We start from the raw sequence: 115,343 nt of genomic DNA, 5'->3' as shown, positions 1-115,343 counted from the left end.
GAGAGGCGATGACACGGTCAGCGAAGTCCGGGGCCAGCGCCAGTTTGGTAGGCCAGCCGACCAACAGTCGGCCTTCCTCGGCGAGAAATGCGTTGTCCGGTCGCGTCAGTCCCGATTGCAGGGGCTCGGCGCGATCTACCCGCAACGTGGCCCATTGCGTGGTGCTCAAATCGATCCATGGCAGCAATTGGCCAAGCTCTTTCTGCGCCGTGGCAATCTGCTCGGCGGGTTCGCGGGCAACACCTTCGGATTCAGCGATGTCACCGCCCAGGTACCAGACCCATTGGCCATCGGCGGCCGGATGAGTGGTGACGGTGATGCGAGGTTTGGTGCCGCCACCCAGACAGTGGGCATACAGCGGTTTAAGGCCTGGACCTTTGGCGATGATCATGTGCAGTGGCCGACGTTGCATGGCTGGCCGACTCAGCGCCAAGGTTTCGAGCAGCGCTGCCGTGCCTGCACCGGCGCTGAGAACGATGCGCTGGGCGCGAATGTCGCGCCCATCGACCGTCAATCCCACCAGAAGGCCACCTTCCAGCAACGGTTCGATCTGCTGTCCGGCCAGTAGACCGTCACCCGACAGGTCGGCGAGACGCTGAATCAGACTCGGGACATCGACCACCAGCTCGGCCAGACGATAAACCTTGCCCTTGAAGCGCTTGTCTTGCAGCGCAGGTGGCAGTTGATCGCCCTTTACCTGATCAACCCGGCCGCGCACGGCTTTGCTGGCGAAGAAACTGGTGAGGTTTCCAGCGAGTGTGCCGGGTGACCACAGGTAATGCGCTTCGGACAGCAGGCGCACGCCAGACAGGTCGAGTTCGCCATTGCCGGCCAGCGCTTCACGCCAGCGCCGTGGCATGTCGGCGATTGCTTCCGACGCGCCGGTCAGGGCGCCGTGCAGCGCGTACTTGGCGCCGCCATGGATGATGCCCTGGGACTTCAAACTCTGACCGCCGCCGAGGCTGGCGCTTTCCACCAATACCGTCGAAAAACCCTGACGGCGCAGACGCGCATTCAGCCAGAGGCCGGCGACACCAGCGCCGACAATCAGAACGTCGGTGGAAATAACGGATGGCATGCAGCGACCTCAGTGTTCAAGACGAGGGCGCAGTATACAGACTCGACGGAAAGGGGATTTGATGGATCAATCAGGATATACGCACGACCTGTGGTGAGGGAGCTTGCTCCCGCTGGGCCGGGCTGGCGCTAAAGCGCAAAGCGGCCCTTAAAACCATACACCGCGGTTTTTCAGACTGGCCGCGTCTATTGGCCCTGCGACTGCCGTGCAGCCGAGCGGGAGCAAGCTCCCTCGCCACAGGTTACTGTTTGTCTCCAAGGTTCGGTCAATGCCCCGCCGTTTTGGAAAATAGCTGGATGACCACAACCCCCAGCACAATCAGCCCCATCCCCAGCATCGCCGGCACATCAAGCTTTTGCCCATAGATGAACAACGCCGCAACGCTGACCATCACGATCCCCATCCCGGCCCATACCGCATAGGCCACGCCGACCGGAACGCTGCGCACCACCAGCGTCAACATCCAGAAGGCAATGCCATAACCGACGATGACCAGCACCAGGGGCAGGGGCGTGCTGAATCCTTTGACGGCTTTCATTGAAACGGTCGCGACCACTTCGGCACAGATGGCAATGGCCAGGTAGTAGTAAGCGGTCATAGGTGCATCCTCAAGTGAAGTGTTGCTGTCTTGGCTGGGCATTCTAGAGCTTCGTCAGATGCGGTAAAGTCATTACCTATCTGTTTTGGAGATGGGCTGGCCATGAACACGCAATGGAATCTGGAACAGTTACGACTGTTTGTCAGCGTAGCGGAGCAGCGATCGTTTTCGGCCGTTGCGCGGGATCAGCGCAAGGCGCAGTCAGCGGTCAGCAGTTCAATTGCGATGCTTGAAGAGGACCTCGGCGTCAGCCTGTTTGATCGTAGCAGTGGCCGTCAGCCGACGCTGACCGAAGCCGGCAACGCGTTGCTTGAAGAGGCGCGGGAAGTACTGCGTCAATGCGAGCGCCTCAACGGACGGGCATGGGCGATGATGCGCGGCCAGGAGGCGCGGCTGCGTTTGGCCCAGGATGAGGCAATGCCTTATCAGGCGGTGGTGGATAGTTTTGAAGCCCTGGCGGAAAAATTTCCCAGCCTTGAGGTGCAATTGACCAGCGCCGCCCAAGGGGAAGTGGCGCGCAAGCTGGTGGAGCGTCAGGCCGATCTGGGTTTGCTGTTTTACCACGATCAGATTCCCGAAGCGCTTGAGCGGCAAGTGCTGGGCAGCGTTGAGATGGTCACCGTGTGCGGTGCCGGTCATCCGTTGGCGGGGAAAGCGGCGGTGGACTGTCAGCAACTGGCGCAGCACCGGCAACTGCTGATGTCCACGCAGTCCAGCGTCTACCCCGGCAGCGAGCCTGCCAGCCCGCAAGTCTGGCGCGCCGACAGTTTCTACGTCATGGCAGAGTGGCTGGTTCGCGGTCTCGGCTGGGCCTGGCTGCCGCGTCATGTGGTGCAATACCCCGCTTATCAGGGGCAGATGATCGAACTGGCCAGCGAATGGACTCCGCCTGCGTTGGTCGTGGAGTTGGTCTGGCGCCGTGATGAGCCGCTGGGGCCGGCAGCTCGATGGCTGGCGGAACGTTTTGCTGTGCACTTGCGGGCGATCGGCGATAAAAGCCGATAAACTCCGCCGCCATGAATAGAACTCTCTACACCGCGCTGTTTTACCTGGGGCTGCCACTGGTAGCGATTCGGCTTTGGTTGCGAGCGCGTAAAGCGCCAGCCTATGCCAAACGTATCGGCGAGCGTTTTTCCTACGGGATACCGGCGATGAAACCAGGGGGCATCTGGGTGCACGCGGTGTCGGTGGGCGAGAGCATCGCCGCAGCGCCGTTGATTCGTGCCTTGCTGCAACGTCATCCACAGTTGCCGATCACCGTGACCTGCATGACCCCGACCGGCTCGGAGCGCATCCAGGCCTTGTTCGGCAATGAACCGCGCATCCAGCACTGCTACTTGCCGTATGACTTGCCCTGCGCAGCCAAGCGATTTCTGGATCGGGTTCAGCCGAAATTGGCAGTGATCATGGAGACCGAACTCTGGCCTAACCACATTCACCAGTGCGCCAGGCGCGGGATCCCGGTGGCGCTGGCCAATGCGCGGCTGTCCGAGCGATCGGCCAAAGGCTACGGTCGTTTCCGAAAACTGACCCAGCCGATGCTTGTCGAAATGAGCCTGTTCGCGGTGCAGACCGAAGCAGAAGCCCAGCGCTTTCGTGATCTGGGTGCACGCCCGGAGACGGTCGAAGTGACCGGTTCGATCAAGTTCGACCTGACCATTGACCCGCAACTGCTTCAGCGTGCCACCGAGTTGCGCGGGCAATGGCAAGCACAGGAACGCCCGGTATGGATTGCTGCCAGCACCCACGACGGTGAAGACGAAGTAGTGCTGGCGGCCCATCGTCAGCTGTTGGCCAGTCATCCGGATGCCTTGTTGATCCTGGTGCCCCGTCATCCGGAACGATTCAACGCCGTGTTCGAGCTGTGTCAGCAGCAAGGTTTCGCCACTGTTCGTCGTTCCTCCGGTGAGCCAGTCCGCAGCGATACTGCTGTGCTGATGGGCGACACCATGGGTGAGTTGCTGTTTCTCTACGCCTTGGCCGATACCGCGTTCGTCGGCGGCAGCCTGGTGCCCAATGGCGGGCACAACCTGCTGGAGCCGGCCGCGTTGGCCAAACCGGTCTTGAGCGGTCCGCACCTGTTCAACTTCCTCGAAATCGCCGCGCATTTACGCAATGCCGGCGCATTGCAGGAAGTGGAGGATGCCGAAGGGTTGGCTGTGGCGGTGCAGCGCCTGTTTGAACTGCCGCGGGATGCGCAGCGAATGGCGGATGCCGGATTGAAGGTAATGCGCAGCAATCAGGGCGCATTGCAGCGATTGCTGGAGGGGTTGGGGCGGTTGATCGAGCGTTGATTCAGCTCATCCTGTGCCCCGCGCCGGCGTCCTTCGACTGATTCTGCCGCGACACTGCACCTGTGGCGAGGGAGTAAACTACCTCGCCATGGCACCTCGGTATTTAGTCGCTTATGGCCGGGCTTTCAACTGTTCCGCCGCAGCCTTCGCCAGATCGGGCGGCAGGAAGTCCTTGTCCGGGTTGTAGTCAGGCTTGAGGTAACGCTTGAGGTCCTCCAGGTCGCCCGGGTTCAGCGTGCCGGCAGCCTGCTTCAAACGCAGGTTGTCGAGGATGTAGTCATAGCGGGTGTTGTTGTAGTTGCGCACCGAGGTGTACAGCTGACGCTGGGCATCCAGGACATCGACAATGTTCCGTGTCCCCACCTGATAGCCGATTTCAGTCGCTTCCACCGCACTCTGGTTGGAGATGATCGACTGTTTGCGCGCTTGAACCTGCTCAACATCGGTGTTCACCGCGCGGTGCAGGTTACGGGTGCTTTCGACGATTTGCCGACGCAGGCCTTCCCGCTGTTGTTCCGTCTGGTCCAGGCGCGAGTAGGACTCACGAACCTGCGAGGTGGTCAGGCCGCCGCTGTAGATCGGGATGTTCAGTTGCAAGGCCAGGGTGGTTTGTTCGACCGGGCCCCGATACGACTGACCGAACGCGCTCGGGTTGCTGAAACCAAAGGCGTCGTTGTCACCTTTCTCGTATTTCGCCACCGCATCCACAGTGGGCGCATGGCCGGCCTTGCGCTGCTTGAGGGTTTCCTCGGCGGCGCTCACCGCATAGTTGCTGGCCAACAGATTGAGGTTCTGTCGGGCGGCGGTGTCGACCCAGGCCTTGGCATCGTTCGGTGCCGGCGGCAGGATCGGCAAGCTGTGAACAATGCCTTGAATCGAGTTGTACTGACGGTTGGTCAAGGTGATCAGTGCTTCGAATGCATCATCCACCTGGCGCTGAGCGAGGATTCGGTTAGCTCGCGCCGTGTCATAACTGGCTTGAGATTGCAGCACGTCGGTCTTGTCCGACAGGCCCACGTCAAAGCGTTCGTTGGACTGGTCGAGCTGGCGTTTGAACGCGGCTTCTTCGGCCTTGGTCGAGGCCAGGTTATCCTGGGTACGCAACACGTTGAAGTAGTTTTCGGCGGTCTGCAGGATCAGGTTTTGCTCGGTAGCCGAGAGTTGCAGTGCAGCCTGTTCGTTGACGTCTTTGGCGGCCTGGTACTGGAACCAGCGATCGGCCCGGAACAGTGGCTGAGCCAATGTTGCCTGATAGGAGTTGGCACTGCGATTGGCGACGGCGGCCGGTTGATCGATATCGGTACGCACACTGGCCATCTGAGCGCCGCCGGAGATGTTCGGCAACAGGCCGGCACGTGCCTGAGGCACTACTTCTTTCTGGGCGCCGTACTGGGCGCGGGCGGCAGCCAGGTCGGCGTTGTTGTCTACCGCTTCCTGGTAGACGCTCACAAGATCGGTTCTGGTCGATAAGGGCGCTTCTGCTGCCCAGGCCAATCCATTGGAAGCACAAGACACGGCAAGGGCCAGTGAAAGTTTGCGCAGCATGCGGCCATCCCTAAAAATTACGCTGATAATTTGCGCCAAAGGTACGGCGCGGCTTCGTCCATCGTCAATGCACAGCGTCGATGCGCGGCACGGCGTAGCGAGTGTAGTTGGGCATCCGTCCGGCAACAATCCTGTAATTACGCCATTCATCATGGTGTTTACCTTGGGGTTGGCGTTCTTTGCCAGTTGTGTCTAGACTGGCCGGGTTCTTGTCGGGGTGCCTTGCTATGAGGCTGAGATCGAATAATTTCGGATCCCGTTGAACCTGATCAGGTTAACGCCTGCGTAGGGAACAAGATTTCTCGTCACCCGGCGAGTCCTCTTGTGCTTCGTCCGGGATGTTGTTCGACAATCGAACACCCCTCGAGTACTGAGCACAGCACCAACAGCGCCACAGCTGATTGGTCGCGTCCATTCGTTACAGGTTCGCTCCGACAAAATTCCACCGCCTGGATGCTGTCTGGAGAGCCCGTGATGACGATAAAACTAAAAAACGTAACGAACCTGAGTGACTCGGCCCAAGTCGATCAACAGTCCGTTCAACCCTTTACCCGCTCGCAAAAAATCTACGTTCAGGGTTCACGCCCGGACATTCTCGTGCCGATGCGCGAAATCAGCCTCGATGTCACCCCGACCGACCTCGGCGGCGAGATCAATGCACCGGTGGTGGTCTACGACACCTCGGGCCCTTATACCGATCCCAATGTCATTATCGACGTGCGCAAAGGCTTGGCCGATGTGCGTTCGCCGTGGATTGAAGCCCGTGGTGACACCGAGCGTCTGCCTGGCCTGAGCTCGAATTTCGGGCGTGAACGCCTCGCCGACGCCGAGCTGACCAAGCTGCGATTTGCCCATGTGAACAACCCGCGTCGCGCCAAAGCCGGCGGCAACGTCACCCAGATGCACTACGCCCGTAAAGGCATCATTACGCCCGAGATGGAATTCGTTGCCATCCGCGAAAACATGAAGCTTGAAGTGGCCCGCGCCGCCGGTCTGCTGGACCAGCAACACGCCGGCCACAGCTTCGGTGCCAGCGTGCCGAAAATCATCACCCCTGAATTTGTCCGCGAAGAAATCGCCCGCGGTCGCGCGATCATTCCGGCCAACATCAACCACACCGAACTGGAACCGATGATCATCGGCCGTAACTTCCTGGTGAAGATCAACGGCAACATCGGCAACAGTGCCTTGGGTTCGTCCATCGAAGAAGAAGTGGCGAAACTGACCTGGGGCATTCGCTGGGGCGCGGACAACATCATGGACTTGTCCACCGGCAAGCACATTCACGAAACCCGCGAATGGATCATTCGTAACTCGCCGGTGCCGATTGGTACCGTGCCGATCTATCAGGCGTTGGAAAAAGTCGGTGGCGCGGCCGAAGACCTGACCTGGGAGCTGTTCCGCGACACGCTGATCGAGCAGGCCGAGCAGGGCGTCGACTACTTCACCATCCATGCGGGCGTGCTGTTGCGTTACGTACCGCTGACCGCCAAGCGCGTGACCGGTATCGTGTCCCGTGGCGGCTCGATCATGGCCAAGTGGTGCCTGGCGCACCACAAGGAAAACTTCGCCTATACGCATTTCGAAGAAATCTGCGAAATCATGAAGGCCTACGACGTCAGCTTCTCGCTGGGCGATGGCCTGCGTCCGGGTTCGATTGCCGACGCCAATGACGCCGCGCAATTCGGCGAGCTGGAAACCCTCGGCGAGCTGACCAAAATCGCCTGGAAGCATGACGTGCAAACCATGATCGAAGGCCCGGGCCACGTGCCGATGCAGTTGATCAAAGAGAACATGGACAAGCAGCTCGAGTGCTGCGACGAGGCGCCGTTCTACACCCTCGGCCCGCTGACCACCGACATTGCGCCGGGCTACGACCACATCACCTCCGGTATCGGTGCGGCGATGATCGGCTGGTTCGGTTGCGCCATGCTTTGCTACGTCACGCCGAAAGAGCACTTGGGCCTGCCGAACAAGGATGACGTGAAAACCGGGATCATCACCTACAAGATCGCCGCCCATGCGGCCGACCTTGCGAAGGGCCATCCGGGCGCGCAGATCCGTGACGATGCCTTGAGCAAGGCGCGTTTTGAATTCCGCTGGGAAGACCAGTTCAACCTGGGCCTGGATCCGGATACCGCTCGTTCGTATCACGATGAAACGTTGCCGAAGGACTCGGCCAAGGTCGCGCATTTCTGCTCGATGTGCGGGCCGAAATTCTGCTCGATGAAAATCACTCAGGAAGTCCGCGAGTACGCGGCCAACCAGCAGCTTGAAACCATTGACGCCGAAGTCGCCCAGGGATTGGCGGAACAGGCCGAGCGGTTCAAGCAGGAAGGCAGTCAGCTGTACAAGAAGGTTTGATCTGACCTGAATGGGTGGGGCCTGCACAGGCCCCATCGCCAGCAGGCTGTCTCCCACATTGGATCTGTGGCGTTCACAAGTCCCCTGTGGGAGCCAGCCTGCTGGCGATAGCGATCAATACAACAACAAAAGTCCCTCTGAGATAACACCCTTGAGCATTCAACCCAGCACTTATTCCCCAGACATCGCGGTGCCCACGGACAAACGTGTCTTCGGCGGCCGCGATCTCTTCTCCCTGTGGTTTTCCCTCGGCATCGGCCTGATGGTTCTGCAGACCGGTGCATTACTGGCGCCAGGTCTGGGTCTGTCCGGCTCGCTGCTGGCAATCTTCCTCGGCACGCTGGTAGGTGTTCTGCTGCTGGCTGCCGTCGGCGTGATCGGCAGCGACACCGGCCTGTCGTCGATGGCCGCGCTCAAACTCAGCCTCGGCAAACACGGCGCGAGCCTGCCTGCGGTGCTGAACCTGCTGCAACTGATCGGTTGGGGCTCATTCGAAATCATCGTCATGCGTGACGCGGCCAGCCTGTTGGGTGCCCGTGCCTTCAGCGAAGGCAGCGTATTGTCCAGTCCACTGCTCTGGACCCTGTTCTTCGGCGGCCTGGCGACCTTGCTGGCGGTAAGCGGCCCATTGACCTTTGTGCGGCAGATCCTGCGTAAATGGGGTATCTGGTTGCTCTTGGCCGCCTGTATCTGGCTGACCTGGAACCTCTTCGCCAAAGCCGATCTGGCTGCCCTGTGGGCCCAGGCAGGTGATGGTTCGATGCCGTTTGCCGTGGGCTTTGATATCGCCATCGCCATGCCGCTGTCATGGCTGCCGTTGATTGCCGACTACTCGCGTTTCGGCAAGCGCGCCAGGAATGTCTTTGGTGGTACCGCGGTGGGTTTCTTTATCGGTAATTTCTGGCTGATGAGCCTGGGCGTGGCCTACACCCTGGCCTTCGCGCCGAGCGGTGAAGTCAACGCATTACTGCTGGCATTGGCCGGTGCTGGGCTGGGGATTCCGCTGCTGTTGATTCTGCTGGATGAATCGGAAAACGCCTTCGCCGACATTCACTCGGCGGCCGTATCCAGCGGATTTCTGCTGCGCTTGAAAGTCGAGCATCTGGCCCTGGCCATCGGCGTGATTTGCACATTGATCGCCTTGCTGGCGCCATTGGCCCAGTACCAGAATTTCCTGCTGTTGATCGGTTCGGTGTTTGCGCCGCTGTTCGGCGTGGTGCTGGTGGATCATTTCATCCTGCGCAAGCGCAGTGCTCAGGTGGCGTCAGCCGCCTTGCGCTGGCCGGCGCTACTCGCCTGGTTCGGCGGGGTAAGCACGTATCACTTGCTGGCCAATCTCTACCCGGACATCGGCGCAACCCTGCCGTCGTTGATTCTGGCAGGGTTGCTGCAGCTGGTGCTGGGTCGGGCCTTCAGTTACGGCCAGGAAACAGCTCGGGCTTGAGAATGCCGTTCAGGCGAGGGTAGGGGATCTTCAGTTCGACGTGGCCCAGCGCGTAAGGCGCGATGGTGCTGGTTTCGTACTTGAGGACTACCGCTCCATAGGTCAGCGCCACGTTCTGGGTTTTCTGGAACGGCCAGCTCTTCACGAACTCTGCTTCCTGATCGAGCTTGGTGCTGATCAACCAGCTGTTATGCGCCACTTGTGCGGCTTTCCAGAATGCTTCTTCCTGCCCTGGCAACAACATGTCCGAGAGCGTCAGCACCTTGTGCTGCTGGCGCGAATAGTTGATGAAGCTGCGGCCTGGCGTGCCATGTGCGCCGCCGGTGTCCAGGTAGCTGGAAAACTCGACGATCACCAAGCCGTCATGCTGCTTACGTACCTTGGCCTGCAGGTAGCTGCTGTAACGCGGTGCGGCGGTGCGCAAAAACTCGTCACGATAAGCCGCCAGCGTTGGCTCCACCGGGGCATCGGGCGATGTGCGGGTCATTTGCAGCAGGCGTTTTTCGATGATGCCGTCCAGTGCAGGCTCGGCAGGGAAGCGCAGCGTGTCGATATTGACCAGCGGGCAATCAGGTGTCGTGCAGCCAGGCTTCAGCTGCTCGGACGCATCGCGGGTCGTTTCCAGCGGCGCCCGATAGTTGGGCTGGAACAGGCTCTGGCAAGCGCCCAGAGTCAAAGCGATTGCGGCCACGGAGGCGATTTTAAAAAGCGACATGGGCGTCCTTGATAAAACTGGGAAAGGCGAAAAGTTATCCGCTTCGACTCTCAACGAAGCAGTCAGTTCGCCACTAAGCTAATTAGAGTTGGTTTCGCCCTCACCGTCTATCCCGCTGACGGGAAAGGGGCTGCATCAAACGTCACGGGCGCGTTAGGATGGCGCGAAGTCGAGGCTGGAGCCTCGGTGTGTGTAGATACGAGGATTGTCATGACTGATTTTGCCAACGCCATTCCGACCGCCGTTGATATCGTTCGGCGTGAAAAGTGCTACGAGGGCTTTTACAAGCTCGATCGTGTGCACTTGCGCCACGAATTGTTTGGCGGGGGCATGAGCCGCGAAATCAATCGGGAAGTGTTCGTCCGCCATGACGCCGTCTGTGTGTTGCCCTACGACCCGCAGCGTGACGAAGTGGTGTTGATCGAACAGTTCCGCGTCGGCGCCATGGGCAAGACTGATAATCCCTGGCTGATCGAACTGGTCGCTGGTCTGATCGACAAGGATGAGGTGCCGGAAGAAGTTGCTCACCGCGAAGCGCAGGAGGAAGCTGGGCTTGTGTTCGGGGCGCTCTGGCCGATGACCAAATATTTTCCATCGCCGGGCGGCAGTAACGAATTTGTGCATCTGTTCCTGGGGCGTTGCGACAGTACTGGCGCTGGCGGCCTGCACGGGCTGGAGGAAGAAGCAGAAGATATTCGCGTCACGGTCTGGGCGTTCGAGGATGCCTTGCAAGCCGTACGCGACGGACGAATTGCCAACGCGGCCAGCATCATTGCCTTGCAATGGTTAGCTTTAAACCGCGCTGAAGTGAGGGGGCTATGGTCGTAAACAAACTGCGCGATCGCTATCGGGTTGACCTCGTGGGGCTGCAAGCCTCCTGCGAGGCCAACTACGCGCGCCTTATGCGACTGCTCCCGGACATGCGCAACGAGCCGGCAGCCCGGCGCATAGCCGTGACCCATGGCGACCAGATGCTCGGCGTATTGGCGCTGGAGGTACTGCAAGTCTGTCCGTACACCACCACGTTGCAAGTACGCCAGGAGCACAGCCTGCCGTGGCTGCCGGTGCCCCAGCTGGAAGTTCAGGTCTATCACGATGCCTGCATGGCCGAAGTCGTCAGTGCCGAGCATGCACGACGCTTCCGTGGCATCTATCCTTATCCGAATGCCTCGATGCATCAGCCGGACGAAAAAGCGCAGCTGAATATGTTCCTGGGGGAATGGTTGAGCCATTGTCTGGCGTTGGGGCATGAGTACGAAGCTGTTCGTTAAGTGCCAGATGTGAACTGTGTTCGGTTCACAGCGTTCCTCTTTTGGTCGTCCCCCAGCATAATTGCGGCACTTACCCACACCCGTGATTCAGCCTTGGGAGAACGCCTTGCCGAGCGTATCCACATTGACCACCGCCGATTCGGCGTTGCTGGTGCAACTGTCCGACAGTCATCTGTTTGCCGACGCGGACGGGACGTTGTTGGGGATGAATACCCGCGACAGTCTGATGAAGGTCATCGAGCTGGTACGCGCTCAGCAGGCGAAAATCGACCTGATCGTCGCCAGTGGTGATCTGTCTCAGGACGGGACGCTGGAGTCTTATCAGCTGTTTCGTGACCTGACTCGGCAGCTCGACGCACCGGCGCGCTGGATCCCCGGAAATCACGACGAACCACACATCATGGCCGAAGCCGCGGTGCAGAGTGCGCTGCTGGAGCCGGTGGTGGATCTCGGGAACTGGCGCATCACCTTGCTGGATTCAGCAGTGCCCGGATCGGTGCCGGGTTATCTTCAGGACGAACAGCTGCAACTGCTGGCCCGTTCGTTGAGCGAGGCGCCGGAGCGGCATCATCTGGTGTGTTTTCACCATCATCCAGTGTCGATCGGGTGTGCATGGATGGAGCCCATCGGATTGCGAAATCCCGAAGCGCTGTTTGCGGTGCTGGATCGGTTTCCCCAGGTGCGCGCGGTTTTATGGGGGCATGTTCACCAAGAGATCGATCGGGAGCGCAATGGCGTGCGTTTGATGGCCTCTCCGTCTACCTGCATTCAGTTCGAGCCGGGCAGTGAAGAATTCAAGGTGGGCGATCAAGCGCCAGGCTATCGGTGGATGCGGTTGTTGCCCGATGGTCAGCTCGAAACCGGCGTGGAGCGGGTCACCGGGTTCGACTTTCAGGTGGATTACGGCTCCAACGGTTACTGAGTTTTTTGCAACTTACATAGACCGAGGCGCGGCCATCGCGGGCAAGCCCGCTCCCACAGGGATCCGAGGTGCTCGCAAATCCCTGTGGGAGCCAGCCTGCTGGCGATGGCATCCGCTCAGGCGAGCTGAATTCCACGGATATCCCCGATTCCCCCGACTCCCTGTAAACTCCGCCTTCTTTACCCGACGCACAGGGCGCTCAAATGTCTGGTTCGATCCTTTATATCCATGGTTTCAACAGCGCGCCTGCTTCGAAAAAGGCCACTCAGTTGATGGACGTGATGGACCGCCTGGGTTTGAGCGATCAATTGCGCGTTCCGGCCTTGCATCACCACCCGCGTGAAGCCATCGGTCAGCTGGAGCAGGCGATTGACGAGCTGGGGCGGCCTCTGCTGGTCGGCAGCTCACTCGGCGGCTACTATGCGACTCACTTGGCCGAGCGCCATGGCCTCAAGGCCCTGTTGATCAATCCTGCCGTGAGTCCGCACCGGATGTTCGACGGGTTTCTGGGGCCGCAAACAAACCTGTACACCGATGAGACCTGGGAAATGACCCACGACCACGTGACGGCCCTGGCCGAGCTGGAAGTGCCGGCGCCTCAGGATCCGCAGCGGTATCAGGTGTGGTTGCAGACTGGCGACGAAACGCTGGACTATCGCCTCGCCCAGCAGTACTACCGGGCCTGTGCCTTGCGCATCCAGGCCGGTGGCGACCATGGTTTCCAGGGTTTTTCCAGGCAATTGCCGGCCATGTTGAGTTTTGCCGGCATCGGCGCAGATGTTTATCAGTCGATCGATTTCGAAGCGCTGTGACCGGCCTCTTTTTCACAGAACACTTTTTTCACTGAAGGACGACGAGACCCCATGGCCACTCCCAGCGCTAGCTCTTATAACGCAGACGCCATCGAAGTCCTCTCGGGCCTCGACCCGGTGCGCAAACGCCCCGGCATGTACACCGACACCAGTCGGCCGAACCACCTTGCCCAGGAAGTCATCGACAACAGCGTCGACGAAGCCTTGGCCGGACATGCCTCCTCGGTGCAGGTCATCCTCCACGCCGACCACTCCCTGGAAGTCAGCGATGACGGTCGTGGCATGCCCGTGGACATCCACCCGGAAGAGGGTGTGTCGGGCGTTGAACTGATCCTCACCAAGCTCCATGCCGGCGGCAAGTTTTCCAACAAGAACTACCAGTTCTCCGGCGGTTTGCACGGGGTGGGTATTTCCGTGGTTAACGCCTTGTCGACCGAAGTCCGGGTGCGCGTAAAGCGTGACGGCAACGAATACCAGATGACTTTCGCAGACGGTTACAAGAAAACCGATCTGGAAGTGATCGGTACCGTCGGCAAGCGCAATACCGGCACCAGCGTGTTTTTTGCTCCGGATCCCAAGTACTTCGACTCTCCGAAATTTTCCATCAGCCGCCTCAAGCACGTGCTCAAGGCCAAGGCTGTACTGTGCCCGGGACTGCTGGTCAGTTTCGAAGACAAAGCCACAGGTGAAAAAGTCGAATGGCATTACGAAGACGGCCTGCGTTCCTACCTGGTCGATGCGGTCAGCGAGTTCGAGCGCCTGCCGGACGAGCCTTTCTGCGGCAGCCTGGCCGGTAATAAAGAAGCGGTGGATTGGGCGCTGCTGTGGTTGCCGGAAGGTGGCGACAGCGTTCAGGAAAGCTACGTCAACCTGATCCCGACGGCCCAGGGCGGTACTCACGTCAACGGTTTGCGTCAGGGCCTGCTCGATGCCATGCGCGAGTTCTGCGAATTCCGCAGCCTGCTGCCCCGTGGCGTGAAGCTGGCGCCGGAAGACGTCTGGGAACGCATTGCTTTCGTCCTGTCGATGAAAATGCAGGAACCGCAATTCTCTGGTCAGACCAAGGAACGCCTGTCATCCCGTGAAGCGGCGGCGTTTGTTTCCGGTGTGGTCAAGGACGCATTCAGCCTGTGGCTCAACGCCAACCCGGAAACGGGCATGATGCTGGCGGAACTGGCGATCAATAACGCTGGCCGTCGCCTGAAGGCCAGCAAGAAGGTAGAGCGCAAACGCATCACCGCGGGCCCGGCACTGCCCGGCAAACTCGCCGACTGCGCCGGCCAGGACCCGATGCGTTCCGAACTGTTTCTGGTGGAAGGTGATTCCGCTGGCGGTTCGGCCAAGCAAGCGCGAGACAAGGAGTTTCAAGCGATTCTGCCGTTGCGCGGCAAGATCCTGAACACCTGGGAAGTCGACGGCAGCGAAGTGCTGGCGAGCCAGGAAGTGCACAACATCGCCGTGGCCATCGGTGTCGATCCCGGCTCGGCGGACATCGCCCAGCTGCGCTACGGCAAGATCTGCATCCTCGCCGACGCCGACTCCGACGGTCTGCACATTGCCACGCTGTTGTGCGCGTTGTTCGTCCAGCACTTCCGGCCGTTGGTGGATGCCGGTCACGTCTATGTCGCCATGCCGCCGCTGTACCGTATCGACCTCGGCAAAGAGATCTACTACGCCCTGGACGAAGCCGAACGCGATGGCATTCTCGATCGCCTGGTGGCCGAGAAGAAACGTGGCAAGCCGCAGGTCACCCGATTCAAAGGTCTGGGTGAAATGAACCCGCCGCAGCTGCGCGAAACCACCATGGACCCGAACACTCGGCGCCTGGTGCAGTTGACCCTGGAAGATTACGACGCAACCGCAGAAATGATGGACATGCTGCTGGCGAAAAAGCGCGCTGGTGATCGCAAGTCCTGGCTGGAGTCCAAAGGCAACCTGGCCGAGGTTCTTGGTTGATGCGGGTTGGCTTTGCCCTGTTGTCTGCGTTACTCCTGAGTTCGACGGCACTGGCCGAACCGACTCCGCAGCTGCGCCTGTTATCCGAGCATGCCGTCGAAGGCATGCGCGGTGGCAACCTGTCGGGGCTGGCGCAGTGCGGCGAGGCGCTGTGGACGATCTCCGATCGAGACGATAAACAGATCTACCGTCTCGATACCCGCCAAGACACCTGGCAAGCTGAAGCCGTGCCGATCGATGTCCCGATCGTGCCTGCCAGTGGTTTGCCGTGGGGGTTGAGTTCGCGCAGTTGGGCGGCGTCGTTCATTCGCGGTGGCGACCTGGATTTTGAAGGCATCACCTGCGACAGCGCCGGCAATCGCTACATCGTCAGCGAGTCCCATGCCGCGGTGCTGCAAGTACCACCATCGGGACCGGCATCCTGGCTGAAAATCTCGCCGATGCTGGTTCGCGAGGCACGGGCCAGTGGCATGCTGTTGCATTTCAATGCGCTGTTTGAAGGTCTCGCGGTTAACCCTGAAGGTGACAAATTGTGGCTGGCCGCCGAACGCGATCGCCGCGGTTTGCTGTTGATCAAGCGCAAGCAAGTCGTCTGGGATTGCGACGGGGGTTGCGTGCTGTTGAGCGAGGCCGGGAAGGAAATGCAGCCTGCGCAGTTTCGCAAGGCCAAGGCGGTTTCCCGGGATTTCGCCGACCTGTCATTGTTCGACGGCAAGCTGTTTACCCTTGAACGCAACGCTTACAAGATCTGCCGCCGCGATGCAGTAACGGCAAAGGTCGAGCGCTGCTGGTCCTATGCCGCCGAGTTGTTGCAGGAAAACCGGCAATACCCTCAGGGCTTTGGCCTTGAAGAAGCATTGGTCGTGGACGCCAAAGGTGCCTGGATCGGTGTCGATAACAACGTTTGTGCCCGCGACGATGGCGAGGTTCGTCCGATCGTTTGGCGTTTCGCCGCACCTGAAGGCGGTTGGAGTGCCAAGCCGTGAGTCAGCAGACGCCGGGCAAGCGCGCCGGTCGAGTGTTCATGGTGCTGGCCTGGTGCGCGGCGTTATTCCTGGCGACGCGGTTTTTTGGCCAATGGGAAGCGCGACAGGAAAATCCCAATGTCGTCGTCAACTCGGAGCAGGGCGAAGGTTTTATCGAAGTGAAACTGGTCAGTAACCGTCAGGGGCATTTCGTCGCCAGCGGCCAGATCAACGGCCAGCCAGTGGATTTCATGCTGGACACGGGGGCAACCGATGTTTCTATCCCGGCGGAAATGGCCAAGCAGCTGAAGCTGGAAGAAGGCTTCGGCGTCACCCTGAGCACGGCCAACGGCTTGAGCCAGGGGTATAGAACCCGAATCGACCGTTTGCAGGTGGGCGATATTGTCTTGCGTGATGTACGTGCGCTGGTCGCGCCCGGCCTGGGCGGTAAACAGGTGCTGCTCGGTATGAGCGCGCTGAACAAACTTGAATTTACCCAGCGCGGTGGCACCATGCTGCTGCGCCAGACAACGAACCGATGAGGCCCGCATGAGCGACTCCCTTGATCTCAGCCTGGACGGTGTAGAACGCCGGTCGCTGGCTGACTTCACCGAAAATGCCTACCTCAACTACTCCATGTACGTGATCATGGACCGTGCCTTGCCGCATATCGGCGACGGCCTGAAGCCGGTACAGCGGCGCATCATCTATGCGATGAGCGAGTTGGGGCTGGACGCCGATTCCAAACACAAGAAATCGGCGCGTACCGTCGGTGACGTGCTTGGTAAATTCCATCCGCACGGCGACTCGGCCTGCTACGAAGCCATGGTGCTCATGGCCCAGCCGTTCAGCTACCGCTACACGCTGGTCGACGGGCAGGGCAACTGGGGTGCGCCGGATGATCCCAAGTCTTTCGCGGCCATGCGATACACCGAGGCGCGGCTCTCGCGTTATTCCGAAGTACTGCTCAGCGAATTGGGCCAGGGCACTGCGGATTGGGGCCCGAACTTCGACGGCACCCTCGACGAACCTCTGGTGTTGCCGGCACGTTTGCCGAACATCCTGCTCAACGGCACCACCGGTATTGCCGTGGGCATGGCCACCGATGTTCCGCCGCACAACCTGCGCGAAGTCGCCACCGCCTGTGTGCGCTTGCTCGATGAGCCTAAAGCCACGGTCGAACAGCTCTGTGAACACATCCAGGGCCCGGACTACCCGACCGAAGCGGAGATCATCACGCCGCGTGCCGATCTGCTGAAAATGTACGAAACCGGCAAGGGCTCGGTGCGCATGCGCGCCGTTTACCACATCGAAGACGGCGACATCATCGTCACCGCGTTGCCGCATCAAGTGTCTGGCGCCAAGGTGCTGGAACAGATCGCTGCGATGATGCAGGCCAAACCGTCCAAAGCGCCGCAGATCGCTGATCTGCGCGATGAATCCGATCACGAGAACCCGTGCCGGATCGTGATCATTCCGGGTGCCCGGAAAAATTTCGACCACGATGCGCTGATGCAGCATCTGTTTGCCAGCACCGAGCTGGAATCGAGCTATCGGGTCAACGTCAACATCATCGGCCTGGACGGCAAGCCGCAGCTGAAAAACCTGCGTGCTTTGCTGGTTGAATGGCTGGAATTCCGGGTGCAGACCGTGCGTCGTCGCCTGCAATTCCGTCTCGACAAGGTCGAGCGCCGTCTGCACCTGTTGGACGGTTTGTTGATTGCCTACCTCAACCTGGATGAAGTGATTCACATCATCCGCACCGAGGAACACCCTAAAGCCGCGCTGATCGCCCGTTTTGCGCTGAGCGAAATCCAGGCCGACTACATTCTCGACACCCGCTTGCGCCAGTTGGCGCGACTGGAAGAAATGAAGTTGCGTGCCGAGCAGGATGAACTGCTCAAGGAACAAGCCAAACTGCAAGCCCTGCTGGGCAGCGAAGCCAAGTTGAAGAAACTGGTGCGCACCGAGCTGATCAAGGACGCTGAAACCTATGGCGATGACCGTCGTTCGCCAATCGTCGAACGCACCGAAGCCAAGGCGCTGACTGAGCACGATCTGCTGCCGAACGAGAAAGTGACCGTCGTCTTGTCGGAAAAAGGCTGGGTGCGCTCCGCCAAAGGCCACGAGATCGACGCTACCGGGCTGTCTTACAAGGCCGGGGATGGTTTCAAGGCGCTGGCAGCGGGGCGCTCGAACCAGTTTGCGGTGTTTATCGACTCCACTGGCCGTAGTTATTCGGTGGCCACGCACACGTTGCCATCGGCCCGAGGCCAGGGCGAACCACTGACCGGTCGTCTGACGCCACCGCCAGGCGCGACGTTTGAATGCGTGCTGATGCCAGAAGACGATTCGCTGTACGTGATTGCGTCCGACGCCGGTTATGGCTTCGTGGTCAAAGGCGAAGACCTGCAGGCCAAGAACAAGGCGGGCAAGGCGCTGTTGAGCCTGCCGAACAACTCGAAGGTCATTCTTCCGCGGCCGGTGACGGATCGCGAGAACAACTGGCTGGCGTCGGTGACGACCGAAGGTCGCCTGCTCATCTTCAAGATCAGCGACCTGCCACAATTAGGTAAGGGCAAAGGCAACAAGATCATCGGCATCTCCGGTGAGCGCGTTGCCAATCGCGAAGAATATGTCACAGACATCGCCGTACTGCCGGAAGGTGCAACTCTGGTGCTCCAGGCCGGAAAACGTACCTTGTCACTGAAAGCAGACGACCTCGAACACTACAAAGGTGAACGTGGACGTCGTGGTAACAAATTGCCACGTGGCTTTCAGCGGGTCGATGCGCTGCTCGTCGAAAACCTCAATTAAGCGTCCTAGAGCGCTCGATCTACGATTTAACGCGTAGATCGACGCTTTGCCGCTGGAGTCGGAACGCATATTCACGGATGATATGGCCTTTCAAGCGCCGGCGTGGCCGAGCGTTCTTCATATTTATTGAGTATTTTCACAGTGGTTAGCCTTGTGGCAGCCACCTGGATGGGACGATGACTGCTCTGCGCCTTCCTTTTATTTTGATGCTCGCCGGGGTTCTTGGCCTGGCGGGTTGCAGCGTTCACCAACCGGTGTCGCTGTATCAGCTGGACAGTGGAAGTCCGGCTGAGCCTGCACAAACTGCAGGCATGGCTGTATTGCTTGGCCCGGTAACGATCGCTGACTATCTGCAACGTGAAACCCTGTTGCAGCGTCAACCGGATGGCAGCCTCCAGGCTTCGACCGATGGTCGCTGGGCAGGGAGCCTGTCGTCGGATATCGATCAATTGCTGTTGCGTCAGGTTGCCGGTCACCTGGACAGCCAGCGCGTTGTCCTCGCCCCCGCAACCGTGGGCTTCACGCCTGATGTACAGGTGTTGTTGACCATTACCCGTCTTGATTCGGGTGAGTCGCAACCGGCAATCCTTGACGCGCAATGGCGTCTGATCGATCGCCGTGGTCAGGTTCGCGATAACCGCATTGTGCATTTACAGGAACAACACGCAGGTGGCACCGCGGCTCAGGTTCAGGCACAAGGTGTGTTGCTGCAGCGTCTGGCCGAGCAGCTGTCGGTGGCACTCAAGCCACTGGCTAATCAGCCTCCAATTGCTGAAGCCCCGAAAAAGCAGGCTGCCAAGCCTGTGGCACCTGCGGCTGAGAAGGATAAACAGCCGAAGATCCCGATGGCCTCGCCGATCCGGACAGATATGGAAGTATTCAGGTTCTAAGCCTGGATTGATTCAACACAAAGCCTGCAGAGATGCGGGCTTTGTTGTTTCTGCGGGGCACTTGTAGCAGCTGTCGAGCCTGCGAGGCTGCGTTCGAGGACGAAGTCCTCGCAAGACCTGTGAGTGCGGTCTATCAGAGTTTACCCATTGCCTCACGACTGCTGCGCAGCCGAACGCAGCCTCGCAGGCTCGGCAGCTGCTACAAGATCAAGTGGCAACAAAAAGCCCGCAGACAATCACTCATCTGCGGGCTTCTTCACATCAGGGCTTCAGGCCCGGCGTTCATGCATCCGCGCCAGTTGCCGCTCCAGCATCGACGGATAAGGTTCCATCAACCGCTCCACACAGCAAGCGCCCTCGGGGCTGGCGATCGGCCGGATGCGCGCACGCTGACGGATCAGCACGTCATCGCTGATCTTGCGTTCCACCAGCAACAGGTTGCGGCTGTGTTGGGACAAGGCCAGGGCGTCCTGCGCGGACTCGGTCAGCAGCAGGTCGATCTGACTCAGGCCAAACAGACCATCGCCCAAGGTCAGGCCCAGTTGCAGTTGCAGGGTGATGCCGCTGTCAGCCACTTCTATCTGCAGTTGATGCCCCAGCGCGCGCAGCAACTCGCCGCAGCAGATGGCATTGGTCAGGTAATCGTCGCCGCTGTCTTCGGTGTGGAACAGCATCAGCGTGCTGCCGTCGTTCAGGGTATGCAGTTCGCTCTGGTAGAGAGAAGCCGCCTGATCGAGGCAATCGCGGTAGCGTTTGAGCAGTTCTTCCAGGCGTGTGCGCGGCAGGCGGCGCAGTTGATCCTGGGCGCCCAGTTGCACGGCCAGGACAGCGCTGTGCTGAGGTACGCTGGACACTGGCGGTTTGACGACAGGTTTGGGTGCGCTCGCGAGCGTTTCTTCACGCAGATCGGCAAACGGATCCTCGTCGTCATCATCTTCGACCGTGCTGACAATACGCCGAGGCGCAGGCTTGAGGCCGGCGACAGGCTTGGTCTCATCGAAGCTTGGATCACGCAGGTTGCGGACTTCGAAGGCCGGTTCGTCGGCTTCTTCGTCTTCGGTTTCGTCGTACTCGGGCTCCGGTTCCGGCTCGGGCTCTACGGGTTCCGGGGCGAAGTTGGCGTGCAGTTGACGGGCCAGATCGCCGATTTCATCCTGGCGCTCGGTGGCCGGGGTGTACTCGTCGATGTTGCGCAGCCAAACCCGCAATTGCAGCAGTGGCGTGGAGATGTGTCGACCCAGGCGCAGGCTCAAGGCCAGGGACAGCGCCAACAGAATCGCACTCAAAATGCCCATGCTTTGCAGGCTGATGGTCATCGGCTGCTGGAACTGATCCATGTCCAGGCTGATGCGCAGCTGCCCGGCTGTCACGTCCTGGAACGTGATCTTGCTCTGGTACATGCCTTCGGCTTCGCCCAGCAGGCTGTGCTTGGGACGCTGACCGGCTTCGGCGAGGATGCGGTTATCCACGCTATAGATGGCGGCGTGCGCCACCAGCTTGTTCTTGGTCAGGTTATTGAGCAGCACGTTGAGGCTGAGGATGTCGTTGGAGACCAACAACTCCGTAGCGGACGTGGCGGTTTGCGTGGTCAGGCTTTCGCCCAGCGCATCTGCCTGCTCGTGCATGGCCTGCTTGAACTGCAAACCCATTACGCAGGCATAGATAACCAGGGCCAGAGCGACCAGGATCACGTTATGGCTGGCAATGCGTAATGCAATCGGTACACGGCGATGGCGCAGTGCCCGGAAGATCAGCAGAAAGAAGTTATCGGTTTTTACTGGCGTGGGCCGGTTCACTTGAGCTCGGCTCTTTTGTCCGTGAAGTTGACGCGCAGTATAGCGACAGGCCCTAGACCGGCAAAGCGCTGACGGTGCCCGATGGTCACTGAAAGTGGGTAGAATGCGGTTTTTTTCCACCTGCGGGGGTGCGCCTTGCGCGAAATCGTCCTGATAAACATCACGGGAGTCGACCGTCCGGGTCTGACTGCTGCCATTACCGGCGTTCTGGCACAAGGTGGTGTGAACATTCTCGACATCGGTCAGGCGGTCATCCACGACACCTTGTCGTTCGGGATCCTGGTTGAAATTCCTGACACCGAGCAAGGTAAGTCGGTCCTCAAGGACATTCTGTTCACCGCCTACAAGCTCGATCAGCAGGTGCGGTTCACGCCGGTGTCCGAAGAGGATTACCAGCAATGGGTCGGCAATCAGGGCAAAAAACGCCACATCGTCACCCTGTTGACCCGCAAAGTGACGGCCGAGCAGTTGCAGGCCGTGAGTTCGATTACCGCGAAATACGGCCTGAACATCGACCACATCGATCGTCTGTCCGGTCGTATGCCTCTGGACACTCCGGCCGACAAGGGCAAAGGGTGCATCGAGTTTTCCGTGCGTGGCGAAGCGGCCGATCCGCAAGCGCTTCGGGCTGAGTTCCTCAGCGTGGCGCAGGACCTGAATGTCGATATCGCTTTCCAGGAAGATTCGCTGTTCCGCCGTAACCGTCGTCTGGCGGTGTTCGACATGGATTCCACGCTGATCGAAGCCGAAGTCATCGACGAATTGGCTAAAGCGGCCGGCGTAGGTGAGCAGGTCTCCGCGATTACCGAGCGGGCGATGGCCGGCGAGCTGGACTTCCGTGCCAGCTTCAAGGAACGCCTGGCCTTGCTGCAAGGGCTTGACGTCAGCGTGCTGGATTCGATTGGTGCCTCTCTGCGCCTGACCGAAGGCGCAGAAACCCTGTTTGCCGAACTCAAACGCCTGGGTTACAAGACCGCGATTCTGTCAGGTGGCTTCACGTACTTCGCCAAGCAGTTGCAGGCCAAACTGGGCATCGACTACGTGTTTGCCAATGAGCTGGAAGTGGTCGACGGCAAGGTCACCGGTGTGGCGGTCGAGCCTATTGTCGATGCGCAACGCAAAGCGGATCTGCTTAAAGAACTGGCGCACAAGGAAGGGTTGCGACTGGAGCAGACGATTGCCGTCGGCGACGGCGCCAACGACCTGCCGATGCTGGCGATTGCCGGTTTGGGTGTGGCGTTCCGCGCCAAGCCTCTGGTAAAGCAGTCGGCGAAGCAGGCGATTTCCACGCTTGGGCTGGATGGGGTGCTGTATCTGCTGGGCTTTCGGGATCGTGACGGGCAGCTCTGATTCTTGTGTTGATTGACCATGCCCGCGATTGCAAAATCGCGGTCATCAAGATGCACTCGTCAAAGCGATTTCCACAACGAATCAAATTCCTCTTCAACGCCGCTCTCTGCGGCGTTTTCGTGTCTGACAGTCTCCAGTGCACGGTAAGCAAACTGATTGAAGCTGTTGGTGCTCGCCACCCGCCGATCCAGGCCGGCGCGGCGTTCGTCGCCATTGGTGTTGATCATGACCTTGTTGCCCTCCTGAAAAGGCAATCGGGGAGCGAGCAGTGTGGCGGGCAGGTCGGCCGCGCTGATGGCTGGCAATAAAAGGCCGCGCAAATAGTGGCTATGGTCATCACTCGAACGCATCAGTTGCAGGCCGCAAGGCTCGGCATAAGGTGCGACCTGTTCGATGCCCATTTGCGTTCCACCGCCACGGACCTGACGAATCCAGCGCACTACCGCGATGCTCCAGCCTTGCCCCGCAACGTCCTCGATGCCGACCATCTCGCCCGCCTGAAGCTCGGTCGGTACCGCACCAGGCCAGGCCAGGCAATAACCGCCGGGGCTGTGATTGATCACGGGCAGTGCATAGGTGGGAAAATGCCGGTTGCTGTCGGACGCTTCATTACCGTCATCGCTTTGCAGCTGCGGGTATTCGATTTCCTCGTAAGGCAGCATGGCGTCGGTGTTGCCATGGGGCGCTGCATCAAAGGCGTGGCTCCATTGATCATGTCCCTTCGCGGTCGGGGACGTCGCCGCAAATTTCGCGTGCCGGGAGCCCTGATGTTTCAGCAGATCACTGAATGAACGTTGTCCACTCAGGTAATAATGCAGGGCGCTCATGCCCACGCACAGGGTCAAGGTGCCCTGGCTGGCGGTGCGCTGAAAACTGCGTTCGGCCGTCTGGCCCCAGGCCGCGATCAGGTGCTGCAACGTGTCGAGGTTCAACCCCGCAGGAACGAGCAAGGGGTTGGCACCTTCGGTTTTAAGCACATGGGCTTCGATAGCGGCGACTAACGGCTGCGGATCGATGGCCAGCAACTGCTCCTGCTGCTCGAGCCGGAATTTGGAGCGATAACGAGGCCCGGTGTCGAGTTCGGGTGCGACGGCAAACAACCCGTTCGGTTTGCCGGGTTGCAGCTTGATCAAATGGCTCCAGGGTTCCAGCACTTCGGCGAGGCGAGCGATTTGGTTCTGGCGTAACTGATTACAGCGCGCGGCGCCCATCAGCAGCGCCGCGACATAGGTTTGCTCGATGCTCAGGGTGTGTGTCTGGCTGGCCAGTTCGTCACGCAGGCTCAAATGCTGGAGTTGGTGCGAACAGGCGATCCGATACAGTTGATGCAATTCCAGCCATAGACCTTCGGGCACAGGACAATAAAGCTGAGTAGCGCGAACCATGGGGCCGTTGAGGCAATGAATCGCTCGCTGCAACGCCTGGGTCAGCAGTGGCGCCCGGTCCTTGCTGAAGCGCGGGACGATGCGCACAACGATCTGTTTATAGCCAATCGCCAGATGGCTTTGCAGTGCCTGGCACAGGTTGGCGATTTTGCGTGAGCGTTCGTCGAGCACAATGGCCTGATGCAGGAAATGCCGCTCCAGGTGCTTGCAGACGTAGTACACCTCGGGTCGCATCAGTTCGAGCAGTTGCAGGCGGTTTTCACTGGGGGTAAGCAACTGGTTGAGTCCGCCCAGACCCTTATAAAGCAGGCGAGCGGTCTCACCAATGTTGGCTTTGGGCAGATTAGCTATCCAGCGCTTCAGGTCGCGCGGGGTGGGCTCACAGAACGACAGTCGCAATTGTTCGGGGACAGGCGCACGGAGCAGCAGGAGGGGATTGGTCTCATTCATGCCGGGTAAAAACTCCAACCGGGAAATGGGCAGTGAATGACCTGACTGTAGCAGCTATGGCTGCTGGAGGTATCGCGACATGTGCACCGCTCCTGTGGGAGCAAGGCTTGCTGGCGATGGCGATCTTGAGGATGCCATCGCGAGCAAGCTCTGCTCCCACAGGGGGGCGGCGAGGGTGGATCAGACTTTCGGCAAACCCAGGCCCTGGCCCATCTGCACCGGGGAAAGAGCGCCCAGGCCTTCAGCCCACTTCACCTGATCAGGCCCGAACAGCACGACCGCGGTGGATCCCAGCTTGAAGCGACCCAGTTCAGCACCTTTCTCCAAATGGATTGGTGCGCGAGCTGCTTCGTCGTAGCGGAAGGTTTTCAGTTCGCGTTTTGGCGGCGTCACCAATCCGGCCCAGACGGTTTCGATCGACGCCACGATCATCGCGCCGACCAGCACAACGGCCATTGGTCCGCGCTCGGTGTCGAAAATGCACGCCACACGCTCGTTACGGGCGAACAGCTCTGGCACGTTTTCAGCCGTGGTCTGGTTGACCGAGAAGATGCGGCCCGGAATGTAGACCATTTCACGCAGGGTGCCGGCCAGTGGCATGTGTACGCGATGGTAGTCCTTCGGCGACAGGTAAATGGTCGCAAAGTCGCCGCCCATGAAAGGTGCAGCGTTGGCCGCATCACCGCCCAGCAGTTCCAGCACGCTGAAACTGTGACCCTTGGCCTGAAACACGCGGCCGTGCTCGATCGGGCCGAGCTGGCTGACCGCGCCATCGGCCGGGCTGAGGATCGCGCCCGGCGTCTCGTCCAGTGGACGGGCACCGTCTTTCAGTGCGCGGGTGAAGAAGGCATTGAAGTGTTCATAGGCGGTCAGGTCTTCGACCAGTGCCTGAGACATATCCACCTGATAACGCTTGGCGAACCAGGCCGTGAACGCATTCTTGAACCAGCGCACGCGGCATTCGGCAATGCAGCCGGCCAGTCGCGAGAGCAAGTGGTGGGGCAGCAGGTATTGGCTGAGGATAAACAAACGCTTATTCATTAACTGTCCTTAAAAACCTTAATTCTCAATAGGGGTGTCGGGATGGTTGCCCCATTCGCCCCAGGAACCGGCGTAGCCTTTGACGCGCGGATAACCGAGTGCCTTGGCCACCAGATAAGTGAAGCCAGAGCGATGGTGAGTCTGGCAGTGAGTAATAACTTCTTTGTCCGGGGTGATCCCGAGTTGTTCCAGGATCTGCGGCATGTCTGTGCGGATGCGCAGGTTGCGCGCCTGATCCATGCCTGCGGTCCATTCAAAATTGACCGCGCCGGGAATGTGTCCGGCCCTGGCCGCCAGGACCTTCTCGCCGGAATACTCCAGCGGACCGCGTGCGTCCCAGATCGCCAGGTCGGCGGCACCCAGGCGACTTTGCAGGTATTCGCGGGTGGCCGTGGGTTCGTCATGCAGGGTCAGGCTCACCGGGCCACCCACCGGGGCAGGGACCTCAGTCGATACCGGCAAGTCCTGCGCCAGCCACGACAGCAGGCCGCCATCCACGTAGTGATAGTTTTTGTGGCCGATGACATCGAGCAACCAGATAAACCGTCCGGCCCAGCCGCCGCCTTCGTCGTCATAAACCACGTAGACCGCGTCTTTGTTGTGGCCAAGTTCGCCGAACAGCGTTTCGAGCGCAGCGTGCGGCGGCATCAGGCCTGGAGCGGGTAGTTGGCCGAGTTGCGTGCGTTTGGGGTCGACAAACCGCGCGCCAGGAATATGCCCTTCGGCATAGCGGGCGCTGCTGGTCAGGTCCACCAAAATCAGATTGCGGGCGTCAAGACGGGCGAGCAGGTCGCCGGGCTCTATCACCAGCGCCAAGCCAGAGAAGTCAGACATGTGAGGTCTCCAGAGCACAAAAGGAGGGATTGTAACGCAGCCTTATTGGCCGCGGTGGCTAAAGCTGTGCAGGGCCTTCTCGATGCACTGGGCGGTTTTGCCGAAGGCTTGCACGGTGATTTCCGAGAACGGCCCGCCACCCTGGTCGGCCACGACCAGCATGATCACCCGCCCATTGTTGACCAATGACCTTAGCAGGAGATGCTCGCCACCAAAAAGTGAGCGCAGGCTCGCCGGTAACAGCGCCGAAAACTGCGCGCTGTTTTCCGGCGTCAGGCGGACCTGAGCCTGTTGCGCGAGCAGTCGTTGCAGCACGGTGCTCTGACTCACCTGCAGATTCAGGCTGGATGCGTCCTTGGGCAAACCGGCGCACTGGTGCACGCGAAGATTGGCGTGAGTGCGATCGGCCATCAGGATCATCACCCGTCGCATGCCGCAGGCGAGCAACGCGTCCCGGGCAGACGTGGTCAGATGCATCGCATTGGCGAAGCGACTCGGTTCCGCCAGCAGCTCGGCACATTGTTTACGCCATTTGGCTAAATCTTGCGCAGTGGGCGCAGGGGCCGCAAGCGAACCTGCCGCCACCCGGTTCATGCCCCACGGCCAGATCAGCGAGACGGCGGGGTGCCAAAGGTCGGGCATCGCGTGGTAACGGGCGCTATTGGCGGCCTGTTGGTGCAACTGCTGCTGTACGTGGTCCATCGGTATCTGGAGGTAGAGGCTGGTCAGGTACTGCCAGCGTTCACTGTGCGGACTGTCCCAGGCGTGTTGCGCCGACAGCGCCAGACCATTGGCCAGCAATACTGTATTGGCCGGCTGATTGAGCCAGCGGCGCAGGGTCGGGTCGTCATCGAGGCGATTTTGCTGGCGCAATGGGTGATCGCTGTCACGGGCAATGCGCAGGACCTGGACCAATTCGCGCTGCTCGCTCATTAACAGTCGATAACCCTGCTGCACCCAAATTGGCAGGCGCCAGATATCGGCCAGGGCCTGGCAGATGTCCAGCAGGCGTACACCGAACAACTGCTTTTCAACCTTGCGCGCGGATTCACCTCTGTGGATCACCCGCAGTTCCCATTCCTGGAGCAGTTGCGGATGAGTCAACGCCATCGGCCAAAGTGGCGAGAGGAACAACAGGCTGCCCCAGTGGATGTCCTGCCACAGTCGCGCCAGGCGATGGGCAAAAAAACCGTTGGCCTGTTGTGTGGCGTGCTGGCTGATCATTTGCAGCTGGCGCAAGGCGACGGGAATTTCCGACAACGGGAGCGCGGGCAGGCGAGCGAGCAGTTCTTCGGTACGCTTCAAACCGAGGCGATTGATCGCCACCTCAAGGTTTTCCGCGGGCTCACTCAAACCGCCGTGTAGCTGCCGGTTGGCTTCGCGAATCACACTCAAGGCCAGGGCCGGACTGCCCTGCATCAATTCGGCAATGTCGCGCAGTGAACTGCGGTTGTTGCGAATGGCGCTGCAAACGCGGTCATGACTGGCTTGCGGAACCGGCAGGCGAACGCTGTCGAGAAGCTTGATCCAGCCTTCGAGCGTGGAGGGTGTTAGTGTTGGAACGCTCGTTTCGTTAGCCATGGTTGGACGCAATCATCGTCTGCATTACCTACGCCCTGAATGGGTCAAAGTGGCTTTTCGCCTGAACGGCCTATAGTCTGGCGCAGTTTTGCCGATAAGTAGAAGAAGAGATTTTTTAACTTCCGAATATGACCTTGAACCCGACTCAGTAAGTGCTCTCCTACCTATGGCTAAAATAATCGGCATCATCGTCGTATTCGCGAGCGTGCTCGGCGGATACGTACTTTCCCACGGCAAAATTGCCGCCCTGATCCAGCCTTTCGAGGTATTGATCATTGGCGGTGCGGCCCTCGGCGCATTCCTGCAGGCTAACCCCGGCTATATGACAATGCACGTGCTCAAGAAATCCTTGAGCATGTTCGGGTCGCGCTTCACTCACGCCTTCTATCTCGAAGTGCTGGGCCTGATCTACGAGATCCTCAACAAGAGCCGCCGCGAAGGCATGATGGCGATTGAAGGTGACATCGAAGATGCCGCCGCGAGCCCGATTTTTGCCAAGTACCCGACGGTGCTCAAAGACGAGCGCATGACTGCTTTCATCTGCGACTACTTGCGCATCATGTCCTCCGGCAACATGGCACCCCACGAGCTGGAGGGTCTGTTCGATATGGAGCTCTACAGCCTCAAGGAAGACCTTGAGCATCCCTCCCATGCGGTCAACGGTATTGCCGACGCCATGCCCGGTTTCGGTATCGTCGCAGCGGTATTGGGGATCGTGGTGACGATGGCGTCCCTGGGCGAGGGTGATCAGAAAGCCATCGGCATGCACGTGGGCGCAGCATTGGTCGGTACCTTCTTCGGTATTCTCGCTGCGTACGGTTTCTTTGGTCCGCTGGCGCATTCCCTGGCTCACGATGCCAAGGAAGAGCTGAACGTCTACGAAGCCATCAAGGCCTCGCTGGTTGCATCCGCATCGGGCATGCCGCCGTCGCTGGCGGTGGAGTTCGGTCGCAAGGTCCTTTACCCGGCGCACCGTCCTAGTTTCTCTGAGCTGGAACAAGCGGTTCGCGGTCGCTAAATCATGGAAAATAATCAGCCGATCATCATCAAGCGCGTCAAGCGCATCGCTGCCGGGCATCACGGGGGCGCCTGGAAAATCGCTTTCGCCGACTTCGCGACGGCGATGATGGCGTTCTTCCTGGTGTTGTGGCTGCTGTCCACTGCGACGCCTGAACAGAAGATTGCCATTGCGGGCTACTTCAAGGACCCGATCGGTTTTTCCGAAAGCGGCACGCCCTACATTATTGATCTGGGTGGCACGCCTACCCTGGCGCCGGAAAACACTCTCAACCCGGAAGTGAAATCCCAGCCGCAGCCGGACAAGGTCACCATCGATACCGAACAAGTCGAAGGCATGGCCGAGCAGGTCGAGAAAGAACGCCTGGAACTGTTGCTGCAGGAACTGCAGAACAAGGTCGACGAAAACCCGCAGTTGCAGAAATTCAAGGATCAGATCCTGTTCGAGATCACGCCGAACGGCTTGCGCATCCAGATCATGGACGCGGAAAACCGGCCGATGTTCGACTCTGGCAGCGCCCGTCTGAAGCCGTACTTTGAAGACATCCTGCTGGCCATGGCCGATACCATCAAAGCGGTACCCAACAAGATCAGCATCAGCGGTCACACCGACGCCACGCCGTACACCGGCACAGGCGAGTTCGGTAACTGGGAACTGTCGACCAATCGTGCCAACGCCGCTCGCCGTGCGCTGGTCGCCGGGAGTTATCCGGAGTCTCAGGTGGCGCGCGTTGTCGGGTATGCCTCTTCGGCGCTGTTCGATCGGGAAAAACCGTTCAATCCGGTCAATCGTCGAATCGACATTGTCGTGCTGACGAAAAAGGCTCAGGCAGCGATTGAAGGCGCACAGGGCGCCGATCCTTCCGGTCAGTTGCCCCAAGGCCAGGGCGCTCCGGGTGAAGTGCCGGCCGAACCGGTCGATCCGAATGCCCTGCCGGCAGACAAGCAGCCAGTGCCGGCGCATGAAATTCGAGAACGGTTGAATCTGTTCGAGGACGCCGCACCGAAACCCGGCGAGGCGCCGAAGCAGTAATCCACAAAAAAGCCGACAGTGAATGTCGGCTTTTTTGTGGGCGCTGGCGCTTGTCTCAGACGCCGCGGCGGATTCGGTTTTTGAGATCAGCGTGGAAGCGGTCAGCATTGGTCTTGTTGTAGCTGCGCGTGGACTCGCTGCCCGTGATCGATTCCAGGGATGCGGAGCGCTTGAGGTTCACTTCGGTTTTGTAGGCCTCGATGAAAAATCGAGGTCCTTTGCACTGCTCAGTTTCGGCCACTTATCCAGGTACAGCGGCAACTCCGTCGGCCCGGTCCTGAAGGAGCAGATGCGGCGATTACTGATCGTCGCTTCGCCAATTTCGAACGGCACCCACCACGACAGTGCGGTTCTCTCCGAGACGACTGCCAGCAAGTGTGTGCATTCGCTGATGTTGCGAGTGATGACCTCGGTGATGTCATCGGTGGTCTGGGATTCCGGATCCAGCACGTCCAGGTAGGTTTTTATATTGGCTTGCATCAGACGACTGTTGATCTGCATCGCATGGGCGCGATCCATGTGGCGGTAGCTGATAAACACTGGCATCAGAAATGTCCCTTGATCGCGAGTTCACGGTAATAGGCGCCAAGCGCGGTGAGGCGGCAGCCAGTGGAGTTGAGCGCGGCGTAGTACATGTATTCGGCGTCCACCGGTTCAATCAGGCTGTGGCGGTTGCACTTTTGCAGCTGGGCGAAGACTTCACCGTGAGCCGGTTCAAACCGGGCTTCGGTGGGTTCGTAGCTCGGGTCCAGCGCGAATATCGACTCGGCTTCGGCGAACCAGTCAGACAGCTTGCGTAATATTTCTTTGGGAATTAACGGTGAGACTTCCCGCAACGAAATGAACTGCGAGACGTTGGTCTTGAACACCGGACGCTGTTCCCAGGCGTCGAGCGCATTGTCGACAAACGAATAGAGGCTGCCGGGAGTGATTTTCCCAAGGATGTTCGCAGCACCACCGTGCAATGCCTGAAGCAGCAGTCCGGTGAAGACGCCATGGTTGGCGCCTTCCATGGCCGATTCTTCTTTCTTGCAGGCCGTAAGAATGGTCATGCCTTCGCCAACTATGCTGCTTTCGCTACGCAAAGCGCGCACTTCGCCTGCCGAGCCGCCCTGGCAGCAGTCGAGAATGATGATCTTGTTCTTGATTTTTACGGCTTTGGACGCCCAATTAAGGATGTCGCTGATTCGGATCCCGTCCTTGCTGGACTTGTAATCCTGAGGCAACAGCATCCCTTCATCCGTATCCCCGTCGAAAGCGCCGTGGCCTGCGAAGTACAACAGGGCGACATTGCAGTCGCCTGAAAACAGTTCGCGAATTTGATCCTAGATTTTTTCGCGGCTCAAGTAATCTTCGGCGGAGGTCAGCACGATATTCTTGAAGTTCGGGTCGCCATTGGCATCAGTCTTGAGCACCGAAGCCATGGCCATCGCATCGTTGTTGCAGCCGTTCAGCTGGGAGAGATGGCGGTAGTTATTGATTCCGATAAACAGGCCTCTGCGCATGATTCAGTCCGCCGCGTGAGTGCGAATGGCACTGATGATGCTAAGGGAGTTCCAGGCGCATTCCGCATGCGCGGCCCGGCGCACCACGGTGGATATCCGCTCGGCCCCGAACGGTTTGATCGCGATGATGACCTTGCCCATGCGCTTGGCGATCGCGATCTCCTTGTTGATCCACTTGCTGTAGGTGGAATACATCCCGGCCATGATCAGCACGGCGGAACAGGGACGAATCTTGTTTTCGATGGCGATTTCAAGTTGCTGGTCGGTCAGGGCGCCGACAATCGGGTTGTGCGGCGGCACCGAAAAGTTCTTGAAAGTGAACGTCGAGTGCGCAGCAAGCATTTCGACCAGCCTGTCGTGTTTGTCGGCGTAGTTCCACGAATGGCTGATGAACAGGTGGTAGGTTTGCATGGGGTATCCCTCGATATCGCAACGTGCGAAGAGGGCTTGAATGTAGGTAACAGGCGGGCGCTAACAAGTGCCGAAAGGTAAAAGAGAAAAGTCCTACAAGCAGGCGTGCAGAAGCCCTTCAGAAATGTCTGACGTCTAAAAATGTGGATTTTGTTTAGGCAGACAACAGCAGCCCGCGACTCCTCGGGGTCGAGGAGGGCGGGTACAGCTGTTTAGTAGGTGCTTTCGGGCAAACTGGCGATGATCGAGCGGTAGCTGTTCATCCGTTGCTGTTGCACGCGGCCTTCTTCCAGCGCCTTGAGCAGGGCGCAGCCGGGTTCACGGTCATGCTTGCAGTCGCGGAAGCGGCAGGTGCCAATCAAGTCATTGAACTCGATGAAGCCCGCTTCGACGTCGGCACGGCTGACATGGCCAAGACCGAATTCGCGGATACCCGGGGAGTCGATCAACTCACCGCCACCGGGGAAGTGGAACAAGCGCGCGGTGGTGGTGGTGTGGGTGCCCTGGCCAGACAGCTCGGAGAGCGGGCCGACGCGGGTTTCGACTTCTGGCAACAAGCTGTTGACCAGCGAGGACTTGCCGACGCCGGATTGGCCGACGAACACGCTGATGCGCCCGTCCAGCTGCTCTTGCAACTGTTCCATGCCATTGCCGTGGTGCGCTGATACTTCCAGCACCGGGTAGCCCAGCGTGCGGTAGACCGCCAGCAAAGCGTTGAGCGCCGGGGCGTTCTGCTCGTCGATCAGGTCGAATTTGTTGAGCAGCAGCAGCGGCCGGATACCGGCGTGCTCGGCGGCAACCAGGTAGCGGTCAATCAGGTTGGCGTGAGGCTCAGGCAGCGGTGCGAAGACAATGACGATCATGTCGACGTTGGCGGCTACAGGCTTGAGTTGGCCACGGCTGTCCGGACGGCAGAGTTCGGTTTTACGTGGCAGTTGCGCCACGATCACACCGATGCCCTGGTTGCCGGCGCGCCAGACGACCTGATCGCCGGTCACTAGCGCAGGCAGGTTGGCGCGCAAATGGCAGCGGAACACCTGGCCGGCCAAATCGCCATCAAGGGCTTCGACTTCGACCTGCACACCAAAGTGAGCAATCACCAGGCCGGTTTGTTCCGGGCCCAGGTCGCCACCTTCGAGGGCCTCGACAGCCGAGGACTCGCGTTTGGCGGCGCGGGCAGCGCGTTCGCCCTGAATCTTTTCGATGCGCCAGTTTTGACGACGATTGAGTTGGCGTTTGGCCATGGGTGTTCCGTATCAATAATGCAGCGATTAGGTAAAACGGCCGCGAGTTTAGCACGCCCGGCCGCCTCCCTAGGCTAAACTGCGCAGCATTGCCTAGGAGCCGACACATGCAAAACCCGCAGAATCTGATCTGGATCGACCTGGAAATGACCGGTCTGAACCCTGATACCGATGTCATCATCGAAATGGCCACCATCGTCACCGACAGTGATCTGAACACCCTGGCCGAAGGGCCGGTGATCGCAATCCACCACAGCGATGAAATCCTGGCCGGCATGGACGAGTGGAATACCCGTCAACACGGCGGCTCCGGCCTGACCCAACGGGTCCGCGACAGCCGCATCAGCATGGCCGAAGCCGAAGCCGAGACCATCGCCTTCCTGGAAAAATGGGTGCCGAAGGGCAAGTCGCCGATCTGCGGCAACAGCATTTGCCAGGACCGTCGCTTTCTTTATACCCACATGAAATCCCTGGAAAGCTATTTCCACTACCGCAACCTCGACGTGTCGACGCTCAAAGAGCTGGCCGCACGCTGGGCCCCGGACGTGCGTGACAGCTTCAAGAAGGGCAGCACGCATCTGGCGCTGGATGACATACGCGAATCCATCGCCGAGCTGCAGCACTACCGCAAGCATTTCATCAAGTTCTGACGGTGGCACCAGGGCCTTTGTGGTGAGGGGGTTTATCCCTGTTGGATCGCGTAGCGGTCCCAAACCGGCAACCGCGGTGTATTAATCGTATCGCGGGCAATGGTTTTTACGACTGCTACGCAGCCGAACGGGGCGGTGCGACGTTTCGCTATATCCCCTCGCCACAGGTTGCGAGTGATGCTTTCTCGCCCTCTTTTGGTGCTGCTCCGAAATGGCTAGACTGCGCGCCTTTCTGCAAGGACCGCCACCATGTTGCTGATGCTCTACCTGATCGCCATCACCGCCGAAGCCATGACCGGTGCCCTTTCTGCCGGCCGGCGTGGCATGGACTGGTTTGGCGTGGTGCTGATCGCTTGCGTGACAGCCCTGGGCGGTGGATCAGTGCGCGACGTGTTGCTCGGGCATTACCCGCTCACATGGGTCAAACATCCGGAATACCTGGTGTTGACGTCCATTGCCGCGATGTTCACCGTTTTTGCGGCACGCTGGATGCGCCACCTGCGCTCACTGTTTCTGGTACTCGATGCCGTGGGACTGGTGGCATTCACCCTGATCGGCTGCATGACGGCACTGGAAATGGGGCATGGCATGTTGGTGGCGTCGGTCAGTGGCGTGATCACCGGGGTGTTTGGTGGCATCCTTCGAGACATCTTCTGCAACGACATTCCGCTGATCTTCCGCCGCGAGCTCTATGCCAGCGTTTCATTTGCTGCGGCCTGGTGCTACATGCTCTGCATCTATCTGCAGATGCCAGGCGAACAGGCGATTCTGGTGACGCTGTTCGGCGGGTTCCTGCTGCGCTTGCTGGCTATCCGTTTCCACTGGGAAATGCCCAAGTTCGTTTACAACGACGAAGCGTGATTCCGGCACGACCGGTGTAGCAGCTGCCGAAGGCTGCGTTCGGCTGCAAAGTAGGCGTGGAATTGTTAAGCGAGTCCTGCGGCCTCGAACGCAGCCTTCGGCAGCTGCTACAGGAGTCCATGCTGTTTCAGCGCCCACTCGACGTGTTCTTGCACCAACTCGGACGGATAGTCCCGGCGCGCTTTCAACGCCTCCATCACCGGAATGCTCGACGGTGCATTTCCCAAACCTACCGCCAGATTGCGCAGCCAGCGCTCGTAACCTGCGCGACGCAACGGTGAGCCCTCGGTGTTGCTGAGAAACTTCGCCTCATCCCACATGAACAACTCCGCCAGTTCGGCATTGTCCAGATTGTGTCGCGGCTTGAAGTCGCTTTCCCCGGACGGACGGGCGAAGCGATTCCACGGGCAGACCATCTGGCAATCGTCGCAGCCGAACACACGGTTGCCGATCAGCGGTCGCAGCTCTTCCGGAATCGCGCTTTTGAGTTCGATGGTCAAGTAGGAAATGCAGCGCCGAGCGTCCAGAACATAAGGTCCGACGAAGGCATTGGTGGGGCAGATGTCCAGGCAGGCGGTGCAGCGACCGCAATGCTCGGTCGCGTGGGGCGGATCTTCCGGCAGGGGCAGGTCGACGAACAATTCGCTGAGGAAGAAGTAACTGCCCGCCTTTCGATTCAATACCAGGGTGTTTTTGCCGATCCAGCCGAGGCCGGCTTTTTCGGCGATGGCCTTTTCCAGCACCGGGGCGCTGTCGACGAAGGCGCGATAACCGAACGGGCCGATGACCGCCTGAATTTTTTCTGCCAGTTGTTGCACACGTTTACGGATCAATTTGTGGTAATCGCGGCCCAAGGCATAACGCGAAACGTAAGCTTTTTCCGGTTCGGCCAGTCGTTTGGCCATTTCGGTGTCGCCTGGCAGGTAGTCCATGCGCAGTGAAACCACTCGAAGCGTGCCGGGTACCAGCTCTTCCGGGTGCGAGCGTTTGCTGCCGTGGGCGCCCATGTATTCCATTTCGCCGTGGTAGCCAGCTTCGAGCCAGCGTTCCAGGTGCTGCTCATGCTCAGCCAGGTCCAGACCGCTGATGCCGACTTGCTGGAAGCCTAGTTCGCGGCCCCAGTCCTTGATGGATTGGGCGAGGGCGGGCAGGTCTGTAGTAATAGCGGGCATGAGGCGAGAGAAACCGGAGCTGAGATGCGTATAATTCTGCCAGACATCGGAGCCTGAAGACGCATGCCGCACACTAAAGATGATTTACCCGACGCGCTGTACAGTGCCGCGCAAGTGCGAGGGCTCGATGCGAGCCTGATAGCGGCAGGCACATCGGGCTTCGAATTGATGCACCGGGCGGCGCGCGCGACCTGGCGTGCGCTGGTCCGACAATGGCCGACGGCGGACACGTTAAGCGTGCTGGCCGGGCATGGCAACAATGCGGGCGATGGTTATCTGGTCGCGGTACTTGCCCAGCGCGCCGGCTGGACAGTGCGGGTGTTGGCCGTCGGTGAACCCCAGCGTTTGCAGGGCGATGCAGCGCTGGCTCATGCCGAAGCCGTGTCCGATAACGTGACCATCGACGCCTGGAATCCGCATTCGCCTTTGCGCGGTGTTGTGCTGGATGCCTTGCTGGGCACCGGTCTGACAGGTGATGTGCGCGAGCCCTACGCCAGCGCGATTGCTGCGATCAATGCCAGCGGTCTGCCAGTGGCGGCAGTGGATATCCCTTCGGGCCTTTGCGCCGATACCGGGCGCATGCTCGGTGATGCGGTGCGAGCCGACCTTACAGTGACGTTCATCGGTTTGAAACTCGGGTTGTTCACCGGTGACGCGGCGGACTGCGTAGGTGCGTTGGTGTTCAACGATCTGCAGGCTGATTCGCAGTTGATTAACCAGGCGGACGCCAGCGCTCGACGACTGACGACGGGCAATCTCCCGCGTCTGGCGGCCAGGGCGCCCACTTCGCACAAAGGTACATTCGGTCATGTACTGCTGATCGGCGGTGATCATGGCTTCGGCGGGGCAATCCTGTTGAGCGCGCAAAGTGCGTTACGCAGCGGTGCGGGCATGGTCTCCGTGGCCACTCGCAGCGAGCACGTGCCTGCGGCGCTGGCCCGAATCCCCGAGGCCATGGTGCTGGGGACTTCCTCCGCCAATCAGCTGATGGGGTTGCTGCAGAAGGTTTCCGTGTTGGTCGTCGGGCCTGGTTTAGGGCAGGCTTCCTGGGGGCGCAGTCTTTTGTCAGCGGCGGCCAATGCGCCGCTGCCGCAAGTCTGGGACGCTGATGCACTGAACATGCTGGCTGAAGCACAGGTGAGTTTGCCCAAGGGGTGTGTGATCACGCCGCATCCGGGAGAAGCGGCGCGGTTGCTGGGTATCACGACTGCGCAGGTTCAGGCAGACCGCCCTGCGGCGGCCCATGCATTGAGCAAAAAATATACAGCGGTAGTGGTGCTCAAGGGGGCCGGCAGCCTGATTGCCAGTCCCGATGGGCGATTGGCGCTATGTCATCAGGGGCATCCAGCCATGGCCACTGCGGGACTGGGCGACGTGCTGGCGGGGCTGGTTGGCGCATTGCTAGCGCAAGGCATGGATGCGTTCGACGCCGCCTGCCTGGGGGTGTGGCTACACGCCAATGCCGGCGCGCAAGAAGGGAAATTTGGCCGTGGGCTGGCGGCCAGTGATCTGATTCCAGCCATTCGTCAGTTGTTGGAGGAGCATGCACCGTGTCTGAAGTAACCCTGTACCTGGCTGATGAAGAAGCAATGACCGCGTTTGGGGCGCGTATCGCAAAAACCACTGAAGGGCATGGTCTGATTTTTCTCGAAGGCGATCTGGGCGCGGGCAAGACCACGCTGTCCCGGGGCATTATTCGGGGGCTGGGGCATGTGGGGGCGGTCAAAAGTCCAACGTTTACTTTGGTCGAGCCCTACGAGATCGGTGACATCCGCGCCTTCCATTTTGACCTGTATAGACTGGTCGATCCCGAAGAGCTGGAGTACCTCGGCATTCGTGACTACTTCGAAGATGATGCGTTGTGTCTGATTGAATGGCCCCGTAAAGGTGCAGGCTTTTTGCCAAAGCCCGACCTGACCATTACCATTAGCCCGCAAGACAGCGGGCGTTCGCTGCAAATAGTGTCCCAGAGCTCGCGTGGCGAGTTGTGGTGTGCCGCTTTGGCATTGGAATCCAATTAAATGATGGGGTCAGGTATGCGCTTTCGCGCGATGGTAGCTGCCGTAGGATTGTTGCTTTTGGCGGTAACCGTCAACGCTGTGGCCGAATCGAAGGTCAGTAGCGTGCGCCTGTGGCGGGCGCCGGATAACACACGGCTGGTGTTTGACCTGACCGGACCTGTCCAGCACAGCGTCTTCACCCTGACGGCACCTGATCGACTGGTCATTGATATCAATGGTGCATCGCTCGGCGCGCCGCTCAACGTCAATACATCGAACACACCTATTACCGCCATGCGGTCGGCACAACGCACGCCGACGGACTTGCGGGTGGTCATCGACCTGAAAAAAGCCGTCACACCGAAAAGCTTCACGCTGGCGCCGAATGCCCAGTACGGCAATCGCCTGGTGGTCGACTTGTTCGATGACGCCGCCGACGCCGCGCCAATCCCTGCACCGACCAACGTGGCTACCGTGGCCCCGGTCCCGGTAACGCCGATCGATCCGCCGGTGAAATTGCCGCCTGCGCCTGCGGGCAAGCGCGACATCATTGTGGTGATCGATGCCGGTCACGGTGGCGAAGACCCGGGTGCGTCGGGTTCTCGCGGTCAGCGTGAAAAAGACGTCGTACTGGCCATCGCACGTGAGCTGCAACGTCAGGTGAACGGCATGAAAGGTTTCCGCGCCGAACTGACCCGTACAGGCGACTACTTCATCCCGCTGCGCGGCCGTACCGAGATTGCGCGCAAAAAAGGCGCCGACCTGTTCGTGTCTATCCATGCCGATGCCGCACCTTCTGCAGCGGCCTTCGGCGCATCGGTGTTCGCCTTGTCTGATCGCGGCGCCACGTCCGAGACAGCGCGCTGGCTGGCCGACAGCGAAAACCGTTCCGACTTGATCGGCGGTGCCGGCAACGTCAGCCTCGACGACAAGGACCGCATGCTGGCGGGCGTATTGCTCGACCTGTCGATGACCGCGTCGCTGACCTCCAGCCTGAACGTCGGCCAAAAGGTCCTGACCAACATTGGCCGCGTCACGCCGTTGCACAAGCAGCGCGTGGAACAAGCCGGGTTCATGGTATTGAAATCCCCGGACATCCCGTCGATCCTCGTGGAAACCGGGTTTATCTCCAACGCCAACGAAGCCTCGAAACTCGCGGCAGCGAACCATCAGCAGGCGCTGGCACGTTCCATCAGCAGCGGCGTGCGCCAGTTCTTCCAGCAGAATCCACCGCCGGGCACCTATATAGCCTGGCTGCGCGATTCCGGCGGGATTGCCCAAGGTCCTCGGGATCATCGGGTCAACCCTGGCGAGACGCTGGCGATGATTGCAGTGCGTTACCAGGTGTCCCCGGCGACCTTGCGCAGCGCCAACAACCTGAAGAGCGATGACTTGAAAGCGGGTCAGCACCTGACCATTCCTGGCACCGAACTGGCGGCCAAAGAATGAATCAGGAGGTGACGAACGGTGCTCGCATCGAGCTGCTGAGCCCTCGGCTGGCGAACCAGATTGCCGCTGGCGAGGTGGTCGAGCGTCCGGCGTCGGTGATCAAGGAGTTGCTGGAAAACAGTCTCGATTCTGGCGCCAAACGCATCGACGTCGACGTCGAGCTCGGTGGCGTCAAGTTGTTGCGGGTACGCGACGATGGCAGCGGCATTTCGGCAGATGATCTGCCCTTGGCCCTGGCCCGTCACGCCACCAGCAAGATCCGCAACCTGGAGGATCTCGAGCAGGTTATGAGCCTCGGGTTTCGCGGTGAGGCCCTCGCGTCCATCAGTTCCGTGGCGCGCCTGACACTCACGTCCCGTACCAAGGATGCCGATCAGGCCTGGCAAGTCGAGACCGAAGGCCGGGATATGGCGCCTCGCGTGCAGCCGGCGGCTCACCCGGTGGGAACCTCGGTTGAAGTGCGTGACCTGTTTTTCAACACGCCGGCGCGTCGCAAGTTTCTCAAGACTGAAAAAACCGAATTCGATCATCTCCAAGAAGTGATCAAGCGCTTGGCGCTGGCGCGCTTCGACGTGGCGTTCCATCTGCGCCATAACGGCAAGACCATCCTCAGCCTGCACGAGGCTCACGATGATGCGGCCCGTGCCCGGCGGGTGGCTGCCATCTGCGGTGCGGGTTTCCTTGAGCAGGCACTGCCGATCGAAATCGAGCGCAATGGCCTGCATTTGTGGGGTTGGGTCGGGTTGCCTACGTTCAACCGCAGCCAGGCAGATTTGCAGTATTTCTTTGTGAACGGGCGCGCAGTGCGCGACAAACTGGTGGCGCATGCCGTGCGCCAGGCCTATCGCGATGTGTTGTTCAATGGTCGGCACCCGACGTTCGTGCTGTTTTTCGAAGTCGATCCGGCGGGCGTCGACGTCAACGTGCACCCGACCAAGCATGAAGTGCGCTTCCGTGACGGGCGCATGGTCCACGATTTCCTTTACGGCACCTTGCACCGCGCCCTGGGCGATGTGCGTCCGGAAGATCATCTGGCGGCCCCCGTTGCCACGGCTATTGTTCGACCGACCGGCATCGATGCCGGGGAATTCGGTCCCCAGGGCGAAATGCGCCTGGCAGCCAATGCGTTGCTGGAGCAACCCCAGGCTCAGCCGTCGTTCAATGCGCTTGCGGGCTCGGGCGCTGGAGCCGGTTACCAGTATCAATACACGCCGCGGACTCAATCCGCGGGCGTACCCGTGGCCGAAGCCCAGGCGGCCTATCGTGAGTTTTTCGCGCCGCTGCCAGAAGCCAATGCCGCCGCGTTGCCGGCCGGACAGGATGATATTCCGCCGCTGGGTTATGCGCTGGCGCAGCTCAAAGGTATCTACATCCTTTCCGAGAACGCCCAAGGGCTGGTGCTGGTGGACATGCACGCCGCTCACGAGCGGATCATGTACGAGCGTCTGAAAATTGCCATGGCCAGTGAGGGCTTGAGTGGTCAGCCGCTGTTGGTGCCGGAGTCCCTGGCTGTCAGTCAGCGTGAAGCCGATTGCGCCGAAGAGCATGTCGACTGGTTCAAGCGCCTGGGTTTCGAACTGCAGCGCCTTGGTCCGGAAACTCTGGCCATTCGGCAGATTCCAGCCTTGCTCAAGCAGGCCGAAGCTAACCGTTTGGTCAGCGATGTGCTGGCGGACCTGATGGATTACGGGACCAGTGACCGGATTCAGGCGCATTTGAACGAGTTGCTCGGGACGATGGCCTGTCATGGCGCAATCCGAGCGAATCGGCGTCTGGCCGTGCCGGAAATGAACGGTCTGTTGCGCGATATGGAAAACACCGAGCGCAGTGGTCAATGCAACCATGGCCGACCGACCTGGACCCAACTGGGACTGGACGATCTGGACAAACTGTTTCTGCGCGGTCGTTGATGAACCAGCTCCCTCCTGCGATTTTCCTGATGGGCCCGACGGCAGCGGGTAAGACTGATCTGGCCATCGAGCTGACCAAAGTCCTGCCCTGCGAGCTGATCAGTGTCGATTCGGCGTTGGTTTATCGCGGTATGGATATCGGTACGGCCAAGCCTTCAAAAGAGACGCTGGCCGAATTTCCGCATCGCCTGATCGATATTCTCGACCCAGCCGAAAGCTATTCTGCGGCGGATTTCCGTCGAGATGCCCTCGAAGCCATGGCCGATATCACCGCGCGAGGGAAAATTCCGCTGCTGGTGGGCGGCACGATGCTTTATTACAAGGCGTTAGTCGAAGGTCTGGCGGACATGCCCGCAGCCGATCCAGACGTTCGCGCGCAGATCGAAGAAGAAGCTGCACGTCTGGGCTGGCAGGCCCTGCACGATCAATTGGCGGTGATCGACCCGGAGTCGGCCGCGCGTATTCATCCGAACGATCCGCAGCGCCTCAGTCGCGCACTGGAAGTTTACAGAGTGAGCGGTCAAAGCATGACTGCGCTACGCTTGCAACAATCTGCGCAAAGTACTGAAGCAGCCGCTTCGGGGCGTCAACAATTGCCCTATACTGTCGCGAACTTGGCTATTGCTCCGGCAAATCGCCAAGTACTGCATGAGCGAATTAAACAAAGATTCACGTTAATGTTGGAACAGGGATTCATTGATGAGGTCGTAGCCCTGCGTAAGCGAAGTGACCTGCATTCCGGGTTGCCGTCTATACGTGCAGTTGGCTATCGACAAGTCTGGGACTACCTGGATGGCAAGCTGACGCAAGCCGAGATGCAGGAACGTGGAATCATTGCCACGCGCCAGTTGGCGAAGCGTCAGTTCACCTGGCTGCGCAGTTGGGCTGATCTACATTGGTTGGACAGCCTGGATTGCGACAATCTGCCGCGCGCCTTGAAATACTTGGGGACCATCTCCATATTGAGCTGAGTCCTTGCAATTGCCGTCTATCCTTGGGGGTGTGACGGCCACAAGCCATCTGTTTACCTATTTTTTTATATTGAATCCTTAAAGGAGTGCGGCACATGTCAAAAGGGCATTCGCTACAAGACCCTTACCTGAATACTTTACGTAAAGAGAAAGTTGGGGTTTCCATCTACCTGGTCAACGGGATCAAACTGCAAGGCACGATCGAGTCCTTCGACCAGTTCGTCATCCTGCTGAAAAACACCGTTAGCCAGATGGTTTATAAACACGCTATCTCTACAGTGGTACCTGTTCGTCCAATTCGTCTGCCTAGCGCAACCGAATCCGAAGCGGGTGACGCTGAGCCAGGTAACGCCTGATAGGAGTCTCCTTTGTTCTTTGAGCGCCACGGTGGTGGTGAGCGAGTAATCCTCGTTCACTTGGATGGACAGGACCCTGAGGCGCGCGAAGATCCGCAGGAGTTTCAGGAATTGGCTAATTCGGCCGGCGCCGAGACCGTTGCGTTTTTTAACGTGCCGCGTCATCGGCCAACCGCCAAATTCCTAATCGGTAGCGGCAAGGTCGAGGAACTGCGTGACCTGGTTCACGCTAAAGAAGCCGACCTGGTGATCTTCAATCACACGCTAACGCCCAGTCAGGAACGTAACCTCGAACGTGTTTTCGAGTGTCGCGTGATTGACCGCACCGGTCTGATTCTCGATATTTTCGCCCAGCGCGCCCGTACCCATGAAGGCAAGCTCCAGGTTGAACTGGCTCAGCTTGACCACATGAGCACCCGGCTGGTTCGTGGCTGGACTCACCTTGAGCGTCAAGGTGGTGGTATCGGCATGCGTGGCCCGGGTGAAACCCAGCTTGAAACCGACCGCCGTTTGCTACGGGTTCGCCTGCGACAAATCAAAGGCCGGCTGGAAAAAGTGCGCAGCCAGCGAGAGCAGTCGCGACGTGGCCGCTCCCGTGCGGATATTCCTACCGTGTCTTTGGTGGGGTACACCAACGCCGGCAAGTCCACGCTCTTCAATAACGTGACGAAATCCGACGTGTACGCGGCCGACCAGCTGTTTGCCACGCTGGACCCGACCTTGCGCCGTCTGGAACTGGACGACCTGGGGCCGATTGTCCTGGCTGACACCGTGGGTTTCATTCGTCACTTGCCCCACAAGCTGGTTGAGGCATTTCGGTCTACCCTCGAAGAGTCGAGCAATTCCGACCTGCTGTTGCACGTTATCGACGCGGCCGAGCCGGATCGCATGTTGCAGATCGAGCAAGTGATGGTGGTGCTGGGCGAGATTGGTGCCCAGGACTTGCCGATCCTCGAGGTCTATAACAAACTCGATTTGCTCGAAGGCGTTGAGCCACAAATCCAGCGCGACGAAAACGGCAAGCCTCAACGGGTCTGGCTTTCGGCGCGTGATGGCAGTGGTCTGGAATTGCTTGAACAAGCTATTGCCGAGTTGCTGGGCAGTGAGTTATTCATCGGTACCTTGCGCTTGCCGCAACGATTCGCTCGACTGCGTGCGCAGTTCTTCGAACTCGGAGCGGTGCAGAAAGAAGAACACGACGAAGAAGGTGTCAGCTTGCTGGCCGTTCGATTGCCGCGCTCGGAGCTCAACCGGCTGGTTAGCCGCGAAGGCGTTGTACCGACAGAGTTCATCGAGGAACACACTTTGCAATAAAAGCCTGAGAAAGCGGTTGTGCCGCAGTGACAGGCATTCTGTAGCATTGGTCGGCGCGCCGTGGGTGCGTCTTTGCTTTATCAGATGGAGAGCGCTATGGCTTGGAATGAGCCGGGTGGCAACTCGAATAATCAGGATCCTTGGGGTGGCAAGCGTCGTAATAACGGCGACCGCAAGGGACCACCAGATCTCGACGAGGCCTTCCGAAAGCTGCAGGAAAGCCTGAATGGGTTGTTCGGTGGTGGTAAGAAACGTGGTGATGACGGCGGTGGTTCGGGCAAGGGTGGCGGCTTCGGCGGCATTCTTGGCGTCGTTCTCGTTGTGCTGGCGGCCGTGTGGCTGTACAGCGCGGTCTATGTCGTGGACGAGCAGGAGCAAGCCGTGGTGCTGCGCTTCGGCAAGTACTACGAGACCGTCGGCCCGGGTCTGAACATCTATTTCCCGCCGATCGATCGCAAGTATCTTGAAAACGTCACGCGTGAGCGTGCGTACACCAAGCAAGGTCAGATGCTGACTGAAGACGAGAACATCGTCGAAGTTCCGCTGACCGTGCAGTACAAGATCAGCAACCTGCAGGACTTCGTGCTGAGCGTTGATCAGCCGGAAATCAGCCTGCAACACGCGACTGAAAGCGCCTTGCGCCACGTGGTGGGATCCACCGCAATGGACCAGGTGCTGACCGAAGGTCGTGAATTGATGGCCAGCGAAATCAAGGAGCGTCTGCAACGCTTCATGGATACCTATCGCACCGGTATCACCGTCACTCAGGTCAACGTACAGAGCGCAGCGGCACCGCGTGAAGTGCAGGAAGCCTTCGATGACGTGATTCGTGCCCGTGAAGACGAGCAGCGTTCGCGCAACCAGGCTGAAACCTACGCCAACGGCGTCGTGCCGGAAGCACGTGGTCAGGCCCAGCGCATCCTCGAGGATGCCAATGGTTACCGTGACGAAACCGTCTCGCGCGCCAAGGGTGAGGCCGATCGCTTCACCAAACTGGTGAGTGAGTACCGCAAGGCACCTGAGGTCACCCGCGAGCGTCTGTACCTGGACACCATGCAGGAAGTCTTCAGCAATACCAGCAAGGTTCTCGTGACCGGCAACAAGAATGGCCAGAGCAATCTGCTGTACTTGCCGCTGGACAAGATGATCGACAGTGGCCGCAGCACTACCAGCGCCCCGGTAACGGGTGCGGCAGCCACCAGCAATGAAGCGAATGCGCGTGCGGCAGCTGATCTGCAGCAACAGCAAGCACGTACCAGGGAGAGTCGCTGATGAGCAATAAATCGCTGATCGCCCTTATTGTCGCCGTCGTCGTGGCGATCGCTGCCTGGAACTGCTTCTACATCGTGGCTCAGACCGAGCGTGCGGTGTTGCTGCAGTTCGGTCGCGTGGTCCAGGCTGATGTTCAGCCGGGCCTGCATGTGAAAGTGCCTTACGTTAACCAGGTGCGTAAATTCGACGCACGCCTGATGACGCTGGACGCACCGACGCAACGCTTCCTGACGCTGGAAAAGAAAGCCGTTATGGTCGATGCCTACGCCAAGTGGCGCGTGAAAGATGCCGAGCGCTTCTACACCGCAACTTCCGGCCTCAAGCAAATCGCCGACGAACGTCTGTCCCGTCGTCTGGAATCGGGTCTTCGTGACCAGTTCGGTAAGCGTACGCTGCACGAGGTTGTTTCTGGTGAGCGTGATGCACTGATGTCCGACATCACTGCGTCGCTGAACAAGATGGCTGAGAAGGAGCTGGGCATCGAAGTTGTCGATGTTCGGGTCAAGGCTATCGATCTGCCGAAAGAAGTGAACCGCAGCGTGTTCGAGCGCATGAGTTCCGAGCGTGAACGTGAAGCTCGCGAGCACCGCGCCAAGGGTAACGAGCTGGCAGAAGGCATTCGTGCCGACGCCGATCGTCAACGCCGCGTGCTGCTGGCTGAAGCCTATCGTGAATCTGAAGAGGTTCGCGGTGACGGTGATGCCCAGGCTGCTGCGATCTACTCCAAGGCCTACGGTCAGGATCAGGAGTTCTACGGTTTCTATCGTAGCCTGCGAGCCTACCGTGAAAGCTTCGCGAACAAATCCGACGTCATGGTCCTCGACCCAAGCAGCGACTTCTTCCGTTACCTGGAAAAAGCCAAACCTTGATGCACCGTTGACCTGATTCATCCCGCCGGGCGGCTAAAGCCTCTGGCGGGGTGATCCTTTGGGAAAACGTGTGTATGATGCGGCAGCCGGGAAATTCCCGGCTTTTTTGCGTCTGCATGTTTGATTGCTGTTTTTATGCAGGCGACCGAGTTGAATGACTCGAAAGATTTTTCGAGGAAAGTGATTGGCGAAGCCGGTTCAAGGCTTTTTGCCACGTCGTTCATGCGCGAAGTTTGTGTGCATGGGCCAGGCACTTTCTGCTTCACTCAAGGCTCGCCCCAAGGCTGGCCGCCCGGATCATAGGGGAATGGCGTAATGGCAACGGTAGACCGCTGGCTGCTGCCAGATGGCATCGAAGAAGTACTGCCACCAGAAGCGGCGCGCATCGAAGTAGCGCGCCGTCAGGTGTTGGATCTGTTCCAGAGCTGGGGTTACGAGTTTGTCGTGACCCCCCATATCGAGTACCTGGAATCCCTGCTGACCGGCGCGGGCTCGGACCTTGATCTGCGTACCTTCAAGGTTATCGATCCGCAATCGGGTCGGCAGATGGGTTTCCGGGCGGACATCACGCCGCAGGTTGCGCGCATCGATGCGCACACCCTGCGACGCGAAGGCCCAAGCCGCCTGTGCTATGCAGGTAGCGTGCTGCATGCGCAGCCGCGCGCCTTGTCGTCCTCGCGTAGCCCGATTCAGTTGGGTGCCGAGTTGTACGGCGATGGCAGCCCGAGCAGCGACGTGGAAGTCATCAGCCTGATGCTGGCCATGCTGCAACTGGCCGACGTGCCGGATGTGCACATGGACCTCGGTCATGTCGGTATCTACCGTGGCCTGGCCCGCGCTGCCGGTCTGTCCGGTGAAGTGGAACAGCAGCTGTTTGACGCATTGCAACGCAAGGCCATCGATGAGGTCATTACCTTGACCGAAGGCTTGCCTGCCGATCTGTCAGGCATGCTGCGAGCGTTGGTTGACCTGTGTGGCGGTCGTGAAGTGCTTGATGCTGCCCGTGAACGCCTGGCCAATGCACCGGCGCCTGTTCTGGCAGCGCTGGATGATTTGCTGGCCATTGCCGAGCGACTGTCCACGCGCTTCCCGGAATTACCGCTTTACTTCGACCTGGGCGAGTTGCGCGGCTACCACTACCACACCGGTGTGGTGTTCGCGGTGTTCGTACCGGGTGTTGGCCAGTCCATTGCCCAGGGCGGTCGTTACGACGACATCGGCGCCGACTTCGGTCGCGCTCGTCCGGCAACCGGCTTCTCCACCGATTTGAAAACCCTGGTGACCCTGGGGCGTGCTGAGATCAAGTTACCGTCTGGCGGTATCTGGATGCCTGACAGTACGGATGCGGCACTCTGGCAGCAGGTTTGCCAGTTGCGCAGTGAGGGTCAGCGTGTCGTTCAGGCCTTGCCTGGGCAACCTTTGGCCGCCGCCCGTGAAGCGGACTGCGACCGGCAATTGATTCAGCAGAACGGGCTTTGGCAACTATCGCCACTGGCTTCTTGAGTTTTCCTGCCGGCCGCCGCCGGCACCAAGTTTGCGCGAATGAGGACAAGTGTTATGGGTAAGAATGTCGTAGTCCTGGGCACCCAATGGGGTGATGAGGGCAAAGGCAAGATCGTTGATCTGCTGACCGAACATGCTGCCGCCGTAGTGCGCTACCAAGGTGGCCACAACGCTGGTCACACCCTGGTGATCGACGGCGAGAAAACCGTTTTGCACCTGATCCCGTCGGGTGTGCTGCGCGAAGGCGTGCAGTGCCTGATCGGCAACGGCGTGGTGGTTGCACCTGATGCCCTGCTGCGCGAGATCACCAAGCTGGAAGAGAAAGGCGTACCGGTGCGCGAGCGCCTGCGTATCAGCCCGTCCTGCCCGCTGATCCTGTCGTTCCACGTTGCGCTGGACCAGGCGCGTGAAAAGGCCCGTGGCGAGCTGAAGATCGGTACTACCGGTCGCGGTATCGGCCCGGCATACGAAGACAAGGTTGCGCGTCGTGGCCTGCGTGTTGGCGACCTGCTCAACATGCCGCGCTTTGAAGACAAGCTGCGTGAACTGGTGGATTACCACAACTTCATGCTGGTGGGTTACTACAAAGAGCCAGCCATTGAATTCGATAAGACCCTGGCCGAGTGCAAGGAATACGCTGAGCTGCTCAAGCCGCTGATGCTCGACGTGACTGCCGAGCTGCACGACCTGCGTCGCGCTGGCAAAGACATCATGTTCGAAGGCGCCCAGGGCTCGTTGCTGGACATCGACCACGGTACCTACCCGTACGTGACCAGCTCTAACACCACTGCTGGCGGCGTTGCTACCGGTTCGGGTGTGGGTCCTATGTTCCTGGACTACATTCTGGGCATCACCAAGGCTTACACCACGCGTGTAGGTTCGGGGCCGTTCCCGACTGAGCTGTTCGACGCAGTCGGTGCGCACCTGGCCAAACAAGGTCACGAGTTCGGTGCGACTACCGGTCGTGCTCGTCGTTGTGGCTGGTTTGACGCCGTAATCCTGCGTCGCGCTATCGATGTGAACAGCATTTCGGGCATCTGCCTGACCAAGCTGGACGTACTCGACGGTCTGGAAACCATCAACATCTGTGTCGGCTACAAAGATGCAGAGGGTAAGGACATTGCTCCGACTGATGCTGACAGCTACGTAGGCCTGCAGCCTGTGTACGAAGAAGTGCCGGGCTGGACCGAATCGACCGTGGGTGCCAAAACCCTGGAAGAGCTGCCAGCCAACGCTCGTGCTTACATCAAACGCGTTGAAGAACTGATCGGCGCGCCGATCGACATTATTTCGACGGGCCCGGACCGCAACGAAACCATCGTTCTGCGTCATCCGTTCGCTTAATAAGTTATTGATGTAAAACACAAAGGCCCCTTAATTGGGGCCTTTGTCGTTTCTGCCCTCCGGGCGGCATGACCTTTGCTGTGAATACCTTTTCTGGCGTGCCATCAATTTAATGGCGTCAATACAGAGGGCTTTCCTGTGTCAGCCGTTCTCTCACTGTTACAAAGCCGTTTGTTGCGGCCTGTGTTCGTTACCCTCGGTATCGCCCTTTTGGTGCAAGTGCTGGTTGCTGTTGCTCTGACGCGGAGCACGGTGACTGCGCTGGAAGCTGACCTGGGTGTACGCCTGGGTGCGGACAGTCAAAAACTGTCCGGCGAACTTGAGCAGGCCGGGCGTGAAGTCACGTCGAGTCTCGAAAGTTTGTCGACCAGTACGCGTCAGCGTCTGACGGCCGGATTGTCTTCGAAGCTGGAGGAAGAGCAGGCCCAACTGCGTGCGACGCTGGAAAAGGATTTGAAAGATTCGGCGAACGACATGGCGCAGTTGCTGGCCTCGGTAGCACCTCGTGCCATGTGGGACAGCGACGTTCCAACGCTCTCCGAATTTGCCCGTCGGGCTCAGCGTAATCCTAACGTGTTGTTCGTGGTCTACGACGACGCGACGGGTCAGCATTTGACGCGTTATCTGAACCGGGAAAATCCGGTTAACAAGGCCCTTCTGGAAAAAGGTCAGGGCGAACGGGCGCTGGACAAAGTGCTGGATGCGGCGAAGAACGACCCGTCGGTCTACTACCTCGAAGCCTCGATCAGCCCTAACGGCGTCGAGATCGGGAAAGTCTTGATGGGTGTCTCGACCGCCTCGGTGGAAACCGATCTGGCGGCCCTGGACAAGCGCTTCTCGGCCCTGATCGCCAGTAGCGATCAACTGGTCGCCGACAGTCTCAAGGGCGCAGCTGCTGACAGCGCAACGGCAATGCGTGCGCGTCTGCAGTCGGCGCAATCCACTGCATCAGACATGAAAGCCAACACCACCAACACCGTGCAAGAGGCTGCGTCGACATTGCGTTGGCGCATCGGCATGAGCCTGGCGGTGGTTGGTTTTGGTGTGTTGCTGTTGCTTGCGGTCGTTCTGGGTCGTCGCGTGGTCAATCGCTTGAAGCTGTTGATTGCTGCCATGGATGACCTCGCGGCAGGTGAGGGTGATCTGACCAAGCGTGTGCAAATCAACAGCAAGGACGAGATCGGCGACATGGCTTCGGCGGTCAATCGCTTTGTGGATAAGTTGCAGCCGATTGTGCGCGAAGCAGGCGACGTGGCGCAGCGTACCGGTGTGGAGATCGGCGCGATGACCTTGCGCAACGCCGGTGCGGATGCGGCGGCGGGCATGCAGCGTGATGAGGTGGCTGAGAGCCTGCGTGCGCTGTCGCAGATGGCCGACGATGCCCAGTCTGAAAGTCATGCCATGCAGGCTGCCTTGCAGCAGGTGGTGGACATTCGTTCGGCGACGGATGAAAACACCCGGACTTCGGCGAAAGTCGGCGGTCTGATCGAGGCGTTGGCGGGGCAGGTCGATACCGGTGCGAAAGTCATCGAGCGACTGGCGCAACAAAGCGAACAAATTGAAGTGGTGCTGACGGTCATTCATGGGATCGCCGAGCAGACCAACCTCCTGGCGTTGAACGCGGCCATCGAGGCGGCGCGCGCGGGTGAAACCGGTCGCGGATTTGCGGTGGTGGCTGACGAAGTGCGCGCACTGGCGAGCAAGACGCAGAGCTCCACGGGGGATATCCAGGCGCACATCGTAGCCTTGCAGCAAGGTGCGCGTGAGGCGGTCGCAGCGATCGGCCAGGCCGGGCGTCAGGCCAATGAAGGGTTGCTGGTGCTGCGTGACAGTGCGCGCTTGCAGCAGTCGGTGCAGACGTCGGTCGAGCAGGTGCATGCGGCGATTGGCCTGGCGACACAAGCAGCAGCGCATCAGGCGCAAGGTGCGCAGGCTGTGCGCGGACGTGTCGAGACCATTCATGCGCAGGCTGAGAAAGCGGCGCAGGCGGTGGTGGAAACCACGGCCAGCGGCAAGGTGCTGGATGGGTTGGCGGCGCAGCTGAAGGCGAGCCTGGGGCAGTTCAGGGCTTAAGATCAAAAGATCACAGCCTTCGGCAGCTCCTACGGGGTGAGCATCCTGTAGGGGCTCCTGCAGGCTGCGATCTTTTAGCGGCTCAAATACATCCGCGTCGTCAGCAGATAAACCGGTAGTCCGGAAACCAGAATCAACAACGCCGCATACGGCGCCGCCGCCGCGAACTCCACATTGGCCGTATGCGCCCAGACTTCCGTCGCCAGCGTATTAAGGCCGGTAGGACTTAAAAGCAGCGTCGCCGTCAGTTCCTTCATCGCATCCAGAAACACCAAGGCAAACGCCGCGCCCAGTGCCGGGAAAATAATGGGCAAGGTCACCCGGCAGAATGCACTGAAAGATGACGCCCCCAGCGTGCGGGCGGCCTCCTCCAATTGCGGTGCTGCCTTGTTCAGTGCCGTGCGAATCGGCGCCTGCGCCAGAGGCAGGAACAGCAGCGCATAGGCGATCAGCAACAGCGCCGACGTTTGATACAGAACTGGCACATAGTGCAGGGCGAAATACACCAGCGTCAGGGCAATCACCAGGCCAGGCAGGGCATGCAGCAAGTACGGCAGCCGTTCGGCCCAAATCGCCAGTTGGCCTTTATAGCGCACTACCAATAGCCCCACAGGCACCGCGAGCACGAGGCACAACGCTGCACCACCCAACGAGAGTGCCAGTGACGACAGCAATGCTTCACTGATCGCAGCCACCGGGAAGGCTGCTGAAGAACCTACCGCCAGCCAATACGCGAGCATTCCCAGCGGGATGCCGCTGCCGATGATTGCCAGTGCCAGGCAATAAACCTGGCCCCCCAGCGCCCAGGGTCCCAGGCGTACCTGCTCAGCACGTCGCGCGGCGCCTTGGCCGGTACGCACATGCCGGCCTTTGCCGCGTACCCGAAGTTCCAGCCACAGCAGGATCAGGCATAGCGCCAGCAGCACTGCAGAGAGCATGGCGGCATTGGCGTTGCTGAATTCCAGTTCGAATTGCTGGTAGATCGCGGTAGTGAACGTTTGCAGGCCGATGATCGACAGAGCGCCGAACTCGACCAGCATGTGTAATGCGATCAGCAGCGAGCCGGCCAGCAAGGACGGCCAAAGCAGTGGCAGGGTCACCCGGAAAAATACACCCCAACGGTTCTGGCCCAGCGTGCGTGCGGACTCTTCCAGAGAAGGGTCCAGATTTCGCAGGGTTGCAGCGACCGGCAGAAATATCAGCGGGTACTTGGACAGCGTCATCACCAGGATTGCCCCGCCCAGCCCTTCGAAGTTGGCGCTCAGGGATACCCAGGTAAAACTGCTGACAAACGCCGGTACCGCGAACGGCAAACACAGGATGACTCCCCAAACTCGCCGTCCACGAAGATCGCTGCGCTCCAGCAGCCATGCCAATGACAGGCCGATGACGCCGCAGGCGAAAGTAACGCCGATCATCAGCGCCAGCGTATTGCGCAACAGGCCAAACACATAGGGCCGCCACAGCAGATGCAGCGCTTCTGCCCAGCCCGCCTGCCAGGTCTTGAGTGCGACATAGGCAAGCGGCAGCAGGCTGAGAACCACCAATAGCAAAACCGGCAGCAACAGCCAGATCGACGGACGCTTGCGTCGCGGCACGTAACCCCCGCGCGAGGCGGGGGCGGATAACGATGCGCTCATCAGTTCAAGCCAACGTCACGTTCCAGGTCCAGAGCTTCTTCAGCGTTGCCGAGGTCGGCGGGGGTGACTTTAGGTGCTTCCAGTTCACTGAACGGCTTGAGGCCGCGATCCGATTCCATGCCTTTGTGCAGAGGATACTCGGCAGTTGTTTGAGTGATCACGCGCTGCCCTTCTTCGCTGGCCATGTAGGCGAGCAATTGCTGGGCTTCTTTTGGATGTTTGCTGGACTTCAATACCGCGGCGCTGGAAACAGTGATCAGGCCGCCGACGTCGCCGCCGGTGAAATAATGCAGTTTCGAATCGAGCTGACCTTTTTCGCGTTGCAGGGCGAACCAGTAGTAGTTGTTCACCAGTACCGTGGCGACTTCGCCATTCTCGACGGCCTTGAGTGCGACCATGTTGTTGCTGTAGGTCTTGCCGAACGCACGCAGCCCCGTCAGCCATTCCTCGGCTGCATCCATGCCGTGCACTTTGATGATTGCTACCGCTTGTTCCTGGAACGCGCCGCTGGTGGGCACGAAACCGACCTTGCCTTGCCATTTCGGATCGGAAAACTCCATGACCGATTTCGGCAGGTCTTTTTCATCGATCAGCTTGGGGTTGTACGCGACGACGCGGACGCGGGCGGTAACACCAATCCAGGTGCCATTGGCGGCGACATAATCTTTGGGCAGGACGGCGAGGGTAGCGGCATCGGTCTGGGCCAATACGCCTTGTTCGCCAAGTTTATTCAGGGGTGGGGATTCTTCGGTGTAGATCACGTCGGCAGGGGAGCGATCACCTTCCTCGACAACCTGGCTGGCGAGCTGGTTGCTGCTGCCCTTACGCACGTTGACGTGAATGCCGGTCTTGGCCTCAAAGGCTTTGGCAACGGCATCGCCAACTTCCTTGTGTTGTCCGTTGTAGAGCGTCAGGGAAACCGGATCAGCTGCCTGGGTGAGGGGAGTGGCGATTGCCAGGCCGAGCAGGGTGATGGTCAAGCCGCGGCGCAGGGTATTTCGAAACATCATTCGCAGGGTTCCTCACTGTCGCATTGCAAAAACTTGTAACAATGATAAACGATATTGTTTCTCAAGTGCGCCTTGCGAGGCCGAGAAGTCTTTGCTAAAGCACCCGGCACAGCACCTGTAGCAGCTGGCGAAGCCTGCGTCCGGCTGCGAAGCAGTCGTGAAATCAGGCGATGGAGTGCTTCAGGAAATCCGTGCATTCAGATTTACGACTGCTTCGCAATCGGACGCAGGCTTCGCCAGCTGCTACAGGTCGTGTGTTTGTTAAGAGGGGGATTGATTTTTGAAAGCCAGAAACGCAAAAACCCGCTTTCGCGGGTTTCTGTGAAATCCAAGGCCGTAACCTTGAATTTGAATTGGTGCCCAGAAGAAGACTCGAACTTCCACGACCTTGCGGTCACCAGCACCTGAAGCTGGCGTGTCTACCAATTTCACCATCTGGGCATAATCTTCAGCGTTGCCGCTGTTGATGTGGCGCACTATACGGAGAGCTTTTTGATCTGTAAACCCCTGATTTATTTTTAATAAATCAGGGGCTTGGAATGCAAAAAACCCGCTTTCGCGGGTTTTTGTGCGAGCCTTGAAATTGATCTAATCTCAAGCTCGAAATTGGTGCCCAGAAGAAGACTCGAACTTCCACGACCTTGCGGTCACCAGCACCTGAAGCTGGCGTGTCTACCAATTTCACCATCTGGGCAGTATCGTTAACGTCTCCGTCGTCGATGGCGCGCACTATACGGAGCGTCTTTTTAACTGTAAACCCCTGGCAGCAAAAAAACCTGCAAAATATTACCAGCGGCATTCAAATCAGTTTTGGAGTGTCGATATAGGGCTTTAGACAGGCTGTCATAGCCTGAAATTTCCCGTTTCATTACGCCTATGCCAAACTAACCCGTATATAGACAAGGTGAAAACTCTCTAATGGCCGATTGGCAGTCCCTCGATCCCGAGGCCGCTCGTGAAGCGGAAAAATATGAAAACCCTATTCCTAGCCGCGAACTGATCCTTCAGCACCTTGCTGATCGGGGTTCGCCTGCTAACCGCGAGCAACTGGTCGAAGAGTTTGGTCTGACCACAGAAGACCAGATCGAAGCCCTGCGCCGCCGCCTGCGCGCCATGGAGCGCGACGCTCAACTCATCTATACCCGTCGCGGCACGTATGCGCCTGTGGACAAGCTCGACCTGATCCTGGGCCGCATCAGCGGTCACCGTGACGGATTCGGCTTCCTGGTTCCGGACGACGGCAGTGACGACCTGTTCATGAGCCCGGCGCAGATGCGTCTGGTATTCGACGGTGATCGCGCGCTGGCCCGTGTTTCCGGTCTCGACCGTCGCGGTCGTCGCGAAGGCATGATCGTCGAAGTGGTGTCCCGTGCTCACGAAACCATCGTGGGTCGTTACTTCGAAGAGGGCGGTATCGGCTTTGTGGTTGCGGACAATCCGAAGATCCAGCAGGAAGTGCTGGTAACGCCGGGTCGCAACGCCAATGCCAATATTGGTCAATTCGTCGAAGTGAAGATCACTCACTGGCCGACGCCGCGCTTCCAGCCGCAAGGCGACGTGGTCGAAGTCGTGGGCAACTACATGGCGCCGGGCATGGAAATCGATGTCGCCCTGCGCGCGTACGATATCCCGCACGTCTGGCCTGAAGCGGTGTTGAAAGAAGCCGCCAAGCTCAAGCCTGAGGTCGAAGAGAAAGACAAAGAGAAGCGCGTAGACCTGCGCCATCTGCCGTTCGTGACCATCGATGGTGAAGATGCTCGCGACTTCGATGACGCGGTGTATTGCGAAGCCAAGCCAGGCAAATTGCGCCTGTTCTCCGGTGGCTGGAAGTTGTACGTGGCGATTGCCGACGTCTCCAGCTACGTGAAAATCGGTTCGGCGCTGGACAACGAATCCCAGGTTCGCGGCAACTCGGTGTACTTCCCCGAGCGCGTAGTGCCTATGCTGCCTGAGCAGCTGTCCAACGGCCTTTGCTCGCTGAATCCACACGTTGATCGGTTGGCCATGGTTTGCGAGATGACCATCTCCAAATCCGGTGAAATGACCGACTACTGCTTCTACGAAGCCGTGATCCATTCCCATGCTCGCCTGACCTACAACAAAGTCAGCGCGATGCTGGAAACGCCGAAACTCACCGAGGCGCGTCAGCTGCGCGGCGAGTACAACGACGTGCTGCCGCACCTCAAGCAACTGTACTCGCTGTACAAGGTGTTGCTGGCCGCTCGTCACGTGCGTGGCGCGATCGATTTCGAAACGCAGGAAACCCGGATCATTTTCGGCACCGAGCGCAAGATTGCCGAAATTCGTCCGACCGTGCGTAACGATGCGCACAAACTGATCGAGGAATGCATGCTGGCGGCCAACGTGGCCACCGCTGAATTCCTGAAGAAACACGAAATCCCTGCGCTGTATCGCGTGCACAACGGCCCGCCACCGGAGCGTCTGGAAAAACTTCGCGCCTTCCTGGGCGAGCTCGGCCTGTCCCTGCATAAAGGCAAGGACGGCCCGTCGCCAAAGGATTACCAGGCACTGCTGGCGAGCATCAAGGACCGTCCGGATTTCCATCTGATCCAGACTGTGATGCTGCGCTCGTTGAGTCAGGCGGTGTACAGCGCTGATAACCAGGGCCACTTCGGCCTGAATTACGAAGCCTATACCCACTTCACTTCGCCGATCCGCCGCTACCCGGACTTGCTCACGCATCGGGCGATTCGCAGCGTCATTCATTCGAAAATGGACACCCCGCACGTTCGTCGTGCTGGCGCCATGACCATTCCGAAAGCGCGCATCTACCCGTACGACGAAGCGGCTCTGGAGCAGCTAGGCGAGCAGTGCTCGATGAGCGAGCGCCGTGCCGACGAAGCCACTCGTGACGTGGTGAACTGGCTCAAGTGCGAGTTCATGAAAGACCGTGTAGGCGAGTCGTTCCCGGGTGTGATTACTGCGGTGACCGGTTTTGGCCTGTTCGTCGAGCTGACCGACATCTACGTCGAAGGCCTGGTACACGTCACGGCGCTGCCGGGTGACTACTACCACTTCGACCCAGTGCATCACCGCCTGGCCGGTGAGCGTACCGGCCGCAGCTTCCGCCTTGGCGACACCGTTGAAGTGCGCGTGATGCGCGTTGACCTCGACGAGCGCAAGATCGACTTCGAGATGGCTGAAAAAACCATCAGCGCGCCGATTGGCCGCAAGAAGCGCGGGACCGAAACCACTGCGCCTGCGGCTAAAACCGCCGCTGCGGCAGAGCCGGCGCCGGCGAAATCCGGTCGTCGCCCTGCCAAGGAAAAAGCTGTCGAAGCCTATCGCCCGAGCGATGCAGCGGCGAAAAACGCCGAGCTGCGCAAGAGCCGGGAAATGAAGCAGGCGTTGCTGTCTGAAGCGAAAAGCGGCGGTAAAGCGGCGTCTGGGGGAAAGACCGGGCGGTCGGCGCCTGACAAGGCTCCCGGCGGCAAGCCAGCAAAACCGAGCAAACACCGTAAGGGCCCGCCAAAAGCGGGTTCCGCTCCAGCAGCCAAAAGCGGCGGGGCGCGTAAACCTAAGGCCAAGTCATGAGTAATCTGGAAAAAATCTACGGCGTGCATGCCGTAGAAGCGTTGCTGAGTCACCACCCGAAACGCGTCAAGCAGATCTGGCTGGCGGAAGGCCGCAGTGATCCGCGCGTTCAGACGCTGATCGAACTGGCGAACGAAAATCGCGTGGCAGTCGGCAATGCCGAGCGTCGCGAGCTGGATGCCTGGGTTGAAGGCGTGCACCAGGGTGTGGTGGCGGACGTGAGTCCGAGCCAGGTCTGGGGCGAAGCAATGCTCGACGAACTGCTCGATCGCACCGAAGGCGCACCGTTGCTGCTGGTGCTTGATGGCGTGACTGATCCGCACAACCTTGGCGCCTGCCTGCGTTCGGCCGACGCGGCCGGTGCGCTGGCAGTGATCGTTCCGAAGGACAAGTCGGCCACGCTGACCCCAACGGTACGAAAAGTTGCCTGTGGCGCGGCGGAAGTGATTCCGTTGGTTGCTGTGACCAACCTGGCGCGCACCCTTGAAAAACTCAAGCAGCGCGGCTTGTGGGTTGTCGGAACGGCGGGCGAAGCTGAGCAGAGCCTGTATCAGCACGACATGACCGGTCCAACCATCCTGATCATGGGTGCCGAGGGCAGCGGCATGCGTCGCCTGACCCGCGATCTCTGTGATTATCTGGTGCACCTGCCGATGGCTGGCAGTGTCAGCAGTCTGAACGTGTCCGTGGCGACTGGCGTGTGCCTGTTCGAAGCTCAGCGTCAGCGTGGCGTCAAAGCTGCCGGAACCGGTAAAAAGTCCTAAGTCATTTGTAGTCCCTGTGGGAGCGAGCTTGCTCGCGATACCGGAGTAACATTCAGCATCAATGTTGAATGTTATGCCCTCATCGCGAGCAAGCTCGCTCCCACAGTGGTTTGTGGTGAGGCAAAAATGGGTGGGCGAACGAACTGTTCAAATAATCACCAATTGCCTTGCACCTCTCCTGTCCCTTCTCTACAATTGCGCCCCTTGCTGTGACGGCAGGCACGCATGTGTCTACTGCAAGCAAGTCCATAAGTGTCATTCACTCCTTGTCTGACCGCTTTTGAGCGGCAGGCTACAACCCGTAAGGAGCATTCATGCGTCATTACGAAATCATCTTTTTGGTCCACCCGGATCAAAGCGAGCAAGTCGGCGGCATGGTAGAGCGTTACACCAAGCTGATCGAAGAAGACGGCGGCAAAATCCACCGTCTGGAAGATTGGGGTCGTCGTCAACTGGCCTACGCAATCAACAATGTTCACAAGGCTCACTACGTGATGCTGAACGTTGAATGCACTGGCAAGGCCCTGGCCGAGCTGGAAGACAACTTCCGCTACAACGATGCAGTGATCCGTAACCTGGTCATCCGTCGCGAAGAAGCCGTTACCGGCCAATCCGAGATGCTCAAGGCTGAAGAAAACCGCAGTGAGCGCCGTGAGCGTCGCGACCGTCCTGAGCACGAAGGCGCTGAAAGCGCTGATAGTGATGACAGCGACAACAGCGATAACGCTGACGAGTAATCCACGGACCTTTTGAGGAGCCTATTACATGGCACGTTTCTTCCGTCGTCGTAAATTCTGCCGCTTCACCGCTGAAGACGTGAAAGAGATCGATTACAAAGATCTCAACACTCTGAAAGCCTACGTATCCGAGACCGGCAAAATCGTTCCAAGCCGTATCACCGGTACCAAAGCACGTTATCAGCGTCAGCTGGCCACCGCTATCAAGCGCGCCCGCTTCCTGGCCCTGCTGGCCTACACCGACAGCCACGGCCGCTGAGACCGGGCAGTCGACACGTAGCAAAGGATTGAATGCATGCGTGCCATAGCTGAGTTCATCATGCGCGGCCGTATGCAGGCCACTCTCGTAGTGGCTGGATGCGCGGCATTGCCGTTGTTGTATTGGTTGGGTGCTGCCGCGGGATGCTTCGTGCTCCTGCGGCGCGGATTGAAGGATGCGTCAAGTGTCCTTGCTCTGGGATTGCTACCGGCATTGATCTGGTGGCTTTACGCCGATGACCCACGCTCACTTCTGGTGCTGCTGGGGTCTTGGAGCCTTGCGTTGGTTTTGCGCGCAAGTGAGTCCTGGAACCGCGTGCTGCTGGTCAGCATAGCGATGGGAGTGGTGTTTTCAGTGGTGCTGGGGATAGCTTTTGGTCCCCAGATCGAGATGCTGGCGCAGGCTTTGATAAAAGTCATGCCGTCGCTACTCGGCGATGTCTACCAGAAGTTGTCGGTAGACGAGCAGGCGCATTTTGCGTCCCTGATTGCACCGGTCCTGACCGGCCTGATTGCGGCCTTGTTGCAAATCGTCAGTGTGCTGAGCCTGATTGTCGGGCGCTACTGGCAGGCGTTGTTGTACAACCCGGGTGGTTTTGGTCGCGAGTTTCGCGCTATCCGCTTCCCGCTTCTACCAGCGATGTTGCTGCTGGCGTGCATGCTTCTGGGGCCGAATATCGGTCCACAGATGGCCATGTTGACGCCGTTGTGCAGCGTACCGCTGGTGTTCGCCGGGCTGGCCCTGATTCACGGGCTGGTGGCGCAAAAGCGACTGGCCAGGTTCTGGCTGGTGGGGTTGTACGTCACGCTGTTGCTGTTTATGCAGCTGATCTATCCGTTGCTGGTGGTCTTGGCCATCGTCGACAGCCTGATTGATTTTCGCGGTCGTCTGGCGCCGAAAGACGCCGATAACGCGAACGGTGAAGGTTAAAAGTTAAGAGGATTTTCACATGCAACTGATCCTTCTGGAAAAAGTCACCAACCTGGGCAACCTGGGTGACAAAGTGAACGTTAAGGCTGGTTACGGTCGTAACTACCTGCTGCCTTACGGCAAAGCTACCGCTGCGACCGCTGCCAACCTGGCCGCGTTCGAAGAGCGTCGCGCTGAGCTGGAAAAAGCCGCAGCAGACCGTAAAACTTCGGCTGAAAGCCGTGCCGCCCAACTGGCTGAGCTGGAAGTGACTATCACTGCCACCGCTGGTGACGAAGGCAAGCTGTTCGGTTCGATCGGCACCCACGACATCGCTGATGCACTGACCGCCTCTGGCGTTGAAGTTGCTAAAAGCGAAGTTCGTCTGCCGAACGGCACCATCCGCAACGTAGGCGAATTCGACGTAGCCGTGCACCTGCACGCCGAAGTTGAAGCCACCGTACGCGTTGTCGTGGTAGCAGCTTAAGCAGCACTTGATCGACTGGTACCCTCGGGTGCTTGTCGGTAACATCGGGCACGATCCTGTTCACAGGTCGTGCCCTTTGTCTTTCTGCAGTTCCTGAATTTCACACTAATCATTCAAGTGGCCATGAACGATATCTCCGCTCCCGAGCAATATGATCTGCAAACTGCTTCCCTGAAGGTGCCTCCGCATTCCATCGAGGCCGAGCAGGCCGTGCTCGGTGGTCTGATGCTGGATAACAACGCTTGGGAACGCGTGCTTGATCAAGTCTCCGACGGCGATTTCTATCGACATGACCACCGCCTGATCTTCCGTGCCATCGCCAAACTGGCGGACATGAACTCGCCAATCGACGTCGTGACCCTGGCCGAGCAATTGGACAAGGAAGGTCAGACCTCGCAAGTCGGAGGCCTCGGGTACCTCGGAGAACTGGCAAAAAACACGCCGTCTGTCGCTAACATCAAGGCGTATGCGCAGATCGTCCGTGCACGGGCGACGTTGCGCCAGCTGATCGGTATTGCCAGCGAAATTGCCGACAGTGCGTTCAACCCTGAAGGGCGCACCGCTGAAGAGATTCTTGACGAGGCCGAACGGCAGATCTTCCAGATTGCTGAGGCCCGGCCAAAAACCGGCGGCCCGGTGAGCGTGAACGACCTGCTGACCAAGGCCATCGACCGCATCGACACACTGTTCAACACCGACAACGCCATCACTGGCCTGTCGACCGGTTACACCGACCTCGACGAGATGACCAGTGGGCTGCAACCGTCCGACCTGATCATCGTCGCTGGCCGTCCATCCATGGGTAAAACCACCTTTGCGATGAACCTGGTTGAAAACGCCGTGTTGCGCAGTGACAAGTGTGTTCTCGTTTACTCGCTGGAGATGCCAGGCGAATCGCTGATCATGCGTATGTTGTCGTCCCTCGGCCGTATCGACCAGACCAAGGTCCGTGCCGGTCGCCTGGACGACGATGATTGGCCGCGCCTGACGTCGGCGGTCAATCTGCTCAACGATCGCAAGTTGTTTATCGATGACACGGCCGGTATCAGTCCGTCAGAGATGCGCGCGCGGACCCGTCGTCTGGTCCGTGAACACGGCGATGTCGCCCTGATCATGATCGACTACCTGCAGCTGATGCAGATTCCAGGTTCCGGCGGCGACAACCGGACCAACGAGATTTCCGAAATCTCCCGTTCCTTGAAAGCCCTCGCCAAGGAATTCAACTGTCCGGTAGTGGCGTTGTCCCAGCTCAACCGCTCCCTCGAACAACGACCGAACAAGCGCCCGATCAACTCCGACCTCCGGGAATCCGGAGCGATCGAGCAGGATGCTGACGTGATCATGTTCGTGTACCGGGACGAGGTTTACCACCCGGAAACCGAGCACAAAGGCATCGCCGAGATCATCATCGGCAAGCAGCGGAACGGTCCGATCGGCACGTCACGACTGGCGTTCATCGGTAAGTACACCCGCTTCGAAAACCTGGCGCCGGGCAGCTATAACTTCGACGACGAGTAACCCGGCAAAAAACTGTGGCAAGAAGCTTTTGTGGCGAGGGAGCTTGCTCCCGCTTGAGTGCGCAGCGCTCACGATTTTGGGGCCGCTTCGCACCCCAGCGGGAGCAAGCTCCCTTGCCACAGGGTAGATGCAAGACCTTCGGGGCTGTGCACAAACCAGCCACAGACATTTCCGACCATTACCGTCGGAATTGGTTATTTTTTGTGCTATATTCCGCGCCCGCGATTTTTCATCTCAACACCGGTCATCGTCATGCAAACAGCCAAGCCGTTATTTGACTATCCCAAGTACTGGGCCGAATGCTTCGGTCCAGCGCCATTCCTGCCGATGAGCAGGGAGGAGATGGATCAGCTTGGCTGGGATTCATGCGACATCATCATCGTCACCGGTGATGCGTACGTGGACCATCCGTCTTTCGGCATGGCGATTATCGGCCGGCTGCTGGAGTCCCAGGGCTTCCGCGTCGGGATCATTGCGCAGCCAAACTGGCAGTCCAAAGACGACTTCATGAAGCTCGGCGAGCCGAACCTGTTCTTCGGTGTCGCGGCCGGGAACATGGACTCGATGATCAACCGCTACACCGCCGACAAGAAAATCCGCTCCGATGACGCCTACACCCCCGGTGGCCTGGCGGGCAAACGTCCCGACCGCGCGAGCCTGGTTTACAGCCAGCGCTGCAAGGAAGCCTACAATCATGTGCCGATCGTGCTGGGTGGCATCGAAGCCTCCCTGCGCCGCATTGCTCACTACGATTACTGGCAGGACCGGGTGCGTAACTCGATCCTGATCGACGCCTGCGCCGACATTCTGCTCTACGGCAACGCCGAGCGTGCGATCGTCGAAGTCGCCCAGCGTCTGTCCTACGGCCACAAGATCGAAGACATCACCGACGTGCGCGGCACCGCATTCATCCGTCGCGATACGCCGAAAGACTGGTACGAAGTCGATTCCACGCGCATCGACCGTCCGGGCAAGGTCGACAAGATCATCAACCCGTACGTGAACACCCAGGACACCCAAGCCTGCGCCATTGAGCAGGAAAAAGGTCCGGTTGAGGATCCGAGCGAAGCCAAGGTCGTGCAGATCCTGGCCAGCCCGCGCATGACTCGCGACAAGACCGTGATCCGTTTGCCGTCGGTAGAGAAAGTCCGTGGCGATGCGGTGCTCTACGCTCACGCCAACCGGGTGCTTCACCTGGAAACCAACCCGGGCAACGCCCGCGCGCTGGTGCAGAAGCACGGCGAAGTCGACGTCTGGTTCAACCCGCCGCCGATTCCGATGACCACTGAAGAAATGGACTACGTGTTCGGTATGCCCTATGCGCGCATTCCGCACCCGGCGTACGGCAAGGAAAAGATCCCGGCCTACGACATGATCCGCTTCTCGGTGAACATCATGCGTGGCTGCTTCGGTGGCTGCACCTTCTGCTCGATCACCGAGCACGAAGGCCGGATCATCCAGAACCGTTCAGAAGAGTCGATCATTCGTGAAATCGAAGAGATCCGCGATAAGGTGCCCGGCTTCACCGGCGTCATTTCCGACCTCGGTGGCCCGACCGCGAACATGTATCGCATCGCCTGCAAGAGCCCGGAAATCGAATCCGCGTGCCGCAAGCCATCGTGCGTGTTCCCGGGCATCTGCCCGAACCTGAACACCGACCACTCGTCGCTGATCCAGCTGTATCGCAGCGCTCGCGCGTTGCCGGGTGTGAAGAAGATCCTGATCGCTTCCGGCCTGCGTTACGACCTCGCGGTCGAGTCGCCGGAATACGTTAAAGAGCTGGTGACTCACCACGTCGGTGGTTACCTGAAGATCGCCCCGGAACACACCGAGGAAGGTCCGCTCAACCAGATGATGAAGCCGGGCATCGGCAGCTATGACAAGTTCAAGCGCATGTTCGAGAAGTACTCCAAGGAAGCCGGGAAAGAGCAGTACCTGATTCCGTACTTCATCGCCGCTCACCCGGGCACCACCGACGAAGACATGATGAACCTGGCCCTGTGGCTCAAGGGCAACGGCTTCCGTGCCGACCAGGTGCAGGCGTTCTACCCGTCGCCGATGGCCACCGCCACCGCGATGTACCACTCGGGCAAGAACCCGCTGCGCAAGGTCACTTACAAGAGCGACGCCGTGACCATCGTCAAGAGCGAAGAGCAGCGTCGTCTGCACAAGGCGTTCTTGCGTTATCACGATCCGAAAGGCTGGCCGATGCTGCGTGAAGCGCTGACCCGCATGGGCCGCGCCGACCTGATCGGGCCGGGTAAAAACCAGCTGATCCCGCTGCATCAGCCGGCGACCGACAGCTACCAGAGCGCCCGTCGCAAGAACTCGACGCCAGCAGGTAGCCATAAAGTCGCGGGTGAAAAAACCACCAAGATCCTGACCCAGCACACAGGCCTGCCACCGCGCGCCAGTGACGGTGGTAATCCGTGGGACAAGCGTGAACAGGCCAAGGCTGCGGCGTTTGCCCGTAACCAGCAGGCCGCCAAGGAGCGTAAGGATGCCGCGAAAGGCAAGGGCCCTAAACCTGCCCGCAAGCCGGTGGTACCGCGCTAAACGCTGACAGCGGATAACAAGACGCCAACCTTCGGGTTGGCGTTTTGCATTTCTGAATCAATCAAATCCCCTCGCCACTGGTTTTGTGTTCGCTGTCCCTCCATTTACTGACTGTTGTCACAGCTTCGCCACATTTGCGTGCAACTGCGCCAAACCAATTTCCCGCATCGCCCGATTTTGGTGCTGTACTGCCTCAAGCAAACGCAGAAAGCGCCGGTGCCGCTGCATGGCATAAGTCTTGCGCGCTTTCCCATACGCTTAGGGCTCGCAGGAGGCACGCCGTGTCGATACATGTCGCATTGCATCACGTAACGCATTACCGCTACGACCGCGCCGTCGAGCTCGGGCCGCAGATTGTTCGCCTGCGCCCGGCCGCCCATAGTCGCACGCGGATACTGTCCTATGCGCTGAAAGTCTCGCCCGAGCAGCACTTCATAAACTGGCAGCAAGACCCCCAGGGCAATTACCTGGCGCGGTTAGTGTTTCCTGAGAAAACCGATGAATTGCGCATCGAAGTGGATCTGCTCGCCGAGATGGCGGTGTTCAATCCATTCGACTTCTTTCTGGAGCCGTATGCGGAGAAAATCCCGTTCGTTTACGCCACCGATGAGCGCAAGGAGCTGGCGCCGTACCTGGAAACCCTGCCGCTGACGCCGAAGTTCAAGGCCTACCTGGACGGTATCGACCGCACCCCGTTGCCTGCCGTGGATTTCCTCGTAGCGCTCAACCAGCGTCTGAGTGAAGACATTGGCTACCTGATCCGCATGGAGCCAGGCGTCCAGACACCCGAACACACGCTTGAACACGCTTCTGGATCCTGCCGCGATTCCGCGTGGTTGCTCGTGCAGTTGCTGCGCAATCTGGGCCTGGCCGCGCGGTTTGTCTCCGGTTACCTGATTCAACTGACGGCCGATGTCAAAAGCCTCGACGGGCCCTCGGGCACCGAAGTGGATTTCACCGACCTGCATGCCTGGTGCGAAGTGTATTTGCCCGGCGCCGGCTGGATCGGCCTGGACGCGACGTCAGGACTGTTTGCCGGTGAAGGACACATTCCGTTGGCCTGTAGTCCCGATCCGGGCTCTGCGGCACCGATCAGCGGCTTGGTGGAGCCCTGCGAGTGTGAGTTCACCCACGAAATGTCGGTGGAGCGGATCTGGGAAGCACCGCGAGTCACCAAGCCCTACACCGACGATCAATGGCTGGCGATCCAGGCATTGGGCCGGCAGATCGATGCGGACCTTCTCGAGGGTGACGTGCGCCTGACCATGGGCGGTGAACCGACTTTCGTGTCCATCGATGACCCGGACGGTGCCGAGTGGAACACCGCAGCGCTCGGACCGGACAAGCGTCGCCTGTCTGCCGAACTGTTCCAGCGCATGCGCAAGCGCTATGCCCCCAATGGCCTGGTGCATTTCGGCCAGGGCAAGTGGTACCCGGGCGAACAGCTGCCGCGATGGTCCCTGAACTGCTACTGGCGCCGCGACGGTGTGCCGATCTGGCGCAACAACGCGCTGATCGCCGATGAGCAAGAAGACTACGGCGCTAACGGCGAACTGGCCGGGCGGTTTTTGGCGAGCGTCGCCGAGCGCCTGAAAATTCCGACACGCTTTGTGTTTCCAGCCTACGAAGACAATTTCTATTACCTCTGGCGCGAAGGCACGTTGCCGCAGAATGTCAGCGCCGAAGACTCACGCCTTGACGAACCCCTGGAGCGTGCGCGCCTGCGCAAAGTCTTCAGCCAGGGATTGGACACGGTGATTGGCCAGGTGCTGCCACTGGCGCGTACCGCCAAGGGTGACCAGTGGCAAAGCGGCCGCTGGTACCTGCGTGATGAGCACTGCCGCCTGGTGCCGGGTGATTCCGCGCTGGGTTATCGCCTGCCGCTCGGCTCACAACCTTGGGTCAAAGCGGCGGAGTATCCTTTTATCCATCCAAGGGATCCGAATCAGGATTTCCCGCCGCTGCCCGACCTTGCTCAGTTGCAAAGCCAAGGCGAGCCTGCGGTTGCGCAAGACCGTGCGCCGAAGATCGACGAGTCCGCGGACTGGCTGACGCGGACCGCCTTCTGCGCGGAGGCGAGGGAAGGCCGGCTGTACCTGTTCATGCCGCCGCTGGAGCAGGTCGAGGATTATCTGGAACTGGTCGCCGCCATCGAAGCCACCGCTGAAGAACTGCATTGCCCGGTGTTGCTGGAGGGTTATGAACCCCCGAGCGACCCGCGATTAAGCAACTTTCGCGTCACCCCTGATCCGGGCGTGATCGAAGTCAATGTGCAGCCGTCGGCGACCTGGGATGAGCTGGTCGATCGCACCGAATTCTTGTACGAGGAAGCTCGCCAGACCCGCCTGACCACCGAGAAATTCATGATCGACGGCCGTCACACCGGCACGGGTGGTGGCAACCATTTCGTCCTGGGCGGCGCCACCCCGGCGGACTCACCTTTTCTGCGTCGCCCCGACCTGCTGCGCAGCCTGATCAGCTACTGGCATAACCATCCCTCCTTGTCGTATCTGTTTTCCGGATTGTTCATTGGCCCGACGTCCCAGGCGCCCCGTGTCGATGAGGCGCGCAATGACTCGTTGTATGAGCTGGAAATCGCTTTTTCACAGATGCCTGAACGTGGCGAAGAATGCGCGCCGTGGCTGGTGGATCGACTGCTGCGAAACCTGCTGATCGACGTCACCGGTAACACGCACCGGGCCGAGTTCTGCATCGACAAACTCTATTCGCCGGATGGCGCCACGGGGCGTCTCGGCTTACTCGAACTACGGGCCTTTGAAATGCCACCCCATGCGCGCATGAGCCTGGCTCAACAGCTGTTGCTGCGGGCGCTGGTCGCGCGGTTCTGGCGCGAACCTTATGCGCCGCCCAAACTGGCTCGTTGGGGTACCGAATTGCATGACCGATTCATGTTGCCGCACTTTATCGAACAGGATTTCGCTGACGTCATCGTCGACCTCAATGCGGCGGGTTATCCCGTGCGCGCCGAGTGGTTTGCCGCGCACCTGGAATTCCGGTTTCCCAAGGTGGGTGATTACGCGGTCAGTGGCATCGAGCTGGAGGTGCGTCAGGCGCTGGAGCCTTGGCACGTTTTGGGCGAGGAGGGCGCGCCCGGCGGAACGGTGCGTTATGTGGATTCTTCGCTTGAGCGCCTGCAGGTCAAACTCACTGGCCTGTCGCCCCAGCGTTATTTGCTGACGTGCAACGGCGTTCCGGTGCCATTGCAGCCCACCGGGCGCGTCGGCGAATTCGTCGCTGGCGTGCGTTTCCGCGCCTGGCAACCGTCCAATTGCCTGCAACCGACCATCCCGGTGCATGCGCCTTTGGTCTTCGATGTGCTCGACACCTGGATGCAGCGCTCGCTGGGTGGCTGTCAGTACCACGTCGTCCATCCGGGCGGTCGGAACTACGACAGTCTGCCGGTCAACGCCAATGAGGCGGAGAGCCGGCGGATGGCGCGGTTTTTCCGGATCGGACACAGTCCCGGAAAACTGCCGGTCCCGAGTGTCGACATCAACGACGAGTTGCCGATGACACTCGATTTACGACGCTTTTGAACCGTACGCGACGCCCGGATTTTTCGTCTATCCGGGTGTCATGAGCCTGCGTTAGTCTGACCGAACTTTGCTGTCTGCCGAGCTTTCCATGCCTGACCTGCTTGACCTGCTTGACCGCTACCCGCTCACGGCGGGCACTTACCACGAACTGCTCGACGACAGTGGGGCCGTTCGCCCGCACTGGCGTCGGCTGCTCGACCAATTGCAACGCAGCACGCCAGCGCAATTGGTGCAGCGTCAGGCACTGCTGACCCGGCAAATCCAGGAAAACGGCGTGACTTACAACGTCTACGCCGATCCCAAGGGCGCCGACAGGCCGTGGGAACTGGACCTGCTGCCCCATGTGATTGCGGCTGATGAATGGCAGCACTTATCCGCCGGCATCGCCCAGCGGGCACGGTTGCTCAATGCGGTGCTGGAAGACCTCTACGGCCCGCAGCGCCTCATCGCTGAAGGCTTGCTGCCCGCAGAACTGGTCTTCGGTCACAACAACTTCCTCTGGCCCTGTCAGGGCATCAAGCCGCCAGACGGAACATTTCTGCATCTGTATGCCGTGGACCTGGCGCGCACGCCTGATGGGCGCTGGTGGGTGACGGCCGATCGAACGCAGGCGCCGTCCGGTGCCGGGTATGCGCTGGAAAACCGCACCATCGTATCCCGAGCGTTTCCAGAGCTTTACCGTGACCTCAAAGTGCAGCACCTGGCCGGCTTCTTCCGCACGCTTCAGGAAACCCTGGCCCGTCAGGCACCCAGCGACGACGAAGCGCCCCTGATCGTGTTGCTGACGCCGGGTCGGTTCAACGAAAGCTATTTCGAACATCTGTATCTGGCGCGCCAGCTGGGTTACCCGCTGGTGGAGGGCGGCGACCTGACAGTGCGCGATGCCACGGTCTACCTGAAAACCTTGAGCGGCCTGCGCCGGGTACACGCGATCATGCGTCGGCTCGACGACGACTTCTGCGACCCGCTGGAATTGCGCACCGACTCAGCCCTTGGCGTGCCGGGGTTGCTGGAGGCGGTGCGGCAGGGCCGGGTGCTGGTAGCCAATGCGTTGGGCAGTGGGGTGTTGGAGTCTCCCGGGTTGTTGGGTTTTCTGCCGAAGATCAACCAGTTCCTGTTTGGCGAAGAGCTGATCCTGCCGTCCATCGCTACCTGGTGGTGCGGTGAAGCGCCGGTGCTGGCCCAGGCGTTGGAAAAACTGCCTGAGTTGTTGATCAAACCCGCTTTTCCGTCACAGAGTTTTGCGCCGGTATTTGGCCGGGACTTGAGTGAAAAACAGCGCCAGGTGCTCGCTGAGCGCATGCAGGCGCGGCCTTACGCGTATGTAGCGCAAGAATTGGCGCAGCTTTCCCAGGCGCCGGTCTGGCAGGCAGAAGATGGACTGTTGCAACCCCGCGCTATCGGCATGCGCGTGTATGCCGTGGCCAGCCGCGACGGTTATCGGGTTTTACCGGGCGGGTTGACCCGCGTGGCCGCCGAGGCAGACGCCGAAGTGGTATCGATGCAACGTGGCGGCGCGAGCAAGGACACCTGGGTTCTGGGTGATCGTGCTCCGAGTGGCGAGCAATGGAAAACCCAGCGCACCATTGGCGTTCATGACCTGGTACGGCGCGATCCGTATTTGCCGTCACGTGTGGTGGAGAACCTGTTCTGGTTTGGCCGTTACTGTGAGCGTTGCGATGACAGCGCGCGGTTGTTGCGAATCATGCTGGCGCGCTATGTCGATGGCGACGATCCCCAGGCCTTGCAGGCGGCAGTCGATCTCGGTGAGCGGTTGATGCTGCTACCCGATGAGGGCGAATTGCCCGAGCGCTTACTCGCCGCGTTGCTGGGAGATGACTGGTCGTTCAGCCTGCGCTCCAACCTGCAACGCTTGCAGTGGGCCGCCTCTCAGGTACGCGGCAAACTCTCTCGAGAAAACTGGCAAGCGCTGGTGGAACTGCAGCGCGAAGCCTTGGAGCTTGAATCCGAAGAGCCGGATTTTGGTGAGTTGCTGGACTTCCTCAACCGGTTGGTGATGTCCCTGGCGGCACTGTCAGGTTTTGCCCTCGACGACATGACCCGGGATGAAGGCTGGCGTTTCCTGATGATTGGACGGCGGATCGAACGACTGCAGTTTCTCAGCGCCAGCCTCGCGGCTTTCTTGCGTGGCGCCGATGCGTTCGAGCAGGCAAGGCTGGAGTGGTTGCTGGAGCTGGGTAACAGCAGCATCACCTTCCGTTCGCGGTATCTGGCGGTAGCGCAATTGATCCCGGTGTTGGACCTGTTACTGCTCGACGAGCAAAACCCTCACGCCGTGCTGTTCCAGTTGAAACTGGTGACGCGCACCCTCAAACGCCTGAACGACGACTTTGGCGCACCGCGCGAAACAGGTTTGCCGCACCTGGTGGAGCGTTTGGCGCGGTTCGATCTGGGCTGCCTGGAAAATGCCCTGTTCGGTGAAGCCAGCGTCCGCGCCGCCATCGACGGGCTGGCGGATTTGCTCCAGGAGATCGCTGAAGCCAGCGGGCAAGTGTCGGATCGCCTGGCGCTGCGTCATTTCGCCCACGTCGACGATGTCAGCCAGCGCACGGTGTCCGTCTGATGAACGCCCATTACCAGATCTTTCACGACACCCATTATCACTACGACAGTCCGGTGTCCCTCGCCCAACAGCTGGCCCATTTGTGGCCTCGGCCCTGTGCCTGGCAGCGATGCACCGATCAGCAATTGCTAATCAGTCCTGACCCGACTTCGCGTCGCGATGAGCTGGATGTTTTTGGCAACCCGCTGACGCGCCTGGCGTTCGAGCGGCCCCACGACGAATTGCTGGTCAACGCCAGCCTCACGATTGAAGTGTTGCCCCGGCCTGCACTGGACTTCACCCGGTCTCGCGCGTGGGAAGACACCCGCAACGCGTTGACGTACAGCAGCCAGCCGCTGTCACCCCAAGTGCTCGAGGCCTGTCGTTACCGGTTCGAATCGCCCTACGTGCATTTGAAACGCAACTTCGTCGAATTTTCTGAAAGCTGTTTCCCCGCAGGTCGACCGTTGCTGCTCGGGGTTCAGGCGCTGATGGAGAAGATCTTCAGCGAATTCACCTTCGATGCCGAAGCGACCCAGGTGGCGACGCCTTTGGTGGAAGTGCTGGAGCGTCGACGGGGGGTATGCCAGGATTTCGCGCACCTGATGCTGGCCTGCGTGCGTTCCCGCGGGCTGGCCGCGCGCTACATCAGCGGTTATCTGTTGACCCAGCCACCACCGGGCCAGCCGCGCTTGATCGGTGCCGATGCGTCACACGCCTGGGTGTCGGTGTTTTGCCCGGTGCTGGGATGGGTGGATTTTGATCCGACCAACAACGTGCAACCGGCGCTGGAGCACATCACCCTGGCCTGGGGCCGGGATTTCTCCGATGTATCGCCGTTGCGCGGGGTGATTCTGGGGGGTGGAAATCATGACCCGGAAGTGCGCGTCACTGTGATGCCGCTGGACTAACGCAATCCCCCGTGGGAGATCCAGTGCAGGAGCAAAGCTTGCTCGCGATGGCGGCGTGTCAGGACGTATTAATATCGACTGACACACCGCCATCGCGAGCAAGCTTTGCTCCTACAAGGGATCGTGTGTGCCTGGGTGTTTCAGATAGGCGCTGTGAGGGTCAGCAAGGTTCTGCTGACCCTGGACACAGATCCGGTGGGCCTGATCAGATCATCGGGCCCTGAGGGTCTCAGGCGTCGGGCGCCTGATCTTTCGGTGCTTCAACATCACTTTCTGCGGCCACTTCACCCTCTGTTTCCGGGTTCAGTGCGGCGGCTTCTTCTTCAGCTGTAGCTTTCTTGCGCTGAAGCTTTTCCTCTTTCTTCTGCTCCTTGGCCAAGTCTCTCTGACGTTTGGCGAAGGAATAATTAGGTTTAGCCATGGGCGATCCTCTGGGGTCGAAGGTGAGGTTGAGCGGCGCATATTCTGCCCTGTATCGGTGCCGAGCCGTTAGCTGGGTTTTTGCTCGGCCCATTTTGGCGTGACCACCGGTTGCCAGGCATCCAGTGCATCGAGCAGGATTTGCGGCGATTCGCTCGTTTGCAGCATGTCACGGTGTGCTTCGCGAACGAAGCCTTCGCCGACGATATGATCAAGAAAACCGGTCAATTTACTGTAGAAACCGTTCACTTCCAGCAAGCCAAGCGGTTTGCCGTGATAGCCGAGCTGGCCCCAGGTCCAGACTTCGAACAACTCTTCCAGCGTGCCCAAGCCGCCGGGCAGGGCGATAAAGGCGTCGCTGAGTTCCGCCATCCGCGCCTTGCGGGCATGCATGCCGTCGACCACTTCCAGTCGCGTCAGGCCGCTGTGGCCGATTTCCTTGTCCTTGAGGCTTTGCGGGATGATCCCAATGACTTCTCCGCCAGCGGCCAGTGCTGCATCCGCCACGATTCCCATCAAACCGACGGCGCCACCGCCATACACCAGGGTCAATTTACGTTCGGCGAGCGCACGCCCGAGGGCGACTGCCGCTTCACGATAAGCGGGGTTGGTGCCGGTGCTGGCACCGCAAAATACACAGACGGATGCTAAAGACATGCCTTACTCCAGGGTCGGGATGGCCACAGAGTAAAGGCAGGGCAGCAGCGCTCCAAGGGTTAAACGTCGCGTTCAGGCGTTTCACAGGAGCCGCTGGCGCCACAGGCGTAGGCGGCAAGCAGACTGCACAAAAGGCTATTCAGGGACATGCTACGAGCTCCGGATATTGGCGATGGCTCGATAATAAGGCCGCAGCAGACGCTTGGCTGGTAGATTGTTTCGATGAGTGTCATAGCCCGAAAGTTGTATACAATTTTTGATTCAGGTCATAGGAACTTGCGAAGTTTTCAGGCAGTCTTCTGTTCATTCGCACTTTTTGTTAACCCTGCCTTGGAGATTCACCATGTTTGCCAAACTTGTTGCGGTATCCCTGCTGACACTGGCCAGCAGCCAGCTGATGGCCGCTGAATGCAAGGTCACTGTCGACTCCACTGACCAGATGTCCTTCGATACCAAGGACGTCAGCATCGACAAAAGCTGCAAGACCTTTACCGTTGAGCTGAAACACTCCGGTAGCCTGCCGAAAAACGTCATGGGCCATAACTGGGTATTGAGCAAAACGGCTGATATGCAGCCAATCGCTACCGACGGCCTGGCGGCTGGCATTGACAAGAACTACCTGAAAGACGGCGATACACGCATCATCGCGCACACCAAGATCATCGGTGCTGGCGAGACAGATTCCGTGACCTTCGACGTGTCGAAGCTGGCAGCTGGCGAAAGCTACGGCTTCTTCTGCTCGTTCCCTGGCCACATCTCGATGATGAAAGGCACGGTTACCCTGAAGTAATCGAATCGCGGTCATAAAAAAGCGTCCACTTGGGACGCTTTTTTTATATCTGTCGTTTGACCGCGTCATCGTTATTCGCATGGCTTGCCCGCGAAGGCGCCCGAACAGGCGCCGAAAATCTTACGGCGCGAACGGCATCACACGCTTGTGATGAGTCTTCCTGTACGTCTCGCAAATGATCCTGAACGCTTCCTCACGCACGGGCTCGCCATGCAGGAACGCGTCAATCTCCGCATAGGTCACGCCATGGGACGCTTCGTCCGGTTTGCCGGGCGACAGGTCTTCCAGATCCGCTGTCGGCACCTTTTCAACCAATGACTCGGGGGCACCGAAGCTGCGGGCGATGTTGCGTACCTGGTTTTTCACCAGGCCGCTCAGCGGTGCCAGGTCGCACGCGCCGTCACCGAACTTGGTGAAGAACCCCATCACGGCTTCTGCTGCATGATCTGTTCCGATGACCAGTCCCTGGGCTGCACCGGCGATGGTGTACTGGGCAACCATGCGCATCCGCGCCTTGGTGTTGCCGAGCACGAAATCCACCGACACGGCGTGTTTGCCTTCGAACGCCGCGACTTCATTGGCCAGGGATTTAACCGCCGGGCCAATGTTCACCGTGTGGCGCTCATCCGGCTTGATGAAATCCACCGACGCCTGGGCGTCGTGTTCGTCAAACTGGGTTTCGTAGGGCAGGCGCACAGCGATGAACTTGTAGTTGTCATCACCCGTGCGAGTGCGCAATTCGCGTATGGCCCGCTGGGCCAGCAGGCCGGCCGTCAGCGAATCAACACCACCGCTGATGCCAAGCACGAGGGTCTTGAGCCCGGAGTTGACCAGGCAATCCTGAATGAACGTGATCCGACGGGCGACTTCCGCCTCAAGGGCGGCGTTGTCGGCGAACGACGGTTGAACCTTGAGCTGCTCAGCAATCTCACGCTGTACGGCTTGCATGAATTCACTCCTTGCTAGATGTGCTGGTTGGGGCGGCAGGAACTTTGAAAACGTGTCGCAAATAGGCGACGAAATTCGGGTCTTTGCAGTGAGTCTTGCCGGGCTCATCGGAAATTTTCGCCACTGGCTGACCGTTGCAGGCGGTCATTTTAAGCACGATGCTCATGGGTTCGACACCCGGAATATCACATGTCAGGTTGGTGCCGATGCCGAAGCTCACGTTGATCCTACCGCGCAGTGCCCGGAATATTTCCAGGGACTTGGGCAGCGTCAGGCTGTCGGAGAACACCAGCGTCTTGCTCATCGGGTCGATGCCGAGCTTGTGGTAGTGGGCGATGGCCTTTTCCGCCCAGATCACAGGGTCCCCGGAGTCATGGCGCAGGCCGTCGAAGAGCTTGGCAAAGTACAGATCGAAATCGTTGAGGAAGGCATCGGTCGTGATGCAGTCTGTCAGGGCGATCCCCAGCAGGCCACGATACTCGCGGACCCAGCAGTCGAGGGCGGCGATCTGGCTGTCGATCAGCCGCGGCCCCAGTTGCTGGTGCGCCATGATCCATTCGTGGGCCATGGTGCCCAACGGCTTCATGTCCAGTTCACGGGACAGGTGGACGTTGCTGGTGCCGACGAAACGCCCTGGGAAATCGTGCTTGAGCACGTTGACCACTTCTTCCTGCACGCGGTACGAGAAGCGACGGCGAGTGCCGAAATCAGCTACCTGCAACTCGGATAATTCCTCGCGGCTGGCATGGGCGGTGAGCCAGTCGAACTTGCGGTAAAGCTGCTCGCGAGCCTGTTCCAGCACGACTTCCCGGTAGCGATAGCGGTTGCGCACTTCGCTGACGATAGACAGCAGTGGCACTTCAAACAGGATCACATGCAGCCACGGTCCGCGCAGACGGATGAACAACTCACCGTTTTCTATGCCGGTGTGCACGTAGCGCAGATTGAAGCGGAACAACCCGAGAAAGCGCAGAAAATCCGGCTTCATGAAGCTGATGCGTTCCATGAAACCCAGCTGATCGGCTGTCAGGCTCAATTCGGCCAGGCGCTCGATCTGAAAGCGGATCTCCGCCAGATAAGGCCGCAGGTCTTCGCTATTACGGCAACGAAACTCCCATTCCACTTCTACGTTGGGGTAGTTGTGCAGCACCGCCTGCATCATCGTCAGTTTGTAGAAGTCGGTGTCGAGCAGGTTCTGCACGATGCGATCGCCAAACACGCTCTCGCTCATAACGGGGTTCTCCAGGCTGGCCGCGGCTGATGTCACGACATTGCAGCTGTTTCATTGAATGGGGCTAGTGGCGCATATCAACGCCGGGAATTGCCAGCAATTTTTTAGACGCTGGAAACCTCTGTGGCGTGTTTTGCCTCAGATCTTGGTGAGGCATTAAATTTGCGGTATTTCCGGGCTATCGATCTGCTCCAGCATCCACTTCACAAAGTCTCGGACTTTCGGCACTTCCGCCGAATGCTCCGGATACGCCAGGTAATAGGCGTCGGAGCTGGGCATCGCGTGCTGCCAGGGTATGACCAGCTTGCCGTCGGCCAATTCCTCTTCAACCAGAAACTTGGGCAAGAGCGCCACGCCACAGCCCACCTGAGCGGCGCGGATGCACATGTAAAAGGTTTCGAAGCGCGGGCCGTGGTAGCTGTGTTCGGTGTGGTAACCCTGGCTGTCGAACCAGTCGTGCCAGGCCTGTGGACGAGAAGCGTTTTGCAGCAGGACGAGGTCGGTGAGTTGCGTAGGATCGGTGAACGGCGTGGCGGGCAGGCTGCCGGGCGCACACACCGGGACCAGCTCTTCGCTGAACAGCTTCAGGCATTCGGTGCCGGGTCGCGAGCCTTGGCCAAAGTAGAACGCCAGGTCGCTGCGACCCTGCAGCAAATCGTCGGCTTCCTGTTCGCTGCACAGGTCCAGGTGGATCGACGGATGACGCAATCGCCAGCCTTTCAAGCGCGGCACCAGCCAGCGCGCGCCGAAGGTGGGAGGCGTGGACACGCGCAGGACTTCGGTCTCCCCGCCGTAGGAACGCAGGTAATGGGTCGACATCTCCACCTGCGTGAGGATTTTTCTTACCTCCACAAGATACAAATCGCCGGCAGGCGTCATTTGCAGGCGTCGGCGTACCCGCCGGAACAGCAAGTGCTGCAGCAACTCTTCGAGTTGCGCGACCTGTTTACTGACGGCGCTCTGCGTCAGGTTCAGCTCTTCGGCGGCCCGGGTGAAGCTCAAGTGCCGGGTGACAGCCTCGAAACACTGCAACGCGGTAATTGACGGCAGATAGCGTTTGTTGAGCATGAGCGATCCTTTCTTCTTGTTTCTTTATTGCCAGCAATGCACAGCATGAATAAACGGAATGATATCTCTCTTAAAGGTCGTTTGTTGAGTAACCTCCAGAGCGCTAAAACTACAGGTCTGATCAGCCGAGATTTTCCGGCTGCACACGTTCTGTCTTTTGCTTGAGGAGTCACCCATGGTTGCCGCATTGCTTGATCGTCTAGGTGTAAACCCGGCCCTGTACCAGAACGGCAAAGTGCCGGTGCATTCGCCGATCGATGGCAGCCAGATCGCTTCGGTGAATTGGGAAGGTGCCGCTGAAGTCGAGCAGCACATCAGTCGTGCAGATCATGCGTTTGAATTGTGGCGCAAGGTCCCGGCCCCGCGCCGTGGCGAACTGGTGCGTCAACTGGGCGACATCCTGCGTGAATACAAGGCTGACCTTGGCGAGCTGGTGTCCTGGGAAGCGGGCAAGATCACTCAGGAAGGTCTGGGTGAAGTTCAGGAAATGATCGACATCTGCGACTTCGCCGTCGGTTTGTCCCGCCAGCTGTACGGCCTGACCATCGCCTCCGAGCGTCCCGGCCACCACATGCGCGAAACCTGGCACCCGCTGGGCATCGTTGGTGTGATCAGCGCATTCAACTTCCCGGTCGCGGTCTGGGCCTGGAACACCACGCTGGCGCTGGTTTGCGGTAACCCGGTGATCTGGAAACCGTCCGAGAAAACCCCACTCACAGCACTGGCTTGTCAGGCACTGTTTGACCGCGTACTGAAGAATTTCAGCGATGCGCCGCCGCACTTGAGCCAAGTGATCATTGGCGGTCGCGATGCTGGCGAAGCGTTGGTCGATGACCCGCGTGTTGCGCTGATCAGCGCCACCGGCAGCACCCGCATGGGCCGCGAAGTAGCGCCGAAAATCGCCGCGCGTTTCGCTCGCAGCATTCTGGAACTGGGCGGCAATAACGCCATGATCCTCGGCCCAAGTGCCGACCTGGACATGGCCGTTCGCGCGATCCTGTTCAGCGCCGTCGGTACTGCCGGCCAGCGCTGCACCACCTTGCGTCGCCTGATTGCCCACGAGTCGGTCAAAGAAGAAATCGTCACCCGCTTGAAGGCCGCTTACTCCAAAGTCCGCATCGGCAATCCGCTGGAAGGCAACCTGATCGGTCCGCTGATCGACAAACACAGTTTCGACAACATGCAGGACGCGCTTGAGCAAGCCTTGAGCGAAGGCGGCCGGGTGTTTGGTGGCAAACGCCAACTGGAAGACAAATTCCCGAACGCTTACTACGTCGCACCCGCCATCGTTGAAATGCCGGAGCAGAGTGACGTGGTTTGCCACGAAACCTTCGCGCCGATTCTTTACGTGGTTGGCTACAAGGACTTCGACGAGGCCCTGCGCCTGAACAACGCGGTACCGCAAGGCCTGTCGTCCTGCATCTTTACCACCGACGTGCGTGAAGCCGAACAGTTCATGTCGGCGGTGGGCAGCGATTGCGGTATCGCCAACGTCAACATCGGGCCGAGCGGCGCGGAAATCGGCGGCGCATTTGGTGGTGAAAAAGAAACCGGCGGTGGTCGTGAATCCGGTTCCGATGCATGGCGCGGCTACATGCGCCGTCAGACCAACACCGTGAACTATTCGCTGGAGTTGCCGTTGGCTCAGGGCATCACGTTCGACTAACCGGTTATTCCTGAGCGAGCTTTTGTGGCGAGGGGATTCATCCCCGTCGGCTGCGCAGCGGCCCCGAATATGGGACTGCTACGCAGCCAACGGGGATAAATCTCCTCACCACATAGCTCATCCAAAATGAACTGTGTGTTGGTTAGGTTTCTGTTGGAGTCTGGCAATGCCGTTACGCGAAGAGTGTCTGTGGGAAAAACTGACGCCGCAAAGGCCTGACAACGCCGCCCTCAAGGGCGAAGTGACGGCAGATGTTTGCGTCATCGGTGCAGGTTTTACCGGGCTGTCGGCGGCGGTGCATCTGCTGGAACAAGGCAAGACAGTTTGTGTGCTGGAAGCTCATCGTGCCGGTCAGGGCGGGTCAGGGCGCAACGTCGGGCTGGTCAACGCCGGGATGTGGATTCCACCGGACGAGATCGAAGCCGGGTTCGGCGAGGCGGTGGGCAGTCAGCTCAATCGCATGCTCGGGGCGGCGCCATCGCTGGTGTTCAGCCTGGTCGACAAATACAACATCGATTGCCAGTTACGCCGCGAAGGTACTTTGCACATGGCGCACAACGCCCGTGGCGAAGCGGATCTGCGCAGTCGCGAAGAACAATGGAAACGTCGCGGCGCCCCCGTCGAATTGTTGACCGGCCAGGCCTGCGAGCAAGCGACGGGTACCAAAAAGATTGCCGCCGCACTGCTTGATCGGCGTGCCGGCACGCTTAATCCGATGGCTTACACCACAGGGCTGGCCAAAGCGGCCATCGGCCTGGGCGGTCGACTGTTCGATCACTCTGCCGTCACGCGACTTGAGCGTCAGGGCCAGAAATGGTCGGTGCACACCGCGCAGGGTTCGGTGCTCGCTGAACAGGTGGTCATCGCTTCCAACGCCTACACCGAAGGGGACTGGACCGAGCTGCGACGCAATTTCTTCCCCGGTTATTACTATCAAGTGGCGTCGGTCCCGCTGACGGACGAGGCCGCACAGCAAATTCTTCCTGGTGGCCAGGGCTCATGGGACACCCGTCAGGTGCTGAGCAGTATTCGTCGAGACAAGGACGGTCGACTGTTGCTGGGCAGTCTGGGGAATGGCAATCAGAAGCCGGCCTGGTTTCTCAAAGCCTGGGCGGACCGGGTTCAGCAGCATTATTTTCCCTACCTCAAACCCGTTGAGTGGGAGTGCACCTGGACCGGTTGCATCGCCTTCACCCCGGACCACCTGATGCGCCTTTTTGAGCCGGCGCCGGGAATAGTGGCAGTCACTGGCTACAACGGTCGGGGCGTTACAACAGGAACCGTGGTCGGCAAAGCCTTTGCCGATTATTTGTGTAACGGAAATCCTCAGGCTTTGCCGATTCCGTTCGCGCCCATGCAGCCCCTGGCGGGAGCAGGTTTGAGAAGCTGTTTGTATGAAGCGGGCTTCTCGCTGTATCACGCAGGCCAGTGCTTGCGCATCGTCATTTGATTGTTGAAATTTGTGTCCGAAACACGGCGCTTTTTCGAGCAGCGACTAGCCTGTAATGGTGCGGGTTGTAGCAGTACCGCACCAGCGGTGTGCACTTCGGTGACGCACGATGTTACAGGCCGGTTGCACGTCGTTTGGCGCCGCGGTTGCAATGATGGCGCACTCGGGTTGCGCCTTTAAAAATAAACGGTTTCACCTTCCGCGGTTTAGACGGTTGCACGCCCAATGAAAATGGGCTCGAAACAGTCGAAATAACAATAAAGCAGCGACTTTTTTCAGAATAAAAAACCGATGGCACGGCCCTTGCTCTGAGCATTCAGTGAAGTCGCAGTGCCAACTAAAAAAAAACCTTGGAGCACCACCTCATGTCCCAGACGTTTTACAAGAAAGGCTTTCTGGCCCTCGCAGTGGCAACTGCGTTGGGTGTTTCTGCGTTTGCACAAGCTGATGTGAAAATCGGTGTGGCAGGTCCAATGACTGGCGCCAACGCAGCATTTGGCGAGCAGTACATGAAGGGTGCACAGGCAGCAGCCGACGCAATCAACGCGACGGGCGGCGTCAACGGGGAAAAAATCGTACTGGTGAAGGGCGATGACGCCTGCGAACCGAAACAGGCTGTGACGGTCGCCAAGGACCTGACCAACCAGAAAGTGGCGGGCGTGGTAGGTCACTTCTGCTCCTCGTCGACCATCCCGGCTTCCGAGATCTACGACGAAGCGGGCATCATCGCAATTACGCCTGGCTCGACCAACCCACAGGTCACCGAGCGCGGCCTGAGCGCCATGTTCCGTATGTGCGGGCGTGACGACCAGCAGGGCATCGTTGCCGGCGACTACATCGTCGACGTGCTAAAAGGCAAGAAAGTGGCCGTGCTCCACGACAAAGACACCTACGGCCAAGGTCTGGCGGACGCCACCAAGGCGCAGTTGGTCAAGCGTGGCGTTACGCCGGTGCTGTATGAAGGCCTGACTCGCGGCGAGAAAGATTTCAGTGCCGTCGTGACCAAGATTCGCGCAGCCGGTGCCGACGTTGTCTACTTCGGCGGCCTGCACCCGGAAGCCGGTCCACTGGTTAAACAACTGCGTACCGAAGGCCTGAAAGACGTGAAATTCATGTCCGATGACGGCATCGTGACCGACGAACTGGTGACCACCGCTGGCGGCCCGCAGTACGTCGACGGCGTGCTGATGACCTTCGGCGCCGACCCACGCATGCTGCCAGACAGCAAAACCGTGGTAGACGAGTTCCGCAAGAAAGGCACCGAGCCTGAAGGCTACACCCTGTACGCCTACGCTTCGGTCCAGACCCTGGCAGCGGCCTTTAACGGTGCCAAGTCCAACAAAGGCGAAGAAGCCGCCAAGTGGCTGAAAGCCAACACCGTCAAAACCGTGATGGGCGACAAATCCTGGGACTCCAAGGGTGATCTCAAGGTTTCCGACTACGTGGTGTACCAGTGGGACAAGGACGGCAAATACCACCAGCTGGAAAAACAGAAGTAAGGGCTGACTCGATCACCTGAACCCCCACAGATCCCTTGTGGGAGCGGGCTTGCCCGCGATGGCGGACTTGCAGGAGACAAACTATGTCGAATGTTCAACCGCTATCGCTGGCAAGCCAGCTCCCACAGGGGACGGTGTGGGCCGGGTTGACCGTGGCTGACATTACTCCGACGTAAATCTGTATTTTCCTTAGAAGAACCGCACACCCACAGATGTGCAGGTTCTCATTGCGTGAGATTGCGTTATGGATGGTATTTTCCTGCAGCAACTGGTCAATGGCCTGACCCTCGGGTCGGTCTATGGCCTGATCGCCATCGGCTACACAATGGTCTATGGCATCATCGGCATGATCAACTTCGCCCACGGCGAGGTTTACATGATTTCCGCTTACCTCGCGGCAATCAGTCTGGCTCTGCTGGCATACTTCGGTATCGAATCCTTCCCTCTGCTGATGCTCGGCACACTGATCTTCACCATCGTCGTCACGGCGGTCTATGGCTGGGTCATCGAGCGCGTCGCCTACAAACCGCTGCGAAATTCCACCCGACTGGCACCGCTGATCAGCGCCATCGGTATTTCCCTGATCCTGCAAAACTATGCACAAATCGCCCAGGGTGCCCGTCAACAGGGGGTTCCTACATTGCTGACTGGTGCATGGCGAGTTGAAGTCGGGACCGGCTTCGTCCAGCTCACCTACACCAAAATCTTCATTCTGGTCGCAGCGTTTGCCGGGATGGCCCTGCTGACCTACGTCATCAAGTACACCAAGCTCGGCCGCATGTGCCGCGCGACACAGCAAGACCGCAAGATGGCTTCGATCCTCGGGATCAACACCGATCGGGTGATCTCCTACGTGTTCATCATCGGTGCAGCGATGGCGGCCCTGGCCGGCGTGCTGATCACCATGAACTACGGCACGTTCGACTTCTACGCAGGCTTCGTCATCGGTATCAAGGCGTTCACCGCGGCGGTACTCGGCGGGATCGGCTCGCTGCCTGGCGCGATGCTCGGCGGGATCATTCTCGGGATCTCCGAGTCGCTGTTCGCGGGTCTGGTCAACTCCGATTACAAAGACGTTTTCAGCTTCTCGCTGCTCGTTCTCGTTCTGGTCTTTCGGCCCCAAGGCCTGCTCGGCCGTCCTCTTGTGTCGAAGGTGTAAGCGATGTCTTCAACCACTAAAAAAACCATTGATCTCAAAAGAAGCCTGGTTGACGCGATTCTTGCCGGCCTTGTAGCCCTGATTGTGTTCGGTCCGATTGTCGGCGTGGTCCTCGACGGCTACGGCTTCAACCTGCAACCGACGCGCGTGGCGTGGATTGTCGCGATCGTCATGGCCGGCCGATTTGCCCTTAGCCTGTTCCTGCAAACCCCCAAGGGCCTGAGAATCCTCGAAGGCTTTGAAAGCACCGGCTCCGGGGTTCATGTATTGCCGCCTGATTACAAATCACGGCTGCGCTGGATCATCCCGCTGATGATCGTCATTGCCGTGGTTTTCCCGTTCTTCTCCAACTCCTACCTGCTCGGGGTGGTCATCCTCGGGCTGATCTACGTCTTGCTCGGCCTTGGCCTTAACATCGTGGTAGGCCTGGCGGGCCTGCTCGACCTGGGTTACGTGGCGTTCTACGCCATCGGTGCTTACGGGCTGGCGCTGGGTTATCAATACCTTGGGCTCGGCTTCTGGACGGTGCTGCCACTGGCGGCGATCACGGCGGGGCTGGCGGGTTGCATTCTCGGCTTCCCGGTCTTGCGATTGCACGGTGACTACCTGGCGATCGTGACCCTGGGCTTCGGCGAAATCATCCGTTTGGTCCTCAATAACTGGCTCTCGCTGACCGGCGGCCCGAACGGCATGCCCGCACCGCTGCCAACGTTCTTCGGCCTTGAGTTCGGCAAACGGGCGAAGGATGGCGGTGTTCCGTTTCATGAGTTTTTCGGCATCGCCTACAACCCGGACGTGAAGTACTACTTCATCTACGCGGTGTTGTTCCTGGTGGTACTGGCCGTGCTGTACATCAAGCATCGTCTGGTCAAGATGCCGGTCGGTCGCGCCTGGGAAGCCCTGCGGGAAGATGAAATCGCCTGCCGTTCCATGGGCCTGAACCACGTATTGGTCAAGCTCTCCGCGTTCACCATCGGTGCATCGACTGCGGGCCTGGCCGGGGTGTTCTTCGCCACGTACCAAGGTTTCGTTAACCCGACCTCCTTTACCTTCTTCGAGTCGGCCTTGATCCTCGCCATCGTGGTGCTGGGCGGCATGGGCTCGACCATCGGTGTGGTGATCGCTGCATTCGTGCTCACCGTGGCACCAGAGCTTCTGCGCGGGTTTGCCGAGTATCGCGTGCTGCTGTTCGGCGTGTTGATGGTGTTGATGATGATCTGGCGACCGCGCGGCCTGATAAGGATCAGCCGTACCGGTGTGACCCCGCGTAAAGGAGTAGCGCCATGAGCGAAGTCGTACTCTCGGTCGAGAAGCTGATGATGCACTTCGGCGGCATCAAGGCGTTGAGTGATGTGAGCCTGAAGGTTCATCGCAATTCGATCTTCGCCCTGATCGGTCCCAATGGCGCGGGCAAGACCACGGTGTTCAACTGCCTGACCGGCTTCTACAAGGCCTCGGGTGGCAAGATCGAACTCAGCGTGCGTGGCGAGCGAACCAACGTCATCCAGCTGCTGGGCGAATCGTTCAAGGCGACCGATTTCGTCTCGCCGAAATCTTTCCTCAGTCGGCTGTACTACAAGATGTTCGGCGGCACTCACCTGGTGAACCGCGCGGGTCTGGCACGGACTTTCCAGAACATTCGGCTGTTCAAGGAAATGTCGGTACTGGAAAACCTGCTGGTAGCCCAGCACATGTGGGTCAATCGAAACATGCTGGCCGGCATCCTCAACACCAAGGGCTATCGCAAGGCCGAGAGCGATGCGTTGGACCATGCGTTCTACTGGCTGGAAGTCGTCGACCTGGTGGACTGCGCCAACCGTTTGGCCGGCGAACTGTCCTACGGTCAGCAACGTCGTCTGGAGATCGCCCGGGCCATGTGTACCCGGCCGCAGATCATCTGCCTCGACGAACCGGCCGCTGGCCTTAACCCTCAGGAAACCGAAGCGCTGAGCGCGATGATCCGTCTGCTGCGTGACGAGCATGATCTGACCGTGGTGCTGATCGAACACGACATGGGCATGGTAATGAGCATTTCCGACCACATCGTGGTGCTGGACCACGGCATCGTGATCGCCGAGGGCGGGCCTGATGCCATTCGTAACGATCCAAAAGTGATTGCGGCCTACCTGGGCGCTGATGAAGAGGAAGTGGTGCTATGAGCCAACCCATCCTCGAACTCAAGGAACTGGATGTGTTTTACGGGCCGATCCAGGCCCTGAAGAAAGTTTCGCTGCACATCAATGAAGGTGAAACCGTGAGCCTGATCGGCTCCAACGGTGCGGGCAAGTCGACGCTGTTGATGTCGATCTTCGGTCAGCCGCGCGCAGCGGATGGCCAGATCATTTATCAGGGCGTCGATATCACCCACAAGTCATCCCATTACATCGCCTCCAACGGCATCGCTCAGTCGCCGGAAGGACGGCGTGTCTTCCCTGACATGACGGTCGAGGAAAACCTGTTGATGGGCACCATCCCAATCGGTGACAAGTACGCCACCGAGGACATGCAACGCATGTTCGAGCTGTTTCCACGGCTCAAGGAACGGCGCACCCAGCGGGCGATGACCATGTCGGGTGGTGAACAGCAGATGCTGGCCATCGCTCGTGCACTGATGAGCCGGCCGAAGTTGCTGCTGCTCGATGAGCCAAGCCTGGGATTGGCGCCGATCGTGGTGAAGCAGATCTTCTCGACACTGCGGGAACTGGCGAGTACCGGCATGACCATCTTCCTGGTCGAGCAGAACGCCAACCACGCCCTCAAGTTATCGGACCGCGCGTATGTCATGGTCAACGGCGAGATTCGCCTCACAGGTACCGGCAAGGAGTTGCTGGTGAACGAGGAGGTGCGTAACGCCTATCTTGGCGGGCACTAAGTCCTGCTGAGGCAAAAGCAGCCCCGACGCGCAATCGCCGGGGCTTTTTTACATCCCCAATTCGCCACAACCCCTGAGGGAGCGAGCCTGCTCGCGATTGGGGGGTGACGTTCATCATTGATGCCGACGGTCCCACCCCGATAGCGAGGCAGGCTCACTCTCACAAGGTATCTCTGTGTGCTTTCGGGAAATTGTGGAAAACAATATTCACAAGCTCTCAAACCGCGACATAAAGCCGCTGCAAATAGTTGTTTTATCAACGTTTTGACTTGTCCCCGTTTACTGTGGAGCTGGCTGTGAATAACGTGGGTGTAGCTGCCTGAGAGCCTTTGAATACGTGGCTTGTAGAGATGTGGTTATTTATTGATCAGCGGTTTTTGCCCGACCGGCGAGTGCCTTTGTCAACCTTTTTATTGGCATCGTTTGCGGGTTGAAAATGCACCCGCGAGCCTGTGGATAAGTCTGTGACTAAACTCTGGAAAGAGTCGGCTGAAGGCCGTAGTTGCTGGCTTGGCGCCATCGTCGGTTTGAACGTTCAATCATGCAAAATGCCCTGGGCTACACAGCGAGCGCTTCAGGGTCAAGGGAAAAACTTTTAAATCTGCCCGCAAAGCCTTATACACAGCGGCTTCCAGCTTTTTGACTTGCCCCCGGAAACTGTGGACCGGCCTGTGGATAACATGCGCGTACTTAGCTGCAAGCCACGGCTGATATAGTGTGTAGCTGCCTGGTTGATTTTTGTACAAAGATGCAGTCCCTGTAGCAGCTGGCGAAGCCTGCGTTCGGCTGCGAAGCAGTCGTAAAGCCTGAATTCGCGATGTGCCTGAATGACCTTGGTGCCTGATTTCACGACTGCTTCGCAGTCGAACGCAGCCTTCGGCAGCTGCTACAGGGGGCGTTATTGAGTCCAACATGCGGGGCTCTGGTTGCTCGTAACAGCCTGGCCGGGCATGCTTCCCGCTGATTATCTATTCCAATGGCTGTTCACCAGTCGAAGCAAGGAGAACACGATGTCCAACACCCTGTTTATTACCGGTGCAACCTCCGGTTTTGGCGAAGCCTGTGCCCGCCGTTTTGCTGAGGCTGGCTGGAAGCTGGTGCTGACAGGTCGTCGTGAAGAGCGCCTTAATGCCCTGTGCGCCGAGTTGTCGAAACAGACTGAGGTTCTTGGCCTGGTGCTCGATGTGCGTGATCGCAAAGCCATGGAGGAGGCGATTGGCAACCTGCCGCCGTCCTTCGCCAAATTGCGCGGCCTGATCAACAACGCCGGTCTGGCCCTGGGCGTTGATCCTGCACCCAAATGCGATCTCGACGATTGGGACACCATGGTCGACACCAACGTCAAAGGCCTGATGTACAGCACCCGTCTGCTGTTGCCACGCCTGATCGCTCACGGTCGTGGTGCCAGCATCGTCAACGTCGGCTCCGTCGCCGGTAGTTATCCGTATCCGGGCAGTCACGTGTATGGCGCGACGAAAGCGTTCGTCAAACAGTTCTCCCTGAGCCTGCGCTGCGACCTGCAAGGCACCGGCGTGCGTGTCAGCAACATCGAACCGGGCATGTGCGAAAGCGAGTTTTCGCTGGTGCGCTTCGCCGGTGACCAGGAGCGGTACAACGCGACCTATGCCGGCGTCGATCCGATCCAGCCGCACGACATTGCCGAGACTATTTTCTGGGTGCTCAACGCGCCAGCGCACATCAATATCAACAGCCTGGAACTGATGCCGGTGAGCCAGACCTGGGCCGGCTTTGCCATTGATCGTAATGGTGGCAAGGCGTAATTGATGACGAGGGAGCCTGCTCCCTCGCCACAAGGCCGGCCGACACCTGACATAAGCTAAACTCCTCGCCCAACACCCCGCCGCAGCCTGCGGCGTCAAGGTGCAAGAGGAGGCTACGTGAGTAACAAAGGTGAGCAGTCACTGCTCAAGCAATCGACCATTCTCATGTTGGCCGTGGCGATCGCCGGGATCGTGACCGGTTTTGTTTCGGGTGCCCAATCCATCCTGTTCGATGGTTTTTTCTCGTTGATCGCGACCTTCATCAAGGTCTTGATGCTCATCACCGCCAAACTGATCGCCAAGGAAAGTAACGACCGCTTTCAGTTCGGCTTCTGGCACCTGGAACCCATGGTGTTGTTAATCGAGGGCAGCTTTCTGTTCTTGATTGCCATCTACGCCTTTCTCAATGGTGTGTTCGGCATCATCAATGGTGGCCGAGAGATCGAGCTCGGGTTGGTGATCATCTACGCAGCGGTATTCACCGTCGTCGAGTTTGCGTATTTCTTTTACGTCCGGCATCGCAATCGAAAACTGCGGTCAACGCTCATCCAGTTCGACAACATCAGTTGGCTGGTGGACGCGATGCTCTCGGTAGGCCTGCTGGTCAGTTTCCTGATTGCGCTGCTGCTCAAGACCCAGGGGTATGACGAGTGGGCGATGTACGTCGACCCGTTGATCCTGATCGTCCTGGCGTTGAGCATGCTCCCTCCGGCCTTCAAGATCCTCGCCCCAGCGCTGCGTGATGTGCTGGGGATTGCGCCGGATCAACTGGATGACAAGGTGCGTCAGGTCATGGAAGCGGCCAAGGACGAGCACGGTTTCGACGACTACATTTCCTACGTGCAGAAGCACGGGCGGGCGTGTTTTATCGAGATTCATGTGGTGTTGCCGGCGGACTATCCGTTGCAGAACGTAGGGCAACTGGATGCGCTGCGGGAGGAGATTTCCGCGAAGCTCGGTAAGGCGGATGCGGCGCGATGGCTGACGATCAGCTTTACCGGGGACAAAAAATGGATCGCGTGATTCGCTGATGAACCCTTCGCCGGCAAGGCACGCTCCCACAGGTTGATGCGTACCTTGCCCGCGAAGGCTTTCGATCGCTCAGCGCAGATAGTCAACCAACCCGCGATAACAGGTCGCCAAGTGATAAGGCGTGGTCGAAGGCATGTCCTTGCGGCTCACTTCACCCTGCTCATCCCGACACTCATACCAGCCGCCCGCGTGCAGGAAGTGCTGCTGCAATGCCAGGAGTTGGCGCTGCACGGCGGCTTCTGCATCCGGGCGCAAGGTCAGCGCCCGCAGATACTCAGCCTGGGCCCAGATTCGTTGGGTGGCATCCTTGATGTGGCCATCCAGATCAAGCATCGCTTGAACAGCCGCCGACTGTTGATGCACACCCCATTGCTCGGTCAGCGAAAACGCCCGGTCGAGCGATGTGTGCAACGCAGAGCCCCGTAGCAGGGCTGATGATTCGAGCAGGAAATACCACTCGAACTGATGTCCCGGTTCAAACCAGTTATCCACAGCGCCCAGCGGCTTCTCCATCAACACACCATGTTGCGGGTCGATGAAGCGTTGTTGCATGGCTGTGCATAACTCAACCAGTGCCTCTTTCACGACGGCGTCTTCGCGCGCCGAAAGCGTCGCGAGAAAGGCTTCTGCCAAATGCATCAGGGGATTTTGCAGGGGGCCGCTGTTCAGCGATGACCAGTCACGCTCGAGGCTGGCTTCGTACAGGCCGTCGCCTGTGGCGAAACGTTGCGTGATCACGTCCAGGGCGCGGTTGAGTACGGACTCCGCCGAAGGGTCGCGAACCTTGTCCCAATAATGAGCGCAGGCAAACAGGATGAAGGCATGGGTGTAGAGGTCTTTGCGTTGATCCAGTGGCGCGCCTTGCGGATCGATGCTGTAGAACCAGCCGCCGTGTTCGGCGTCGTGGAAGTGCTGCTGCAAGGAACGGAACAGCGCCTCGGCTCGCTCTTCAGCAGCCGGTACCTGGCCGATCAGGCTGGAGAACAAGTACAGCTGCCGTGCGCACGCCATCGCCCGGTAGCGCTGCGGCGGCAGCGGTTGATGGTCTGCGTCCAGTGCCTCATAGGGCAGCGCCAGCTCGGCATTCCAGCCGGGGCCTTGCCACAGGGGCACGATCACATCCTGGAAATGCTGTTGCACCGAGTTGAACAGAGCGGTCAATTCAGGCTGGGAGGCGGAGCGGGGAACATGAGGCATTGGCTGGCGTCGTCACGGCAGGGGCGAATGCGCAACATGGTAGCAGGCCTTGGAGATGCGGTGTCTGTCAGGCCCTCATCGCGAGCAAGCTCGGCTCCCACAGGATTTGTGGAGTTGCTGCTGGCAAGTTCAACCACCACAGGATTTGTGGTGTTGCTGCTGGCAAGTTCAAGCACCACAGGATTTGTGGAGTTGCTGCTGGCAAGTTCAACCACCACAGGATTTGTGGTGTTGCTGCTGGCATGTTCAACCACCACAGATCCGCTGAAGCCGAACTTGCCAACAATGCCACCACAAAACCTGTGGGAGCCGAGCTTGCTCGCGATGAGGCCAGTCAAGACACTCGAGAACTCAGCCCGCGAGCAACCACACGCCAGTCGCCGCCGAAGCCGCACCCGCGACCCGAACCAACGGCGCTGCCGCTTGTGGCAACACCCGCACGACCGCGTAGCCTGCGGCATGCAACGCCGCCGTCGCCGCGACGAATCCTGCGGCATACGCCCAAGGGTTCGACATGTCCGGCAATTCCAGACCGTGCGCCACCCCATGGAACAGCGCAAACAATGCCGTCGCCGCCACTGCCAGGCTCAGCGGTGGACGCACCGCCAGCGCTACGGCCAGGCCCAGCGCCAGCACTGACGCAGCGATTCCGCCTTCCAGAACGGGCAAGTTCAAGCCTTCAAACCCCAACATACCGCCCACCAGCAGGGTGCCGACGAACGTGCAGGGCAGTAGCCAGCGAGCCGCACCATTCTGCTGCGCTGCCCACAATCCGACCGCAACCATTGCCAGCAAGTGATCGAGGCCACCGATCGGGTGGCTGATACCGGCCATCAATCCATTGTCGCCATGGCCCGGGTGAGCAAAGGCGAGCGCCGGAGTCAGCAACAGGGCCATGGCGCCCAGCATGCGTTTAAGTGTCATGGATAAGCTTCCTTGTTGAAAAAAGGGTGTGATCAGGCTGCAGTCAGCAAACCCTGGCGTTCGATGAAGGCAATGATTTCTTCCAGGCCCTGGCCGGTTTTCTGATTGCTGAACACGAACGGCTTGCCGTTGCGCATGCGGGTCGTGTCGCTGTCCATCAGGGTCAGGGACGCGCCCACCAGCGGTGCAAGGTCGATCTTGTTGATCACCAGCAAGTCGGACTTGCAGATGCCCGGTCCGCCCTTGCGCGGCAGCTTGTCGCCGGCCGAGACATCGATCACGTAGATGGTCAGGTCGGACAGTTCCGGGCTGAACGTCGCCGACAGGTTGTCGCCACCGGACTCCACGAGAATCAGGTCCAGCCCCGGAAAGCGCCGGTTCAATTGATCCACCGCTTCAAGATTGATCGAGGCGTCTTCGCGGATGGCGGTGTGTGGGCAGCCGCCGGTTTCCACGCCAATAATGCGCTCAGGTGCGAGGGCTTCGTTGCGCACCAGGAAGTCAGCGTCTTCTCGGGTGTAGATATCGTTGGTCACGACGGCCAGGTTGTAGCGATCGCGCAGGGCCAGGCACAGGGCCAGCGTCAGGGCGGTTTTGCCCGAACCAACCGGGCCGCCGATGCCGACGCGCAGGGGTTGTGTGTTCATGTGATTCTCCAAGTGAAAAGGCCCTAGGAACGGAACAGTCGGCTGTACTGGCGCTCATGGGCCATGCCCGCCAGGGACAGGCCGAAAGCGGCGCTGCCATAGTGTTCGGGGTTTATTTGAGTGGCGTTCTGCTGGGCTTCCTGCAACAGCGGCAGCAGCTGGCTGGTCAGGCGCTGCGCCGCTTGCTGGCCGAGGGGCAGGGTTTTCATCAGCACCGCTAATTGATTCTCCAGCCAGCTCCAGAGCCAGGCCGCCAACGCGTCTTGCGCACTGATGTGCCAGGCGCGTGCGGCCAGCGCCCAACAGAGAGCCAAATGCGGTTCTGGACGCTGTTCAAGAAAGGCGCGCGCGGCGGCATCCAGTTCCGGCAAACCATTGAGCAATTGCTGGAGGGAATAACCCATCTGCCGACTTTCCTGATACAGCTCGCGCGTCTCGCGGCTGGCGCGGTGTTCTTCGCAGTGCTGTAACAAGCGGGCCCAGTTTTCTTGCGCGGCCGCCTCGCAGTGAGCCAGCAACAGAGGCGCTTCGAAGCGTGCAAGGTTGAGCATTAATTGGTCGCTGATCCAGCGTCGCGCACTGTCCGGATCATTGACCCGGCCGTTATCCACCGCCATTTCCAGGCCTTGGGAATAGCTGTAGCCGCCAATTGGCAGCTGCGGACTGGCCAGACGCAGCAGCGCCCAGGCCGGGTTCATAAGCGAACGCCGAACTGGTGCAATTTCGGGGGGTAATTGAAATCTTCGTCGCCATGGCGCGAGTGATGATGGCCGCCGCCGTAAGCGCCGTGTTCGGGCTGGAACGGTGCCTCAATGGAGTCGACTTGGGCATCAAGCTGTTCGAGCATGGCCTTGAGTACGTAATCGTCCAGCAGGCGCAACCAGCCGTTGCCGACTTGCAGGGCAACGTGGCGATTGCCCAGGTGGTAGGCGGCCCGCGTCAGTTCGAATGCGTTGGCGCACGTGACATGCAGCAGTTGTTCAGGGCGGGCGCAGACGCGAACGGTGCGACCATCTTCTGCTTGCAGGCATTCACCGTCATACAGTGGCGGCTGACCGCGCTCCAAAAACAATCCGACGTCTTCGCCATCGGCACTGAAACAGCGCAAACGGCTCTTGCTACGAGCGTCGAAGGTCAGGTGCAACTCGGCGGCCCAAACGGGTTGAGGGTCGATTCTGCGATGAATCACCAGCATCGGAAGACTTCCAGCAATGAGCGATAGTCAGGCTAGAGCAAGGGGCTTGCCAATCGGACGATGTGTAGGAAATGCCTGACGGATCATGGCTGGTGAGTCATTTCGTTGCGCAAATATGGCTGAAATTGGTGCAGGGAAAAAGCGCGCGCACCAATTTGCGACGCTCAAAAATAGATCACTCGGTGCTGCCGAGTCCTTGCCAATGCTTGAGCCCGATAAAAATGAAGCGCAGCTGCTGGGTGATTTTCGCCTGCGGGGTGAGGTGATCGGGCAGCGCCTCGGCGGGAGGATCGATGATGTCCGGCAAGGTTGCAAAAACACTTTTTACGATCAGATCCGCCACGACGCTCAGTCCGGCAATGTCCAGGTGTTGCAGTTTGGGCATTAAAGACAGATCGGACGCCAGGTCGGAGCTGATGTCTTCGCGCAAACGACCGATGGCCTGGCGCACTTGCAGCGAGCCACCGTACTGCTCGCGGGCGAGGAAAAGAAATTGCGATCGATTGGCCGCGACGACATCGAGAAAGATCCGCACGGAGGCGTCAATGATCCCCCCCATGACGAACTCGTTGTGTCGCACCAGGCGAATGGTTTCGCGGAAGGTCTGGCCGACTTCACTCACCAGCACCAGGCCGAGCTCATCCATATCAGCGAAATGCCGGTAGAAACCGGTGGGGACGATCCCGGCGGTTTTCGTCACTTCGCGCAGGCTCAGGCTGCCGAATCCTCGGCCGCTTTCCATCAAATGGCGGGCAGCGTCCATCAAGGCGTTGCGGGTCTGTTGTTTCTGTTCGGCGCGGGGCAGCATCGCAAGGAGATTTCTGGATAAGGGCAGCGACGCACTCTAGCAAATAGGCTTTGCCGGCGTCGAACGACTATCGGGGATTATGCGCGCAGGGGTAACGTCCATAAGGTCAAAGGCTGAAAAGTCAAAAGCCCAATCCGGGGATTGGGCTTTTTTTCAAGGCCGCCATGGGCTTAGCTCAAGGCACTGTTGCGTTCGATTACACGGTCACCACCACCTTCAGCCAGGGTTTGGCCTTGTGGGGTGCGATCGGAACCGTCAGCGGCAAGGGTCTGACCTTGTGGAGTGCGATCGGAACCGTCAGCAGCCAGGGTCTGGCCTTGTGGGGTGCGGTCGGAACCGTCAGCCGCCAGAGTCTGGCCTTGTGGGGTGCGATCGGAACCGTCAGCCGCCAGGGTCTGGCCTTGTGGGGTGCGATCGGAACCGTCAGCCGCCAGGGTCTGGCCTTGTGGGGTGCGGTCGGAACCGTCAGCAGCCAAAGTCTGGCCTTGTGGAGTGCGGTCCGAACCATCCTGGGTGATCAAGCCTTTTTCTTTCAGGCGATCGTTACCGCCTTCGGCGAGTGTCTGGCCCTGTGGAGTGCGGTCGGAACCATCTGCAGCGACGGTTTGACTGAACACCGAGCGGCTGTCTTTGACTTGCGGAGTGGCCTGGTCAGCAGCTGGCAGAGCGAAAGCGGTGCTGGCCAGCATGGAAAGGGTAAGGCTAAGCAGTAATTGGCGTTTCATGATGGGTTGCTCCTTGGGAGGGCGATAAAGTGGGTACGAGGTCAATGCTACTCTCGATAAGTCGATATAAAAGTTCATAAACGCAATGGTAATAATCAACGGAATTGATTGTTCCTTGCGATGGCTCTAAACCGGGCGTTTCCGGCGGACGTTTTTGCACTGCTGTGGGTATTTTCGACTCACCCGTGCCACGCAAAAGTGCGGGGGCGGTAACGTCTATCGAGGGGGGCAGTATGTGGAGGGACGATTATTTAAGGATTAATCGGCATTTCGGTTAAACCTGAGCGCTGTTTCCCAGTCCTAGATGTCATGGTCGGCCCGTTCTGGCCTACCGTTTCCATACGTGCGTCGCAGTCAGGGCGCTCAGTCGTATAAAGGAGCCCTGTGCAATGACGCGCACTCGTAAAGTAATGGCCTGGACCTTCGCCAGCCTCGTTCTTCTGCTGGCAGTGCTGGTGTTGATCATCGTGTTCTTCGATTGGAACCGGATCAAACCGCCCCTCAATGCCAAAGTCTCCGAAGAGCTGCACCGTCCCTTTGCCATCAACGGCAACCTGGCCGTGGTCTGGCAACGCGAACCCGAGGAGGGAGGATGGCGTGCCTGGGTACCTTGGCCGCACGTGGTTGCGGAAGATCTGAGCCTGGGTAACCCCGAGTGGTCGAAGAAGCCACAAATGGTCACCTTGAAACGGGTCGAGCTGCGCATCTCGCCGTTGGCCCTGCTGGCGCAGCGTGTGGTGATCCCGCGCATTGACCTCACCGAGCCGAATGCCGACCTGCAACGCCTGGCCGATGGTCGCGCCAACTGGACGTTCAAGTTCGACCCGAAGGATCCAGACGCTGAGCCGTCGAGCTGGGTGGTGGATATTGGCGCGATTGGTTTTGATAAAGGCCACGTGACCCTCGACGACCAAACCCTGAAAACGCAGCTTGATGTGTTGATTGATCCCCTGGGCAAGCCGATTCCGTTCAGCGATATTGTCGGCGACAAAGCCGCGAAAAGCGCGCAGGAGAAGGGCGCCGCGCCACAGGATTACGCTTTCGCGATCAAGACCAAAGGCCAATACCACGGTCAGAAGCTCACCGGCGACGGCAAGATCGGCGGCTTGCTGGCGTTGCAGGACGCGAATCGACCTTTCCCGCTGCAGGCCCAAGTGCAGATTGCCGACACCCGTATTGAGTTGGCCGGCACCCTGACCGATCCGCTGAACCTCGGTGCGCTGGACCTGCGTCTGAAACTGGCTGGTGCCAGCCTGGGCAACCTGTATCCGCTGACAGGCGTGACCCTCCCGGACACCCCGCCCTATGCCACCGACGGTCATTTGATCGCCAAGCTGCATGAGCCAGGTGGCGCAGTATTCCGCTATGAAGCATTCAACGGCAAGATCGGCGAAAGCGACATTCATGGGAGCCTGGCCTACGTTGCCAGCCAGCCGCGGCCAAAACTCAGCGGTGCTCTGGTGTCGAACCAGTTGCTGTTTGCCGACCTGGCGCCTCTGATTGGCGCCGACTCCAATACAAAGCAAAAGGCCCGGGGTGGCGAAAGCAAGCAGCCGACGGACAAGGTGCTGCCGGTCGAGGAGTTCAAGACCGAGCGCTGGCGCGACATGGACGCCGATGTTGAATTCACCGGCAAGCGCATCGTCCACAGTGAGAAGCTGCCGTTCAATGACCTTTATACCCACCTCGTGCTGACCGATGGGGTCCTGAGCCTCGAGCCCCTGCGTTTCGGCGTGGCAGGCGGCAAGCTCGACGCACAGATCCGTTTGAACGGTCACACCGAACCCCTGGAAGGCCAGGCCAAATTGACCGCGCGTGGCTTCAAGCTCAAGCAGCTGTTCCCGACCTTCGAACCGATGAAAACCAGCTTCGGTGAGCTCAACGGCGACGCCGACATCACCGGGCGTGGCAACTCGGTGGCGAAGTTGCTGGCCACCTCCAATGGCAATCTGAAGATGCTGATCAATGACGGTGCCATCAGCCGCGAGTTGATGGAGCTGGCCGGGCTTAACGTGGGCAACTATGTGGTCGGCAAGATCTTTGGCGACAAGGAAGTGAAGATTAATTGCGCGGCCGCCGATTTCGATATCAAGACCGGTCTGGCAACCACTCGCTTGTTCGTTTTCGATACCGAGAACGCGATTATCTACATCGATGGAACGGCAAACATGGCAACCGAGCAACTGGACCTGACCATCACGCCGGAATCAAAAGGCTGGCGCCTGATCTCGTTGCGCTCGCCGCTGTATGTGCGGGGCAAGTTCATCAAGCCGGATGCGGGGGTGAAAGCTGTACCGTTGCTGTTGCGTGGGGCGGGGATGGTTGCGTTGGGTGTGATTGCTGCGCCGGCGGCCGGGTTGCTCGCGTTGGTGGCGCCTAGTGGGGGCGAGCCGAATCAGTGCGCGCCATTGCTGGAACAGATGAAGGCGGGCAAGGCACCCAAGACCGTAAAGAACTGACAGCTGAAACGTTCTCGACATAAAAAATCAAGAACGTTTTATTAGCTGTTTGCACGGATTTTTCAGTCTGGAAGCAGCTGCGAAATATGCACCAAGTCAGTATCAAGTTTGTTCTGGACTTTTCCAGTGATGGCTTGTCTGAACGTGCGGTAGTTAGTTTCATCCAGGAAACTTGAAGACACCATGATGTTGTTTTTACTGTCCAGTGTTGGCTTGACTGGCGCACCGTTTAAAATTTCAAGCTCATCCATAGCTGTTGCTTGGAATGCGACAAGTGTTGTGATGATCGTTCCGTTTTCACGAATAATCGTCACGGTCATCGAAGAGTTCCATGGGTTTTTTTTAACGGAAGTTGGTCGGGTGTCAGCGTCCTGTTTATTAGTAGAATTGGCTTGCAGTCGCTTTAAGTAAAGCTGTATGGCTGAGGAGTCTCGAGGGAGATTGGCCAGTTGTGAAAAGCTGCAGGCGAGCGATTGTCGCTCAGTGTCGGATATTAAATGCTGCGTAGTGCCTTTAATGATGTTGAGCAGGCTGCTTACGGGTTGCTCAACACGCTTGTAGGTATTGCTATTCTGCGACCAGCCTATTTTTGCGAGCGTGTTGTTATAGGTGGACCAGAGGAGCTCACGATTGCTTGCGGATTTTGCAGCCAACATATGGCTGTACAAACTCGAGTGCAAGAGGTCTGTTTTGAAAGCATCACTGTGTTTTCCGCAAAATAACGTGATGTTGCCAGTGACGAGATACAGGTCGAAGGGTTGGTTCATTGTATAAACACTCTGCGATAGAAACGGAAAGTGAGAGAGATCGTACACCTAAGTACGATCTCTCTCTCGCTGAAGGAAGTAGACTAAATATTAATCGAGGTCTGGAAGGTCGATAATAAATTTTTCTGCGCTTGCTAAATATTTAGCGCGGAGCGAACTACGCAGGGCTCCAAAGATGGAGTTGTCCAGGTAAAGGTGTGAACTGGCCGATTTTATGACGGTGGTTTGGCGAGTTGTTTTCCAAAACAGGATGTTTTTGGTCCTTTCGCTTGCGTCCAGCGACGCAAAGCTCATGATCATGTGCGGCTGCCCTGCATTGTCTACCCAGACCGGTGCGAAGTCGTAGTTTCCTTGTCGTCCGAGTACCTTGACATTGTTCAAAAGAGTGGTGGCCTCGGTGCTGCCTTTAACAGCTTCAACTGATTTGCTACCTACGCTCCTGAGCGCATTTGCAGCAGAGCCTCCGATAAGCCCCATCGCCAAGTCCAGCGCAATCTGGTCCAGGGTGATACCGATTTTATTGACAGTAATGTTCTTGTAGATTCCGCCGTCGTTGGCCCAGCCTATGTTGCTCAGCCCTTTGAGATAAAACTGATACCATTCGGCCAGTTGATTCTGGTTGGGAAACTTCTTGGTGGCGGCGTTGTGCATCACTAACTTGCAAAGATTGACGTCGGAAATGATCTCTTCCGATACGCCGGGAAGAAAAGTGTTAACTGTTTCTGGCAGGACGCTGGCGGTGGGGCTGTTGATGTTGTGCGCAGGGCGAGCATTAGCACTCGAGAAAGAGCGTATGGGGGTGACTGGCAATGCCGCAAGTTCGTCGATAAATTCAAATCGTTGTTCTAATAGCATAAAATTATTCCTTCTTAATTAAATTTGAACAGCCGGAGTGGACTGTGGATTCAAGGTTAAATTAGTAGGGGAATAAGTCTATGCGGGGTATGTTGCCGGAGGTGTATATGTTCATTTGCAAATAAAGCCTTGTCGCACCGTTGGTGCGACAAGGTAATGTGTTGCTATTAAAGATCTTTCAGTATGTCCGCCATATCATCTGCGTGCTCTTCTTCCTGAGCCAATATGTCTTCGAAGATTCGCCGTGTAGTCGGGTCTTTTTCACCGATGTATTGAATGATTTCGCGATAACTGTCGATGGCAATGCGCTCAGCAACCAGGTCTTCGTAAACCATTTCCTTGAGCGAATTACCTGCGACGTATTGTGCGTGGGAGTTTTTCGACAGGGTGTCAGGGTTGAACTCCGGCTCTCCTCCCAACTGCACGATGCGCTCGGCCAGCCTGTCGGCGTGTTGGCCTTCCTGCTTCGCGTGTTCGAGGAACTCTTCAGCAGCCACATGGGCTTTGAGGCCGTTGGCCATGAAGTAGTGGCGCTTGTAGCGCAACACGCAAACCAGTTCGGTGGCTAGGGATTCGTTGAGCAGGCGCAGCACTTCGTCAAGGTCGGCGCTATAGCTTTCGGTCACTGCGCCGTTTTCGACGTTTTGACGGGCCCGTGCTCGAAGGGTGGTTACATCGGACAAATGCATGTCACTCATCTCGTTCTCCTGGAGGCTAATCCGGTTTGCGTCACGCCTCTGAGGACGCGATCGCTACTTAAGGTGTGAGTGATCGGGCCCGCGAAAAGTTTTATGTAATTTGCCGTTGTTCGTCGCGAGCTGACGAAGCCTGCGATCTTGGTACCAGACCGGACAGGCGTGCCTCCTCCTGCAGCCATGCAAAAAACGCCCGAACCGGGGGGTGACGCTCGCGACCCGGTACGCACAGGGCGCTATATCCCGCGCCCTCGACCTGAATGTCGCTCCGATACCCCTCCAGTAATCCGCTGGCCACGCTTTGCGACACAAGGATGTTGCTTGCCAGCACCAGACCTTGTCCGGCAATGGCAGCTTGCAAGGCGTAATGTTCCTCATCGTACTCGCGCACCGCGGGTTGCCCTTGCAACCAGGACTCCCCGGACTGCGCACACCAGGCTTCCCAGCCGTGGGCATACAGTTTTGAGTTGTGCCATCGCACGCTGATCAGCGTTGGCACTCGACCGCGGGCTAACGCGACTTGCTCGGGCGAGCCATAAACGCCGAAGGCCTCATCAAAAAGGCACAAGCCAAACAGATTGGGATAGTCATCGAGGCTATAGCGCAACACCAGATCGACGCTCGCGTCCTGATGCAAGTCGATCACCTCACAATGGGTATCGAGTCGCACGCTGATGTCGGGATGGCGCGCATAGAAACGGCCCAGACGCGGCACCAGCCACAAGGCGGCGAAGGCTGCAGTGGTGGAAATCGTCAGGCTCGCGCCGCTGCGTTGCGGGCGCAATGTGTCAACGCTTTGCGCCACGTCCAGAAACGCGCCGTGCAGGGTGCGGAACAATCGTTCACCGCCCTCGGTCAGTCGAACCTGTCGCGGCAACCGCTCGAACAACGACAGGCCAAGCCAGCTTTCAAGGGTGCGGATCTGGTGGGAAATGGCCGTTGGTGTGACGGCCAGTTCTTCGGCCGCTGCCTTGAAACTCAGCAGGCGGGAAGCCGATTCAAAGGCGCGCAGGGCGGTGAGTGGCAGTGAGGCAAACATTCAATACTCCATGGATGAAATGAATTCATCCAGAGTGACTTTTACTCATTTGATGAGGATGGCCCAGCGCTACACGCTATGAACCACAGACGATTTGAGTTTAGTCATAAAGGAGATTCAGATGAGTGAAATTCTTGTGGTGCATGCGAGTCCACGTGGCGAGCGATCCCATTCCCGGCGCTTGGCCGAGGTGTTCATTGAGGCCTGGCGAGCAGCCAATCCTGAGGCGCGTCTGACCCGACGCGAAGTCGGTCGGGCACTTATCCCGCCGGTTAACGAGGCGTTCGTGGCTGCCGCGTTTTACCCCGAACCGAATGCTCGACCATTAGCGATGCAAGCTGACCTCGCGTTCAGTGATGAACTGGTTCGCGAATTGCTCGGCCATGACGTGCTGCTGATTTCCACGCCCATGCATAACTTCAGCGTGCCGAGTGGGCTCAAGGCCTGGATAGACCAGATTGTCAGGCTCGGGCTGACGTTCAATCACACCCTTGATAATGGCGTGGCGCAATACGAACCGCTGGTGCGGGGCAAAAAAGCGCTGATCGTGACCACGCGCGGTGGTTTTGGATTCGGGCCGGGGGGCGAACTGGAAGCCATGAATCATGCCGATACTTTGCTACGCACGGCACTGGGCTTTATCGGCATCACTGATGTCACCGTGGTCGATGCCGAGGGAGAGGAGTCTGCCGAACGCACCTTCCAGATCTCCGCCGCCGAGGCCGAACAGCGTTTGCTGGCGCTGGTCAGGGAGTTCTAGATGGCCTGGCTGTATTTGCTGATCGCTGCCGGGTTCGAAGTCACCTTCGCCATGGGCATGAAGTACGCTGAAGGCTTCACCCGGCTGTGGCCTTCGCTCATCACCGTGATCGCCGCAGTGGCCGGGATTTACTTCCTGACGTTGGCCATGCGTGAGCTGCCAGTGAGCATCGCCTATCCGATCTGGACAGCCATCGGTTCACTGGGCACGGTGTTTCTTGGGTTTGCGCTGCTCGGCGAGAGTCTGACGGCCCTTAAACTGGTTTCGGTCGGGCTGATCGTCGCGGGCGTGGTGGGGTTGAAGTAGGCGGATGTCATAGACTTGTCGTCGAGTTGTCATGTTGCATGGCAATGCTTGGCTGATGTCTTGCATCCCGCCTGGCAACTCCCCACCACCCACAAGGATGTCCGCCCATGTCGCAAGGTTCCGCCACGCGCTACCCGCTGGTGCTGGTCCCGGGAATGCTCGGCTTTGTCCGTTTGCTGCTCTATCCCTACTGGTACGGGATCATTTCGGCGTTGCGCCGGGGTGGTGCAACGGTGTTCGCGGTGCAGGTGTCGCCGCTTAATTCCAGCGAAGTGCGCGGTGAGCAGCTGCTCGCGCGGATCGAGGAAATTCTGCGCGAAACCGGGGCCGAGAAAGTCAATCTGATTGGTCACAGTCAAGGTTCACTAACGGCCCGCTATGCCGCCGCCGTGCGCCCGGATCGTGTGGCTTCGGTGACCTCTGTGGCCGGGCCGAATCATGGTTCGGAACTGGCGGATTACCTGGAAAAACACTACCCGGCGGACAGCGCCAAGGGACGTCTTCTCAGTGTCCTGCTGCGCTTGATCGGCGCGTTGATGAGCTTGCTGGAAACCGGTTATCGCGGGCCCAGGTTGCCCGTGGATATCCCGGCCTCGCACCAATCCCTCACCACGCAAGGGGTGGCGTTGTTCAATCAACGTTACCCACAGGGATTGCCGCAAACCTGGGGCGGACAGGGGCCGGAAGAAGTGAATGGGGTGCGCTATTACTCGTGGTCCGGGACCTTGCAGCCGGGCAAGACTGATCGTGGACGAAACCTGTTCGACGGGACAAATCGCAGCTGCCGATTGTTTGCCAGGACCTTTGTCCGGGAAGTCGGGCATTGCGACGGGATGGTCGGACGCTACAGTTCGCACCTGGGGACGGTGATCGGCGATGAGTATCCGCTGGATCACTTCGACATCGTCAATCAGTCGTTGGGACTGGTGGGAAAGGGGGCTGAGCCGATTCGTTTGTTCATGGAACATGCGGCGCGGTTGAAAGCGGCCGGCGTATAACAGGCAGATCGAGTCATCGTTCATCGCGAGCAGGCTCACTCCTACAGGTGTTCACCCATTTAATGCCAGGCAAAATCCATTGTGGGAGTGAGCCTGGTCTGTGCGGCATTCCGACGATGGCGTCAGATCAGGCAATGCTTTGTTTACGGCCCAAAACAGTGGTCCAGCGCTCCGAAAGAATCACCCCACCCAGCGTCAGCACGCCCCCCACCAGGTGATACATCGCCAGCTGTTCATGCAACACCACCGCCGCAATCAGCGCAGTGATCAACGGCAGCAGATTGAAAAACAGCGTGGTCCGGCTCGGGCCGAGACGCACAATCGCCTGCATCCACGCCAGTGGCGCCACCATCGACGCGAGCAGGCAGGCGTACAGCACCAGCGGGATGTTCTGCAGGGTCGGGCCGACCTTCGGCGAGGCGATGAACAACGGAAACAACACAATCACCGCCACCAGTACCTGCAAGTACAGCAACACCAGTGGCGGCAGGCGCAGCTGCCATTTTTTCAGCAACGTGCTGTAGATCGCATAGGCCAGGGTGGCGATCAACATCATCGCGTCGCCCAGGTTCACGCCGTGTTCCAGCAATGCCGCCAGGCTACCGGACGACACCACCACCAGCACGCCGGCAAATGACAGTACCGCGCCGGTCAATGCGCCTGCGGTCAGGCGCTGGCCGAGGCTGGCAATCGCCATGGCGAGGGACATCAAGGGCATCAGCGACAAAATGATGCCCATGTTGGTGGCCGAGGTCAGGGTCGCGGCGAAGTAGGCCAGACTTTGATAAACCGCCATGCCGAGCACGCCAAGGATAAAAATCTTGCCCAGATTGGGACGGATCAACGACCAATGGGCGATCACCGGTTTGAGCATGAACGGCGTGAAAAGCAAGCCCGCCAGCAGCCAGCGATAGAAACCGATCTCGGCAGGAAAGATCGCGCCAACGGCGAGCTTGTTGATCACGGTGTTGCCGGCCCAGATAAAAATGGCGAGCAGGGGATAAGCGTATTGCATCAGGAACAACCAGAACGTTAATGAGGGACAATTATCGTCTGTCTGGATGAAAGCTTATACTTCGATCCAGACAACGTGCCCTTGATGACGGACAGCATGACCAGTAAACACATCGACTTGCTGGATTTCAGCGAATTGCCGTCTCCGGTCTACTTCCGGTATGCCGACTTCGACACGCACGAATATGCCGCGCCCCATCGTCATCCGTGGGGCACGCTCGAGTATTCGGCCAATGGCGTGCTGCACATGGAAATCGGCAGTAGCCGGTTCATGTCACCCCCGCAGTATGCGGTGTGGGTGCCGCCGCACATCGAACACAGCTTCTACAGCAATCAACCGGTCAACTACCGTGCAGTCTGCCTTGCGCCTTCGTTGTGCCTCGACCTGCCCACGCAGGCTTGCACGCTGGCGATCAGTGAAATACTCAAGGCGATCCTCAAGGATTTCGCCGCGAGGGACGTGAAGATTCCCGAAAACGCGGCGGACCAGCGCCTGGCCCAGGTGCTGGTCGATCAGCTGCAACAAGCGCCTGTCCATGAGTGCTATTTACCCTACGCCAGCAGTGCCGGGCTGCTCGCGATTCTTGAAGCGTTGCAGGCCGAGCCTGGGGATAACCGCCCGCTGTCAGCCTGGGCTGCGCAAATCCATGTCAGCGAGCGCACGTTGGCGCGGCAGTTCGTGCGTGAGTTGGGCATGAGTTTCGGGGAGTGGCGGCAGCGCTTGCGCTTCCTCTCAGCGATCGAAGCACTGGACAGCCATCGCAGCATCCAGGACGTCGCATTCGACATGGGTTACAGCACTGGTTCTGCTTTTATCGCGATGTTTCAACGGCAGGCGGGGTGCACGCCGGAGCAGTATCGGCGTAGCCATCTTGAAAGCAGGAAGGCGTAACAGGCGTTGTCTACACTCCTGAACAAGGCCGCGTCCCTCGGTGCGGCGACCAGGAGAAAACTCCATGAAGATGTTGCGTGTCCCTTTGCTGATGATCGGTTTGCTGCTCTGCTCTCAAGGCTTCGCGGCCACGGCCCAACAGAACAAGATGACCACCTGTAACGCCGACGCGACGGCTAAAAGCCTCAAGGGCGATGAGCGCAAGATGTTCATGAGCACCTGTCTGAAGGCGGCGCCGGCGGCAAACGATGACGCTAAAGCATTGACCCCGCAGCAAGAGAAAATGAAAACCTGCAACGCCGACGCCGCGACTAAAGCGTTGAAGGGCGACGAGCGCAAAGCGTTCATGAGTGATTGCCTGAAGAAATAAAGATAGGGCATGAAGATGTGGGGGCATTGAGGGCCTCATCGCGGGCAAGCCCGCTCCCACATTTGTCAGGTGTGCACATAACCACTGTGGGAGCGGGCTTGCCCGCGATGAGGCCCGCAAGCACCCTGAAAATCTTTCGAGTCTCCGACCAAGGTCGCCCTACACATTCCCTAGTGCTGCCCTCGGAACGCTGGCAGACTGCCCATCCTTTTACGCCGTTCGTTTTGAGGCTGTATGCCAACGTTTTCTCAACGCCATGTCTTGCTGCTTATCAGTTGGGTCATCATTTTTGGTGGTTTGCTGTTGGTGATTCCTCTGCGGTTGCTGCCGAGCCTGCTGGCCGGATTGCTGGTGTTCGAACTGGTCAACATGCTCACCCCGCAGCTGCAACGTCTGATCGAAGGCCGGCGAGCGCGCTGGCTGGCGGTGGCCTTGCTGGGCACCTTGGTGGTGAGCGCGCTGGCGCTGATTTTTGCCGGGGCGATCAGTTTTCTGTTGCACGAAGCGGAAAACCCCGGCGCCTCCCTCGACAAATTCATGCACGTGGTCGACCGGGCGCGTGGGCAATTACCGCCATTCATCGACGCCTACCTGCCGGCCAGTGCCGCAGAGTTTCGGGTGGCCATTGGCGAGTGGATGAGCAAGCACCTCAGCGACCTTCAGCTCGTCGGCAAAGACGCGGCGCACATGTTCGTGACGTTGCTGATCGGCATGGTGCTGGGCGCGATCATCGCGTTGCAGCGTGTGCCGGACGTGACCAAGCGCAAACCACTGGCCGCTGCACTGTTTGATCGTCTGCATCTGCTGGTCCAGGCCTTTCGCAACATCGTGTTTGCCCAGATCAAGATTTCCCTGCTCAACACGTTCTTTACCGGGATTTTCCTGGCGGTGATCTTGCCGATGTTCGGGATCAAGTTACCGCTGACCAAAACCCTGATCGTGCTGACCTTCCTGCTTGGTTTGTTGCCGGTGATCGGTAACCTGATGTCGAACACGCTGATCACCATCGTCGGCTTGTCGCTGTCGATCTGGGTCGCCGTGGCGGCGCTGGGTTATCTGATCTTTATCCACAAGCTTGAGTACTTTCTCAACGCGCGCATCGTCGGCGGGCAGATCAGTGCGAAGTCGTGGGAGTTGCTGTTGGCAATGCTGGTGTTCGAGGCCGCGTTCGGCCTGCCGGGGGTGGTGGCGGGGCCGATTTATTACGCGTATCTGAAGAGCGAGTTGAAGCAGGTGGGGATGGTTTGACGCGCTGTTGATCTATTGTGGTGAGGGGATTTATCCCCGTTGGGCTGTGAAACAGCCCCTCCGGTGAATGCAGTGTGCCTGAAGTACTGTGATGAGAGGTTTTAGGGCTGCTTCGCAGCCCAGCGGGGATAAATCCCCTCGCCACAGGATTTCGGATCAGTCCATCGTGCCGTAGCGCTTGCTGGCCTCAATGGCCAATCCGCTACCGATGCTGCCAAAGATGTTCCCTTCTACATGCCGAGCGTTCGGCAACATGTCCGAAACGCTGTTACGCAATGCCGGAATTCCGCTCGAACCACCGGTAAAGAACACCGTGTCCACCTGATCAACCCGCACGTTCGCGTCGTTCAACATCTTGGTCACGCTGTTGCGCACACGCTCCAGCAACGCCTCGATGGCGGACTCGAACAGCGCCCGACTCAACTCCACGCTCAACCCCGGCTCGATACGGTCCAGCGGAACATGGCGGCTGTCGGTGTGGGTCAGCTGGATCTTGGTTTCTTCCACTTCCATGGCCAGCCAGTGACCGGCGCGCTGGTCGATCAGCTTGAACAGACGATCGATGCCACCGGTGTCCTCGATGTCGTAACGCATGCTGCCCAGGGCCAGGGTCGACTTCTGCGAGTACACCGAGTTGATGGTGTGCCAGGTCGCCAGGTTCATGTGGTGGCTGGTGGGCATGTACGCACCACTCTTCATGCGGCTGCCGTAGCCGAACAGCGGCATCAGGCCTTGCAGGCTCAGCTGCTTGTCGAAGTCGGTACCGCCGATGTGCACGCCGCCGGTGGCGAGGATGTCATCGTGACGGTTGTCATTGGCCCGGCGATCCGGCGACAGGCGCACCAGCGAGAAGTCGGACGTACCACCGCCGATGTCGACGATCAGCACCAGCTCTTCCTTTTCGATGGTTGACTCGTAGTCGAACGCCGCGGCAATCGGCTCGTACTGGAACGACACATCCTTGAAGCCAATGGCGCGGGCCACGTCCACCAGGGTGTTTTCCGCTTCCTGGTCGGCCATTTCATCGTCATCGACGAAGAACACCGGGCGACCCAGTACCACTTCTTCGAACTCGCGACCGGCGGCAGCCTCGGCGCGCTTCTTCAGCTGGCCGATGAACAGCCCGAGCAGGTCCTTGAAGGGCATCGCGGTGCCGAGGACGCTGGTGTCGTGCTTGATCAGCTTGGAGCCCAGCAGGCTTTTGAGCGAGCGCATCAGGCGGCCTTCGTAGCCTTCCAGGTACTCGTGCAGCGCCAGGCGGCCGTAGACCGGGCGGCGCTCTTCCATATTGAAGAACACCACCGACGGCAGGGTGATCTTGTCATCCTCCAGCGCGATCAGCGTTTCCATGCCGGGGCGAATCCAGCCGACGGTGGAGTTGGACGTGCCAAAGTCGATACCACAGGCACGAGCTGGAGATGCGTTTTTCATGTCTTTCAGGTTCCGGTTAAAAAACGGCCGCGCAGTGTATGTCAGTGCGGCACAGATTCGAAGGCCGACTATCCGCTAAATCTCGGCTAATAGCGCCTTGAAAGACTATCCTTCGCCCCAACCTTGTCTGCATTGGGCCTGGCAGCGCATGCTGCAGGTGGCTGAGCGATTTTGATAACGGATGGTGATCCTTAGATGGACTTCAAAGACTATTACAAGATTCTCGGTGTGGAGCCGACGGCGGACGATAAGGCGATCAAAGCTGCCTATCGCAAGCTCGCGCGCAAATACCACCCGGACGTCAGCAAGGAAAAGGATGCCGAGGAAAAGTTCAAGGACGCCTCGGAAGCCTATGAAGCGCTGAAAAGTGCCGACAAGCGCGCCGAATACGACGATTTGCGCAAATACGGCCAGCACGGCCAACCGTTCCAGGGCCCGCCAGGTTGGCAGGGGCGTGGTGCGGGCGGTTTCGGTGGTGGTCAGGACACGGGCGATTTTTCGGACTTCTTCAGTTCGATCTTCGGCAACCGTGGTCCTGGTTTTGGGGGTGGACAGTCGGGCCGCAGCGCCGGACGTCGAGGGCAAGACGTGGAAATGGAATTACCGGTTTTTCTGGAAGAAACCCTCTCGAACGAATCGAAGAAGGTCAGCTTCCAGGTCCCGCAGTACAACGCTGCCGGGCAGTATGTCAGCAATACCAGTAAAAGCCTGAACGTGAAAATCCCGGCGGGCGTGACCGACGGCGAGCGCATCCGCCTCAAGGGCCAAGGGGCCCCGGGTGTCGGTGGCGGCGCCAATGGCGACCTGTACCTGATCATTCGTTTTGCACCGCACCCGAAATACGATGTTGAAGGCGAAAACCTGATCATCACCTTGCCATTGGCCCCATGGGAGCTGGCGCTGGGGACGGAAGTCGCGGTGCCGACCCTGACCGGCAAGATCAACCTCAAGGTCCCTGCCGGCAGTCAGAACGGTCAGCGTATGCGCGCCAAGGGCCACGGTTTGATGAACAAGGCCGGCGAGCGCGGTTACCTGTTTGTGCAGCTCAAGGCGGTGATGCCGAAAACGGCCAGTGACGAGGTCAAGGCGCTGTGGCAGGAACTGGCCGAGAAAGCTGCGTTCAACCCTAGAGAGAACTTCTGAATCCAGAATCGGAGTAGCCCGTCATGAGCACACCCCTGATCGTTCACCTGGACCTGGCCGAATTCTGCGAGGCGACTGATTTATCGGACGTTTACGTGATCGAAATCGTCGAACACGGCATCCTCGAACCTCAGGGCAAGCAGCCCAAGGACTGGCGTTTCAACGATTACGAACTGGCACTGGCCAAGCGTGCCGCCAAGTTGCGGCGCGACCTGGAACTGGAATGGGAAGGCGTCGCCCTGGCGCTGGACTTGCTTGACGAGGTCCAGCAGCTGAGGGCGGAGAACCGGATGTTGAAGCAGCGGTTGGGGCGGTTGGTGGTGGAATGACCGCCGCTACATAACTCCCGGCTGGATTCAGGATTATCCATTTCAGTCAATCCAGAGCTCCTGTCAGTGAAAGACTGTCGCCAATTGTGGCATGCACAATTAACGAATTAGTCGGGTTACCAACCATGGCCTCGAAGAAATGCAAAAAGTGCCTGAGCTCGTCTTCCTTGTGTACCTATCCTGAATCCTCGAGGGTTATGTCCAGCGTGACGCTGTATTGCATTCTGCATGTGTATAGCCCTTACCAATTCTGCTCTTCGCAACGCTATACGTTCTTCTACTAAAATCCGGTCCCGCACTGCAGCTACTTCGGACGGGGTGTAACGCGTTGTTGAAGTGTCGGCCACCGATCGCCCACCCCGAACCGGTTCTCGAAGACGTTTAGTTTTGTTCCCAAACCTGTCCGTGTGCTCTATGAAATAATCGGCGCCCTCTTTAGACATGCCACCATCCCATGAATGTCTTCGCCCTGACGATGTCCCCGATGGCGCTCCCATTTCCCCAAACGATGACCTTCGTGATCCTCCTATTGTGGCCGTGGTCAATCTGTCTCGCGCAGCTCCATCTACGTATCCAACAGGGCTCGCAAGCCCATAATTATAGGACGATTGTCGCGGAGGGCCGTTACGTGGCCCAGGTGCTGCGAAAATAGTACTTACGAGACCTTCGCCTGCCAATGGGCTTGACTTTGTTACCAGCGCGGGCGGGTTCCGAGCTCCTCCTATGCCTTGCCAACCCTTGAATGCTCTGCTGATTGCCGCATTACGCTTAGCGTTTCGAGCATTGATGCTTGCTTGTGAACCCCCCAGTGACACGTTTTCCGAGATGAAAAGTTTCACAACTTCCAAGGCACCATGCCCTGTTGGATCGGAGAAGTTGATCGGGTCCCCCTCGCAGTACGTATACGCATTCAACCCACCGGCCCCAAACGGACTCCAACTGTCGGGGCTATGAAAGCGCATCAGCGTCGTGTTGTAAGCGCGATAACCATTGCCCAGCAAATAGCACCCCATGCGCTCCTCTCGCAGTGCACCATTGAAACCCAGCCCTGTCGCGACTTCCTGCTGTGCAGATTGCTGGCCGTAGTTGGAATAAGCGATGAGGTTGGGTTTGCTTCCGGCGAGTTCGGCGAGGATTGAATTGTTGTTGTCCGTTACCAGCAGGACGGTGCGGGGCTGGCGTGGGGCAGTCTGGTTTTCATCAGATGAGTCGGACATCGTGGAGCCTTCCTTGATGAGGGGGGGCGGGCTGATCATCCTTTCCAGTCTGGCCTCGCTGCCCGGTTTTGGGAACTATCAGAACTGTTAGTGAATGGTGGTGATCGAAACCGTCGAACACGGCATCCTCGAACCTCAGGGCAAGCAGCCCAAGGACTGGCGTTTCAACGATTACGAACTGGCACTGGCCAAGCGTGCCGCCAAGTTGCGGCGCGACCTGGAACTGGAGTGGGAAGGCGTCGCCCTGGCGCTGGACCTGCTTGAAGAGGTCCAGCAGCTAAGGGCGGAGAACCGGATGTTGAAGCAGCGGTTGGGGCGGTTGGTGGTGGAGTAGGTATTTCTGTAAGACGCATACTCCATGCGTATTTAATCGAAACTGCTGCCTATTCTTTATTTGTGTTTCTAATTGCCTGACCTTCTAGGGACAAAGAATATTTTTGAACACTTCGCTGCATTGGGTTTCCGTTCTCGTCGTACGTGACAGAGTATTGACGTGAGGCGCCAGTCGGTAGCGTTCTTGTCGGAGGAATAGGGGCATATTGCACCAGGGGTGAACCACTCTGGGGAATAGCAGGCAGATCAGAGTTTATAGTCACCGGTGTTTTGGGTGGCCGTGGCGGTGGGCTGCTTGAAGGTAGAACAACTCCTGCTGGAGTTTCATTCTGAGGTAGAGCTGTCGGTATTTCCGGTAATGGTCGACTCTGAATGTTTGAAAGCGTGGACCCAGGTGGTGACGCTGCTAGAGTTGGAGTTGGAGTTGGAGTTGGAGTTGACACATAGGTATTAGGCGTAGATGGAATCCGAGTTAGGTTTGGCGATGCAGATGTACGCCTGTTGGAGCGAAAAATGTCCCATAACCGCATATGCCCCGTTGGATCCGAAAAATTCACCGGATCCCCCACGCAATACATATACGCATTCAACCCACCGCCCCCAAACGGGCTCCAACTGTCGGGGCTATGAAAGCGCATCAATGTCGGGTTGTAAGCGCGATAGCCATTCCCCAGCAGATACCACCCAACCTGCCTTTCTCGTAGCGCGCCATTGAATCCGAGCCCTGTCGCCACACCCTCCTGAGCGGACTGCTGACCGTAAGCCGAGTAAGCAACAGGATTGAGCTTGCCCCCGTCGATTTCCGCGAGGACGGAGTTTTTATTGTCTGTCGCCAGCAGAAGGGTGCGTGACGTTCGAGAGGATTTGGGGGCATCTGCATGAGAGCGAGTCATAACGGGCTTCCTTGTCGAGGTCGTGGGGCTTTAAAAATACTCGGTTCGTCAGCCATCGGGTACTAGCAGATCTGATAGGTACAAACGTTCCTGTCTGAGGCTGTATTTATGTATTTTAACTATGTTGTTTCTCGACTGTTTTGCGTTTGATTAGACAATTAACGGACAGTTATTTGATCTTTTGTTTTTTGAGTGTGTGAATAATCTAGTGGGTTCAAAAAACTGATTTTAAGGTTGTTGAACCATGTCTGATTCGCAAGGAAGCCACCTGCTTGAACTTACCTCTACGGCCGTTAGTGGTATTCATTATGATCGAGTAGTAAATACCATTCCCGACGCCGTGCGTAACGCCTCATTGGCACAGTTGAAATCGCTCATTAATAGCGAAACAAAGATGCCGGGATGGTACCTGAGCGCCAGCAGCGCCGATCGCCATCACCTCAAACAATTACTCAATGATCATTGGCGTCTGCAGAGCGCCGTAGATCAGCTTTTCGAGGGGTTGCAGCAGGGTATCGATACCTTTGCCGAACCATTGCTCAAGGTCGCGTTGAAAGCACATTTCGATATTGACGAAGACCCGAAAAGCCTGACTTTGCAACTGACGGTGCCGAGCAAGATTATTTTCGGAATCGACACCGGAGCCAGTGTTATCAGGAGCTCTTCGTTGCTCGCGGCAGCGTTGCACAACTTCGAGGAGGCGGAAACCCAGGAAGGAACCTTTCGCGCAGGCTCCGGTGTGTTCCGCAAAGATGCTCAAGACACCCCCGTGCGGGACACACGTATAACGGTGCAAAAATTTGCTTCGTTATGCCGCACACTGGACATCGGTGCGCAATACCAGACCCACCTTAAAGAGCGACTACTGCCAAAGGACCTCAATGCCAGGCGCACACTGGCGCAGCGCTCGATCGCCAGTGAGAAAGCAGCATTCAGGTATTCAGCGTTGGTATCGCGCCTGAAACGGGACATCAGTACGGACGCCTATGACAGCCTTCAACATATTGTCGAGGGCAAGCGAAGTGTCAAGTTGTATGGCCGCCCACTGCTCAATCATCGTTTGTCGCTGATGGGTTTCAAACTGACGGGAATTACACTGTTCAGTGCCTTGAGCGAACCCTCGGAAATAAAGAAAGCGATCGAGGAGCTCACGCCGCAAAGTTTATCTTTCTGGCTTGACTGGTCCCGCCGAATACCGGTGTTGTCGGGAAACCTGTATGAACGATACAAGTTGCTGCAGAACTTCTTTGCCAACGGACCACAAGGTGTCCTCGATGAAACTCTGCGCAACGAAGATATTTACAATCAGAGTCGCTTGAACGGTCCGGTGATCGCTTATATCCCCGACGATCCAGAGCATCCGCTGAAGGAATACGCTTCGTTGACGGATTTCATGGCAACGTTGATCGGCCGCTTGTGCACCCCGGAGTATCAGGAGTTTTTCAGCCGGTTCGTGGAGCAGAAGGACAAAGGGCGATTTTTTACTCGCGTCAACGAACGTCTCAAGACCTTTACCTTGCAACAACCTGAACCATTGGACATGGGGCCATGGTGGCGGGAAACCGCAATAGAGAACCCTAATGCAGAGCCGATCACCAACCTGATAACAGGTGATCTGTGGGGCACACTTTTCCAGCAGCGACGGGACAAGGCAATCGCGGATGCCCGAAAAATTGCAGTGCCGACCGGCGATGAAGACGCGACAGCCCGTTGGAAACGTCTGACCAGCATTCTGGAGATCGGCTGGAATGTGTTCAATTTCGGCGCGTTGCTGGTCCCGGGACTCGGTGAAGCGGTGCTGGGAGTGATGGTGGCGCAGATGCTCGCGGACCTGGCTGAAGGCATTGAGGACTGGAGTAACGGCGATAAGGAGGAGGCATCGGGATACATCAATGGCGCCCTCATCAACTTTGCACAGCTGGCGCTGATGGGGGCGGGGCACTTACTGCCGACAAACGTCATTGCGATCAAACCGTCTTCTTTCGTCGATCAACTCAAACCGGTGCAAATCAACGGCGCAGAAAAGCTCTGGAATCCTGATTTGACCGCTTACGAACGCCCATCGGTATTGCCTGAGTCAGCTCAGGCAAACGGGTTGGGTATCTACCAACATGAAGGTCAGCATTTTCTGCCGCTTGATGACAAGCATTTCGCGCTCGCCCAGGACGCTGAAACCGGGCAGCACCGTTTGCAGCATCCAACTCGACCGCAAGCCTATCAACCTGTGGTTGAGCATAACGGTGCGGGAGCCTGGAAGACCGAAGTCGACCAACCGTTGACCTGGAGCAAGGAGCGTTTGTTGCGGCGACTGGGCACTTCAGTGAACGACTGGTCAACTGAAAAACTTGAACAAATCCGCACCGTGGCGGGTATTTCGGAAGGCGAGCTGCGTCGGCTGCATGTCGAGCTCGACCCGCCGCCGATCATGCTCAGCGATTCGATCAAACGTTTCAGACTGTATGCCGAAGCGGGCGAAACAGGCCGGCAAATAATCGCCAATCAGGTTCCCGAGCGTTTGGCGGACAATGTCACGCGCCTCATGACCGACTTGCCCCGCTGGCCGGAAGGCAGGGCCGTAGAAATTTTTGAGAGCCCTGATTTGAACGGACCTTCAACGATCATCGGCAACATTGATGCAACCAGTGCCCGGCGGATCAAGTTGAGCCGAGCCGAACTCCGTGCAGGAAAATTGCCACAGCGCACTGTGGAAACCCTTGATGAGCGGGAAGTCCATGAACTGCTTGGGCAATCAATTTCCAGTAAAAGGGAGCTGCGCGTTCAGGCTCTGAAGGAACAGTTGGCGAGCGAGGCGACCAAAAAACACAAGCAGCTGTTTGAAGCCCTGTACAAACAACACGAGGAAGCCGGCGCGGCCCAGGTCCGTCTGATAACCGATGCCTATCCGCAATTGCCGAATGCTGTGGCCGAACGCCTGTTGCAGGATGCCACTGCAGCCGACCTCAAGCACCTGACAGAGAAGCAGACCCTTCCCTTGCGCTTGCGCGAACAGGCACGCCAGGCTCAGCAACGGGTGCGCGTCAGTCGAGCCTATGAGGGGCTTTACCTTGAGGCGCTGGAGAACAACGATACGCGACGGTTGGAACTGGCGTCGTTGGCTACATTGCCGGGTTGGTCGAACGATGTGCGTATCGAAATCCGCGAGTTTTCGTTTAACGGCAAGCTTTACGCCAGCATAGGCCCTGAAGAGGCCCCCATTCGCAAAGTGTTGATTCTTGAAGATGAGGGTGGCTATCAGGCGCGTGACGAGAGCAATCAGCATTTGCACGGCAATGATAATTTCTTTGCTTCGTTGTTGCGCGCATTGCCAGACAAAGAGCGACGGGCGCTGGGGTATGACATTTTCGAGGGTGAGCGACTCAAGCTTGACCTGCAACGCTCACCGCTTGATCGCGAGCAATTCGAATCGGTTTTAAGCGAGCACCCGGAGCGTAAACCGGCTTATGACCCTGAAACAATGCGTCTTCGTGGCGGCATGCCGGGGTATCGTGGGATCGCCGATGACCCGTTGTTGCGGCGTCGGGTCAGTACTCTTTATCCGGAGTATTCCGACGAACAGATTGCAGCCGTACTGGGAACCGTGGCCGATGCAGCGCAAGCGCGAGTCATCGCCTTGGAGAACGAATTCAACGAGCTCAACGGCACGCTACAACGCTGGATGAACTCTCCGACCGTGTCCTTTCGCTTCAGTCCCGCCGGAGTGGCGGAATGGGAATCGCGAAACAGGCTCTATCGGGCGATCAGGCAATGTTGGCAAAGGACAGGGCCGGCGGGGGTCGATGCCCCTGGCATCGTTCGCGCGCAGCACCTTAATCTGGACGGTATGGCGATGAGCCGGCATCTTTCGAGCTTTCCCAGACTGAACGCCAATTTTGACCACGTTACGAGCCTGAGTATGCGCGAAGCCAGCATGCTCAGTAGCCAAGGAGAGTTTCTCGAGCATTTTCCCGGGCTTCGCACGCTGGATCTCGGCAGCAATACGTTAAACCGGTTGCCGCCGGTAATCGGTGACCTGCGACATCTGACCAGTTTGTGCATGGATAACAATCAAATCGTATTGACCCGTCAGGCGGTGGCGCGACTGCGAAGCTTGACCCGGTTAGAGCTTCTTTCATTGCCTGGAAATCTATTAGGACTGGTGCCTGACATCAGCCAGATGCCAAGACTGGCGGTTCTCAATCTTGAGAGCACCGGCATCAAAGAATGGCCCATCGGGCTGTTCGGCAAATCCCGACCGCGTCATATTCATCTGAATCTGAAATTCAACCGATTGACAGAGATCCCCGATATTGCACCGGGTTCGTTCCGCGCGGAGCTGCTCGCCCGCACCTTCGTCAGTCGCGAACCCGAGTGGATGCCGGCTGATGTCCTGGAAAAGCTCAAACGGTATACCGAATCTGTGGGCATGGACCCGGAGCGCCCTTACCCACCCCGAGGTTTGCTGGACAGCCTTAAATGGGCGCAGGGCATGCCTGATGCAGTGTTCAGGGAAAGGTTGATTCTTTGGGACGAGCTTGAGGATGAGTCAGGGTCCGAACAATTTTTCGATGTCATACGCCGGCTGACAGAATCGGCTGATTTCAGCTCTCCTGAAACGACCTATCGCAGCGCACTGACGGCCAAGGTCTGGCGACTGATGGAGGCCATGTACGAGGATGCTGAATTGCGTGAGACGGCGTTCTCCGAATCGATTGTCGTGACTGAGTGTTCCGATGGGGCAAGTCAATTGTTCAACGCCCTGGGCGTCAAGGTGCTGGTCAAGGAGGCTTACGCTCTGCAGAGCCCCGCCCTTGTCGAGGCCGAACTGGTGGAACTGGCCAGAGGCAAGTCCCGACTGGATGAGATCGGCGCGATTGCACGACGGCGCATTGCCGATCGCTTGGCGAACGGAGAGACATTCAGGCGAGCAGGTCCCGACGGCACTGTTATCGGGACGATCGATGAAGTAGAAGTTCAGCTGGCCTACATGACTGATTTGG

General features: G+C 58.8%; 96 protein-coding genes, 2 tRNA genes, 3 pseudogenes and 1 riboswitch (2 of these 102 cut by a window edge). Of the genes and pseudogenes, 62 read left to right on the top strand and 39 right to left on the bottom strand.

The features are described 5' to 3' along the window. On the bottom strand, positions 1 to 1,078 hold the 5' portion of the coding sequence (locus H7698_RS12825; protein ID WP_194691603.1) for an FAD-dependent oxidoreductase. The gene continues 98 nt to the left of window position 1, outside the view; only the first 1,078 of its 1,176 coding nucleotides appear in the window; the start codon lies at positions 1,076 to 1,078; its stop codon lies off the left edge, out of view. Between the two features lie 265 nt (positions 1,079 to 1,343). Further along, positions 1,344 to 1,676, bottom strand: a complete 333-nt coding sequence (locus H7698_RS12820; RefSeq protein WP_194691864.1) for a DMT family transporter — start codon at positions 1,674 to 1,676, stop codon at positions 1,344 to 1,346. Between the two features lie 102 nt (positions 1,677 to 1,778). Here H7698_RS12820 and H7698_RS12815 point away from each other — a divergent pair, with 102 nt between their 5' ends. Both H7698_RS12815 and waaA read left to right on the top strand, forming a co-directional pair. Further along, positions 1,779 to 2,681 carry a LysR family transcriptional regulator gene (locus tag H7698_RS12815; protein WP_162437144.1) on the top strand — a complete coding sequence of 301 codons (903 nt, stop codon included), beginning with the start codon at positions 1,779 to 1,781 and terminating at the stop codon, positions 2,679 to 2,681. An 11-nt stretch (positions 2,682 to 2,692) separates the two neighbouring features. After that, on the top strand, positions 2,693 to 3,970 hold the full coding sequence (waaA, locus tag H7698_RS12810) for a lipid IV(A) 3-deoxy-D-manno-octulosonic acid transferase (RefSeq protein ID WP_194691602.1): 1,278 nt from the start codon (positions 2,693 to 2,695) through the stop codon (positions 3,968 to 3,970). A 111-nt stretch (positions 3,971 to 4,081) separates the two neighbouring features. Here waaA and H7698_RS12805 read toward each other — a convergent pair whose 3' ends face one another. Next, entirely contained in the window at positions 4,082 to 5,515 is a 1,434-nt protein-coding gene (locus H7698_RS12805) for a TolC family outer membrane protein (RefSeq protein WP_162437142.1), read from the bottom strand. A 203-nt stretch (positions 5,516 to 5,718) separates the two neighbouring features. Further along, a riboswitch (TPP riboswitch) is annotated at positions 5,719 to 5,824 on the top strand. A gap of 165 nt (positions 5,825 to 5,989) precedes the next feature. On the opposite strand from H7698_RS12805, the gene thiC reads away from it, so the two are divergent. Next, complete coding sequence (thiC, locus tag H7698_RS12800; protein ID WP_162437141.1) at positions 5,990 to 7,879, top strand: phosphomethylpyrimidine synthase ThiC; 1,890 nt, start codon at positions 5,990 to 5,992, stop codon at positions 7,877 to 7,879. Between the two features lie 151 nt (positions 7,880 to 8,030). Then, positions 8,031 to 9,323 (top strand): putative hydroxymethylpyrimidine transporter CytX, encoded by a 1,293-nt coding sequence (gene cytX, locus H7698_RS12795; protein WP_194691601.1) that lies wholly within the window; start codon positions 8,031 to 8,033, stop codon positions 9,321 to 9,323. Here the strand turns inward: cytX and H7698_RS12790 are convergent. Then, on the bottom strand, positions 9,292 to 10,038 hold the full coding sequence (locus tag H7698_RS12790; protein ID WP_194691600.1) for an RsiV family protein: 747 nt from the start codon (positions 10,036 to 10,038) through the stop codon (positions 9,292 to 9,294). The two genes, cytX and H7698_RS12790, sit on opposite strands and share 32 nt — an antisense overlap. A 210-nt stretch (positions 10,039 to 10,248) precedes the next feature. Between H7698_RS12790 and H7698_RS12785 the strand changes: the two genes are divergently transcribed. From H7698_RS12785 to H7698_RS12745, 9 genes are all read left to right on the top strand, one after another. Continuing rightward, on the top strand, positions 10,249 to 10,866 hold the full coding sequence (locus H7698_RS12785; RefSeq protein WP_194691599.1) for an NUDIX domain-containing protein: 618 nt from the start codon (positions 10,249 to 10,251) through the stop codon (positions 10,864 to 10,866). Next, the gene (locus H7698_RS12780) at positions 10,857 to 11,309 is read left to right on the top strand and encodes a DUF1249 domain-containing protein (RefSeq protein ID WP_162437137.1); all 453 of its coding nucleotides are present in this window, start codon (positions 10,857 to 10,859) and stop codon (positions 11,307 to 11,309) included. Before H7698_RS12785 ends, H7698_RS12780 begins: the two co-directional genes overlap by 10 nt. A gap of 106 nt (positions 11,310 to 11,415) precedes the next feature. Then, a complete protein-coding gene (cpdA, locus tag H7698_RS12775; protein ID WP_194691598.1) occupies positions 11,416 to 12,231 on the top strand; it encodes a 3',5'-cyclic-AMP phosphodiesterase in 816 nt (271 codons plus the stop codon). A gap of 203 nt (positions 12,232 to 12,434) precedes the next feature. Continuing rightward, positions 12,435 to 13,043 carry a YqiA/YcfP family alpha/beta fold hydrolase gene (locus tag H7698_RS12770; RefSeq protein ID WP_194691597.1) on the top strand — a complete coding sequence of 203 codons (609 nt, stop codon included), beginning with the start codon at positions 12,435 to 12,437 and terminating at the stop codon, positions 13,041 to 13,043. Between the two features lie 51 nt (positions 13,044 to 13,094). Continuing rightward, the gene (gene parE, locus H7698_RS12765; RefSeq protein ID WP_194691596.1) at positions 13,095 to 14,999 is read left to right on the top strand and encodes a DNA topoisomerase IV subunit B; all 1,905 of its coding nucleotides are present in this window, start codon (positions 13,095 to 13,097) and stop codon (positions 14,997 to 14,999) included. After that, a complete protein-coding gene (locus H7698_RS12760) occupies positions 14,999 to 15,985 on the top strand; it encodes an esterase-like activity of phytase family protein (RefSeq protein WP_194691595.1) in 987 nt (328 codons plus the stop codon). Before parE ends, H7698_RS12760 begins: the two co-directional genes overlap by 1 nt. After that, positions 15,982 to 16,506, top strand: a complete 525-nt coding sequence (locus H7698_RS12755) for a retropepsin-like aspartic protease family protein (RefSeq protein ID WP_194691594.1) — start codon at positions 15,982 to 15,984, stop codon at positions 16,504 to 16,506. Before H7698_RS12760 ends, H7698_RS12755 begins: the two co-directional genes overlap by 4 nt. Positions 16,507 to 16,513: 7 nt before the next feature. Further along, the gene (gene parC, locus H7698_RS12750; protein WP_162437131.1) at positions 16,514 to 18,781 is read left to right on the top strand and encodes a DNA topoisomerase IV subunit A; all 2,268 of its coding nucleotides are present in this window, start codon (positions 16,514 to 16,516) and stop codon (positions 18,779 to 18,781) included. Between the two features lie 176 nt (positions 18,782 to 18,957). Next, positions 18,958 to 19,671, top strand: coding sequence for a PqiC family protein (locus H7698_RS12745; protein ID WP_194691593.1), 714 nt, complete (start codon positions 18,958 to 18,960; stop codon positions 19,669 to 19,671). Positions 19,672 to 19,940: 269 nt separating this feature from the next. Here H7698_RS12745 and H7698_RS12740 read toward each other — a convergent pair whose 3' ends face one another. Next, complete coding sequence (locus H7698_RS12740; RefSeq protein WP_162437129.1) at positions 19,941 to 21,467, bottom strand: AhpA/YtjB family protein; 1,527 nt, start codon at positions 21,465 to 21,467, stop codon at positions 19,941 to 19,943. Positions 21,468 to 21,602: 135 nt separating this feature from the next. On the opposite strand from H7698_RS12740, the gene serB reads away from it, so the two are divergent. Then, the gene (serB, locus tag H7698_RS12735; protein WP_162437128.1) at positions 21,603 to 22,817 is read left to right on the top strand and encodes a phosphoserine phosphatase SerB; all 1,215 of its coding nucleotides are present in this window, start codon (positions 21,603 to 21,605) and stop codon (positions 22,815 to 22,817) included. Between the two features lie 59 nt (positions 22,818 to 22,876). On the opposite strand, the gene H7698_RS12730 is transcribed toward serB, so the two are convergent. From H7698_RS12730 to H7698_RS12715, 4 genes are all read right to left on the bottom strand, one after another. Next, entirely contained in the window at positions 22,877 to 24,652 is a 1,776-nt protein-coding gene (locus H7698_RS12730) for a molecular chaperone (RefSeq protein ID WP_194691592.1), read from the bottom strand. A gap of 180 nt (positions 24,653 to 24,832) precedes the next feature. Continuing rightward, a complete protein-coding gene (asd, locus tag H7698_RS12725) occupies positions 24,833 to 25,693 on the bottom strand; it encodes an archaetidylserine decarboxylase (protein WP_162437126.1) in 861 nt (286 codons plus the stop codon). Between the two features lie 18 nt (positions 25,694 to 25,711). After that, a complete protein-coding gene (locus H7698_RS12720; protein ID WP_162437125.1) occupies positions 25,712 to 26,527 on the bottom strand; it encodes a rhodanese-like domain-containing protein in 816 nt (271 codons plus the stop codon). Positions 26,528 to 26,569: 42 nt separating this feature from the next. After that, positions 26,570 to 28,108 carry an HDOD domain-containing protein gene (locus tag H7698_RS12715; RefSeq protein ID WP_194691591.1) on the bottom strand — a complete coding sequence of 513 codons (1,539 nt, stop codon included), beginning with the start codon at positions 28,106 to 28,108 and terminating at the stop codon, positions 26,570 to 26,572. Between the two features lie 166 nt (positions 28,109 to 28,274). On the opposite strand from H7698_RS12715, the gene motA reads away from it, so the two are divergent. Beyond that, positions 28,275 to 29,126 carry a flagellar motor stator protein MotA gene (gene motA, locus H7698_RS12710; protein ID WP_162437123.1) on the top strand — a complete coding sequence of 284 codons (852 nt, stop codon included), beginning with the start codon at positions 28,275 to 28,277 and terminating at the stop codon, positions 29,124 to 29,126. A 3-nt stretch (positions 29,127 to 29,129) separates the two neighbouring features. After that, on the top strand, positions 29,130 to 30,158 hold the full coding sequence (motB, locus tag H7698_RS12705) for a flagellar motor protein MotB (RefSeq protein ID WP_194691590.1): 1,029 nt from the start codon (positions 29,130 to 29,132) through the stop codon (positions 30,156 to 30,158). Between the two features lie 55 nt (positions 30,159 to 30,213). Here motB and H7698_RS12700 read toward each other — a convergent pair. From H7698_RS12700 to rsgA, 4 genes and pseudogenes are all read right to left on the bottom strand, one after another. Then, positions 30,214 to 30,704: pseudogene (locus H7698_RS12700) on the bottom strand (toll/interleukin-1 receptor domain-containing protein). Continuing rightward, positions 30,704 to 31,663, bottom strand: a pseudogene (locus H7698_RS12695) (caspase family protein). Before H7698_RS12695 ends, H7698_RS12700 begins: the two co-directional pseudogenes overlap by 1 nt. 3 nt (positions 31,664 to 31,666) lie before the next feature. Beyond that, complete coding sequence (locus tag H7698_RS12690; RefSeq protein ID WP_194691589.1) at positions 31,667 to 32,074, bottom strand: TIR domain-containing protein; 408 nt, start codon at positions 32,072 to 32,074, stop codon at positions 31,667 to 31,669. A 212-nt stretch (positions 32,075 to 32,286) separates the two neighbouring features. Beyond that, entirely contained in the window at positions 32,287 to 33,318 is a 1,032-nt protein-coding gene (gene rsgA / locus H7698_RS12685; protein WP_162437118.1) for a small ribosomal subunit biogenesis GTPase RsgA, read from the bottom strand. Positions 33,319 to 33,425: 107 nt separating this feature from the next. Between rsgA and orn the strand changes: the two genes are divergently transcribed. Both orn and H7698_RS12675 read left to right on the top strand, forming a co-directional pair. Beyond that, positions 33,426 to 33,968, top strand: coding sequence for an oligoribonuclease (gene orn, locus H7698_RS12680; RefSeq protein ID WP_007995036.1), 543 nt, complete (start codon positions 33,426 to 33,428; stop codon positions 33,966 to 33,968). Positions 33,969 to 34,217: 249 nt separating this feature from the next. Beyond that, the gene (locus H7698_RS12675) at positions 34,218 to 34,829 is read left to right on the top strand and encodes a trimeric intracellular cation channel family protein (RefSeq protein ID WP_162437117.1); all 612 of its coding nucleotides are present in this window, start codon (positions 34,218 to 34,220) and stop codon (positions 34,827 to 34,829) included. Between the two features lie 107 nt (positions 34,830 to 34,936). Here H7698_RS12675 and queG read toward each other — a convergent pair whose 3' ends face one another. Beyond that, a complete protein-coding gene (gene queG, locus H7698_RS12670; protein ID WP_162437116.1) occupies positions 34,937 to 36,001 on the bottom strand; it encodes a tRNA epoxyqueuosine(34) reductase QueG in 1,065 nt (354 codons plus the stop codon). A gap of 63 nt (positions 36,002 to 36,064) precedes the next feature. Between queG and H7698_RS12665 the strand changes: the two genes are divergently transcribed. The 12 genes from H7698_RS12665 to H7698_RS12610 all read left to right on the top strand — a co-directional run bounded on the left by H7698_RS12665 (position 36,065) and on the right by H7698_RS12610 (position 51,062). Continuing rightward, positions 36,065 to 37,564, top strand: a complete 1,500-nt coding sequence (locus tag H7698_RS12665; RefSeq protein ID WP_194691588.1) for an NAD(P)H-hydrate dehydratase — start codon at positions 36,065 to 36,067, stop codon at positions 37,562 to 37,564. After that, a complete protein-coding gene (gene tsaE, locus H7698_RS12660) occupies positions 37,552 to 38,022 on the top strand; it encodes a tRNA (adenosine(37)-N6)-threonylcarbamoyltransferase complex ATPase subunit type 1 TsaE (protein ID WP_194691587.1) in 471 nt (156 codons plus the stop codon). Before H7698_RS12665 ends, tsaE begins: the two co-directional genes overlap by 13 nt. Further along, on the top strand, positions 38,023 to 39,450 hold the full coding sequence (locus tag H7698_RS12655; RefSeq protein WP_162437113.1) for an N-acetylmuramoyl-L-alanine amidase: 1,428 nt from the start codon (positions 38,023 to 38,025) through the stop codon (positions 39,448 to 39,450). Further along, positions 39,447 to 41,360, top strand: a complete 1,914-nt coding sequence (mutL, locus tag H7698_RS12650; RefSeq protein WP_208525689.1) for a DNA mismatch repair endonuclease MutL — start codon at positions 39,447 to 39,449, stop codon at positions 41,358 to 41,360. The genes H7698_RS12655 and mutL overlap by 4 nt, the downstream gene beginning before the upstream one ends. Continuing rightward, the gene (gene miaA / locus H7698_RS12645; RefSeq protein ID WP_194691586.1) at positions 41,360 to 42,331 is read left to right on the top strand and encodes a tRNA (adenosine(37)-N6)-dimethylallyltransferase MiaA; all 972 of its coding nucleotides are present in this window, start codon (positions 41,360 to 41,362) and stop codon (positions 42,329 to 42,331) included. The genes mutL and miaA overlap by 1 nt, the downstream gene beginning before the upstream one ends. A 95-nt stretch (positions 42,332 to 42,426) precedes the next feature. Continuing rightward, positions 42,427 to 42,687, top strand: a complete 261-nt coding sequence (gene hfq / locus H7698_RS12640) for an RNA chaperone Hfq (protein ID WP_007902656.1) — start codon at positions 42,427 to 42,429, stop codon at positions 42,685 to 42,687. A gap of 12 nt (positions 42,688 to 42,699) precedes the next feature. After that, positions 42,700 to 44,001: a ribosome rescue GTPase HflX gene (gene hflX, locus H7698_RS12635; protein ID WP_162437111.1), complete on the top strand. Its 1,302-nt coding sequence runs from the start codon at positions 42,700 to 42,702 to the stop codon at positions 43,999 to 44,001. A gap of 96 nt (positions 44,002 to 44,097) precedes the next feature. Continuing rightward, complete coding sequence (hflK, locus tag H7698_RS12630) at positions 44,098 to 45,273, top strand: FtsH protease activity modulator HflK (protein ID WP_194691585.1); 1,176 nt, start codon at positions 44,098 to 44,100, stop codon at positions 45,271 to 45,273. Further along, complete coding sequence (gene hflC, locus H7698_RS12625) at positions 45,273 to 46,142, top strand: protease modulator HflC (RefSeq protein ID WP_194691584.1); 870 nt, start codon at positions 45,273 to 45,275, stop codon at positions 46,140 to 46,142. The genes hflK and hflC overlap by 1 nt, the downstream gene beginning before the upstream one ends. Positions 46,143 to 46,457: 315 nt before the next feature. Continuing rightward, positions 46,458 to 47,645 carry an ATP phosphoribosyltransferase regulatory subunit gene (locus H7698_RS12620; RefSeq protein WP_194691583.1) on the top strand — a complete coding sequence of 396 codons (1,188 nt, stop codon included), beginning with the start codon at positions 46,458 to 46,460 and terminating at the stop codon, positions 47,643 to 47,645. A gap of 54 nt (positions 47,646 to 47,699) precedes the next feature. Beyond that, a complete protein-coding gene (locus H7698_RS12615) occupies positions 47,700 to 48,989 on the top strand; it encodes an adenylosuccinate synthase (RefSeq protein WP_162437107.1) in 1,290 nt (429 codons plus the stop codon). Positions 48,990 to 49,127: 138 nt separating this feature from the next. Then, positions 49,128 to 51,062: a methyl-accepting chemotaxis protein gene (locus tag H7698_RS12610; protein ID WP_194691582.1), complete on the top strand. Its 1,935-nt coding sequence runs from the start codon at positions 49,128 to 49,130 to the stop codon at positions 51,060 to 51,062. A 74-nt stretch (positions 51,063 to 51,136) separates the two neighbouring features. Here the strand turns inward: H7698_RS12610 and H7698_RS12605 are convergent, their stop codons facing one another. The 4 genes from H7698_RS12605 to H7698_RS12590 form a co-directional block, all read right to left on the bottom strand. Continuing rightward, positions 51,137 to 52,702, bottom strand: coding sequence for an ABC transporter permease (locus tag H7698_RS12605; protein WP_194691581.1), 1,566 nt, complete (start codon positions 52,700 to 52,702; stop codon positions 51,137 to 51,139). Continuing rightward, the gene (locus H7698_RS12600) at positions 52,702 to 53,712 is read right to left on the bottom strand and encodes an extracellular solute-binding protein (RefSeq protein ID WP_194691580.1); all 1,011 of its coding nucleotides are present in this window, start codon (positions 53,710 to 53,712) and stop codon (positions 52,702 to 52,704) included. The genes H7698_RS12605 and H7698_RS12600 overlap by 1 nt, the downstream gene beginning before the upstream one ends. A gap of 354 nt (positions 53,713 to 54,066) precedes the next feature. After that, positions 54,067 to 54,153: transfer RNA gene (locus tag H7698_RS12595), tRNA-Leu, on the bottom strand. A gap of 166 nt (positions 54,154 to 54,319) precedes the next feature. Next, positions 54,320 to 54,406 (bottom strand) — tRNA-Leu (locus H7698_RS12590). A 224-nt stretch (positions 54,407 to 54,630) separates the two neighbouring features. On the opposite strand from H7698_RS12590, the gene rnr reads away from it, so the two are divergent. The 11 genes from rnr to H7698_RS12535 all read left to right on the top strand — a co-directional run bounded on the left by rnr (position 54,631) and on the right by H7698_RS12535 (position 71,528). Next, positions 54,631 to 57,267 carry a ribonuclease R gene (gene rnr / locus H7698_RS12585; RefSeq protein WP_194691579.1) on the top strand — a complete coding sequence of 879 codons (2,637 nt, stop codon included), beginning with the start codon at positions 54,631 to 54,633 and terminating at the stop codon, positions 57,265 to 57,267. Next, positions 57,264 to 58,031: a 23S rRNA (guanosine(2251)-2'-O)-methyltransferase RlmB gene (rlmB, locus tag H7698_RS12580; protein ID WP_194691578.1), complete on the top strand. Its 768-nt coding sequence runs from the start codon at positions 57,264 to 57,266 to the stop codon at positions 58,029 to 58,031. Before rnr ends, rlmB begins: the two co-directional genes overlap by 4 nt. Before the next feature lie 314 nt (positions 58,032 to 58,345). Next, a complete protein-coding gene (gene rpsF / locus H7698_RS12575) occupies positions 58,346 to 58,768 on the top strand; it encodes a 30S ribosomal protein S6 (protein ID WP_003217491.1) in 423 nt (140 codons plus the stop codon). A gap of 28 nt (positions 58,769 to 58,796) precedes the next feature. After that, positions 58,797 to 59,027: a 30S ribosomal protein S18 gene (rpsR, locus tag H7698_RS12570; RefSeq protein ID WP_002551829.1), complete on the top strand. Its 231-nt coding sequence runs from the start codon at positions 58,797 to 58,799 to the stop codon at positions 59,025 to 59,027. Positions 59,028 to 59,063: 36 nt separating this feature from the next. Next, on the top strand, positions 59,064 to 59,957 hold the full coding sequence (locus H7698_RS12565; RefSeq protein ID WP_162437101.1) for a hypothetical protein: 894 nt from the start codon (positions 59,064 to 59,066) through the stop codon (positions 59,955 to 59,957). A gap of 19 nt (positions 59,958 to 59,976) precedes the next feature. After that, a complete protein-coding gene (rplI, locus tag H7698_RS12560) occupies positions 59,977 to 60,423 on the top strand; it encodes a 50S ribosomal protein L9 (RefSeq protein ID WP_003197251.1) in 447 nt (148 codons plus the stop codon). 123 nt (positions 60,424 to 60,546) lie between these two features. Further along, entirely contained in the window at positions 60,547 to 61,941 is a 1,395-nt protein-coding gene (gene dnaB / locus H7698_RS12555) for a replicative DNA helicase (protein ID WP_162437100.1), read from the top strand. Positions 61,942 to 62,193: 252 nt separating this feature from the next. Beyond that, on the top strand, positions 62,194 to 64,497 hold the full coding sequence (locus H7698_RS12550; RefSeq protein WP_162437099.1) for a YgiQ family radical SAM protein: 2,304 nt from the start codon (positions 62,194 to 62,196) through the stop codon (positions 64,495 to 64,497). 281 nt (positions 64,498 to 64,778) lie between these two features. Next, positions 64,779 to 68,054 carry a transglutaminase family protein gene (locus H7698_RS12545; protein ID WP_194691577.1) on the top strand — a complete coding sequence of 1,092 codons (3,276 nt, stop codon included), beginning with the start codon at positions 64,779 to 64,781 and terminating at the stop codon, positions 68,052 to 68,054. Between the two features lie 97 nt (positions 68,055 to 68,151). Then, entirely contained in the window at positions 68,152 to 70,638 is a 2,487-nt protein-coding gene (locus H7698_RS12540) for a circularly permuted type 2 ATP-grasp protein (protein ID WP_194691862.1), read from the top strand. Next, on the top strand, positions 70,638 to 71,528 hold the full coding sequence (locus H7698_RS12535) for a transglutaminase family protein (RefSeq protein WP_194691576.1): 891 nt from the start codon (positions 70,638 to 70,640) through the stop codon (positions 71,526 to 71,528). The genes H7698_RS12540 and H7698_RS12535 overlap by 1 nt, the downstream gene beginning before the upstream one ends. Before the next feature lie 229 nt (positions 71,529 to 71,757). Here the strand turns inward: H7698_RS12535 and H7698_RS12530 are convergent, their stop codons facing one another. Both H7698_RS12530 and H7698_RS12525 read right to left on the bottom strand, forming a co-directional pair. Then, positions 71,758 to 71,949 (bottom strand): hypothetical protein, encoded by a 192-nt coding sequence (locus H7698_RS12530; protein ID WP_194691575.1) that lies wholly within the window; start codon positions 71,947 to 71,949, stop codon positions 71,758 to 71,760. 68 nt (positions 71,950 to 72,017) lie between these two features. After that, positions 72,018 to 72,605 (bottom strand): TIGR00730 family Rossman fold protein, encoded by a 588-nt coding sequence (locus H7698_RS12525; RefSeq protein WP_162437095.1) that lies wholly within the window; start codon positions 72,603 to 72,605, stop codon positions 72,018 to 72,020. A 343-nt stretch (positions 72,606 to 72,948) separates the two neighbouring features. Between H7698_RS12525 and azu the strand changes: the two genes are divergently transcribed. Then, complete coding sequence (azu, locus tag H7698_RS12520; RefSeq protein ID WP_162437094.1) at positions 72,949 to 73,395, top strand: azurin; 447 nt, start codon at positions 72,949 to 72,951, stop codon at positions 73,393 to 73,395. A gap of 120 nt (positions 73,396 to 73,515) precedes the next feature. Here the strand turns inward: azu and nadE are convergent, their stop codons facing one another. From nadE to H7698_RS12505, 3 genes are all read right to left on the bottom strand, one after another. Further along, positions 73,516 to 74,343, bottom strand: coding sequence for an ammonia-dependent NAD(+) synthetase (nadE, locus tag H7698_RS12515; RefSeq protein WP_194691574.1), 828 nt, complete (start codon positions 74,341 to 74,343; stop codon positions 73,516 to 73,518). A 4-nt stretch (positions 74,344 to 74,347) separates the two neighbouring features. Further along, positions 74,348 to 75,574: a nicotinate phosphoribosyltransferase gene (gene pncB, locus H7698_RS12510; protein ID WP_162437092.1), complete on the bottom strand. Its 1,227-nt coding sequence runs from the start codon at positions 75,572 to 75,574 to the stop codon at positions 74,348 to 74,350. Between the two features lie 156 nt (positions 75,575 to 75,730). Next, positions 75,731 to 76,642 carry a LysR family transcriptional regulator gene (locus H7698_RS12505; RefSeq protein ID WP_194691573.1) on the bottom strand — a complete coding sequence of 304 codons (912 nt, stop codon included), beginning with the start codon at positions 76,640 to 76,642 and terminating at the stop codon, positions 75,731 to 75,733. Between the two features lie 175 nt (positions 76,643 to 76,817). Between H7698_RS12505 and amaB the strand changes: the two genes are divergently transcribed. The 9 genes from amaB to H7698_RS12460 all read left to right on the top strand — a co-directional run bounded on the left by amaB (position 76,818) and on the right by H7698_RS12460 (position 88,092). Next, entirely contained in the window at positions 76,818 to 78,308 is a 1,491-nt protein-coding gene (gene amaB, locus H7698_RS12500) for an L-piperidine-6-carboxylate dehydrogenase (RefSeq protein ID WP_162437090.1), read from the top strand. A gap of 166 nt (positions 78,309 to 78,474) precedes the next feature. Beyond that, entirely contained in the window at positions 78,475 to 79,758 is a 1,284-nt protein-coding gene (gene amaA / locus H7698_RS12495; protein WP_194691572.1) for an L-pipecolate oxidase, read from the top strand. Between the two features lie 365 nt (positions 79,759 to 80,123). Further along, entirely contained in the window at positions 80,124 to 81,257 is a 1,134-nt protein-coding gene (locus H7698_RS12490) for an ABC transporter substrate-binding protein (protein ID WP_162437088.1), read from the top strand. Positions 81,258 to 81,501: 244 nt separating this feature from the next. Beyond that, positions 81,502 to 82,416, top strand: a complete 915-nt coding sequence (locus tag H7698_RS12485) for an ABC transporter permease subunit (RefSeq protein WP_194691571.1) — start codon at positions 81,502 to 81,504, stop codon at positions 82,414 to 82,416. 3 nt (positions 82,417 to 82,419) lie between these two features. Then, a complete protein-coding gene (gene livM / locus H7698_RS12480) occupies positions 82,420 to 83,703 on the top strand; it encodes a high-affinity branched-chain amino acid ABC transporter permease LivM (protein ID WP_162437086.1) in 1,284 nt (427 codons plus the stop codon). Further along, positions 83,700 to 84,575, top strand: coding sequence for an ABC transporter ATP-binding protein (locus tag H7698_RS12475; RefSeq protein ID WP_162437085.1), 876 nt, complete (start codon positions 83,700 to 83,702; stop codon positions 84,573 to 84,575). Before livM ends, H7698_RS12475 begins: the two co-directional genes overlap by 4 nt. Next, positions 84,572 to 85,288, top strand: coding sequence for an ABC transporter ATP-binding protein (locus H7698_RS12470; protein WP_162437084.1), 717 nt, complete (start codon positions 84,572 to 84,574; stop codon positions 85,286 to 85,288). Before H7698_RS12475 ends, H7698_RS12470 begins: the two co-directional genes overlap by 4 nt. 1,010 nt (positions 85,289 to 86,298) lie before the next feature. Beyond that, positions 86,299 to 87,069 carry an SDR family oxidoreductase gene (locus H7698_RS12465; RefSeq protein WP_194691570.1) on the top strand — a complete coding sequence of 257 codons (771 nt, stop codon included), beginning with the start codon at positions 86,299 to 86,301 and terminating at the stop codon, positions 87,067 to 87,069. Positions 87,070 to 87,186: 117 nt separating this feature from the next. Beyond that, a complete protein-coding gene (locus H7698_RS12460; protein WP_194691569.1) occupies positions 87,187 to 88,092 on the top strand; it encodes a cation diffusion facilitator family transporter in 906 nt (301 codons plus the stop codon). A 78-nt stretch (positions 88,093 to 88,170) separates the two neighbouring features. Here the strand turns inward: H7698_RS12460 and H7698_RS12455 are convergent, their stop codons facing one another. From H7698_RS12455 to H7698_RS12420, 8 genes are all read right to left on the bottom strand, one after another. Next, a complete protein-coding gene (locus tag H7698_RS12455) occupies positions 88,171 to 89,298 on the bottom strand; it encodes an AGE family epimerase/isomerase (RefSeq protein ID WP_194691568.1) in 1,128 nt (375 codons plus the stop codon). Beyond that, the gene (locus H7698_RS12450) at positions 89,259 to 89,636 is read right to left on the bottom strand and encodes a hypothetical protein (RefSeq protein ID WP_194691567.1); all 378 of its coding nucleotides are present in this window, start codon (positions 89,634 to 89,636) and stop codon (positions 89,259 to 89,261) included. Before H7698_RS12450 ends, H7698_RS12455 begins: the two co-directional genes overlap by 40 nt. A 13-nt stretch (positions 89,637 to 89,649) precedes the next feature. Continuing rightward, a complete protein-coding gene (locus H7698_RS12445) occupies positions 89,650 to 90,222 on the bottom strand; it encodes a HupE/UreJ family protein (RefSeq protein ID WP_194691566.1) in 573 nt (190 codons plus the stop codon). A gap of 32 nt (positions 90,223 to 90,254) precedes the next feature. Next, a complete protein-coding gene (gene ureG / locus H7698_RS12440) occupies positions 90,255 to 90,869 on the bottom strand; it encodes an urease accessory protein UreG (protein ID WP_047536839.1) in 615 nt (204 codons plus the stop codon). Between the two features lie 23 nt (positions 90,870 to 90,892). Continuing rightward, complete coding sequence (locus H7698_RS12435) at positions 90,893 to 91,567, bottom strand: urease accessory protein UreF (RefSeq protein ID WP_194691565.1); 675 nt, start codon at positions 91,565 to 91,567, stop codon at positions 90,893 to 90,895. Continuing rightward, positions 91,564 to 92,064, bottom strand: a complete 501-nt coding sequence (ureE, locus tag H7698_RS12430) for an urease accessory protein UreE (RefSeq protein ID WP_194691564.1) — start codon at positions 92,062 to 92,064, stop codon at positions 91,564 to 91,566. Before ureE ends, H7698_RS12435 begins: the two co-directional genes overlap by 4 nt. A 175-nt stretch (positions 92,065 to 92,239) precedes the next feature. After that, positions 92,240 to 92,872 (bottom strand): TetR family transcriptional regulator, encoded by a 633-nt coding sequence (locus tag H7698_RS12425; RefSeq protein WP_162437076.1) that lies wholly within the window; start codon positions 92,870 to 92,872, stop codon positions 92,240 to 92,242. A gap of 170 nt (positions 92,873 to 93,042) precedes the next feature. Then, positions 93,043 to 93,597 carry a hypothetical protein gene (locus H7698_RS12420; RefSeq protein ID WP_150714580.1) on the bottom strand — a complete coding sequence of 185 codons (555 nt, stop codon included), beginning with the start codon at positions 93,595 to 93,597 and terminating at the stop codon, positions 93,043 to 93,045. Between the two features lie 389 nt (positions 93,598 to 93,986). Here H7698_RS12420 and H7698_RS12415 point away from each other — a divergent pair, with 389 nt between their 5' ends. Further along, the gene (locus H7698_RS12415; protein WP_194691563.1) at positions 93,987 to 96,056 is read left to right on the top strand and encodes an AsmA family protein; all 2,070 of its coding nucleotides are present in this window, start codon (positions 93,987 to 93,989) and stop codon (positions 96,054 to 96,056) included. Positions 96,057 to 96,118: 62 nt separating this feature from the next. On the opposite strand, the gene H7698_RS12410 is transcribed toward H7698_RS12415, so the two are convergent. The 4 genes from H7698_RS12410 to H7698_RS12395 all read right to left on the bottom strand — a co-directional run bounded on the left by H7698_RS12410 (position 96,119) and on the right by H7698_RS12395 (position 99,412). After that, positions 96,119 to 96,823 (bottom strand): hypothetical protein, encoded by a 705-nt coding sequence (locus tag H7698_RS12410; protein WP_194691562.1) that lies wholly within the window; start codon positions 96,821 to 96,823, stop codon positions 96,119 to 96,121. A 90-nt stretch (positions 96,824 to 96,913) separates the two neighbouring features. Then, positions 96,914 to 97,678: a hypothetical protein gene (locus tag H7698_RS12405; protein WP_194691561.1), complete on the bottom strand. Its 765-nt coding sequence runs from the start codon at positions 97,676 to 97,678 to the stop codon at positions 96,914 to 96,916. Between the two features lie 167 nt (positions 97,679 to 97,845). Next, positions 97,846 to 98,376, bottom strand: coding sequence for a ferritin-like domain-containing protein (locus H7698_RS12400; protein ID WP_162437071.1), 531 nt, complete (start codon positions 98,374 to 98,376; stop codon positions 97,846 to 97,848). Positions 98,377 to 98,467: 91 nt separating this feature from the next. After that, the gene (locus H7698_RS12395; protein ID WP_194691560.1) at positions 98,468 to 99,412 is read right to left on the bottom strand and encodes a LysR substrate-binding domain-containing protein; all 945 of its coding nucleotides are present in this window, start codon (positions 99,410 to 99,412) and stop codon (positions 98,468 to 98,470) included. 121 nt (positions 99,413 to 99,533) lie between these two features. On the opposite strand from H7698_RS12395, the gene H7698_RS12390 reads away from it, so the two are divergent. From H7698_RS12390 to H7698_RS12380, 3 genes are all read left to right on the top strand, one after another. Next, positions 99,534 to 100,172 carry an FMN-dependent NADH-azoreductase gene (locus tag H7698_RS12390; RefSeq protein WP_194691559.1) on the top strand — a complete coding sequence of 213 codons (639 nt, stop codon included), beginning with the start codon at positions 99,534 to 99,536 and terminating at the stop codon, positions 100,170 to 100,172. Further along, a complete protein-coding gene (locus tag H7698_RS12385; RefSeq protein WP_194691558.1) occupies positions 100,173 to 100,478 on the top strand; it encodes a DMT family transporter in 306 nt (101 codons plus the stop codon). Positions 100,479 to 100,585: 107 nt separating this feature from the next. Continuing rightward, positions 100,586 to 101,476 carry an esterase/lipase family protein gene (locus tag H7698_RS12380; protein WP_194691557.1) on the top strand — a complete coding sequence of 297 codons (891 nt, stop codon included), beginning with the start codon at positions 100,586 to 100,588 and terminating at the stop codon, positions 101,474 to 101,476. 127 nt (positions 101,477 to 101,603) lie between these two features. On the opposite strand, the gene H7698_RS12375 is transcribed toward H7698_RS12380, so the two are convergent. Then, positions 101,604 to 102,491, bottom strand: a complete 888-nt coding sequence (locus H7698_RS12375) for a DMT family transporter (protein ID WP_194691556.1) — start codon at positions 102,489 to 102,491, stop codon at positions 101,604 to 101,606. A 96-nt stretch (positions 102,492 to 102,587) separates the two neighbouring features. On the opposite strand from H7698_RS12375, the gene H7698_RS12370 reads away from it, so the two are divergent. The 3 genes from H7698_RS12370 to H7698_RS12360 all read left to right on the top strand — a co-directional run bounded on the left by H7698_RS12370 (position 102,588) and on the right by H7698_RS12360 (position 105,000). After that, positions 102,588 to 103,382 carry an AraC family transcriptional regulator gene (locus tag H7698_RS12370; protein ID WP_178114318.1) on the top strand — a complete coding sequence of 265 codons (795 nt, stop codon included), beginning with the start codon at positions 102,588 to 102,590 and terminating at the stop codon, positions 103,380 to 103,382. Between the two features lie 64 nt (positions 103,383 to 103,446). Further along, positions 103,447 to 103,752 (top strand): PsiF family protein, encoded by a 306-nt coding sequence (locus H7698_RS12365; protein WP_162439166.1) that lies wholly within the window; start codon positions 103,447 to 103,449, stop codon positions 103,750 to 103,752. A 234-nt stretch (positions 103,753 to 103,986) separates the two neighbouring features. Continuing rightward, positions 103,987 to 105,000: an AI-2E family transporter gene (locus H7698_RS12360; RefSeq protein WP_162439165.1), complete on the top strand. Its 1,014-nt coding sequence runs from the start codon at positions 103,987 to 103,989 to the stop codon at positions 104,998 to 105,000. A gap of 156 nt (positions 105,001 to 105,156) precedes the next feature. Here H7698_RS12360 and H7698_RS12355 read toward each other — a convergent pair whose 3' ends face one another. Beyond that, complete coding sequence (locus H7698_RS12355; protein WP_194691555.1) at positions 105,157 to 106,431, bottom strand: Hsp70 family protein; 1,275 nt, start codon at positions 106,429 to 106,431, stop codon at positions 105,157 to 105,159. A 195-nt stretch (positions 106,432 to 106,626) separates the two neighbouring features. Here H7698_RS12355 and H7698_RS12350 point away from each other — a divergent pair, with 195 nt between their 5' ends. Both H7698_RS12350 and H7698_RS12345 read left to right on the top strand, forming a co-directional pair. Then, a complete protein-coding gene (locus tag H7698_RS12350; protein ID WP_194691554.1) occupies positions 106,627 to 107,574 on the top strand; it encodes a DnaJ C-terminal domain-containing protein in 948 nt (315 codons plus the stop codon). A 23-nt stretch (positions 107,575 to 107,597) separates the two neighbouring features. Next, positions 107,598 to 107,903 (top strand): chaperone modulator CbpM, encoded by a 306-nt coding sequence (locus H7698_RS12345; protein WP_194691553.1) that lies wholly within the window; start codon positions 107,598 to 107,600, stop codon positions 107,901 to 107,903. Positions 107,904 to 108,019: 116 nt separating this feature from the next. On the opposite strand, the gene H7698_RS12340 is transcribed toward H7698_RS12345, so the two are convergent. Further along, positions 108,020 to 109,120, bottom strand: coding sequence for an RHS repeat-associated core domain-containing protein (locus H7698_RS12340; protein ID WP_235992820.1), 1,101 nt, complete (start codon positions 109,118 to 109,120; stop codon positions 108,020 to 108,022). Between the two features lie 100 nt (positions 109,121 to 109,220). Between H7698_RS12340 and H7698_RS12335 the strand changes: the two are divergent. Continuing rightward, positions 109,221 to 109,454 (top strand): annotated as a pseudogene (locus H7698_RS12335) (chaperone modulator CbpM); the annotation flags it as partial. A gap of 49 nt (positions 109,455 to 109,503) precedes the next feature. Here the strand turns inward: H7698_RS12335 and H7698_RS12330 are convergent. Further along, positions 109,504 to 110,346 (bottom strand): RHS repeat-associated core domain-containing protein, encoded by an 843-nt coding sequence (locus H7698_RS12330; protein WP_194691551.1) that lies wholly within the window; start codon positions 110,344 to 110,346, stop codon positions 109,504 to 109,506. A gap of 244 nt (positions 110,347 to 110,590) precedes the next feature. Between H7698_RS12330 and H7698_RS12325 the strand changes: the two genes are divergently transcribed. Next, positions 110,591 to 115,343: the 5' portion of an NEL-type E3 ubiquitin ligase domain-containing protein gene (locus H7698_RS12325; protein WP_194691550.1), read on the top strand. It continues 341 nt past the right edge of the window; 4,753 of the gene's 5,094 nt are visible here — the first part of the coding sequence; its start codon is at positions 110,591 to 110,593; its stop codon lies off the right edge, out of view.

Origin of the sequence: Pseudomonas sp. p50(2008), from assembly GCF_015351605.1 — a bacterium.
In the GTDB taxonomy this organism is placed as follows: Bacteria; Pseudomonadota; Gammaproteobacteria; order Pseudomonadales; family Pseudomonadaceae; genus Aquipseudomonas.
Note: the sequence above shows the minus strand (reverse complement) of the source record. Positions and strands in the feature narration are given on the sequence as shown.

What these genes read in the sequence shown, in the direction of transcription:
- H7698_RS12820 (WP_194691864.1), bottom strand. Translation starts at nt 1,676, where the DNA reads ATGACCGCTTACTACTACCTGGCCATTGCCATCTGTGCCGAAGTGGTC.
- H7698_RS12815 (WP_162437144.1), top strand. Translation starts at nt 1,779, where the DNA reads ATGAACACGCAATGGAATCTGGAACAGTTACGACTGTTTGTCAGCGTA.
- waaA (WP_194691602.1), top strand. Translation starts at nt 2,693, where the DNA reads ATGAATAGAACTCTCTACACCGCGCTGTTTTACCTGGGGCTGCCACTG.
- H7698_RS12805 (WP_162437142.1), bottom strand. Translation starts at nt 5,515, where the DNA reads ATGCTGCGCAAACTTTCACTGGCCCTTGCCGTGTCTTGTGCTTCCAAT.
- thiC (WP_162437141.1), top strand. Translation starts at nt 5,990, where the DNA reads ATGACGATAAAACTAAAAAACGTAACGAACCTGAGTGACTCGGCCCAA.
- H7698_RS12790 (WP_194691600.1), bottom strand. Translation starts at nt 10,038, where the DNA reads ATGTCGCTTTTTAAAATCGCCTCCGTGGCCGCAATCGCTTTGACTCTG.
- H7698_RS12785 (WP_194691599.1), top strand. Translation starts at nt 10,249, where the DNA reads ATGACTGATTTTGCCAACGCCATTCCGACCGCCGTTGATATCGTTCGG.
- H7698_RS12780 (WP_162437137.1), top strand. Translation starts at nt 10,857, where the DNA reads ATGGTCGTAAACAAACTGCGCGATCGCTATCGGGTTGACCTCGTGGGG.
- H7698_RS12770 (WP_194691597.1), top strand. Translation starts at nt 12,435, where the DNA reads ATGTCTGGTTCGATCCTTTATATCCATGGTTTCAACAGCGCGCCTGCT.
- parE (WP_194691596.1), top strand. Translation starts at nt 13,095, where the DNA reads ATGGCCACTCCCAGCGCTAGCTCTTATAACGCAGACGCCATCGAAGTC.
- H7698_RS12760 (WP_194691595.1), top strand. Translation starts at nt 14,999, where the DNA reads ATGCGGGTTGGCTTTGCCCTGTTGTCTGCGTTACTCCTGAGTTCGACG.
- parC (WP_162437131.1), top strand. Translation starts at nt 16,514, where the DNA reads ATGAGCGACTCCCTTGATCTCAGCCTGGACGGTGTAGAACGCCGGTCG.
- H7698_RS12745 (WP_194691593.1), top strand. Translation starts at nt 18,958, where the DNA reads ATGACTGCTCTGCGCCTTCCTTTTATTTTGATGCTCGCCGGGGTTCTT.
- H7698_RS12730 (WP_194691592.1), bottom strand. Translation starts at nt 24,652, where the DNA reads ATGAATGAGACCAATCCCCTCCTGCTGCTCCGTGCGCCTGTCCCCGAA.
- asd (WP_162437126.1), bottom strand. Translation starts at nt 25,693, where the DNA reads ATGAATAAGCGTTTGTTTATCCTCAGCCAATACCTGCTGCCCCACCAC.
- H7698_RS12720 (WP_162437125.1), bottom strand. Translation starts at nt 26,527, where the DNA reads ATGTCTGACTTCTCTGGCTTGGCGCTGGTGATAGAGCCCGGCGACCTG.
- H7698_RS12715 (WP_194691591.1), bottom strand. Translation starts at nt 28,108, where the DNA reads ATGGCTAACGAAACGAGCGTTCCAACACTAACACCCTCCACGCTCGAA.
- motA (WP_162437123.1), top strand. Translation starts at nt 28,275, where the DNA reads ATGGCTAAAATAATCGGCATCATCGTCGTATTCGCGAGCGTGCTCGGC.
- motB (WP_194691590.1), top strand. Translation starts at nt 29,130, where the DNA reads ATGGAAAATAATCAGCCGATCATCATCAAGCGCGTCAAGCGCATCGCT.
- H7698_RS12690 (WP_194691589.1), bottom strand. Translation starts at nt 32,074, where the DNA reads ATGCAAACCTACCACCTGTTCATCAGCCATTCGTGGAACTACGCCGAC.
- rsgA (WP_162437118.1), bottom strand. Translation starts at nt 33,318, where the DNA reads ATGGCCAAACGCCAACTCAATCGTCGTCAAAACTGGCGCATCGAAAAG.
- orn (WP_007995036.1), top strand. Translation starts at nt 33,426, where the DNA reads ATGCAAAACCCGCAGAATCTGATCTGGATCGACCTGGAAATGACCGGT.
- H7698_RS12675 (WP_162437117.1), top strand. Translation starts at nt 34,218, where the DNA reads ATGTTGCTGATGCTCTACCTGATCGCCATCACCGCCGAAGCCATGACC.
- queG (WP_162437116.1), bottom strand. Translation starts at nt 36,001, where the DNA reads ATGCCCGCTATTACTACAGACCTGCCCGCCCTCGCCCAATCCATCAAG.
- H7698_RS12665 (WP_194691588.1), top strand. Translation starts at nt 36,065, where the DNA reads ATGCCGCACACTAAAGATGATTTACCCGACGCGCTGTACAGTGCCGCG.
- H7698_RS12655 (WP_162437113.1), top strand. Translation starts at nt 38,023, where the DNA reads ATGATGGGGTCAGGTATGCGCTTTCGCGCGATGGTAGCTGCCGTAGGA.
- mutL (WP_208525689.1), top strand. Translation starts at nt 39,447, where the DNA reads ATGAATCAGGAGGTGACGAACGGTGCTCGCATCGAGCTGCTGAGCCCT.
- miaA (WP_194691586.1), top strand. Translation starts at nt 41,360, where the DNA reads ATGAACCAGCTCCCTCCTGCGATTTTCCTGATGGGCCCGACGGCAGCG.
- hfq (WP_007902656.1), top strand. Translation starts at nt 42,427, where the DNA reads ATGTCAAAAGGGCATTCGCTACAAGACCCTTACCTGAATACTTTACGT.
- hflK (WP_194691585.1), top strand. Translation starts at nt 44,098, where the DNA reads ATGGCTTGGAATGAGCCGGGTGGCAACTCGAATAATCAGGATCCTTGG.
- hflC (WP_194691584.1), top strand. Translation starts at nt 45,273, where the DNA reads ATGAGCAATAAATCGCTGATCGCCCTTATTGTCGCCGTCGTCGTGGCG.
- H7698_RS12620 (WP_194691583.1), top strand. Translation starts at nt 46,458, where the DNA reads ATGGCAACGGTAGACCGCTGGCTGCTGCCAGATGGCATCGAAGAAGTA.
- H7698_RS12615 (WP_162437107.1), top strand. Translation starts at nt 47,700, where the DNA reads ATGGGTAAGAATGTCGTAGTCCTGGGCACCCAATGGGGTGATGAGGGC.
- H7698_RS12605 (WP_194691581.1), bottom strand. Translation starts at nt 52,702, where the DNA reads ATGAGCGCATCGTTATCCGCCCCCGCCTCGCGCGGGGGTTACGTGCCG.
- H7698_RS12600 (WP_194691580.1), bottom strand. Translation starts at nt 53,712, where the DNA reads ATGATGTTTCGAAATACCCTGCGCCGCGGCTTGACCATCACCCTGCTC.
- rnr (WP_194691579.1), top strand. Translation starts at nt 54,631, where the DNA reads ATGGCCGATTGGCAGTCCCTCGATCCCGAGGCCGCTCGTGAAGCGGAA.
- rlmB (WP_194691578.1), top strand. Translation starts at nt 57,264, where the DNA reads ATGAGTAATCTGGAAAAAATCTACGGCGTGCATGCCGTAGAAGCGTTG.
- rpsF (WP_003217491.1), top strand. Translation starts at nt 58,346, where the DNA reads ATGCGTCATTACGAAATCATCTTTTTGGTCCACCCGGATCAAAGCGAG.
- rpsR (WP_002551829.1), top strand. Translation starts at nt 58,797, where the DNA reads ATGGCACGTTTCTTCCGTCGTCGTAAATTCTGCCGCTTCACCGCTGAA.
- H7698_RS12565 (WP_162437101.1), top strand. Translation starts at nt 59,064, where the DNA reads ATGCGTGCCATAGCTGAGTTCATCATGCGCGGCCGTATGCAGGCCACT.
- rplI (WP_003197251.1), top strand. Translation starts at nt 59,977, where the DNA reads ATGCAACTGATCCTTCTGGAAAAAGTCACCAACCTGGGCAACCTGGGT.
- dnaB (WP_162437100.1), top strand. Translation starts at nt 60,547, where the DNA reads ATGAACGATATCTCCGCTCCCGAGCAATATGATCTGCAAACTGCTTCC.
- H7698_RS12550 (WP_162437099.1), top strand. Translation starts at nt 62,194, where the DNA reads ATGCAAACAGCCAAGCCGTTATTTGACTATCCCAAGTACTGGGCCGAA.
- H7698_RS12535 (WP_194691576.1), top strand. Translation starts at nt 70,638, where the DNA reads ATGAACGCCCATTACCAGATCTTTCACGACACCCATTATCACTACGAC.
- H7698_RS12530 (WP_194691575.1), bottom strand. Translation starts at nt 71,949, where the DNA reads ATGGCTAAACCTAATTATTCCTTCGCCAAACGTCAGAGAGACTTGGCC.
- H7698_RS12525 (WP_162437095.1), bottom strand. Translation starts at nt 72,605, where the DNA reads ATGTCTTTAGCATCCGTCTGTGTATTTTGCGGTGCCAGCACCGGCACC.
- azu (WP_162437094.1), top strand. Translation starts at nt 72,949, where the DNA reads ATGTTTGCCAAACTTGTTGCGGTATCCCTGCTGACACTGGCCAGCAGC.
- nadE (WP_194691574.1), bottom strand. Translation starts at nt 74,343, where the DNA reads ATGCAAGCCGTACAGCGTGAGATTGCTGAGCAGCTCAAGGTTCAACCG.
- pncB (WP_162437092.1), bottom strand. Translation starts at nt 75,574, where the DNA reads ATGAGCGAGAGCGTGTTTGGCGATCGCATCGTGCAGAACCTGCTCGAC.
- H7698_RS12505 (WP_194691573.1), bottom strand. Translation starts at nt 76,642, where the DNA reads ATGCTCAACAAACGCTATCTGCCGTCAATTACCGCGTTGCAGTGTTTC.
- amaB (WP_162437090.1), top strand. Translation starts at nt 76,818, where the DNA reads ATGGTTGCCGCATTGCTTGATCGTCTAGGTGTAAACCCGGCCCTGTAC.
- amaA (WP_194691572.1), top strand. Translation starts at nt 78,475, where the DNA reads ATGCCGTTACGCGAAGAGTGTCTGTGGGAAAAACTGACGCCGCAAAGG.
- H7698_RS12490 (WP_162437088.1), top strand. Translation starts at nt 80,124, where the DNA reads ATGTCCCAGACGTTTTACAAGAAAGGCTTTCTGGCCCTCGCAGTGGCA.
- H7698_RS12485 (WP_194691571.1), top strand. Translation starts at nt 81,502, where the DNA reads ATGGATGGTATTTTCCTGCAGCAACTGGTCAATGGCCTGACCCTCGGG.
- livM (WP_162437086.1), top strand. Translation starts at nt 82,420, where the DNA reads ATGTCTTCAACCACTAAAAAAACCATTGATCTCAAAAGAAGCCTGGTT.
- H7698_RS12475 (WP_162437085.1), top strand. Translation starts at nt 83,700, where the DNA reads ATGAGCGAAGTCGTACTCTCGGTCGAGAAGCTGATGATGCACTTCGGC.
- H7698_RS12470 (WP_162437084.1), top strand. Translation starts at nt 84,572, where the DNA reads ATGAGCCAACCCATCCTCGAACTCAAGGAACTGGATGTGTTTTACGGG.
- H7698_RS12465 (WP_194691570.1), top strand. Translation starts at nt 86,299, where the DNA reads ATGTCCAACACCCTGTTTATTACCGGTGCAACCTCCGGTTTTGGCGAA.
- H7698_RS12455 (WP_194691568.1), bottom strand. Translation starts at nt 89,298, where the DNA reads ATGCCTCATGTTCCCCGCTCCGCCTCCCAGCCTGAATTGACCGCTCTG.
- H7698_RS12445 (WP_194691566.1), bottom strand. Translation starts at nt 90,222, where the DNA reads ATGACACTTAAACGCATGCTGGGCGCCATGGCCCTGTTGCTGACTCCG.
- ureG (WP_047536839.1), bottom strand. Translation starts at nt 90,869, where the DNA reads ATGAACACACAACCCCTGCGCGTCGGCATCGGCGGCCCGGTTGGTTCG.
- H7698_RS12435 (WP_194691565.1), bottom strand. Translation starts at nt 91,567, where the DNA reads ATGAACCCGGCCTGGGCGCTGCTGCGTCTGGCCAGTCCGCAGCTGCCA.
- ureE (WP_194691564.1), bottom strand. Translation starts at nt 92,064, where the DNA reads ATGCTGGTGATTCATCGCAGAATCGACCCTCAACCCGTTTGGGCCGCC.
- H7698_RS12425 (WP_162437076.1), bottom strand. Translation starts at nt 92,872, where the DNA reads ATGCTGCCCCGCGCCGAACAGAAACAACAGACCCGCAACGCCTTGATG.
- H7698_RS12420 (WP_150714580.1), bottom strand. Translation starts at nt 93,597, where the DNA reads ATGAAACGCCAATTACTGCTTAGCCTTACCCTTTCCATGCTGGCCAGC.
- H7698_RS12415 (WP_194691563.1), top strand. Translation starts at nt 93,987, where the DNA reads ATGACGCGCACTCGTAAAGTAATGGCCTGGACCTTCGCCAGCCTCGTT.
- H7698_RS12410 (WP_194691562.1), bottom strand. Translation starts at nt 96,823, where the DNA reads ATGAACCAACCCTTCGACCTGTATCTCGTCACTGGCAACATCACGTTA.
- H7698_RS12405 (WP_194691561.1), bottom strand. Translation starts at nt 97,678, where the DNA reads ATGCTATTAGAACAACGATTTGAATTTATCGACGAACTTGCGGCATTG.
- H7698_RS12400 (WP_162437071.1), bottom strand. Translation starts at nt 98,376, where the DNA reads ATGAGTGACATGCATTTGTCCGATGTAACCACCCTTCGAGCACGGGCC.
- H7698_RS12395 (WP_194691560.1), bottom strand. Translation starts at nt 99,412, where the DNA reads ATGTTTGCCTCACTGCCACTCACCGCCCTGCGCGCCTTTGAATCGGCT.
- H7698_RS12390 (WP_194691559.1), top strand. Translation starts at nt 99,534, where the DNA reads ATGAGTGAAATTCTTGTGGTGCATGCGAGTCCACGTGGCGAGCGATCC.
- H7698_RS12385 (WP_194691558.1), top strand. Translation starts at nt 100,173, where the DNA reads ATGGCCTGGCTGTATTTGCTGATCGCTGCCGGGTTCGAAGTCACCTTC.
- H7698_RS12380 (WP_194691557.1), top strand. Translation starts at nt 100,586, where the DNA reads ATGTCGCAAGGTTCCGCCACGCGCTACCCGCTGGTGCTGGTCCCGGGA.
- H7698_RS12375 (WP_194691556.1), bottom strand. Translation starts at nt 102,491, where the DNA reads ATGCAATACGCTTATCCCCTGCTCGCCATTTTTATCTGGGCCGGCAAC.
- H7698_RS12370 (WP_178114318.1), top strand. Translation starts at nt 102,588, where the DNA reads ATGACCAGTAAACACATCGACTTGCTGGATTTCAGCGAATTGCCGTCT.
- H7698_RS12365 (WP_162439166.1), top strand. Translation starts at nt 103,447, where the DNA reads ATGAAGATGTTGCGTGTCCCTTTGCTGATGATCGGTTTGCTGCTCTGC.
- H7698_RS12360 (WP_162439165.1), top strand. Translation starts at nt 103,987, where the DNA reads ATGCCAACGTTTTCTCAACGCCATGTCTTGCTGCTTATCAGTTGGGTC.
- H7698_RS12355 (WP_194691555.1), bottom strand. Translation starts at nt 106,431, where the DNA reads ATGAAAAACGCATCTCCAGCTCGTGCCTGTGGTATCGACTTTGGCACG.
- H7698_RS12350 (WP_194691554.1), top strand. Translation starts at nt 106,627, where the DNA reads ATGGACTTCAAAGACTATTACAAGATTCTCGGTGTGGAGCCGACGGCG.
- H7698_RS12345 (WP_194691553.1), top strand. Translation starts at nt 107,598, where the DNA reads ATGAGCACACCCCTGATCGTTCACCTGGACCTGGCCGAATTCTGCGAG.
- H7698_RS12340 (WP_235992820.1), bottom strand. Translation starts at nt 109,120, where the DNA reads ATGTCCGACTCATCTGATGAAAACCAGACTGCCCCACGCCAGCCCCGC.
- H7698_RS12330 (WP_194691551.1), bottom strand. Translation starts at nt 110,346, where the DNA reads ATGACTCGCTCTCATGCAGATGCCCCCAAATCCTCTCGAACGTCACGC.